At 59.2% G+C, this 88,677-nt stretch carries 73 protein-coding genes and 2 pseudogenes (1 of these 75 cut by a window edge); 27 read left to right on the forward strand and 48 right to left on the reverse strand.

Going from position 1 to position 88,677, the window contains the following annotated elements:
* Window positions 1-78, reverse strand: the 5' end (the start) of a protein-coding gene (locus RHIBUN_RS0108345; RefSeq protein ID WP_025659217.1) for an AraC family transcriptional regulator. 987 nt of this gene lie to the left of the window's left edge; the window shows 78 of its 1,065 coding nt (coding positions 1-78); it begins with the start codon at window positions 76-78; its stop codon lies off the left edge, out of view.
* A 474-nt stretch (window positions 79-552) separates the two neighbouring features.
* Window positions 553-770, reverse strand: a pseudogene (locus RHIBUN_RS38010) (SDR family oxidoreductase); the annotation flags it as partial.
* Window positions 771-1,639: 869 nt separating this feature from the next.
* Between RHIBUN_RS38010 and RHIBUN_RS0108355 the strand changes: the two are divergent.
* The 4 genes from RHIBUN_RS0108355 to RHIBUN_RS0108370 all read left to right on the forward strand — a co-directional run bounded on the left by RHIBUN_RS0108355 (window position 1,640) and on the right by RHIBUN_RS0108370 (window position 5,597).
* A complete protein-coding gene (locus tag RHIBUN_RS0108355) occupies window positions 1,640-2,671 on the forward strand; it encodes a methionine ABC transporter ATP-binding protein (protein WP_025659219.1) in 1,032 nt (343 codons plus the stop codon).
* Entirely contained in the window at window positions 2,661-3,329 is a 669-nt protein-coding gene (locus RHIBUN_RS0108360; protein ID WP_025659220.1) for a methionine ABC transporter permease, read from the forward strand. The genes RHIBUN_RS0108355 and RHIBUN_RS0108360 overlap by 11 nt, the downstream gene beginning before the upstream one ends.
* A gap of 42 nt (window positions 3,330-3,371) precedes the next feature.
* Window positions 3,372-4,148 (forward strand): MetQ/NlpA family ABC transporter substrate-binding protein, encoded by a 777-nt coding sequence (locus RHIBUN_RS0108365; RefSeq protein WP_025659221.1) that lies wholly within the window; start codon window positions 3,372-3,374, stop codon window positions 4,146-4,148.
* Between the two features lie 270 nt (window positions 4,149-4,418).
* Window positions 4,419-5,597, forward strand: a complete 1,179-nt coding sequence (locus RHIBUN_RS0108370; protein WP_084659671.1) for a GGDEF domain-containing protein — start codon at window positions 4,419-4,421, stop codon at window positions 5,595-5,597.
* A 734-nt stretch (window positions 5,598-6,331) separates the two neighbouring features.
* On the opposite strand, the gene RHIBUN_RS0108375 is transcribed toward RHIBUN_RS0108370, so the two are convergent.
* From RHIBUN_RS0108375 to RHIBUN_RS0108395, 5 genes are all read right to left on the reverse strand, one after another.
* Window positions 6,332-7,135 (reverse strand): ABC transporter permease, encoded by an 804-nt coding sequence (locus RHIBUN_RS0108375; RefSeq protein WP_025659223.1) that lies wholly within the window; start codon window positions 7,133-7,135, stop codon window positions 6,332-6,334.
* Window positions 7,136-7,137: 2 nt separating this feature from the next.
* Entirely contained in the window at window positions 7,138-7,917 is a 780-nt protein-coding gene (locus RHIBUN_RS0108380) for an ABC transporter permease (RefSeq protein ID WP_245271648.1), read from the reverse strand.
* Between the two features lie 56 nt (window positions 7,918-7,973).
* Window positions 7,974-9,143, reverse strand: coding sequence for an ABC transporter ATP-binding protein (locus RHIBUN_RS34715; protein WP_025659225.1), 1,170 nt, complete (start codon window positions 9,141-9,143; stop codon window positions 7,974-7,976).
* 102 nt (window positions 9,144-9,245) lie between these two features.
* Entirely contained in the window at window positions 9,246-10,268 is a 1,023-nt protein-coding gene (locus tag RHIBUN_RS0108390; RefSeq protein ID WP_025659226.1) for an extracellular solute-binding protein, read from the reverse strand.
* Window positions 10,269-10,408: 140 nt separating this feature from the next.
* A complete protein-coding gene (locus RHIBUN_RS0108395; RefSeq protein ID WP_025659227.1) occupies window positions 10,409-11,524 on the reverse strand; it encodes a Gfo/Idh/MocA family oxidoreductase in 1,116 nt (371 codons plus the stop codon).
* A gap of 128 nt (window positions 11,525-11,652) precedes the next feature.
* Here RHIBUN_RS0108395 and RHIBUN_RS0108400 point away from each other — a divergent pair, with 128 nt between their 5' ends.
* Window positions 11,653-13,140 carry a PLP-dependent aminotransferase family protein gene (locus tag RHIBUN_RS0108400; protein WP_025659228.1) on the forward strand — a complete coding sequence of 496 codons (1,488 nt, stop codon included), beginning with the start codon at window positions 11,653-11,655 and terminating at the stop codon, window positions 13,138-13,140.
* Window positions 13,141-13,180: 40 nt separating this feature from the next.
* Here RHIBUN_RS0108400 and RHIBUN_RS0108405 read toward each other — a convergent pair whose 3' ends face one another.
* Both RHIBUN_RS0108405 and RHIBUN_RS0108410 read right to left on the reverse strand, forming a co-directional pair.
* On the reverse strand, window positions 13,181-14,416 hold the full coding sequence (locus tag RHIBUN_RS0108405; RefSeq protein WP_025659229.1) for an aminotransferase class I/II-fold pyridoxal phosphate-dependent enzyme: 1,236 nt from the start codon (window positions 14,414-14,416) through the stop codon (window positions 13,181-13,183).
* Window positions 14,417-14,517: 101 nt separating this feature from the next.
* Window positions 14,518-16,005: a PLP-dependent aminotransferase family protein gene (locus RHIBUN_RS0108410; protein ID WP_025659230.1), complete on the reverse strand. Its 1,488-nt coding sequence runs from the start codon at window positions 16,003-16,005 to the stop codon at window positions 14,518-14,520.
* 355 nt (window positions 16,006-16,360) lie between these two features.
* Between RHIBUN_RS0108410 and iolE the strand changes: the two genes are divergently transcribed.
* The 8 genes from iolE to RHIBUN_RS0108450 all read left to right on the forward strand — a co-directional run bounded on the left by iolE (window position 16,361) and on the right by RHIBUN_RS0108450 (window position 23,902).
* Window positions 16,361-17,293, forward strand: coding sequence for a myo-inosose-2 dehydratase (gene iolE / locus RHIBUN_RS0108415; RefSeq protein WP_025659231.1), 933 nt, complete (start codon window positions 16,361-16,363; stop codon window positions 17,291-17,293).
* A 10-nt stretch (window positions 17,294-17,303) separates the two neighbouring features.
* On the forward strand, window positions 17,304-18,404 hold the full coding sequence (locus tag RHIBUN_RS0108420) for an ABC transporter ATP-binding protein (protein ID WP_025659232.1): 1,101 nt from the start codon (window positions 17,304-17,306) through the stop codon (window positions 18,402-18,404).
* Window positions 18,401-19,729, forward strand: coding sequence for an extracellular solute-binding protein (locus RHIBUN_RS0108425; RefSeq protein WP_025659233.1), 1,329 nt, complete (start codon window positions 18,401-18,403; stop codon window positions 19,727-19,729). Before RHIBUN_RS0108420 ends, RHIBUN_RS0108425 begins: the two co-directional genes overlap by 4 nt.
* 23 nt (window positions 19,730-19,752) lie before the next feature.
* On the forward strand, window positions 19,753-20,661 hold the full coding sequence (locus RHIBUN_RS0108430; RefSeq protein WP_025659234.1) for a sugar ABC transporter permease: 909 nt from the start codon (window positions 19,753-19,755) through the stop codon (window positions 20,659-20,661).
* Window positions 20,658-21,476, forward strand: coding sequence for a carbohydrate ABC transporter permease (locus tag RHIBUN_RS0108435; RefSeq protein ID WP_025659235.1), 819 nt, complete (start codon window positions 20,658-20,660; stop codon window positions 21,474-21,476). The genes RHIBUN_RS0108430 and RHIBUN_RS0108435 overlap by 4 nt, the downstream gene beginning before the upstream one ends.
* A gap of 67 nt (window positions 21,477-21,543) precedes the next feature.
* Window positions 21,544-22,536 carry an inositol 2-dehydrogenase gene (iolG, locus tag RHIBUN_RS0108440; RefSeq protein ID WP_025659236.1) on the forward strand — a complete coding sequence of 331 codons (993 nt, stop codon included), beginning with the start codon at window positions 21,544-21,546 and terminating at the stop codon, window positions 22,534-22,536.
* 16 nt (window positions 22,537-22,552) lie between these two features.
* Window positions 22,553-23,521 carry a sugar phosphate isomerase/epimerase gene (locus RHIBUN_RS0108445; RefSeq protein ID WP_025659237.1) on the forward strand — a complete coding sequence of 323 codons (969 nt, stop codon included), beginning with the start codon at window positions 22,553-22,555 and terminating at the stop codon, window positions 23,519-23,521.
* 75 nt (window positions 23,522-23,596) lie between these two features.
* On the forward strand, window positions 23,597-23,902 hold the full coding sequence (locus tag RHIBUN_RS0108450) for a MurR/RpiR family transcriptional regulator (protein WP_025659238.1): 306 nt from the start codon (window positions 23,597-23,599) through the stop codon (window positions 23,900-23,902).
* 672 nt (window positions 23,903-24,574) lie between these two features.
* Here the strand turns inward: RHIBUN_RS0108450 and aspT (RHIBUN_RS0108455) are convergent.
* From aspT (RHIBUN_RS0108455) to RHIBUN_RS0108465, 3 genes are all read right to left on the reverse strand, one after another.
* Complete coding sequence (gene aspT / locus RHIBUN_RS0108455) at window positions 24,575-26,314, reverse strand: aspartate-alanine antiporter (RefSeq protein WP_245271642.1); 1,740 nt, start codon at window positions 26,312-26,314, stop codon at window positions 24,575-24,577.
* Between the two features lie 95 nt (window positions 26,315-26,409).
* Window positions 26,410-29,115 (reverse strand): decarboxylase, encoded by a 2,706-nt coding sequence (locus RHIBUN_RS0108460; protein ID WP_025659240.1) that lies wholly within the window; start codon window positions 29,113-29,115, stop codon window positions 26,410-26,412.
* Between the two features lie 432 nt (window positions 29,116-29,547).
* A complete protein-coding gene (locus tag RHIBUN_RS0108465) occupies window positions 29,548-29,781 on the reverse strand; it encodes a nodulation protein (RefSeq protein WP_245271649.1) in 234 nt (77 codons plus the stop codon).
* A gap of 335 nt (window positions 29,782-30,116) precedes the next feature.
* Here RHIBUN_RS0108465 and RHIBUN_RS0108470 point away from each other — a divergent pair, with 335 nt between their 5' ends.
* From RHIBUN_RS0108470 to aspT (RHIBUN_RS0108485), 3 genes are all read left to right on the forward strand, one after another.
* Complete coding sequence (locus tag RHIBUN_RS0108470) at window positions 30,117-31,010, forward strand: hypothetical protein (protein ID WP_245271643.1); 894 nt, start codon at window positions 30,117-30,119, stop codon at window positions 31,008-31,010.
* Between the two features lie 480 nt (window positions 31,011-31,490).
* Complete coding sequence (locus RHIBUN_RS0108480) at window positions 31,491-33,116, forward strand: bifunctional aspartate transaminase/aspartate 4-decarboxylase (protein WP_025659243.1); 1,626 nt, start codon at window positions 31,491-31,493, stop codon at window positions 33,114-33,116.
* Between the two features lie 64 nt (window positions 33,117-33,180).
* A complete protein-coding gene (gene aspT, locus RHIBUN_RS0108485; RefSeq protein ID WP_025659244.1) occupies window positions 33,181-34,872 on the forward strand; it encodes an aspartate-alanine antiporter in 1,692 nt (563 codons plus the stop codon).
* Between the two features lie 108 nt (window positions 34,873-34,980).
* Here the strand turns inward: aspT (RHIBUN_RS0108485) and RHIBUN_RS0108490 are convergent, their stop codons facing one another.
* Window positions 34,981-36,879, reverse strand: a complete 1,899-nt coding sequence (locus tag RHIBUN_RS0108490) for a beta-mannanase (protein WP_156932681.1) — start codon at window positions 36,877-36,879, stop codon at window positions 34,981-34,983.
* A gap of 230 nt (window positions 36,880-37,109) precedes the next feature.
* On the opposite strand from RHIBUN_RS0108490, the gene RHIBUN_RS0108495 reads away from it, so the two are divergent.
* On the forward strand, window positions 37,110-38,138 hold the full coding sequence (locus RHIBUN_RS0108495; protein WP_025659246.1) for a LacI family transcriptional regulator: 1,029 nt from the start codon (window positions 37,110-37,112) through the stop codon (window positions 38,136-38,138).
* 103 nt (window positions 38,139-38,241) lie between these two features.
* On the opposite strand, the gene RHIBUN_RS0108500 is transcribed toward RHIBUN_RS0108495, so the two are convergent.
* Genes RHIBUN_RS0108500 through RHIBUN_RS0108535 form a run of 8 tightly spaced genes read right to left on the reverse strand, consistent with a single transcriptional unit; the run spans window position 38,242 to window position 45,751 of the window.
* Entirely contained in the window at window positions 38,242-39,390 is a 1,149-nt protein-coding gene (locus RHIBUN_RS0108500) for a fumarylacetoacetate hydrolase family protein (RefSeq protein WP_037215280.1), read from the reverse strand.
* Window positions 39,381-40,277: an aldose 1-epimerase gene (locus RHIBUN_RS0108505; protein WP_025659248.1), complete on the reverse strand. Its 897-nt coding sequence runs from the start codon at window positions 40,275-40,277 to the stop codon at window positions 39,381-39,383. Before RHIBUN_RS0108505 ends, RHIBUN_RS0108500 begins: the two co-directional genes overlap by 10 nt.
* Window positions 40,278-41,021, reverse strand: a complete 744-nt coding sequence (locus RHIBUN_RS0108510) for an SDR family oxidoreductase (protein ID WP_025659249.1) — start codon at window positions 41,019-41,021, stop codon at window positions 40,278-40,280.
* A gap of 10 nt (window positions 41,022-41,031) precedes the next feature.
* Window positions 41,032-41,763 (reverse strand): ATP-binding cassette domain-containing protein, encoded by a 732-nt coding sequence (locus RHIBUN_RS0108515; protein WP_025659250.1) that lies wholly within the window; start codon window positions 41,761-41,763, stop codon window positions 41,032-41,034.
* Between the two features lie 3 nt (window positions 41,764-41,766).
* The gene (locus RHIBUN_RS0108520; RefSeq protein WP_025659251.1) at window positions 41,767-42,744 is read right to left on the reverse strand and encodes an ABC transporter permease; all 978 of its coding nucleotides are present in this window, start codon (window positions 42,742-42,744) and stop codon (window positions 41,767-41,769) included.
* Between the two features lie 54 nt (window positions 42,745-42,798).
* Window positions 42,799-43,776, reverse strand: a complete 978-nt coding sequence (locus RHIBUN_RS0108525; protein ID WP_018856295.1) for a sugar ABC transporter substrate-binding protein — start codon at window positions 43,774-43,776, stop codon at window positions 42,799-42,801.
* A gap of 41 nt (window positions 43,777-43,817) precedes the next feature.
* Window positions 43,818-45,026 (reverse strand): mandelate racemase/muconate lactonizing enzyme family protein, encoded by a 1,209-nt coding sequence (locus RHIBUN_RS0108530; protein ID WP_025659252.1) that lies wholly within the window; start codon window positions 45,024-45,026, stop codon window positions 43,818-43,820.
* Window positions 45,027-45,037: 11 nt separating this feature from the next.
* Entirely contained in the window at window positions 45,038-45,751 is a 714-nt protein-coding gene (locus RHIBUN_RS0108535) for a FadR/GntR family transcriptional regulator (protein WP_025659253.1), read from the reverse strand.
* A gap of 108 nt (window positions 45,752-45,859) precedes the next feature.
* Between RHIBUN_RS0108535 and RHIBUN_RS0108540 the strand changes: the two genes are divergently transcribed.
* Window positions 45,860-46,750, forward strand: a complete 891-nt coding sequence (locus tag RHIBUN_RS0108540; RefSeq protein WP_245271644.1) for an SMP-30/gluconolactonase/LRE family protein — start codon at window positions 45,860-45,862, stop codon at window positions 46,748-46,750.
* 443 nt (window positions 46,751-47,193) lie between these two features.
* Here RHIBUN_RS0108540 and ligD read toward each other — a convergent pair whose 3' ends face one another.
* From ligD to RHIBUN_RS0108625, 15 genes are all read right to left on the reverse strand, one after another.
* Window positions 47,194-48,243, reverse strand: a complete 1,050-nt coding sequence (ligD, locus tag RHIBUN_RS0108550) for a non-homologous end-joining DNA ligase (protein WP_025659256.1) — start codon at window positions 48,241-48,243, stop codon at window positions 47,194-47,196.
* Complete coding sequence (locus RHIBUN_RS0108555) at window positions 48,243-48,530, reverse strand: DUF982 domain-containing protein (protein ID WP_025659257.1); 288 nt, start codon at window positions 48,528-48,530, stop codon at window positions 48,243-48,245. The genes ligD and RHIBUN_RS0108555 overlap by 1 nt, the downstream gene beginning before the upstream one ends.
* A 679-nt stretch (window positions 48,531-49,209) precedes the next feature.
* Complete coding sequence (locus RHIBUN_RS0108565) at window positions 49,210-49,965, reverse strand: ImuA family protein (RefSeq protein ID WP_025659259.1); 756 nt, start codon at window positions 49,963-49,965, stop codon at window positions 49,210-49,212.
* A 646-nt stretch (window positions 49,966-50,611) separates the two neighbouring features.
* The gene (locus RHIBUN_RS0108570) at window positions 50,612-53,698 is read right to left on the reverse strand and encodes an efflux RND transporter permease subunit (protein WP_025659260.1); all 3,087 of its coding nucleotides are present in this window, start codon (window positions 53,696-53,698) and stop codon (window positions 50,612-50,614) included.
* Entirely contained in the window at window positions 53,695-54,777 is a 1,083-nt protein-coding gene (locus RHIBUN_RS0108575) for an efflux RND transporter periplasmic adaptor subunit (protein ID WP_245271645.1), read from the reverse strand. Before RHIBUN_RS0108575 ends, RHIBUN_RS0108570 begins: the two co-directional genes overlap by 4 nt.
* A gap of 114 nt (window positions 54,778-54,891) precedes the next feature.
* On the reverse strand, window positions 54,892-56,136 hold the full coding sequence (gene arcA, locus RHIBUN_RS0108580) for an arginine deiminase (RefSeq protein WP_025659262.1): 1,245 nt from the start codon (window positions 56,134-56,136) through the stop codon (window positions 54,892-54,894).
* Between the two features lie 19 nt (window positions 56,137-56,155).
* Entirely contained in the window at window positions 56,156-57,589 is a 1,434-nt protein-coding gene (locus RHIBUN_RS0108585) for a basic amino acid/polyamine antiporter (RefSeq protein WP_025659263.1), read from the reverse strand.
* A gap of 189 nt (window positions 57,590-57,778) precedes the next feature.
* Window positions 57,779-59,209, reverse strand: coding sequence for a basic amino acid/polyamine antiporter (locus tag RHIBUN_RS0108590; RefSeq protein ID WP_025659264.1), 1,431 nt, complete (start codon window positions 59,207-59,209; stop codon window positions 57,779-57,781).
* A 138-nt stretch (window positions 59,210-59,347) separates the two neighbouring features.
* Window positions 59,348-62,434 (reverse strand): proton-conducting transporter membrane subunit, encoded by a 3,087-nt coding sequence (locus RHIBUN_RS0108595; protein ID WP_025659265.1) that lies wholly within the window; start codon window positions 62,432-62,434, stop codon window positions 59,348-59,350.
* Window positions 62,428-62,796 carry a cation:proton antiporter subunit C gene (locus RHIBUN_RS0108600; protein WP_025659266.1) on the reverse strand — a complete coding sequence of 123 codons (369 nt, stop codon included), beginning with the start codon at window positions 62,794-62,796 and terminating at the stop codon, window positions 62,428-62,430. Before RHIBUN_RS0108600 ends, RHIBUN_RS0108595 begins: the two co-directional genes overlap by 7 nt.
* 10 nt (window positions 62,797-62,806) lie before the next feature.
* Window positions 62,807-63,490, reverse strand: a complete 684-nt coding sequence (mbhE, locus tag RHIBUN_RS0108605; RefSeq protein WP_025659267.1) for a hydrogen gas-evolving membrane-bound hydrogenase subunit E — start codon at window positions 63,488-63,490, stop codon at window positions 62,807-62,809.
* Complete coding sequence (gene mnhG, locus RHIBUN_RS0108610; protein WP_025659268.1) at window positions 63,487-63,828, reverse strand: monovalent cation/H(+) antiporter subunit G; 342 nt, start codon at window positions 63,826-63,828, stop codon at window positions 63,487-63,489. Before mnhG ends, mbhE begins: the two co-directional genes overlap by 4 nt.
* A gap of 3 nt (window positions 63,829-63,831) precedes the next feature.
* Window positions 63,832-64,089, reverse strand: a complete 258-nt coding sequence (locus RHIBUN_RS0108615) for a hydrogenase subunit MbhD domain-containing protein (protein ID WP_025659269.1) — start codon at window positions 64,087-64,089, stop codon at window positions 63,832-63,834.
* A gap of 4 nt (window positions 64,090-64,093) precedes the next feature.
* Window positions 64,094-64,354, reverse strand: a complete 261-nt coding sequence (locus RHIBUN_RS0108620) for a monovalent cation/H+ antiporter complex subunit F (protein WP_025659270.1) — start codon at window positions 64,352-64,354, stop codon at window positions 64,094-64,096.
* Window positions 64,347-64,880, reverse strand: a complete 534-nt coding sequence (locus RHIBUN_RS0108625; protein ID WP_025659271.1) for a Na+/H+ antiporter subunit E — start codon at window positions 64,878-64,880, stop codon at window positions 64,347-64,349. Before RHIBUN_RS0108625 ends, RHIBUN_RS0108620 begins: the two co-directional genes overlap by 8 nt.
* 468 nt (window positions 64,881-65,348) lie before the next feature.
* Here RHIBUN_RS0108625 and RHIBUN_RS0108630 point away from each other — a divergent pair, with 468 nt between their 5' ends.
* Window positions 65,349-65,837: a YqhA family protein gene (locus RHIBUN_RS0108630; RefSeq protein WP_245271646.1), complete on the forward strand. Its 489-nt coding sequence runs from the start codon at window positions 65,349-65,351 to the stop codon at window positions 65,835-65,837.
* 96 nt (window positions 65,838-65,933) lie between these two features.
* Here RHIBUN_RS0108630 and RHIBUN_RS0108635 read toward each other — a convergent pair whose 3' ends face one another.
* The 9 genes from RHIBUN_RS0108635 to RHIBUN_RS0108680 all read right to left on the reverse strand — a co-directional run bounded on the left by RHIBUN_RS0108635 (window position 65,934) and on the right by RHIBUN_RS0108680 (window position 77,143).
* Entirely contained in the window at window positions 65,934-67,448 is a 1,515-nt protein-coding gene (locus RHIBUN_RS0108635; protein ID WP_037215292.1) for a peptide MFS transporter, read from the reverse strand.
* 811 nt (window positions 67,449-68,259) lie between these two features.
* Window positions 68,260-69,096 (reverse strand): alpha/beta hydrolase, encoded by an 837-nt coding sequence (locus tag RHIBUN_RS0108645; protein WP_198011806.1) that lies wholly within the window; start codon window positions 69,094-69,096, stop codon window positions 68,260-68,262.
* Between the two features lie 303 nt (window positions 69,097-69,399).
* Entirely contained in the window at window positions 69,400-70,998 is a 1,599-nt protein-coding gene (locus tag RHIBUN_RS0108650; protein ID WP_025659276.1) for an MFS transporter, read from the reverse strand.
* Window positions 70,995-71,435 (reverse strand): DoxX family protein, encoded by a 441-nt coding sequence (locus RHIBUN_RS0108655; RefSeq protein ID WP_025659277.1) that lies wholly within the window; start codon window positions 71,433-71,435, stop codon window positions 70,995-70,997. Before RHIBUN_RS0108655 ends, RHIBUN_RS0108650 begins: the two co-directional genes overlap by 4 nt.
* A gap of 198 nt (window positions 71,436-71,633) precedes the next feature.
* The gene (locus tag RHIBUN_RS0108660; RefSeq protein ID WP_025659278.1) at window positions 71,634-73,511 is read right to left on the reverse strand and encodes an amidohydrolase; all 1,878 of its coding nucleotides are present in this window, start codon (window positions 73,509-73,511) and stop codon (window positions 71,634-71,636) included.
* 99 nt (window positions 73,512-73,610) lie between these two features.
* Window positions 73,611-73,898 carry a XapX domain-containing protein gene (locus RHIBUN_RS0108665; protein ID WP_025659279.1) on the reverse strand — a complete coding sequence of 96 codons (288 nt, stop codon included), beginning with the start codon at window positions 73,896-73,898 and terminating at the stop codon, window positions 73,611-73,613.
* A gap of 86 nt (window positions 73,899-73,984) precedes the next feature.
* Window positions 73,985-74,677, reverse strand: coding sequence for a hydrolase (locus RHIBUN_RS0108670; protein WP_025659280.1), 693 nt, complete (start codon window positions 74,675-74,677; stop codon window positions 73,985-73,987).
* A 413-nt stretch (window positions 74,678-75,090) separates the two neighbouring features.
* On the reverse strand, window positions 75,091-76,002 hold the full coding sequence (locus RHIBUN_RS0108675) for an AraC family transcriptional regulator (RefSeq protein ID WP_025659281.1): 912 nt from the start codon (window positions 76,000-76,002) through the stop codon (window positions 75,091-75,093).
* A gap of 208 nt (window positions 76,003-76,210) precedes the next feature.
* Entirely contained in the window at window positions 76,211-77,143 is a 933-nt protein-coding gene (locus RHIBUN_RS0108680) for a VOC family protein (RefSeq protein WP_025659282.1), read from the reverse strand.
* Window positions 77,144-77,260: 117 nt separating this feature from the next.
* Between RHIBUN_RS0108680 and RHIBUN_RS33200 the strand changes: the two genes are divergently transcribed.
* Window positions 77,261-78,160, forward strand: a complete 900-nt coding sequence (locus RHIBUN_RS33200) for a LysR family transcriptional regulator (RefSeq protein ID WP_037215294.1) — start codon at window positions 77,261-77,263, stop codon at window positions 78,158-78,160.
* A gap of 46 nt (window positions 78,161-78,206) precedes the next feature.
* Here the strand turns inward: RHIBUN_RS33200 and RHIBUN_RS0108690 are convergent, their stop codons facing one another.
* A complete protein-coding gene (locus RHIBUN_RS0108690) occupies window positions 78,207-80,243 on the reverse strand; it encodes an ABC transporter ATP-binding protein/permease (protein WP_025659283.1) in 2,037 nt (678 codons plus the stop codon).
* Window positions 80,244-80,458: 215 nt separating this feature from the next.
* Here RHIBUN_RS0108690 and RHIBUN_RS0108695 point away from each other — a divergent pair, with 215 nt between their 5' ends.
* Window positions 80,459-81,448 (forward strand): AraC family transcriptional regulator, encoded by a 990-nt coding sequence (locus RHIBUN_RS0108695; protein WP_025659284.1) that lies wholly within the window; start codon window positions 80,459-80,461, stop codon window positions 81,446-81,448.
* Window positions 81,449-81,507: 59 nt separating this feature from the next.
* Window positions 81,508-82,716 carry an MFS transporter gene (locus RHIBUN_RS0108700; protein ID WP_025659285.1) on the forward strand — a complete coding sequence of 403 codons (1,209 nt, stop codon included), beginning with the start codon at window positions 81,508-81,510 and terminating at the stop codon, window positions 82,714-82,716.
* Between the two features lie 207 nt (window positions 82,717-82,923).
* Here the strand turns inward: RHIBUN_RS0108700 and RHIBUN_RS0108705 are convergent, their stop codons facing one another.
* Window positions 82,924-83,559: a GntR family transcriptional regulator gene (locus RHIBUN_RS0108705; protein WP_025659286.1), complete on the reverse strand. Its 636-nt coding sequence runs from the start codon at window positions 83,557-83,559 to the stop codon at window positions 82,924-82,926.
* Window positions 83,560-83,733: 174 nt separating this feature from the next.
* On the opposite strand from RHIBUN_RS0108705, the gene RHIBUN_RS0108710 reads away from it, so the two are divergent.
* From RHIBUN_RS0108710 to RHIBUN_RS0108730, 5 genes are read left to right on the forward strand one after another with little or no spacing between them, the layout of a single operon-like run.
* A complete protein-coding gene (locus RHIBUN_RS0108710; protein WP_025659287.1) occupies window positions 83,734-85,158 on the forward strand; it encodes a M20 family metallopeptidase in 1,425 nt (474 codons plus the stop codon).
* The gene (locus RHIBUN_RS0108715; protein WP_025659288.1) at window positions 85,155-85,874 is read left to right on the forward strand and encodes an ABC transporter permease subunit; all 720 of its coding nucleotides are present in this window, start codon (window positions 85,155-85,157) and stop codon (window positions 85,872-85,874) included. Before RHIBUN_RS0108710 ends, RHIBUN_RS0108715 begins: the two co-directional genes overlap by 4 nt.
* Complete coding sequence (locus tag RHIBUN_RS0108720; protein WP_025659289.1) at window positions 85,874-86,614, forward strand: ABC transporter permease; 741 nt, start codon at window positions 85,874-85,876, stop codon at window positions 86,612-86,614. Before RHIBUN_RS0108715 ends, RHIBUN_RS0108720 begins: the two co-directional genes overlap by 1 nt.
* Entirely contained in the window at window positions 86,611-87,393 is a 783-nt protein-coding gene (locus tag RHIBUN_RS0108725) for an ATP-binding cassette domain-containing protein (protein WP_025659290.1), read from the forward strand. The genes RHIBUN_RS0108720 and RHIBUN_RS0108725 overlap by 4 nt, the downstream gene beginning before the upstream one ends.
* Window positions 87,394-87,429: 36 nt before the next feature.
* Window positions 87,430-88,287 (forward strand): transporter substrate-binding domain-containing protein, encoded by an 858-nt coding sequence (locus tag RHIBUN_RS0108730; protein ID WP_025659291.1) that lies wholly within the window; start codon window positions 87,430-87,432, stop codon window positions 88,285-88,287.
* A 174-nt stretch (window positions 88,288-88,461) separates the two neighbouring features.
* Here the strand turns inward: RHIBUN_RS0108730 and RHIBUN_RS36775 are convergent.
* Window positions 88,462-88,677 (reverse strand): annotated as a pseudogene (locus RHIBUN_RS36775) (LysR family transcriptional regulator); the annotation flags it as partial.

Here is an 88,677-nt window from a genome sequence, read left to right on the forward strand (position 1 = left end):
TGCCAGGCGCGTGGCCAAGCCCCATGAAGTTGGTCCATTGATCAGGTTTGGAATGTCAGGTTCGCGTTGCCCGGCCATGAGCGGTGTCCCCCCGAAGCTGCAATACTGCCATTGTTTGTTCTGGTTCGCAAACTGCAACCGGGGGCATTTCCTTCTCGCACCTGAGAAATGTGGCTGCTGCCGCAAAAAAATGTCACCTCATCACAAGCCGAGCGCTTCTAAGCGCAATATACCCGCCAACAACGGGTAAATGTCGATCGCACGATTGAAACGCTGCCTCAAAGTCGAGGGGGGTACCGGTTTCGTGCGCTTCTCGTGGGTTGGATTGATAGATGCATCTAGCAGTCCATCAGTTTTCCCGGCGGACCAGGTGGGGGGTATGGTCACCGTCGGGATGTCGCCGCCGCTCGTGTCGTTCATCGCAGCGTCCACGGTGAGGCGTTCTGGGAGGAACGCACAGACCGAGTGGCGGCGGCTCCGCCGCAGCCCAGTAATTGACCGCCAAGCGCTGACCGCATCCACTTTCGTCCGCATACAAACGGCAAAGTTCGTTTACGCGACCGCTTGCGCCCCTGTAATTTCAACGAACGACCTGCACATGAAAGCTGCTACTTCCGAAGCCAGGAAGGCAACCGGCGCCGCGACCTCATCAGGCCTGCCGATGCGGCCGAAGGGAACGAGCCTATGAGATCCGCCATGGTGCGTCGAGAGCGCTTCACGCCCGCTTCCAGCATTGGCGTATGGATCTCGCCAGGGCATTCCGCATGCACATGATGCTGTTATCCGCCAAGCAATGCCCGACTTGAAAGCAAAGAGAAGCAACGCATCCCACGTGTCAGAACCGATGCTCCTTTCCGTTGACGGGGGACGCGCGGTTCGCCTAGGGTTTCGAGTCCCATCGATCTCAAAAGTCTTGAGTAATCTGGGCAGCGCCGTGGATATAATATCTCGGCCTTCCAAATCTGATTGGAGCACCCGTTGCATTATTAGGGACCCTGAAGGACATAAGATCGAACTACTTGAGGCGTAGAGTTCGAGTAACGTTCGCTCGCGCAATGAACGCCTGCGGGAATTCCAAGAGTTCGGCTGGATTTTCGCTATGTTTCACATGCGCGAGCGATATCTCGTTCATTCGCTAGTGGCGGCCAACGCGGCTAGGCACCGTGCCGGTAAAGTCCGGGCGCCATCCCGAGACGCCGAAATCTAAGCTTTCGGCCTCGACTTCAGAAGAAAGCGCGCAGCATCCTCTTTGCTGAAGTCCTCACGAATGAAGATCGACTGGGACAAGAGGGATCTCGCGGCCCTTGACCTATCATGGTTGTGCGCAGATACGGCGGAAAGCCGTTCCCGCCATAGGAGCCGTCGAGGCACCTGGCCTGCCGAGGTTTTTTCAGCCTCAACAAGACAAACGATCATTTTTGTGAACGCTTGAAACCATCTGTCAGAACGTGTTTGAATTCAAAGGTGCAGCCCGGTTGGCTAATTTGTACATTTGCGGTTATAGAGCCCCCAGTTTGTGAAGACCAACATCTGAGAGCATAGCATGACAAGCCAACATGCGGGCCGCGCAGGCGCTACATACGCCGCGCCGGACGGCAAGCCCGGAAGCGATCCGGTCCCCGTGGCACATTCGGTACCGATGGTAACCTTCCAGGGCGCCGGGAAGCGTTACGGGCCCGCGGGCGAAGGTGGTTTCACCGCCGTCGAAAGTGTCGATCTGACAGTTGAACGCGGTGCCATCACCGGCATAATCGGTCGCTCTGGCGCCGGCAAATCGACGCTCATCCGCATGGTCAACGGGCTCGAGAGCGTGACATCGGGCAAGGTATTCGTCGATGGTGTCGACGTCGGAGAGCTTGGTGAGGACGGTCTACGTGGCCTGCGCCGCCAGATCGGCATGATTTTCCAGCATTTCAATCTACTGTCGTCGCGCACCGCCTTCGACAATGTGGCGCTGCCGCTGGAAATTGCGGGCGTCGACAAGAAGGCGATCCGTGCCAAGGTCGGGCCGCTGCTCGACCTCGTCGGCCTCGGCGACAAGGCCGGCAGCTATCCTTCCGAACTCTCGGGTGGCCAGAAGCAGCGCGTCGGCATTGCCCGCGCGCTGGCAACGGACCCCAAGCTGCTGCTCTCCGATGAGGCGACCTCGGCGCTCGACCCGGAGACAACGCAGTCGATCCTCGAGCTCTTGAAGCGGATCAATGCCGATCTCGGTCTCACCGTTCTCCTGATTACCCACGAGATGGAGGTGGTGAAAACCATCGCAAGCCATGTGGCTGTCATCGATGCCGGCCGCATCGTCGAATCCGGCCGTACCTTCGACGTCTATACCAACCCGCAGCACGAGACGACGCGCACGCTGCTCGCCTCGGCCCTGAAACTGCCCAACTGGCTGCGCTCCGCCGTCAGGCCGCAGCCATCAGCCGGCGACCGTGTGCTCGTCCGGCTGGTGTTCTTCGGCGACACGGCCTTTCAACCTCTGACCGGCCGGCTTGTCGCCGAGCTCGGCTCCGACGTCAATATTCTCGCTGGCGCGATCGAGGAGATATCGGGCGAGCCCTTTGGTTCACTAGTCGTTTCCTATTCGGCGGAGCCGGATGTCATCGCGCGGGCTAACCGCTTCTATGCCGAAACGGGCCTTACCACGGAGGTGCTCGGCTATGTCGCCTGATATGATTTTCGGCCTCCTCTCCAAGGCGCTGATGCAGACCCTGCAAATGGTCCTCGTTGCCGGCATCGTCGGCTCGATCATCGGCCTGCCGATCGGTGTCTTTCTCGCCACATCAGGCAAGGGTGAGCTATTTCCCGCACCGAAAACCAATCGCGTGCTTGGCCTCGTCGTCAACGCCGCTCGTTCGACGCCGTTCATCATCCTGGTCGTTGCCATCGTACCGCTGACGCGCCTTTTGACGGGTACCTCTATCGGCACTTGGGCAGCGATCGTGCCGCTGACCATCGCCACCATTCCGTTCTTCGCGCGCCTCGTTGAATCTGCCATCCGCGAGGTCGACAAGGGCCTGATTGAGGCCGCCCGCGCCATGGGAGCGACGCCATCCCAGATCGTCTACAAAGTGCTGCTTCCAGAGGCGCGACCCAGCATCCTGATGGCGCTGACGATGACCATCGTCAGTCTGATCGGCTACTCGGCTATGGTCGGGGCCGTCGGCGGCGGGGGCCTGGGCGACCTCGGCATCCGCTTTGGCTACCAGCGTTTCAACCCTGAGATGATGGTACTCGTCGTCGCGGTGCTGATCGTGCTCGTGCAGGTCGTGCAAAGCGCCGGCGACGGGCTCGCCCGCCGCTTCGACAAGCGTAACCGGAAGAACTGATCTTTAATTCGCATATCCAATAAACATACCAAGGAGACTTCCGTGAAAAAGTTCATCATCGCCGCCGCGATTGCGGCCTTTGCAGCCGGCTCGGCCTTCGCCGAGGATATCAAGGTCGGCGTCACGCCAGGCGAGCACGCCCAGATCATGGAAAAGGTCGCCGAAGTCGCCAAGACCAAGGGTCTGAATATCGAGATCGTCGAGTTCTCTGACTATGTCGTGCCGAACCAGGCGCTGGCCGACGGCGACATCCAGGCCAACTCGTTCCAGCACCAGCCCTATCTCGACAACCAGATTGCCGACCGTAAGTTCGATCTCGTCAGCATCGGCACGACCATCACCACACCGATGGGCGTCTACTCCAAGAAGGTGAAGAGCCTCGACGAACTGAAGGAAGGCGCTACCGTTGCCATCCCGAACGACCCGACCAACGGCGGTCGCGCGCTCCTGGTTCTGGCTAGCAAGGGCCTGATCAAGTTCAAGGAAAACCCGGGCATCAAGGTGACGGTTGCCGATATCGTCGACAACCCGAAGAACATCGAGTTCGCCGAAATCGATGCCGCCCAGCTGCCGCGTTCGCTTGAAGACGTCGATGCCGCCGTCATCAATACCAACTACGCTATGGAAGCCGGTCTGCATCCGAAGACCGACGCCATCGCCATCGAAGGCGAAAAGTCTCCCTATGCCAACGTCATCGTCGTTCGCGCCGCCGACAAGGACGCGCCCTGGGCCAAGACGCTGGTCGAGTCCTACCATGATGAAAGCATCCGCAAATTCATCAACGAGCAGTTCAAGGGCGCCCTGATCCCGTCCTGGTAAGATCCTGCTTTATCGGGCCAACACAGTGCAACGGCTCGGCTCCGCCGGGCCGTTTTTCGTTTTTTGTCTTCACCAAATCGGACGGCGTTCGCGAAACCTTGGAGCGGTCCCCATAATTGCCGATTTGCTAGCTGAGCGGATTGCTTCCCACGGATCGCAGGTCACGCCCCGAATGTCCGGAAAGCCACCCACTTAACAAAGTCGTGTTTCACAGTTTATTAAGACACTTGTACTGAAGCTTCGGCGGGATTGGCGGCGGATTCTTGTGCGATGGTGAACGGAGCAGTTTTCTTCCTTGTGGTGAATTTCATCATCGCAATCTGCTTTGCACTGGTGTTCGCCGTCGTGGCGGTGCGCAGCCAGTCGCGCCGGGCTGCACTATGGTTCTCGGCAGGTTTCGCTGTCGCCTCTCTTTCTGCCATCAGTGAACTCTTCGTTGCGTATACAGATTTGTCGAAGCTCTTCGCAGTTTTGGCATTTGCAACTGTGCTTGGTGGCATGATCCTGCTGCGCTTTGGTATCGGCGAGCTTTACGGCGTGCGGATCGCGCCATTGTGGGCGATATCTTTTTTCACCCTTTGTATCTTACTTGATCTGCTTATCTATGGCCTGCCGCGTAGCACGCTTCGGCACGCCTTATCCTATCAAACACCTTTTGCGCTGGTCATTCTTACCAGCGCTGCTGCGGTCTTCGCGTCACGGCGCCGCGCAATGATCGATCGGGTCCTCGGCTATCTGCTTACCGCAACCGGTCTACATTTCTTTGCAAAGGCTGGCCTGGCAGTGACCGCCGGTGCCGGCGCGGTGGCAACCGATTACATTCGTACAAACTACGCATTGATTTCACAGGGATCGACTGCCGTATTGATCGTGGCAGTTGGTCTGACACTGCTTTCGGTCCTCGTCCTCGATATCATGGCCGACGAACGCAGCAATTCCGAAAGGGATTTACTTTCGGATCTTGCCAACCGCCGCGGTTTCGAGAACGGTGTCGCCGCTGCCCGCCTTGTTGCCCCCGCCGTCCGCCATTCCGTCATGACCTGCGATATCGATCGCTTCAAAAGCATCAACGACACGTTCGGTCACCATGCCGGAGACAAGGTGATCCGCGCCTTTGCTGACCTCCTGAAATCCGGCGCCGCGCCGAATTTCATCGTCGGGCGCATTGGCGGCGAGGAGTTTGCCGTGTTCATGCCGAACACAACGGTCGAAACGGCCATGCTGTTTGCCAGCTCTGTACGACGCGGAGCGATGGGGATCACTGTGGAGGGGTTGCCTCCAACACTGACGGTTAGCGCGAGTTTCGGTGTTGCCGAAATTCCCGTCGGAGAGAGCCTTGACGACGCAATGCGCCGGGCCGACACGGCCCTTTACGAAGCAAAGCGAGACGGGAGAAATTGCGTTAGACAGGCCCGCTCTGCGTCGCCGGATATTCGGCTGGTGACATGAGAACAGGCCTTCGGGCCGGACTTTTTCCAGTTTATTCGACATCCAGAGCAACGGCTGCTTTCCCTCCTCCGTGAGACTATAGCTCCAAGTCCGAGGAGGCGCGGCCCCCACCACATACGCTTTCCGCTGAAGGATCCGGGCTTGGCGGAAAGACTGTCGTCTTCTTCCCGTTCATGAAGAGGTTGTGATGGAGATGCATGGATTGCCCGCGCCACGACCTGGCTCTCGCAGGGCGGCCGATCACTACCTGGTCGGACGGCGACCCGGCATGGGATGACGCGCGCGGTCTTGTTCGATGATCCCCTCGTCGGGTAGTCGATGTGGTTCGACACGACACCAACGATATCAATCGGCAACGCGCCAAACTTCCACCGGCAAGGCGTCCGTAGCATCCTCCGGTGACAAACGAATGCGCCGAGCCTGCTCCAATTACACGCGTCGACACAATCAAATCGGACAGTCGTCCCATCAGAAAGCAAGTAACGGTGCTCGAGCGGGCACATAGCCCCACGCGCTGTCTTTACATATTTGACCGCTTCGACGCGCGAGACAACAAGCTTGGATAGGTTTGCGCCGGACCTATTTCTGACCACCCAACTGTCCTGTAACCAGCAAACCCGCGACAACGTGACGTTGCTCAAACAGCAATATCACTATCCCGCTGGCGGAACTCGGTCGCGGCGATGGATACCGGATGTGAATGGACCGTAAAGGAGGAAGAGGTCCGCTCAGTCTCAAAATTCAAGCTTTCCGTCCTTCTTCCAGACGCTCAGACCGAACAGTGCCACCACAAGTGTCCCCGCGATGACGAGTGTCACCAAGGCGTTGATCTCTTGCGTAAAGCCTACGCGTAGCATCGACCAAAGACGGATCGGAAGCGTCATGCGATCCCCAGACAGGAAAAGGGTAATCAGGGTTTCGTCGATTGAGATCGCCGCTGCGAACAGCACGCCCGACAGGATGGCAGGCTGAAGGTGTGGGAAGATAACATGGCGGAAGGTCTGCCAGCCATTGGCGCCGAGATCCATTGACGCCTCGCGCAACGAAGGTGACAGATTGGTGAGCCTCACACTTGTCAGGCGATAGGCTATTGCCAGGACGAATATTGTGTGCCCCAGAGTGACTGTCGCTAGGCTGAGCGGAACCTTCAAAGCGGTGAAATAGATGAGAAGCGCCAGCCCGGTGATCATCGACGGCATGATGAAGGGCAGATAGATCAGCGTCTCGATGGCCCGGCGACCGAAAGCGAATCTGCTGTCGAGATAGAGCGCCATCACGACCGCGATCACGCTCGACAGGACCGAAGCCGAAACCGCGACGACGACGCTGGCAAACAGCGATTGCATGAGGTCAACGTTGCCGAAGAGCTCAAGATAGGCACCGCCGCCGGCTTCGGCCCAATGCAGCGAGCCAGCTTTGCGCGGCACCACCGAAAGCAACGCGTTGACGAGGATCGGCGCATAGAGAACCAACACTGTCAATGCAAACAGGACCGCACAAAGCCCGTAGACAAATTTCTCTCCTCCGCTGGACCTCATTGCTATGCCTCACCCTTCTTGGAAACTAGCCCTGCCGACAGGATGGCCGCACCGCTGACGATCACCAGGACGACAGCGAGCGCAGCACCCAGCGGCCAGTTATAGGCGGCGCCGAACTGAGAGAAGATCACGCGTCCGAAGGTAAAGCCGTTCGGACCACCGACCATCTGCGGTGTCACGTAATCGCCGAGCGACAGGACGAATGCGAAGATTGCTCCGGATATGACGCCAGGAACGGAGAGCGGCCAAACTACGTGGCGGAAGGTAGTCGCCTGCGTGCCGCCGAGATCGGCCGATGCCTGTACAAGAGATTCGGGAATGCGTTCCAAGGCCAGATATATCGGCAGGAACACGAACGGCAGGTACATCGCGACCATCGTCAGGAGGATAGCATTTTCATTAAACATAAACGCCGTCGTCGGCTTGGCGAGAAAACCGGCGTCGAGCAACAGCTCATTCATTAACCCGGTTACCGCTAGAAGCGAGCGCATCGTGAACAGCTTGACAATATAGCTCATGAACAGCGGCAAGATGACCACCAGCAACAGTGGAAAGCGTTTGGCCTCCGGTTGCTGCCAGACGTACCAGGCCAAAGGATAGGCCAGCAACAGGCAGATTAGGGCGACACGGCCGCAAAGCCAGATCGTGTGCCAAAGGACCCCGACATAGGCCTGGTTGTTGGCGAACTCGACGTAGTTGCCGGCCGAAAAACCTCGCACGATTTCGCTGCCGTTCATCGAATAGAACGAATTCAAGACAAAGCCACTGAGCGGCAGCAGCACCAACAGAACCGGTCCTGCCGCGGCCATCAGAAACAGGAAAAGGCGTGCTCCCAACCTCATCTCGCACCTTCCGAAGCCGCGACAAGTTTAAGATGTCCGGGAGCGGATGCGGCTTCGTCACCGTCGACCGGAACAATTGCCAGATCCTTGGCAGAAAAGCGAAGTCGAACCGAAGTCCCCGGCACGCTCGACACCGGCAAATCGCCGCTCGTGACCTTGACCAGAAATTCGATCTCGGGATGATCGTCGCAGGTTGCAACGACGCGTGTCAGCGGGCCTGCGAAGATGGTTCTCTGAATCCGCGCGGAAATACAGATTCTCTCGCCTTCGCGCTGAATACCAGCATCCCTTCTGCCTGCCGCGCTAAGCTGGATGGCCTCTGGGCGCAGGGAGGCGATTACCTTTCCCTTGCGTGGTCCCCTTGCGGCGACGTCGGCAAGCAGTCCAAGCGGCGTCTGAAGGCCACCATCGGGAGTCAAGGTCCCGGCGATTAGATTGGTATCGCCGAAGAAGCTCGCGACAAACGGCGTTTTCGGCGCGTAGTAGACTTCGCGATGGTCGCCGACCTGTTCTATCCGGCCTGCGCTCATCACCGCAATGCGATCGGACATCGTGATCGCCTCTTCCTGATCGTGTGTGACGAGAATGAAGGTGGTGTCAACACGACGCTGCAGATCCTTGAGGAAGGTTTGCATCTGATAGCGCATTTCGGCATCGAGGGCGGAAAGAGGTTCGTCGAGCAGCAGAACCTTAGGTTCACAAACGAGTGCACGGGCAAGCGCGACACGCTGTTTCTGCCCGCCAGAGAGCTGCGACGGCATACGGTCGATCATTTTCTGCAAGCCTACGATCGACAGCGCCTCGTTGACCTTGCGGGCGATCGCCTCGCGCGGCTGGCGGCGGATCATCGGCCCGTAACCGATGTTCTCGGCTACCGTCATGTGCGGAAAAAGCGCGTAGTCCTGGAAGACCGTGTTGAAGGGGCGTTTGTGGGTAGGCACATTGGTGATGTCGCGTCCCTGAAAAAGAATCTCCCCGGAGGTATTGTTGGTAAAGCCTGCGATCATCCGTAAGAGGGTCGTCTTGCCGGACCCCGAAGATCCGACGATCGTCAGGAATTCACCCGATCGGACATGAAGCTCGGTCGGCTGCAGGACCTGCAAATGTCCATATCTTTTGCTCACTCCGCGCAGGATAAGATCCTGCTCTCCTTCAAGAGACGACATCGCGCCGCTTTCCCTTCTTGCGTCTAACGACCACGTGCACCGCCGAGCGGTATTGCGAAAGAGGATCGGGGGCGATGCATGAGCATCACCCCCATCGATTTTCTAAGCCGCCTTGATCTCGTTCCACAAGGCTGTTCGCGCCTCCTGGTTTTCCGCCTGCTGCGCGAAGAACAGTTTGTCGGCGTAGGTCAGGCCATTGTCCTCATTGGCTTTCTGGTTGGTCGTGTTGCCGTATTTCAACTTGGTGGAAAGAACCGTGCCAACCTCGTCGGCCATGCAGTTGTTGATCCAGGCGTGCGCGAGATCGACGTCCTTGACCCCATTGCAAACGACCCAGCAATCGAGCCAGCCGGTTGCTCCTTCCTTCGGGATGGTGAGCATGGCGTCCACACCGAGCTTCTTGAGGTTGACGAGCTGCAGCTCCCCGATCGACAGCATCGCCTTGATCTTATTCTCGGCAAAAATTTTCACGCCGTCGTCGAAGCCGGTGTAGTAGGTCATTAGGAGCTTCTTCTGCTCGATGAGTTTCGCCTTGCAGGCCTGCAACTGATCGGGCTCGAGCTTGTAAGGATTCGGAAAGCCGAGCAGCAACGCAGCGAGTGTGATTGTACCCGGATCGTCGAAGTTAATGAGCTGCCCAGCATTTCCCTCATCCCACATCACGTGCCAGCTGTCGGGAGCCTGGTCGAACTGCGCTGTGTCGTAGATTAGCGGCTGCGAGCCCCAGGCAAAGGGAATGCCCCACAATTGACTGTCGATGTTCAAGTCAGTGACGTTCTTGTAGACCGGGCTCAGGCGGTCCATGCGCGCAACCTTGGTGGGGTCGATCGGCTTGACGAGACCGAGTTTCTGATAGCGCGGCACCAGCGACGTGTTGATGGAGAAAGCGTCGAAGCCCGCTCCCTGCGATCCGCGCATCTTGGCAAAGAACTCTTCGTCGGAGGTCAAGTAGGTGATGTTGACCTTGACATCGTTTGCTTCTTCAAAGGGCTTGACCCATTCGGGCTCGGCATAGCCTTGCCAGACCGCGATCCGAAGCTCCCGCTGGGCAGCTCTGGCTACAAACGGGCTCGCGAGCAGCGCAAAACCCGCCGTGGAACCGAGAAATTGTCGTCTATTCATCATGCTACCCTCCCAAGTATCTGCGTGACTTCAGTTGGACTTCGTTCCTCTCGATGCCGGTACTTTAGAGGCATCGCATTCGCAGCAAAGCACCGCTTCCATCAATCCTGATGGTGCCACTTTGCCGACCCTCAGATTGCCACTCATGGCGCGACCGTAATGGTGCGACGTTCCGCAGCGCTCCGAATTGCGGCTTCGACGAGACGCAAGCCCCGCAGCCCATCCTCGAAGCTTGGAAATTCCGCAGGCTTTCCCCGCATGCCGCGCCATGCTTGCGAAATGACGTTTCTGAACGCCTCGCCGTGTCCCTCGGCGTGGCCCGCCGGCAGGAACGTCATGTAGGATTTGTCAGGCGAAAGGTCGTTAGGCGTACGGAAGCGTTTCAAAAGGCCCTCGCCTCGCCGCTCCAGATACCACTCCGGTTCCTGTTGCGTCCAATCCAAACCGAGATTGGTGCCGTCCACCGAGATCGCCAGCCGGTTGGGGTAGCCGGCCGACACCGTGCTGATAGTGGCACTGCCGGAGGCGCCGTTATCGAAGCGCACCATGATCTCGGCGTGATCCTCCACTTGCACGTCCACTTCAACACCGTTCTCGAGCTCCCGTCCCGGTGGGCGCGGTCCCTGCCCCGGGTGGCCGGACCAGACGCGTTTCGGGTGATGGGTGCTGAACTGTGCGGTCACCTCACAGATAAAGCGGCCGGTCACATGCTCGACTAGATCCAGCCAATGGACGCCGATATCCATCATCGCGAATGAGCGCCCGACCTGCTTCGAAACGAAATGCCAGGTGAACCGATCGGGGGACAAGCCTTCGTCGTTCATGTAGCATCCGCCGACGCGAAGCAGCCGCCCGACCTCCCCAGAGGCAATACGCTCGCGCATCAATTGCACCAGCGGATATCCACGATTGTGGTACATGATGGCACCGACGCGGCCGGCACGTGCGGCAGCTTCGATCATCAGTGAGGCGTCCTCGATAGAAGTAGCGATCGGCTTTTCGCATAGGACGTGCGCCCCCGCTTCGAAAGCAGCGATCGCCTGAATCTTGTGGAGATGGTTCGGCGTGCATATGTGAACGACGTCAGGCTTTACCTCGGCTAGCATTCGTTCGATGTCGCCATAAGGCCGGCCATGGCCGAACGACTTAGCCGAGTCCAGTGAACTGCCGCAGACGCCCGCGATTTCTCCACCAAGATGCAGGATCGCACGTGCGTGGACCTTGGCAATACCGCCCGTTCCCACAATGGCTACTTTCATTTTGTACCCCCGGCTTTGCCGACCCGGCTCGGCGCTGGGCGGGATCTGAATAGTTGACGTAGAAAATTTAGCGTCGATAATGACCCCAGCAAAAGGGACAAATTTGCGATTTTTGATGGTGCCACTTCATGCGAAAGCGAATTCAGTTTTCCCTAGATCTGTTGACGCTTGACGCCGACGCCGAGACGGCGCTCCACCGCCAGCTTTACAACGAACTAACCCGTCTGATCCTGAGCGGGAAGCTCAAGGCTAACACGCGGCTGCCATCCAGCCGCACGCTTGCCGACGAGCTACACATCAGCCGCAATACTGTGATCGCCGCCTATGACGCCTTGCTGGCGGAGGGTTATGTCGAATGCAGGTCAGGTTCGGGAACGTGGATCAGCGACCTGCCGGAACCGACCAAGAAACCGAACTCCCAGCAGGACGAGCTGCATCTTCCGCAACTGTCGCGGCGCGGCAACGTCATTGTCCGCCAGCCGAAGGATCAGACGGTTCCCGGGCAAATCGCTTTTCATCCGGGCTTTCCCGATATTCGGGAGTTTCCGTTTTCCACATGGGCCCGTCTGTTGAAGAGGCATGCCCGTTACCCCCACGAGGAGATCTTTGGCTATCATTCGCTGTCGGGTCACCCGAGACTACAAACGGCAATTGCCAACTATCTTGGGGTTTCGCGCGGCGTCGAGTGCACGCCGTCGCAAGTCATCATCGTTACCGGGGCGCAGTCGGCCTTCGACCTATGCGCGCGCCTTCTCCTCGATGAAGGTGACGCCTTCTGCTACGAGGAGCCCGGTTATTCCGGCGCCTTCAGCGCGATGCTGGCGGCCGGCGGTGTTCCGATCCCGCTCTACGTCAACCGCGATGGATGGTCCGTTCGCACCGCCTTCGAGCTGAATCCGAGGCTCTTCTTTGTCACGCCATCCTGTCAATGGCCGATGGGGCTCGCGATGCGTCTTGAAAATCGCCTCGAGTTGTTGAACGCGGCAGAAAACCTGAGCGCGTGGATTATTGAAGACGACTATGACGGCGAGTATCGCTATCGCGGCAAACCGATCCCTGCCATGCAGGGCCTCGACAAAAACGGCACGGTTCTTTACGTCGGCACTTTCGGCAAGACGATGTTCCCTGCTCTCCGCATCGGTTTTGTCGTCGTGCCGGCGCGCCTGAGCCAAGCGTTCGACGCGGCCGTCAGCATTACCGGCAAACACCCGCCTCTTCTGCTGCAGGCGACACTTGCCGATTTTATCGAGGAGGGCTTCTTTGCAAAGCACCTCGCAAAGATGCGACGCATTTATGCCGAGCGTCAGGCCGAATTCGTCCGGGAATGCAACGCCTATCTCGGCGAATGGCTGTCGGTCGAACAGATCGATACCGGCATGCAAGTTGTGGGCCGGTTCAAGATGCCGATGTCGGACGTGGAATTCTGCGGGTTGGCGGCCGCGCACGCGGTCGACGTCAGCCCGCTTTCGCCGCATTACCGTCATTCGCCGCCGGAACAGGGCATCATCATGGGCTATACCGGTGTTGGCTCAACCGAACGGCAAAAAGGATTGGAGCGGCTTAGGGCCGCGTTCCAGGAAAGCCTGCGGTCAAAAGACAGGGGCTGCGTTGCATGAATGTGATTAAGCAACGCAGCCCCGCTGTAATGCAGCCCCGTCAGGTGTATTTCTGAATGTCGACGGCGCCGGACGTGCGAACGGTGGCAGACGCCGGGGCAGCGTTGGTGAGTGCGATGCGTGCAGCTTCCGCAATGTCATGGATGATATCGGCGGTCTTTTCCGGTACTCGGAGCGGATCGGTCGGGACCATGACCGTGCGAGCCAGGATATCCAGCGACGAGGCACACATGTCTCGCGAATATTCACGACGGCATTCGCGGTTTTCAATCAGATTGTAGGGGTTGAGGACCGGGTGGAAAGCGCCCTCGTGCTGCAGTACCTGGTCCCATTCGGTGTAGGTGTGGCGGCCGGTCTTACCGGCGATTACGGCCGGGAAGACCTCGACGAACCGGTTTGCTGCCTCGGCGTTAGGCAGAAGATACATGACGTGTGTTGCGCAATCGTGGTCCGGACTGTTCATCGGGCTTAATCTGAGGCCGAGATTGTCGAGGCTCGCAGTACCGGCGATGATGCGCTTCTTCTCCCTGCGCATGCTCGAGATCAACCCGTCGATGCGGTCGAGTTGAACGTTGAGGAGCGCCCCCATGAATTCCGAGGCACGGGCGCCATTACTTGCAAACGGCTTTATGCTGTCGGTTCGGCCCTGCCAATAGTAGTGGCACGGATCGATGGCGCATCGCACCCTTTCGGCGACCTGGGGATCGTTGGTGGCAAGACCACCACCCTCGCCGCAACTCATGTTCTTGAAGTAGTTGAAGCTGAATGCGCCAGCATGGCCGATCGAGCCGAACTTTCGTCCTTTGTAAGAGCCGCCGACGCCCTGGCACGAATCTTCCAGCACGAAGAGGTTGAACTCCTCCGCGATAGCCATGATCTCATCCATGTTACAGGCGGCGCCCCACATATGTACGGGGATGATGGCCTTCGTTCGCGGCCCAATGGCTGCGCGGATGGCCTTAGGGCTGATCGTCACGCTCTCGTCGATGTCGACGATTACCGGGATCGCGCCAACGGCGAGAACCGACGTTGCGGTCGCCATATAGGTGTGGGCGGGAATGATCACCTCATCACCCGGACCGATGTTGAGGCCCATCAGTCCGGCCGACAGCGCATAAGAGCCACTCACCGCCAACGAGAAATGCTTGACCCCGAGAAAGTTGGAATAACGGCTCTCGAACTTCTCGCACTGGCTACCTTCGTGATACCGAAAAAGGACGCCGGATCGGATGACATTTGACAGTGCATCGATTTCTTCCTGCCCATAGTAGTACATCGCAACTCTCCCATGTAAGCGACTGCTGTTGAAGGAAAGCTACTCAGATTTCGGTATCTTCAGAAGTGCCGTTTCAAACAAGTTTGATGGTACCACTATCACTAGGAGTGGGACGGAACGCCGACATGTTCCTCGAACGCTCGTTCCAGCTGGCCGATCCCCAGTTCCGTTTGCGACTTGTTACAGGCGGCGTATCCCAGCACGAGCCCTTGGATGGGTGTCTCATGCTGATAGTATTTCGACAGCGGTGATACATTGATGCCGAGCCTTGTCGCGGCTTCGCTGATCTGGATGTCGCTCAGGCCCTTGCGCAAGTGCCCAACGACCTGAATGCCCGCTTCGGCGTTCAGCAACTGCATGTAGTCGGAAAGCCGCTCCTCGCAGATCCAATAGAAGAATTGCCGGCGGCCAGCATAGATCCGCCGCATGCGTTTCAGGTGTCGGCTCATGTGTCCCTCGACGATGAAGTCAGCGAGCGCTGCCTGCAGGAAGAGCGGCGGAAACTGTCCTGTTGTGCTGAGGGCGGGGTGGATGCGATCGCAGAGGCCCGGTGGTAGGACCATGAAGCCGAGACGAAGCGCCGGAAAGAGTAGTTTTGCGAAGGTGCCGACGTAGATGACGTTGCCGGAGCGATCCATTCCATGCACGGCGGGAACCGGTCGGCCCTGGAACCGATATTCGCCGTCGAAATCGTCCTCAATGATCCAGGCATTGCTTCTTTCCGCGAGCTCCAGCAGCTGCAGCCGCTGGTCCATGCGCATTGACGTTCCAAGGGGATGCTGGCAGGCCGGTGTCACATAAATCAACCGGATGTTTTTCGGAGGCCGGCCCATCTGCCATCCCTCGAGGGTGACCGGCATGGGACGGACATCGGCGCCAGCGACAGTGAAGGCCGCCTTGGCACCGTAGTAGCCTGGCTCTTCCATCCACACCCGATCGCCGGGATCGAGCAGCAGGCGCGCCAGAAGATCGAAGGCCGCTTGTGCGCCTGTGGTTATGACGATCTGCTCCTTGGTACAGATGACACCGCGCGAGGAGGCCAGGTAGCCGACGATCGCCTCCTTCAGTTCAGGCAAGCCTGTTACGTGGTAGGTCCCGAACAAGCTGTCTCCGGCGAAGCTGGCCCGCCGCGCCAGCAGGCGACCCCAGACGCCAAAGGGAAAGTTATGAGCGTCGGGCATGCCCGGATGAAAGGCGAAGCATCCCGGCGATCCATGGTGGAACGGCTGGTGCATCAATGCCATGCCTCGCACCGACAGAGTCCGCTCGCTTGGGATGATCAGCGACGGGGTCTGCAATTTCGGCAACAGAGGGAGATCCACTACGACATAGCGAGCGCCCTGTCGATTGACGAGATAGCCCTCGGTGACGAGCTGGTCATAGGCCGCGATGATAGTGTTGCGGGCCAAAGCCAGATCGGCAGCGAGTTCGCGCGTCGACGGCAAGGCCGTACCGGCGGCAAGCGTCCTGTCCTGGATCATCTTCACCAGCGCGCGGTGCAGCTGCCGATGCAGGGACATCTCGCTGGTTCGATCGACAGCAATCATGTCGAGGGGAAAAGATTGGCGGAGACAGCGTGCGGATGACACAGGCGTTTCCTGACGTGGACCAGACGATGTGCCACGCTACGTCTTCCGACGACCACTGACAACTGGTTCCTAATTTTTCCGCCAAACTGGAACTCGTGCAGGTTACAGATAGGTGTAGTCTAACCGCAGATCGAGGGTGATTTCTGGAGGGGGATCTACACTCGCATTGAGGTAGCGCGGCTGGGAGGGTTCGGCGTGCACCTTCAGATGTATCTCCCCACCATCCTTGCCTGCAGTTGGTCGAATCGCACCGGGTTTCGATATGCGGCGCTCCGGCCAGCGTAGTAGGGCGACCCTCAACCGCGAGGAAGAGGGAGCGTCAAGTGAAGCATCTATTATTGGAAAGACAACTCGTATGACAGTAAGGCTTGGCATCAATCCGATCACGTGGACGAATGACGACGTGCCGGAACTCGGTGGAGACACCCCCCTGGAGGTGTGCCTGTCGGAAACCCGCAAGGCGGGTTTTGCGGGCACGGAGCTCGGCGGCAAGTTCCCGCGCAAGAGCGCTGAGCTTGGCCCGATCCTCGAGCAGCATCAGCTCGACCTCGTCTCCGGCTGGTACGATGGCCGAATCCTCGACCACGACATCGATCAGGAATTCGAGGCGATCCTACCGCATCTGACGCTGCTGCGCGACCTCGGCGCCAAGCATGTGGTCTACGCCGACACCTCGCGTGGCCGCCACGGCGCCATCCACGACCCGATCTCGCAACGTCCGCATCTCGCCGACGACGAGTGGAAAGCTTACGGCGCCAAGATCACCACGCTGTCGGAACGCTTTGCCGATTTCGGCGTGCGGATGGCCTTCCACCATCACATGGGCACGATCGTCGAAACCGACGACGAGATCGGCAAGTTGATGGCCAATACCGGCGAGGCCTTCGGCCTGCTCTACGACACCGGTCACTGCGCCTTTTCCGGTGGCGACCCGAAGGCGTTGCTGCAGCGCCACGTCGCCCGCGTCGTCCACGTGCACTGCAAGGATGTCCGGCCAGAGATCCTGAAGCGCGCCCGCGCCGAAGACTGGAGCTTCATGCACGCCGTGATGGAAGGCATCTTCACGGTGCCGGGAGACGGCGCGCAAGATTATCCGACGCTACTCAAGATCCTGGCCGATGCCGGTTACTCCGGCTGGCTGGTTGTCGAGGCTGAACAGGATCCCGCCAAGGCCCATCCCCTCACCTATGCAACGATGGGCTACCGCAACCTTCGCGCCATGGCGATCGAGGCCGGGCTTACGGTCGCGGATCGAGGTATCCCGGCTTCCAATTGCCAAACAACCTGACGAGGTGGCCATGAGTTCCGTTCGCTACAACGGTGTCGTCAAGAGCTTCGGGGCGTTCAACGTCCTGAAATCCCTCAACCTTAGCGTGCCCGACCACGCCTTCCTTGCACTGCTAGGTCCGTCGGGCTGCGGGAAGACTACGGCGTTACGCATTCTCGCTGGCCTCGAAATGCCGACCGCCGGCCAGGTGCTGATCGGCGAACGCGATGTCACGCGGTTGCAGCCGCGCGATCGTGACATCGCCATGGTGTTCCAGAGCTATGCGCTTTACCCGCAGATGACAATTGAGGAAAACATCGGCTACCCGCTGTGGCTCCGCGGCATGCCCGATCACGAGCGCAAGGCCAAGATCGCTGAGGTTGCCGCGATCTTGGAGATCGACCATCTACTGACCCGGCGCGCTCGCCAGCTTTCCGGCGGCCAGCGGCAACGCGTTGCCCTTGCCCGTGCAATTGTCCGCAATCCGACGGCATTCCTAATGGACGAGCCATTGTCCAATCTCGACGCCCGTCTGCGCCTGACCATGCGCGGCGAGATTAAACGGCTCTGCCAGCGCCTCGGCTCAACGACGATATACGTTACCCACGACCAGGCCGAAGCCCTCACGATGGCAGATCTGATCGCCGTCATGCACGGTGGTGATTTGCAGCAGCTGGCGGCGCCAGCCGAAGTCTATGACCGCCCGGCCAACCGCTTCGTCGCCACGTTCGTCGGCAATCCGCCGATGAACGTCCTGCCGGTCAAGGCGGACGGAACAGACATCCGGGTCGGCGGCGCCCGCCTCGCGATCAGGGGTGAGCGCTTTGAGGCCTGCCGCGCAGCCAGTGTTACCGAACTCGGCATTCGGCCGGAAGATCTGCATTTAACTGAGCCAGGTGTCACGGGCTCGATGGCCGGTGAAATCTACGTGGTCGAACCGATGGGCAACGAAACCCTGGTCGATGTGCGTGTCGACGGCGGGCGGCTGACTGTGCGCGCCGATCGCGGCTTCCGGGCGTCGGTGGGAGACCACATTGGCGTCTCCTTCGATGTCGGCAATGCCTGCTTCTTCGATACGGCTGGCAAAACCGCTGTTCATAGAGTGGAAAAAACAGAGAGGAACAGAGCATGACGGACGATAAGAAATCCTACCTGACGACATCCCGCCGTTCCCTACTCAAGGCAACGGTTTTGCTGGCACTCGCCTCCACCAGCATCGGTACCTTGATCATTCCGGCGCCTGCTAAGGCTGCCGGCAAGAAAGTTATTATCGGCGCGTTCGCCGATGGCGGCCTGACCCCGTTCAAGCAGAAAATCATCCCGCTTGCCAAGGAAGCAGGCTTCGACATCGACTTCCTGGAAGACGAATACGGCGTGACCCTCGAGAAGTGGTTCGCCGACGCCCAGAACGGCGCGGGGCAATACGACCTCTATCTGCTTGACGATCCGTGGGTACCGCAATTCGGCGCAGCCAATGTGCTCGAGGATCTGGGCGCCGCCGGCCTTGGCGTCGATGACAAGGACTGGATCGGCCCGCTAATCGATATGGGTTTCTGGCCGCCACGAAGCGGTCCGCGTGTCGCCGCATTCAAGGATGCAACGCCGACCCTGATCTGCGCACCCTTCATCGGCGATCTGCAGACGCTGACCTATCGCAACGATGTCTATACCAACGGAGCGCCGAAGACCTGGGACGAGGTGATCTCCAAAGGTAAGGAAGGCGTCGCGTCGGGCAAGATCAAGTATCCGGTCGTCTTCCGCGGCGTCGCCGGCAACTCGATCGTCACCAGCTGGTATTCGATCTTCCTGTCGTTCGGCGGCGAGTTCTTCGATGACAAGTGGAACCCGACGTTCAACTCGGAAGCTGGTAAGGCCGCCTCTGACTTCTTCGTCGGCACCATGAAGCAGAACGCTCCGGCGGGCGTGGTCGAATTCGACTCCGATCAGGAAGGGGCGGCCATCCTTGGCGGCGATGCCGGCGCGATCATCCAATATTCCGGCAATGCACTGAAGTCCGACGATCCGGCCCAGTCCAAGGTGGTCGGCAAACTCGACTTCGGGGTTGTTCCGAAGCAGGTGAAGGCCATTTCACAGCTCGGGATCTTCATAGCCGGCGTACCGAAGTCGGCGCCGAACAAGGCGAACGCGATCGAATTCCTCAAGTGGTATACGAGCGCAGATACCCAGGCGAAGGTCGCCGAAGCCGGAATGATCCCGGTCAAGCGCAGTGCGTTTGGCATCGCCAAGCCCGGCAATCGTTTGATCCCGGTCGCGCTCCAGCAGCTTGACGCCGGCGCGCTGCCCCGGCCGCGTATGCCGGAATGGGCAAAGGTTGAGGAGCTGCTCGGCATCGAGCTCAACAAAGCGCTTCAGGCCGGCTCTGGCGGCGGAGCCGCGATGGACGCAGCGGCCAATGAGGTCAAGGAATACCTCGCTCAGGCGGGATATTATCAATGAACCCGAAGGGCGGGATACTATCAATGAACCCGAAGGGCCAGATCCTGACCAAACAACGGCTTCAGGGCGCCGGACTAGATCTTGCCTTGCCCTACCTGATGCTGGCACCCGCGGTCATGGTCGTGCTCTGCGTCCTGGTCTATCCATTCTGGGACGGCTTGCGCGCCAGCGTGCAAGCCTACCGCTACGGCACGGCGGTTGGCTGGGCCGGGCTGGATAACTATGTGCGCCTCTGGAGCGACGACCAGTTCCTCAACGCTCTGTGGGTGAGTATCAGGTTCGTCTTCCTGGCGGTGGCAATCGAGACCGTGCTCGGCTTTGCGCTGGCATTGTTCTGCCTCCGCGAATTCAAAGGCATCCGACTTCTCAGAACGGTACTCATCATACCGATGGTGATCACACCTGTCGTGGTGGCGATCCTGTTTCGTCTGATCTATGCCAGCGACGCCGGCATGATCACGGCCCTCTCCGTGGCGATTGGCGGCGGTCAGGTCCAGATCCTTGGCGATCCGGTCAACGCCTTCATCGGTCTTGTTGTTCTCGACGTTTGGGAATGGACGCCGCTGATGTTCCTCATCCTGCTCGCAGGTTTGCAATCCTTGCCGCAGGAACCGTTCGAAGCGGCCCGCGTCGACGGTGCGGGCGCTTGGCGCAGCTTCGTCGATCTGACGCTGCCGATGATGCGACCGGTGCTAGCTATCGCCATCGTGCTCAGGACGATCGACGCCTTCGGGACCTTCGACCAAGTCTTCGTGCTGACCCGCGGCGGCCCCGGCGAAGCGACCAAGCTCGTCTCGATCTACGGCTATGATACCGCCTTCAAGTTTCAACAAACCGGATACGCCTCGGCAATGTTCGTCACTGTCGGACTGATCGTGCTCGCCATGGCGCTTACGGCCGTTCGTCTTCTTCAGAAGGAGGCTCAGGAATGAATTCCCGTCTCGCAAGGGCCAGTGTGACGTCGTTCATCGTGTTCATCGTCCTGGTGCCAATCTACTGGCTGGTCTCGACATCGCTTAAGTCCAACAAGGAAATCACGCAGGAAGGCACGCTCTACCCCCATGTACCGACCTTCGACAATTATCTGCGGCTCTTTTCGGAGAAGAACTTCGGCGCCTATTTGACCAACTCGCTGGTAGTGACAACAGTGTCGGTCTCCATCGCTTTGGTTCTCGGCACGCTGGGCGCCTATGCGATGGCCCGCTTTCGTCTGCCTTTCTTGCTGGAACGCAAGATCGGCCTGCTGTTGCTGACGCTGCGCATCGTGCCGCCGGTGGTGATCCTGATCCCGGTCTACCTGCTGATGCTGCGTCTCGGCCTGCTTGACCAGTGGCTCGGCCTGATCATCACCTATACCGCCTTCAACGTGACCTTCTGCGTCTGGATGATGGAAAGCTTCTTCCGAGAAATTCCGGTCGACCTCGAGGAGGCCGCCATGGTCGACGGCGACTCCCGGTTCGGTGCCTTTCGCCGAGTGACCTTGCCGCTGGCGGCTCCTGGCATTGCCGCAACCGCCATCTTTGCCGTGATCGTGACCTTCAACGAGTTCATGTTCGCCCTGGCACTGACCGCCACCCCAAAGGCCATGACCATGCCGCGCGGCACGGCGACTTTGATCGGCCGCATCGACACCGACTGGGCATCCATGGCGGCGGCCGGCGTGATCGGAGCCTTGCCCATCGTCGTCTTCGCCCTGCTCGTACAACGCCACCTAGTGCGTGGCTTGACCATGGGAGCGGTCAAATAGCCGCGGATCGAGGTCCGCATTGTCCACCAATTGGCCGGCGAGCCGGCCCGAGGAGAGAGTAACTGAAATGATCGACATTTGTTTGTTTGGCGCCGGCCTGATTGGCAGCGTCCATGCAGGAAACCTTGCGCGCCATCCGAAGGCACGACTTCGTTATATCGTCGACCCGCGCCCCGAAGCGGCGCAACGCATCGCCGCGCAGACGGGGGCGAAGATCGTCGACACCGAGACGGCGCTTTCGGATCCGACCATCAAGGCGGTGATGATAGCCTCGGCCACCAAGACCCATGCCGACCTTGCCATGGCGGCAGCGGCGAAGGGCAAGGCGATCTTCTGCGAGAAGCCGATCGATCTCGACATCGGCCGTACAGATCAATGCCTCGCGGCAATCGAAAAGGCGGGCGCGATGTTCCAAATCGGCTTCAACCGCCGCTTCGACCCCAGCTTCCGCGCTCTCAAGCAGCGTCTCGATGCCGGCGAGATCGGTTCCGTTGAACAGGTAATCATCACCAGCCGCGACCCTGAGGCGGAGACCGAGGAAGCGCTTGCCGGCGGCGGAGGTGTTTTCCGCGAAATGACGATCCACGACTTCGACATGGCGCGCAACCTACTCGGCGAGGAGCCCGTCGAGCTGTTTGCGACCGGATCCTGCCTGGTACTGCCCTACTATGCCAAGCACGGCGATTACGACACCGCGATGTTCGTCCTGCGCACCGCCTCCGGCCGCCAATGCCATATCAACAACAGTGTCCGCGCCGTTTATGGGTATGACCAACGCATCGAAGTACACGGTTCGAACGGCATGCTGCGAGCCGGCAACCGAATGCCGACCTCGGTTGAAGCCTTCGGCTCCGAGGCCGTATCGCGCGACAAGCCGCTCTACTTCTTCGTCGAGCGCTACATGGACTCCTACTACGCCGAGCTCGATCACTTCATCGAGTGCGTGCTTGCCAACAAGAAGCCGGATGTCGGCGCGAGCGACGGACGCAAGGCAATGATCCTCTGCGAAGCCGCCCTTGCGTCGGCAAAGTCCGGCCGCTTCGAACCGATCAAGTTCTAAGACTGGGATTGATACGATGAAAATAGGAATGATCACCGACAGCCTAGGCGGCTTGTCGTTCAAGGACATGCTGCGGGCGTCGGCCGAACTCGGGCTGGAGACCCTCGAATTTGCCTGCGGCAACTGGTCGAGCGCACCTCATATCAACCTCGATGCCATGCTCGAAAGTGACACGACGCGCCGGGAATTCGTCGCTGCCGTCAAGGATCACGGCATGACGATCGCCGCCCTGAACTGCTCCGGCAATCCGCTGCATCCGGGGGCGAAGGGCGCCGAGCATCACAAGGTGACGGAGAAGACTATCAAGCTCGCAAGCCTCCTGGGCATCGACCGCGTCGTCCTGATGTCGGGGTTGCCGGGCGGCCCCGGCGATGCCAATCCAAACTGGATCATCACCGACTGGCCGCCGGAATGCCTCGAAATCCAGAAATACCAATGGGAAGAAAAGCTGATCCCCTATTGGCGTAATCTAGTCGCCTATTCCAACAACCTCGGCATCCACAAGTTGTGCCTCGAACTGCATGGCCACCAGGCCGTCTACAACGTCCACACGCTGATAAAGCTGCGCGATGCAGTGGGCGAGACCGTAGGCGCCAACTACGATCCGAGCCATCCGATGTGGATGGGCGCCGACCCGATCGCCGCGGTCCGCCAGCTCGGTTCGGCCATTTACTATGTCCACGCCAAGGACACCCGCGTCGAACCGGTGCCCGCGGCCATCGACGGCGTGCTCGACCCGCGTCCCGGCGACCGCTACGCCGAACGTACCTGGAACTACATCACACTTGGCTATGGCCATGGGGAAACCTGGTGGCGGCAGTTCTGTACGGCGCTCAAGCAGGTCGGCTACGACGACGTGCTGTCGATCGAGCATGAGGACTTGATGATGTCGCCGATGGAGGGAATGCGCAAATCGGTCGAGCTGTTGCGCAACGCCGCCATCAACCTCGGCGAGCCAAGGCGTCGTCCGGATGCGAGCGCCTGACCAGGGCGCGATGGTGGCGGAAGCGACCGCACAGCAGCGTTTGCGCTTCCGCCCCACAAACCCCACGAGGTCAACATGATAGACATTTCCGCACGGCGGACGGCGCCGCACAATTATCATCATCTCAACCAGTTGATTGCGAGCGGCCAGTTGGATTTTCCCGATCAGCTTCGACAGGTGGCACGCTTCGCGCTGGCGAACCCTGAGATTGTCGCCTTCGAGAGCAGCAAGACGCTTGCAACCTTGTGTGGCGTATCGCCGACATCAGTCTCAAGATTTGTCCGCCATGTGGGCTTCAAGGATTTCCGCGAGATGAAAGTGCTGTTTCAAGCGCGGCTGCGCGAAATGGCGGGCCCGGAGCCATTTTTCTGGGCATTGTAAACTGTCGCCGTGTTTGCGGAAACCATTTGAAGAACTCAATGCGGTCTCACGACCATCGCTTCCGTGATCGCCGCCGCAGGAAGCAGCCAGTCGTCCGGCGACCACGGTCGTTGTCGCTGGCCCCGGCGGCGGTCGGTGTCAATCCGAAACCGGAAACGTTGCACTGCCCCCGTTCGCGATGCGTAACGCACAGTGCTGGAGGTGAGGCAGGTCGGTGCGTCGCTCGCGCTTCGACAAGAAATAGATGATCGGGAGACGATCCTTTTGGATGCACCGGGACGAAATTCGACCGTAAGCGCAAGGGCGAACTCGTCGCACTGGCCAAATCTGCGCGCGACTCCGACCGTGGCTCACGCCCTGCCTGAGCTGAACCTGCACTGGAATAGGATGCCGGGAACCTGTTTTGCGTACCTCCCCTTCAACACTCCCAATTGCCACCCTCGCGACTTACCCCAATCATTTCGCCGCCCCAGTTGGCGGCGAAAAAAGGCAGCAGAGCATCAGGTTCAAACTCGAAGGTTAGTTCGAAAGGCTACGTGCCTGACAGGGCGCTTTTGTCACTTGATCGCGCCTGCGAGACGTGGGAGGCAGAGTGACCAAATCGCCATCGGTTCAATATGCATGGCCGCTGGCAATTGCGATCGACACAGATAGTAGCTTTTTGGACAACCGTTAATTCGCGACGATATTTACGATCACGGTGCCCCAGGTCGTGAGCAGAATATGGCCGATGGGTACAGCCGGCGTGTAGCCAAGAACAGCAACGGTACTTCCCGATCGATCCTGGACGGCCGCCATGCCGGCAGTCATCGTCTGCGCGCCGGCCAGCCCCCCGAGTAGCAGGATGGGGTTCATGCGAAGCACGTAGCGGCCGAAATAGAGCCCTACAATCATCGGGGCAATGGTGACGATCATGCCGCCAAACAGAAGCCCCACACCCGCTTCGGCGATTGCAGCAACAAACAGCGGCCCAGCGTGCAGCCCCGTCATTGCGACGAACGCGGCAAGGCCGAGCGCGGTCATAAGCGATACAGCAGCATCTGGAATCCGCCCGAAGAGGGGGAAGCGCGTGCGCAGATGCCCAACCACCAGGCCCGCCAGCAGCGTGCCCACACTCGTGCTCAACGAAATCCGCATGTCGCCGATCGGAAAGGTGACGAGGATGCCGACAAGTCCACCAAAGAATATCGCAAGACCGAGAACGAAGAAATCCGTCGTCGTTATCGGTGCGATGACGACACCGATCTGCTTTTCCGCACGCGACACCGTCGCCTCCGGCCCGACCAGGCGCAAAATGTCGCCTCGCTCAACGTGGATCCCAGGCCCTACAGGGATCGCCGCGCCGCCACGGCTGAGGGCACGGAGATATAGACCGCGTGTCCAACCCTCCTTGGCGATGTCATCGATCTTTCGGCCCGCAAGCTCACGGTTGGTCAACAGCACGTCTGCGGCTAGTATCGGGACATCAAGAAGTTCACGATCCTCGACCTCTTCGGCGCGCGGGCCAAGCACGGCCACGAGTGCCTCCCTCGGCCCCGAGACGGCAACGACATCGCCGGGAGCAATCACCATCTGCGTCTCCGCCTCGATAATCGTGTTCCCCCGTCGCAGGCGCTGGACGAAGAGCCTGTGCTCGGGAAATTTCGCCTCCGCGGCGCTCAATGTCAGACCAGCGATCGGCGCCGCGTCCGCGATCCGATACGCGCGCATTTCGAAGCGATGCCAGGCAGATGCCACGCCCGGCGTCTTGCGGGATATGCCGAGTTCCTGCTCCAGCTTAAGTGCCTCCGCACGTAAATCGATGCGCATCAGCCTCGGGCCGACGACGCTGCAGAATAGGATCACTCCAACGGCGCCAAATACATAGCATACCGCATCCGCGACTGCGATATGTGCCACCAGCCTCGCGCGCTCGGCTTCCGTCAGTGCCAGCCCATTGATCGCCTCGGTTGCCGTGCCCATGGCCGGGCTTTCGGTCAGCGCGCCCGAAACGAGCCCCGCCGCGAAACCCGGATCAAGACCAAGAGCCTTGGCAATCGCCACCGCCGTCAGCAACCCGGTCACACATACAACGACGGCAAGCAATACCGGCTTGAGACCGTCTCGTTTCAAGGCTTGCATGAACTGAGGTCCGACAGAGTAGCCAATACCGAACAGAAACAGAAGGAACAGGAAGGATTTTGCCATGGCGGCAATCGGGACGTCGGCGAATTGACCTATCAGGATGCCCGCAAAAAGGGAGCCTGTGACGGGTCCAAGGGTAAAACCTCCGAGTTTGATCCCCCCGACCAAATATCCGATGCTGATCGCAAGAAACACTGCGAGTTCCGGATACTTGACGAGGAATTGCGCGACCCAAGACATGACCAGATTGCCCCCTCTCCCCTTCTCCAGGCCAGATATGATCGCCAACTGTCCGCACGCCAGAAGTCAGCAGTGCCTCGCTACGGCATACCGTAGCGAGGCGGCATTATGGAGCGCAAAGCCAGCGCTCCTGAAGCAATGGCTCAGCGCTTTGCGCCTGCAGCCTTCGGTTTGAGCAATTTTAGCCCCCTGGCTCTCTCGTAACCGTGAATCTCTTTCACATCCAATTTGCGCATGAAATCGATGGTCTCCTGCGTCAGCACTTGACCCGGCACCATGATCGGAAACCCGGGCGGATAGGGTATTACGAAATTGGCCGAAATCATTTCCGGTCCCTCCCGCAGTCTGCGATCGCACTCCGCACCGAGCAGCGGCACATACTCGCAACGCGCGGCGTCGTAGGCATTGAAGAAGGCGGTCCGCATGTCACCTTCGGGTGTTGCCTTACCCGCATTACCGCGGAAGGCTTCGTGGAAATGACTGAAATTGGGAAGGTCCGGCACGTCAGTCATCAGGGATTTGACGCGCGCATCGAAGCCAGCTCTTTCTGCCTGTCCACCGTCGGCGAGGCGCTTCTCAATGCCAAGACAAATCTCGACGAGAACGCGGATGAGGTGGGCCACGTCGCTACGCGTGTTGTTGATGTTCGACTGGAGTAGCACGCTGTTGCGCGACGTCTTGTTGAGCTGGATGCCATACTCGCTCGCCAGCAATCCCTTGAATTGCGTTCCGTCGAAACCAGCGGTTCCGCAGACAAGCGTCATGCGAGTCGGATCAAGATAGAACTCATCCTCCTGCATCGCTTTGACCGCAGTGGCCCAATTCGAGCCTGGCGCGAGGTAGTCCTGGAAACCAGACTGGCGGTACGCGGCTGGTATCATCTCATCCGCACCGAGGACACGGAAGTATTTCGAGATCAGCTGATGCTCATTGATTGCCCGACGGATCTTCAACGCAATCTCGATCGCGTTCATCACAAGCCCATAGCCTTCGAGTTCCATCTGTCGACGCGCAACGTCGAGGCTGGCGATCAGTTGCTGGTTGGGGCTCGTTGATGCATGCGTGAAGACTGCCTCGTGGAACTGAGCTTCGACCGTATGAAAGTCCACATCCTTGACGAGGAGCATGGAGCCCTGCCGGATCGCCGACATCGACTTATGCGTCGAGTTTGTCTGATAGACGCGAAGGCGTACGAGCCGCGGATCGGGGATGAGCCGGGTGGCCAGAAGTGTCTCGTCGGATGGATTATCTCCGAGATTGGCGGTTTGCTTCTCATAGGCACTGATGGAGGCGGGATCGCGCAACCATTCCTCTATGTCGGAGGCGGCTCCCATGGCGGTTCGAGGTCGCAGGAAGGGAGAGAACCGGGCAAATCCCGACCACGCCTCGTCCCAGAGAAAGATCAGATCCGGCTTTATGGCAAGGCACTCCTCCATCACCCGCCTGACATTGTACATGTGCCCATCGAAGGTGCAGTTGGTCAGGTCAAGCAGCTTTAGGCGGTTGAGCCGCCCCTCCGCTTTCAACGCCAGCAATGCACGTTTGATGGTGGCGAGTGGCACTGCCCCGTACATCGAGTATTCCGTCATCGGGAAAGCCTCGACGTAGTATGGCTGCGCACCCGTTAGAACCATGCCGTAGTGATGCGATTTGTGGCAGTTGCGATCGACCACCGCGATGTCGCCCGGGGCCAGCAGCGCCTGGACAGCCATCTTGTTGGAGGTGGATGTGCCGTTGGTAACGAAGAAAACGTGGTCGGCACCGAAGGCGCGAGCAGCCATTTCCTGGGAGCGCTTGATGTTGCCGGTGGGCTCCAAAAGGCTGTCGAGGCCACCCGTTGTCGCGCTGCTCTCTGCTAAGAACAGGTTGAGGCCATAGAATTCGCCCATGTCGCGGATCCAGTCCGACTTGAAGACAGACTTGCCGCGAGCAATGGGCAGGGCATGGAACGTACCGATGGGCCGGCGTGCATATTTTTTCAGGTTGTCGAAGAAGGGCGTCTCGTACCGTGCCTGCACGCCTTCGATGATCGCGAGATGCAGTTCCAGCGGTTCCTCGACGGAATAGAAGATGCGCCGTATCGAATCCGCCGCCGGATCACCGGCAATTTTCTCGACCTGCCGGTCGGAAAGCAAATAGATGTCGAGTTCCGGCCGGATCCGCTTCAATATACGTGACAAGTGAAGCGCCGAGACCTCGGGGCTTTCCGCCTCGCCAAGGAGCGGATTTAGCACGGAGCGCAATACTGGCGCGTCATGGCGCGAGCGGTAAGGAAACCCCTCCGCAAGGACGACGGAGATGATAGATGGGTTCAATGCCGCAGCGCAAACCGCATCCTCGAAGGAGCCGACAAAGATGGGCTCGTAGATGAAGGAATCCTCGTGACGGCGCATCCTGCGGAGCTCACTGGCCAAGGCGGGCCATCGCGCCGCCGGTTGGCTGTTGACAAACAGGACCTCGAAATAGGGGCGATGAGCACGAGTCTCGCCCATGGCTGGCGGCATAATATCGACCACCTCGTTTGGCGACAGGTGGTCATTGACATCCCACTCCTCGGGACGGCTGCGATAGGCATCCGTCAAAAGGCCGTTGGAGATGCGCCGAGCCAGTCTGGCCGCCCCGCCGGGGTCGTTTGAAGCAATGCGCTCGACCAGGGCTTGGCGCAATCGCGCACCGGGATAAGCGTGGTATTCCTCTACGGCTTCTATGGCCGCAAGCGCTGCCTCCAGCGCCTCCCGCCCTCCCCGTTGTGCGGCCCACGCGTCGGCCAGAGACGTGACCTCGCGCCAGTTGTCGGCACGCCCCGAATGCATCAGCAGAGACTGATTGTCTGCGGTTTTTTTTGGCATCTGATGCTCCCAACACCCTTTTATTGAAGATTCGCTACAGTTGACGAATTATCACTGCACAGACGATTGGAGTGGCCTGCTGCAGGTCGCCAGCTTGTAGAAGCACTGCAAGGCGAGCGGAGCCGTATACCGACCCCCATCCATTTCAGGCCAACGTCAGCATTAGTCCCAGGTCGCGATTGGACTATTGTCGGCAGTGTAGCCTAGACTCAGTTTCTGGCATTCCGTCCCGTTAGCCCCGAAGCGGAGCCGGAGCTATCCGGCGTCGTGCGCGACGGGACAGCATCACAGCCCTAGCGGGCCGAACTCAGGATCACTCAACGGCTGCAACATGCGAAGTAAAATACGGTAGTATACCTACTCACTTCCGCCTCGACCGATGGTTTTCGCGCTGCAGCCTCCCCCGGCCTCTGTCTTTCCCGACATCCTATTCTACCGGTCCGGTGGCCAAACGACGCGCGCAAGGTCCCTGACGATATCAGCTTCCAATTCAGCGACCATCGTCTCGTACTCCTCGATATAAAAGCGGCCAGCACCATCACGCCGGAAGGCTTCCAGTGCGACGCAACCCTCATCGTAGGCTTCAAGAAGATTGCAAAAGAACGGCCATGAACTGGACGCGGGCAGTTTCTGGAGCAGTTGGCGTTGCGCAGGCAGCTTGAGCATCAACCGACGCAATCCAGATTGCGCGGTCCCACGGCAGCCGTCCTCCTCTATCCAATCCTTCCCCATTGGCGATCCTCTACCCGATTACAGTGTAACAACCGCGCGCCCACGCGGAAGTAAATTACGGTATGTTCTGTTTCCGTGCCCGTTCTGGCCGCCGGGCAATTGCGCGGCCTTTTTTTTGGCGTGATTAAGGAAGCCAATTGCCATGTCACTACATGTCGATAATCTAACATCGACATGCCTCTAGTTGTCCACTTGTCGGAAGGACGCAGATGAGAAGTCAACCCGACGGCGTACATTCGCACCCCTCTCCCGTCGAGGCGCGAGGACAGTTGGATCGCATACTGTCGAGCCCAGACTTCATTCTCCCCGATCGCGGGCGCAGGTTTTTGCAGTTCATCGTGAACGAGACACTCGAAGGACGCGCCGCCTATCTGAAGGCATTCACAATTGCAGTCAGCGTCTTCGGACGCGACACCTCATTCGATATGCAGAATGATCCTTGCGTACGAATGGCAGCACGCCAGCTTCGTAGTGCTCTTGAGCGGTACTATCTGACGAGCGGCTCAATGGATGAGGTGCTGATTACCGTTCCAACTGGCAGTTACGTTCCAATATTCGTGAAACGCCCTATTGAGTGTAGCATAAGGACTGAAGATGAAGCGCAAAGCGTTTCTGCCGCTACAAAGCCATCGATCGAGCAGGCGTCAATCGAGCCGCCGAAGCGCGAAAGCAGATTGCTACGTGGGATTATGATCGGTGCTGTATTCATCTTACTTGCTGCCGTGGTGATGGCGTCAATTGCCGAAAGCGATAACCCTGTTTTGAAGCAGGCGTTCACGAGCGGCCGTCCAACGATTTTAGTCAAGCCCTTTACGACCAACGAAGAAACGAGGGTCTCGAATGAAGTCCTGAGCGGGCTGAAAAATGAAATTATCGTTAATCTCGTGAAGTCCAAGGAACTGGTGGTAATCACGGAGGGCGCAAAACCCAACGCCGACGCGACATACACTCTGCAAGGTAGCATACGCCTGGAGGCTGATGATATGCGAGCAATCGCACGCCTGGTCCGGGGGGCAGACGGTGCAGTCGTGTGGTCGAGCGACTACGACGTCAATATAAAGGGTCGAAGCATTCTCGACGCCCAGATGGCGATCGCCCGATCAATCGCGGCGGCTGTGGCAGCCCCATTCGGAGTGGGTGCGACGTCGCGGCCCCAAGAATAGGCTACGCCCTGTGCTGGAGATATCAGCTCTCGGAAGCGCGTGGCCAGGCTAACCGTATCCAGCCGGCTTCTGCTTTCTATGCTTGGTCAATGCATGTGCGCTCCTTACCCGCTCGAAAACCAGTGCCGGCGAAATGGCTTCCCGCTTGGTCCGGGGCGCGGGTCTCGTATTAGGACGAAGCTTGCAGACGGGAGAAACCCTTCATTACGTCGTCGAAATCGTCCGGATCAATATCGTCGACTGTCGCCGTGGCGTCGAGGTTGTCGGCGCTCTTATTGGTATGCGGCAGTGATAAAAGGGTGAGAGCACATCGGTGATGCATGCCTTAAAGGGTGTAGGATACCGTATACTACCCCACTTGAAGGTGTAACATTCTTTGCCGTTGCAATCTCATCGGATACCATTCCAACTAGCAGAACTCGAAGTCCGCATTCGATGTGTCCAATGCCCGGCAGGCATACCACAGTGGGAGGAATGATGATGACGGAAGCGGGAATCTACGCAAAATTTGTCGATCTCAGCCCCTTTGAGATCAAGGACGAACTCATCAGGCTGGCTCAGGCCGACAAGTCGGGTCGTGCATATCTCAACGCCGGGCGAGGCAACCCCAACTGGATAGCAACCAAGGCCCGCGAGGCTTTCTTCCTTCTCGGTCAGTTCGCGCTGACCGAGGCCAAGCGTGTTTCCTTCGATGAAGAAGCGGGTCTCGCTGGAATGCCGCCCGTCGACGGATGCTACAAGCGGCTGAAGGCATGGGTGGAAAAGCGCAAGGGCGATCCGGACACGCCCGGCGCCGACACCCTCGACGCTGTGGTGGATTTCGCCATTACGAAATTCTCCTTCGAACCGGACAAGTTCGTCAACGAACTCACGGACTCGATCATCGGCGACCACTATCCGGTTCCCGACCGCGCGTTGGTGCACAACGAAGCGATCACTCATGAATATCTGATGTGGGCCATGTGTGCTGGCCACCGCCCGACCGCGAAATTCGACCTCTACCCGGTCGAAGGCGGTACCGCGGCCATGTGCTACATCTTCAAGGCGCTCAAGAATGCGCGCCTTCTGAACTCCGGTGATACGATCGCGCTCGTCACCCCGATCTTCACGCCCTATCTCGAGATGCCGCATCTCGAGGACTATTCGCTGAAGCAGATCCATGTTTCGGCGGAGGCGGAAGACCGTTTCCAGTTGACCGAGGAAGACCTGAAGCCGCTCGAGGACAAGTCGGTCAAGGCGCTGTTCATCGTCAATCCCGGCAATCCCTCCGCGGTCGCGATCGATCCGGAAAGCATGAACCGGCTGGTCAAATTCGTCAAAACAAAGCGCCCAGACCTGATGATCCTGACCGATGACGTCTACGGCACCTTCGTGCCGAATTTCGAATCCGTCATGGGCCATCTGCCTCACAACACGATCGGCGTCTATTCCTACTCGAAGTATTTCGGATGCACCGGCTGGCGCCTCGGCGTCGTCGCCGTCGCCCAGGACAACATCTTCGACAAGATGCTCCGAGACATGCCCGCGGCGACGCAAAAGCTTCTCGACGCGCGCTACAAGGCGCTGACGCCACATCCCCGCGATCTCAAATTCATCGATCGCATCGTTGCTGACAGCCGCGATGTGGCGCTAAACCATACGGCCGGTCTGTCGCTACCACAGCAGGTGATGATGTCGTTGTTCGGCCTCGTCGAAATGATGGACGAGGAAAAGATCTATCAGAAGGCGTGCATGGCCATCTGCCAACGCCGTTTCGAAAAGCTGATGAACGGAATGGGGATCGAGTTCAAGGCTCGCCCCTATTTCGACCGCTACTACGGCATCATCGACTATGAATACTGGGCGCGCAAATATGTAGGCGACGAGGTGACGGACTGGGTGAAGGAGAACGTTCATCCGCTCGATATCGCCTTCAAGCTAGCCGAGGACCATGGCATCGTGGTGCTGAACGGATCGGGCTTCGAGGCGCCGAACTGGTCGGTGCGCGTGTCCTTCGCCAACCTGCCGGACGAGGCCTACGATTCGATCGGCAGGGCCATCCGTGCGGTGGCACGAGGTTATCTGCAGGCCTACCGCGCCGCCAAGGGCGAGACAGCTCAGCCGTAGGGCGGGTCGCTATTCGATTTGTAGAAGACGCAGCCGAAGAGATCCTACGCCGGAGATCGCCACCATGCTTCAATGGTTTGCCGCAACGCTTCAGAAATATCCCGAAATCGCCATCTTCCTGTCGCTTGCGATCGGCTATTTCGTTGGCAAGTTCACCTATAAGGGTCTCGGTCTCGGTGCCGTCACCTCGACCCTGCTCGCCGCCGTGGTCATCGGGCAGCTCGGTATCGTCATATCGCCAAACGTCAAATCGGTCTTCTTCCTGATGTTCCTGTTTGCGGTCGGCTACGGCGTTGGACCGCAGTTCGTGCGCGGTATCGCTTCCGACGGTCTGCCGCAGGCGATCTTTTCCGTGGTCGTCTGCATCTACTGCCTGATAGTTCCGGTGGTCGTTGCAATGATCGCCGGCTACGATGTCGGCTCGGCCGCCGGCCTCTATGCCGGCTCGCAGACCATCTCTGCCTCCATGGGCCTTGCCACCGATGCGATAAACCGGCTCGGACTGGCGGCAGAACAGACCCAGGCGACGCTCAACGCGATGCCCATCGCATACGCGGTGACCTACATCTTCGGTACCGCCGGATCGGCGGTCATTCTGGCGTTGGTTGGCCCTCGGCTCCTCGGGATCGACCTCGTCGCTGCCTGCAAGGATTACGAGGCGCGCCACAGCGCCGCAGCGGAGTTCGGCGGAGCGGGATCGGCCTGGCACCGCTTCGAACTCAGGGCCTACCTTATCAAGCCGGACGGCCGCGCCGTGGGCATGACCGCGAAGCAAGCCGAGGCGATGGTGCCGGACGCGCGCGTTTTCGTCGAGCGCATCCGCCGTGACGGCCGGATCGAGGAGGCGACCGCCGATACGGTACTCAAGGCCGGAGACGTCGTCGCCGTGGCCGGTCCGCGTGACGTGCTGGTCGAGGTGCTCGGCCAGGCCGCCGAGGAAGTAAACGATCCCGAGCTTCAGAATGTCCGCGCCGAGGGCGTCGACATCTACGTCACGTCCAAGGCGGTCGACGGCAAAACGCTGTCCGAACTCGCCAAGTCGCCTACGGTGCGCGGCGTCTTCCTGCGCAAGATCGTTCGCGGTGCGACCGCGACCGTGATCCCGATCCTGCCGGATACCAAGATCCATCGCGGCGACATTCTCACCCTCGTCGGGCGCCCGCAGGACATCACCGCGGCGACGAAAGACATCGGTTACCCCGATCGCGCCACCGACGTCGCCGACGTCGCCTTCATCGGCGCCGCGATCGTCCTCGGCGCGTTGGTCGGGGCGTTGGTCCTCAACGTCGGCGGTGTGCCCCTGACGCTGTCCACCGCCGGCGGCGCACTGATTTCCGGCCTTGTCTTCGGTTGGCTTCGCTCGGTGCATCCGACCTTCGGACGGATCCCGTCCTCGACCGTCTGGTTCATGAATTCGGTCGGCCTCAATGTCTTCATCGCGGTGGTCGGCATCAGCGCCGGCCCCGGCTTCGTCGCTGGGCTGAAGGAGCTTGGAGTAAGCCTGTTCCTCTGGGGTGTGGTTGCGACGTCCGTTCCGCTGATCCTGGCGATGTACACCGGCAAATACCTGTTCAAGTTCGACCCAGCCATCCTGTTCGGTGCCTGCGCCGGAGCGCGTACTACCACAGCGGCGCTCGGCATGATCACGGACGCGGCGAAGAGCCAGGTTCCCGCGCTGGGCTACACCGTGACCTACGCGATCGGCAACACGCTGCTGACGATCTGGGGGATGGTCGTGGTCCTGTTGCTTGGCTAGTTTGCCGTAGGTAAGGTAGCGTGTATTGCCGAGGCAACTGCTTGGGCCCAAGTGGTCACCATCGTCATCTCTGGGTCTGATATCAGTCCTGTGCACCTGGAAGCAGCATTAGTGGCTAGGACCTCGAGCTACACCCCCGCCAACGGTCAAGCAGTGCTTCGGCCGCACTCGAAGCATGACAGCATCCAGACCCGGCACCTCGATCCCCGTCCGACCGTCGACGCGTTCTTCATCCTTGCAGATATCTGTGACTTCCCATTCGTCTGGTACCAAGAACTCAATCCATCGAGCGTCACGGCTATGGTTGATTATGACGACGAACCGAAGTTCGGGCGAGAACGCGTGCTCCGTTACGGCAATTGCCGGATCGGCAACCTCTATCAAGCGCGACTTCCTGTTCGCCTTCGAGAACTGCGCATACAGGCGCCAATAGGGATTGTCCTCACTAAGCAAGGTTCCGGCAAATTCGACCTCAACTGGAAAAGCCAAAGCGTAAACATTACCCTTGCCGAGGCGATTGCTCCAGAAGACGGGATCGCCAGTATCGTCCCTCGTTGCAATGGCTTCGCCTGACGTCAATTTCACCCGTGTCTCGCCAGCTCCGAGTATTTCGATCTGATGGCCACCGTCCAGGATCGTAGCGGACGCCGCCATCGGTGATTTTGACCGCGATACTATCTCGGCACCAAACGTTTCCACGAAATGGGGCACGATGCCGTCCTTGAAGGACACGTAGAGCGTCGCCCCTTCCCTGGCCCGCCGCAGCAGTTCGAGCCATACGCGCTTCGGTATGCAGTTGGGACCAGTCAACGAAGGCAGGATGTAGATGCCAGCTTCGGGGATCTCTTGATGAACGTGACAATAGGCGAGCTGCAGCTTTGCTTGCTTGGCAAGGACAAACGATCCATAGGCGGCCGCCCAATCGTCCTGATTGTCCGACAGGATGCAGACAGCATCGATCGCTGCAGCAGGTAGCGTGCCATTTGGAACATGCCCCATCATCTTCTGGAATTTTGCGAACTCTTCCAAGACAGGTTTCGCCGTGTGGTCGGTCTTCACCAATCCGAGCTCGGTTTCGACGGCGAACCAATCATAGGGCGCATGACCGAGACCGGTTTGATCGTAGGCGCACCACCATCCAAAGGCTCGGCAATCGTTCGCCCACAAGGACCACATGTTGACCCGAGCGAACTTCGCCGAAACTTCATCGCTGGCAATCATCGGACCCATTGTCCCGACTTCCTCGACGATACAGGGCTTGCCGCTGATATCGCGATAGAAGCTGGTTTCTGCGGTCGCGTGGAATGTCGTTCGGAAGTCATCGACGTGGCCGAGTTCGGCGTGGCGAACCCAGTACGGGTACGGATGGGTCGTCAGGATATCGGTCAACTCACCCTGATCTTCGATCAGCCACGGGTTCTTATGGCCTTTCAACCGCGAAGAAAGGGTATGCATGCCTGAGACGACCGACCGCGAAGGATCGGCGCGCTTGATGGCACTCGAAATGGCCGCGGTCCATGTATAGGCGACGTCCGGATTATCTGCGATGCCCATGCAATTGCATTCGTTTCCGAGATCCCATGCCGCGATCGAACCCTCGTCCTTCAGGGCACTCACGAATTCTCGGACAAATCGTATCTGCCAGGCAATGCTCCTCGCGTCACTGATAGGATCCATACCCTCCAGCGCCGGCGGAACAAACAAGCGGCCGCTCATCCATCCGGTAATCACACCGACAACGAGTTTGAGATCGTGCTTTTCGGCGAGAGCGCACATTTCCCGAAACCGGCCGATCATTGTCGAGGACAGTCCGGCCCGGCCAAGGGCATCGGTTCCAAGAGGCTCTTCGCGTAGCTGATATTCATAGGGGGCGGCGGAATGTGTTCGAAGCAGCTTGATCGGCTGAAAGTCGGGCCACAATGGGAAGACCCGCAACCAACGGACCCCATGCTTAACCAGGGCAGCCATGTCGGCATCAACGACGGACGGCTGCCAATCCTGCCACATGTTCGTCCCCGCATGGGATGCCCAGTAGTTGCATCCGAGTGCCAAGCCCCCCTGAGGAAAGAGCTTGATTGAATCATTCGCAAAACCGACCAAAACACATCTCCGTAATCGATTACGGGAAGCGAATACACAAAATGCCATGACCCCGCAAGTGCTGTAAAATAAGATATGTTTGACACTGTTCGTCGAGAGACTTAAGGGTAATTTCTATATCGTTTTCGGAGAGTTCCATGAGGAGCAATCGTGGTCGCGTTGATCGCCAGTCAAAACCAACGCTCAAGACGATCGCTCAGCTCACTGGGCTGGCCCCTGCGACCGTCTCCCGTGCGCTCAACGATGCCGACGACATAAGCTCATCGACGAAAGAGCGCGTGAGGCTCGCTGCACGCCAGATAGGCTATCGCCCGGACCGCGCAGGGTTCAGACTTCGTACGGGCAAGTCACGCGTTATTGCCCTGGTGCTGAACATGGAAGATGAAATCCTTGGCATAGCCGGGCCGCTTGTAAACGGCGTCGCCGAGGTGCTCTCCCGTTCAGGCTATGGCATGGTGGTGGTGCCGGATAGCCCGCATGAGGACCCGTTGAAGGCGGTCGGAGAGGTTCTCGGCAGCGGCATGGCCGATGGACTGATCATCACCCGTACCCAACCGATGGATCAGCGCGTTATCTTTTTGACGAACGAAGAGTTTCCGTTCGTCACCTTCGGTCGAACGCAGCTACGGAGTGTTCACGCCTCCGTCGATTTCGACAATGAGACCTTCGCTTATGAGAGCGTTCGACGGCTTGCGGACAACGGGCGGCGAAATATCGCGCTCCTGGCGCCACCGTCGCATCTGATGTTCTGCAAACACATGTCGGACGGATTCCGCCGAGGCATACGTGACTTTGGATGCGTGGAAGTACCGTTTGGCAACGTCGATCTCGACAGCCCCCTGGAGGATATTTTCAAGGAGGGGACACGCTGGCCATTCGAGAGCGGTTTGGTTGACGGCTTTGTCGCCGGCAGCGCAAGTACTGGTGTCGCTCTCCTTGCTGGCCTCGAAAGCGTCGGAGCCCGGATCAAGGTCGATTTTGACATGGTTGCGAAAGAGCCGACGCGTTTCACCGAGTGGATCAGGCCCGAGATTATCGCCATAAACGAGGATATTCGTGCGGCCGGAAACGAATTGGCCCGCACCATCATTTCCGCAGCCAATGGCGTGGAACTGCCGAACCTGCAGTCACTCATTGCTCCGAAATTTCGTGACGCGTCGGTTTGATCCGACACCTTCGCTCCCGCCAATCCCTCTAGCCGGAGCCTATCTATGTGGGCTATTGCGCGCTCGGCGCCACCATCGGCGTTGGCCGATGAATTGTCATGCCCTAGTCGCCAAGCAGGCCGCGCGTGGCAAGGTTGCGCATGAGCGCGGCCGTCCCGAAGGTCCACGGCGGGCATTCGGTCGACAAGGCCACCGTGTTGATCAGGCTGCCCAACGCAGCGTTCGAAATTGCTACCCTGTCGCCGATCTTGTGCGTAAAGCCCTGGCCGGGTGTATCGCGATCCTCGACCGGCGCAAAAAGGGTTCCCATGAACAGCATGAGCCCATCAGGATATTGATGGTGGCGACCAATCGTCTGGGCGACGAGATCGAGCGGATCGCGGCTGATCTCCTTCATCGAACTGCTGCCATCAAGGACGAAACCGTCCCTGCCCTCGATCCGTAGTTCCAGTTCGGCGTTGCGCACGTCCGCGATCGAGTAAGTCTCGTCAAACAGGCGGATAAACGGCCCGATGGAGCAAGAGGCGTTGTTGTCCTTTGCCTTGCCGAGAAGAAGCGCCGAACGACCCTCGACATCGCGCAGGTTGACATCGTTGCCGAGTGTCGCCCCCTTCACGCGCCCCCGGCTGTCGACGGCCAGCACGATCTCGGGCTCGGGATTGTTCCAGTTCGACACCGGATGAAGTCCAACGGAGGCGCCCCAGCCGACGGAGGACAGCACCTGCGCCTTGGTAAAGACCTCTGCGTCTGGTCCGATACCCACTTCCAGATATTGCGACCAGAGGCCGACCTCGATCAATGCCTCCTTGACCTTTGCTGCTTCCTCCGATCCGGCACGCAGGTCGCGCAAGCTATCCCCGATAACCGCCGTCACGCGTTCGCGTATCGAGCGCGCCATGTCCGGGTTTCCGGCAGCTCTTTCTTCGATCACCCGCTCGAGCATCGATCTCGCGAAGGTGACACCGCACGCCTTCACCGCCTGCAGGTCACAGGGTGCAAGCATCGAAAATGGGGCATGGTCGGGTAGATCCGGGTCCATGATCGCTCCCAGCGACGCGACAATTTCGCCGGGCTGCGCGCGAACGAACGAGACCGGATCGTCTTTCTCCAGCAGGTCGCGCATCGTCGACGCCTCGGCACAGGTGATATCGAACACCATTCCGTCGCGCACGACGACCACGGACGGGCCGCCAAACTCGGAGCGGAATATCCGGCCAGCAAACGTGCCGCGTTCGAACGAATTCAGTACCATGAGGAACTCCAGTCCAAAGTCATGGAACTTGTGAGGGTTTTGCCGGGCTGAAGAACCGTCAGCCCGGGCATACCGGGAAGATTGTGCGCATCGACAGGATGAGAAACAGGCTCGAAACAGAAGAAATCCGCGTCCGGCCCGGGCGAATAGACGACAGCAACGTCGAGATTGTCAGATGCGCTCAAGCGAAAGGAGACGGCATCAGGGCCTTGTTCGACATCGCAGGAGCCCGGCCAGCCAGTGAACGCATTGTTGATCCACTCGCCCGGCAAAGGGGTCGGCGCCGAGAAATCCCAACAACCATCCGCATCAATATCGACCAATGCCAGCGGCAGATGTCTTTCATTCTCCAGCCAGACTTTGTTCGCTGAAAACCGAACTGTTGTTCGTGCGCTTCGTGGAAACCAGGGATGAAACCCGATGCCGAAAGGCAAGGCCGTCGGTGATGTCGATGTCACCTCCAAACGCACGACAAGCCGGGTTTGCGACAAGACGAGCGTCTGCTTTGCATCATATCGGAACGGGCCGATACTGCCGTGAGGACAATGCAGCGTGATCGTCGATGTATCCCACCCGGCGATCAGCCACTCCCGCATGAACACATCTCCGTGAATCGGAAGCTCTTGACCCTCCAAATTGGGACTGATGGCGTGGAAGTGCTCACCGAATACAAAGCCTCCCTGCGATATCCGGTTGGAGAAGGGAACCAGAACATTACAGCCCAGAGCGAAGGGACCATCAGTGATCCGCCCGCTCCACGGCCGCAGGAGAGGCCGATACCTCCCCTCGGCGTCGCGAACATCAAGCCGCGCCAGACCGCCACCGAAGCTGGGAACAACGGCGACGCGGGCTTTGTCGTTCTCCAGAACGATCTCCTGCCGATGCAATTACCAGCCTCCGTCGATGGCAAAATTCTGGCCCGAGATCATATCGGACGCCGGCGACACCAGAAAGAGAACGAGGCTCGCGACATGGTCGGGCTCGATGCGCTTCTTCAGGCACTGACGGTCCAGAACCCAGTCGCTATATTGCTGCAGCCGATCCCCGAACACGCGCTCTTCGGCTTCCGAAACCACCGCGCCCGGCGAGACGGCATTGACGTTGATGCCATACGGACCGAGTTCACGGGCGAGCCCCTTGGTCAGACCGAGCATCGCGCCTTTCGACGCCACATAAGGCACATAGCCGTCCCACTGCCCGTTCATGGTGATTGACGTGAAATTGAGGATCTTTCCGCTTCGCTTCGGTTTCATAAACGGCGCGACTGCCCGCACCACCGCAAAAGCGGCGGACGAGTTGACCCGGATTTGATTCTCATATTCCTCCAGGCTAAACGCCTCGAACGACCTGTTGATGATCAAGGCGGCGTTGTTGATAAGGATGTCGATGCCACCTAGGGCTTTGGCTTCCTCGCTGACAATTTCCTCCGTGACCTGCAGCTGGTTGAGATCACAACCGAGGAACCGAACGCCGGCTCCAAGTTCTGCCGCTTTCTGCGCGCCGTCTTCGATGTCTGGCCGATCAAGAACGATCACGGAAGCGCCTTCGGCATGAAGCCGTAGCACCTGAGCCCTTCCCAGAGTCCCGAGGCCTCCTGTTATCAGGGCCGTCTTTCCTTCTAGCATTCCCATTGGCGTTTCCTCAGAGCACCGACTGAACTTCTTCGATCGTCGTGTCGCCGATCCGCTTGTCGAGCACGACTTGGCCACGGGCCATGGCGACAACCCGATCACAGCATTCGAAGACATGGTGCATGTTGTGACTGATGAAGATGCCGGTTACGTTCTGCTCTTTCAGGGAACGAACGAAACCGATGACCTTGTTGGTTTCCTTGACCGAAAGGTGATTGGTCGGCTCATCAAGGATCATCACCTTCGATTTGAAGTGCATGGCACGCGCAATGGCGACGCCCTGCCGCTGCCCGCCAGACAGCTCGCCGACAAGGGCGTCCGGCGATCTCAGATGCAAATCCACATTGCTGATGGCCCTGACGCTCTCCTCACGCATCCTGCCCATGTCCATGACACCGACGCCTGCAATCGAAAACCGCATGGGCTCCCGCCCGATGAAGAGGTTGCGCGCGATCGACATGGTCGGGACCATGGAGTTGTATTGATAGATGGTCTCGATGCCGAGCCGCATCGAGTCGCGAGGGCCAGAAATGGCGACCTTTTGGCCCTCCACGAAGATCTCGCCCTCGTCCTGTCGCTGGACGCCTGACAAGATGTTGATCAGGGTGGACTTTCCAGCACCGTTGTCGCCAATCAGCCCGACAGCTTCGTTCCGCGCGAAATCGATCGAAACACCTTTGACGGCATGAACACCCGAATACCATTTGTGCAGGTTTTTAACCGAAACGATGAGTTCGTTCATGGCTCACACCTCCACCTTGATTGCCTTGGCGCGCTTGCGCAGCCAAGAGTTTGCAATAACCGCGAAGATCGTCAGCGATCCGATAGCGAACTTGAACCAGTTGGCGTCGATCTGGCTAAGGATGAGGCCATTGTCGATGACGCGGATTAGCGCCACACCGATAATCCCTCCGAGAACCGCGCCGATGCCGCCTGTCAGTGCAGTTCCGCCAATGACCGCAGCCGCGACAGCCTGCAATTCCATGCCTTCCCCGATGGATGGCAAGGGAGAGCCGAGGCGCAAGACCTGGATCAACCCAGCAAATCCACTCAGAACCGAGCATAGGATGAAGCAGGCAATTTTGACGCGCGCCGTGGGGATGCCCATCGCGTTTGCTGCGGGTAAGAAGCCGCCGGTCGCGCGCACCCAATTGCCGAAATTCGTGCGGCTCAGCAGCAAGGACACGAGGATTGCGACAACGACGAACCAGATAAAGGACATACGGAAGAGCTCGCCCGGACCGACGAAACTGGTAAACAACCAGGTCGGCAGGTCCGGCGATAGCAACGGCGGAAACCCACCGGAGACCACCACCGTTAGCGAGCGCGCCACAAACATCATTCCGAGCGTCGTGATAAAGCTCGGGATGGCGAACTGGATCGTGAGAAAGCCGTTGAGGAAGCCGATTGCGACGCACACTAGCAATCCCGCCGCCAGCGCCACGGAAAAGGGGACATCATGGGTCATTAGGACCGCGACCGTCATCGGCACCAACGCGAACACCGCGCCAACCGAGAGGTCGAACTCGCCACATATCATCAAGACGGTCACGCCGATGGCGACCAAGGCCATCTCGGGCAAGATTCCGAACACGCCTCGCAGATTACCGGAGGTAAGGAATATTCCTCCTGACCGGCTCTGGAACAGGAAGATCAGAACGACCAGCAGGAGGAGAGCGGCAAGCTCTGGCTTCTCCATGTAAATCTTCAGAAGTCTCTTCATAAAGCAATCTCCAGAGTGGAAGGGGCTCTTGAGTGATCCCCTTCCTGCCGCGCCTTAGCGCAGGCCCTTGGCGGACAGATCCATGATCATGTCTGCATCCGCCGGGCGCACAATGCCTTGGCCCGTATCGATGTTCGACGGCGCAAGACCCAGCTTCTTGGCGAGGTAAACTTCCATCACCGGCATGAAACCTTGCATGTATGGCTGCTGGTCGACCTCGGCCTGCACATAGCCGGCCTGCATCTGCTGGACCACTTCAGGAACGAGGTCGAAACCGCCGAGCAGAACCTTGCCGGGCGCAATGCCGCGATCCTTCAGAACTCGTGCGACCGATGCATGCCAGAAACCCGTGTCGAGATAGGCGGTGGTTTCGGGATGCGCGTTGAGGTAGGCGCCGACACGGTCTGCGGTCACAGCAAGGTCAGTTCCGCTGTCGATGCGGTCCCAAGAAATATCCCGCGCGGGGTTGGCAGCCTTATATTCTTCAAGAAAATCAATGACACCCCGCCCGCGCGCCTCCGACCAGTTCTGCCCAGGCGCGGAGACGCCAACCAGAACCTTGACCGGCCCATCCTTCGGAAAACTCTCGGAGATCGCCTTGCCGAGCGAATGACCGGCCGGCCGGAAGCCCTGGCCGACGAACGCAGCGCGTTTGTTACCGTCGGCCCCCTTACTGTCATCAACGTTGACGCCAATCACAACAACGCCGTCTTTGACCGCGCGATCAATCACGTCGTCGAGCGCCTTGTCGTCAACGATCGAGGTCAAGAGAGCGTCAGGCTTGCGAGCAAGTGCTGCTTCAATGTTCGACAGCTGCTGCTCGACCGATCCTTCGGTTTGCGTGAAAACCATCTGGCAGTTCGCGCCGATTTTCTCGCAGGCGTCGTCGAAGCCCTTCTTGACCGCCTGCCAGAAGGTATTTGATGCCGACGAATGGTGCGCAAAAACGATGTTCAGCGGTTCGGCCTGTGCGATGCTCGTAGTGGCTAAAAGGGCAAGCCCCCATGCACCGCAGATAATGCTCTTTCTCATGCCTTTTCCTCCCAGGTTTGCGTGTTGCTTCAGTTACAAAGTCAGATGCTTACGGAGTTCGATATGCGGCGAGACACCGTGAATGCCTTATCGAGATCGGGATGCAGTTCCATGCCCAATCCGGCACCAGGCGGCACGGTGATCATTCCGTTTTTCACCTCGGGCAATGCCGTGACGAGATCGCGATACCAGGTTTTGTAGAAGGCCCGCACACTCTCCTGGACAAGCGCATTGGGCGCGTTGAGCGAAAGATGCGTCGAGGCGCAAAGCACGACGGGCCCGGTACAATCATGAGGCGCGACCGGCAGATGCCAGGCTTCCGCCATCGCAGCTATCTTCCTTGCTTCCGACAGTCCCCCGCACCAGCTGATGTCGAGCATCACAACGCCAGCCGCCCCGGTCTCCAACAGATCGCGGAAGGCCCAGCGCGAACCCAGCGTTTCCGATGCCGAAATCGGTGCTGGCGACACGGCCGCATAGCGTCCGAGACTGGAGAGACTGTCCATCTTGATCGGATCTTCGTGCCAGAATGTCTGGTAGGGCGTCAGCGCCTTTGCGATCTGCATGGCAGGCAGCAGTTGCCACATCGAATGGAACTCGACCATGATGTCCATCCTGTCGCCCACGGCCGAACGAATTTTCTCGAACGGCTCCAGCGCCCGCCTGAGATCCGGTGAGGAAATGTACTGGCCGCGAGTCTTCTCCGCCGCGATATCGAAGGGCCATATCTTCATGGCCGTTATCCCTTCTTCAAGCAGGGAGTGGGCGAGTTCGTCGGCGTGAAGAAGGAAGCCATTCAGATCGTCGTAAGCGTTGGTCGCAGATGTCGCCAGATCGTAGTTAGCCGTCGTTTGGCCGGTTGTCTTCTTGATGTATTCCGTACCGGCGCAGGTATTGTAAGTGCGGATTTCGCGACGGCTGAATCCGCCCAACAGCTGTGCAATCGGCTGTCCGGTTGCCTTGCCAAAGATGTCCCACAGTGCAATGTCAAATGCCGAATTGCCCCGCACCTCAGCCCCTGACGACCGAAATCCGAGATAACCGACGAGATCTGCGGCCAGGAGATCGATCTGCAGCGGGTCGCGTCCAATAACGCGTGGCGCTACGTATTCGTGAATGTAGGCTTCCACGGTCTCTGCACCGAAGAAAGTCTCCCCGAGACCGGTAATTCCTTCATCCGTATGGACCAGTACCCAGAGCAGGTTCTGGCGTTCCGCGACACGCACGGTCTCTAGTTTCGTGATTTTCATAAGATGCTTCCCTATGCGACGCCGGCTGCCAGCAACGCCTTCACGCTCTCTTCAAAATGCTGGGCCATCAATTGGCTTGCAGCCTGGGGGTCACCCGCAACAATCGCCTCGGCGATCGCGACATGCAGGTCGTTCATGGCATGCCGCTCACTGTCAGATGATCGACTGCGCCATCCGATCGGCCATGTCTGTCTCGAGACACCCTGAAATGCACCGACAATCATCGCGAAGATCGGGTTCTTCGAGGCGCGAGCAATCTCAAGATGAAATGCCAGGTCGCTCTCCATGACCCGTTCCGCCGCATCGAAATTTGTACGCATCGCCTCGGCATGCTCAAGAATCGCACGGGCTTCATCATTGGAGCGGCGCAGCGCCGCGAGTGTTGCCGTCCGCACTTCAATGGTCCGGCGGACGTCATAGATTTGCTGGACATTGATTTGTGCGGTGTCAATGCCATGCTCGATCATCAGCGACATCGCACCATGATCCAGTTGCGCGACCATCGCTCGCTTGCCGACACGCAGGTCGATGAGCCTCATTGCTGCAAGCGACCGGAATGCCTCGCGCACCACTGTGCGCGATACGCTGAGCTCTTTAGACAACGCTCCTTCGCTTGGCAGGCGATCGCCCGGGCCCAGTTCGTTCATGCGGATATGAGCGGTGATCGCTCCAATCGCATTGCTGACCAGCCCCGCGTTTCCGGCTACCTCCGAAACAGTCGCCATGGTAACTCCGTTCAAAAGTTCAAAACCTGTATGACAGCTTTCATTGATTTATGCGTATTTTATGATTACCCTGTCTGTCAACAGTCAATATTCGGACCGGGGGTTTCTGTGGGAATAAATGTTGAGGTGGCTCTGACGGCGGCCAACATCGTGGGGGAGAGCGCAGTATGGGATGACCACAGGCAGCGCCTGCTGTGGGTCGATATTGTTGGAAGAGCCATCCATGCCCTGGCGCCGGCAACGGGTGAGTACCAAAGCTGGCCGACGCCTGACATGCCAACCTCGATCGGACTGAGGCAAGACGGCGGAGCGATTGTCGGCCTCGCCACCACGATTGCGCTTTGGGATTACGGAGACGTGTTCCGGACGGTTGCGACAGTAGAGCCCGGGACGACCGGCAATCGATTGAATGAAGGCGTCGTCGGTCCGGATGGCGCCTTTTGGGTCGGCACGATGCAGAACAACATCGCCGCTGACGGCACGCCATTGGCAATGAACGGCGAGAAGGGTCGGCTCTACCGTTACACCCGCGATGGCAGGGTGCTACTCTTGACGAACGATCGATTCGGCATCACCAACACCTTGGTCTGGCCGGGTGACGGTACCGTGCTGACGGCGGACACGCTTCAAAACACGATCTACTCCTATGAGATCGCCGGCTCTATGCTCCGCAACCGCGTTCCAGTATTTGCCGGCTTCGAGCGTGGCCTTCCAGATGGCTCGTGCCTAGACGACGAGGGGTTCATCTGGAATTGCCGCGTCGCCCGTGGTGGCTGCATCGTCCGCTTAGATCCAAAGGGACGCGTGGACCGGGTCGTTGACCTGCCGGTTTCCCAGCCAACAAGCTGCACTTTTGGCGGCCATGACCTTTCCACTCTTTTCGTCACTTCCGCCCGGTTTTCGATGACGGACGAAGAGGTAAGGGGAAATCCGCTCGAAGGCGCCCTGCTCGCCATTAACATGGGAAAGCGCGGCCGAAGGACAAATCGCTTCGGGTAGATCCCATCGCCAGCGGTAAGATAGGTAGGCTGCACGCACAATCGGGAATGAGGTATTACCCGCGCATCAGAACTTGATTGCCGTCGTACTTTAGTTCCGCCTCTGCAACCGATCGAACATTGGCAAGTTCTCCGGATGCCGCCTATTGTCCGGCAGCCTATGGTTCGCCACCTATGGAGAAGCGGTAGGAGCCCATGCGGCTCGTCTTTCACCTGCAGCCGTAACCTGCCAGCTCCCGGCCGCTCGGACATCGGCGTGCGGAACCACTTCCGGCGCTTTGTCGGCCTCTCTGAAATGAGGCAATCTCATTCGCTTTGAGAGCGATGGGTTCTTCTCCAGGTGTCGTTCTTCGAACGCGGTGCACCCCTCCGCCTTTTGCGCATTGTCGCCCAGCTTACAGCCAATGAGAAAGTCGCATGTGCTGGTCATGTCTACTTTCCAGGTCATGAATCGCAGCCGACTTCGAGCACCGCCGCATTGTCCTGGTGCTCTCGCAGCCCCTTGTAGGAGGCGTGCCGAAGCTTTCCATCATGCGTCCATGCTCGATACTCAACTTCGGCGATGAGGGTCGGCTGCACCCAGACAATGTCCTCCCGGCGGCCGTCGTACACGACTGGCGGCCGCCTTCTGACGATGCGGTCCAGCAGTTTCCGAAGCGCGGCCGCGCTATTTTCATTGAAACCCGTGCCAACGTTGCCAACATAAATCCACGCGTCCCCCTTTCGAGCAGCCAGCAGCAGACTGCCGATCCCTCCCCGCGCCACAGGCGACGGCTCGTATCCGACCACGATAAAGCTGTCGCGCTGGACGCATTTGATCTTGACCCAATCGCCAAGGCGACCAGATCGATAACTGCTGTCCTTGTTCTTGGCGATTATCCCTTCGAGCCCATGCCGGCATGCAGCGGCAAAAATCTCACGGCCATCACCATCAATGGTATCGGACAGGCGGATAGCGCCATCCTCGTTTCGCAAGAGTGACTCCAGAAAGTAGCGTCGCGCCGTCAGTTCCAAGCTGCGAATATCGTGACCGTCGAAATAAAGCAGATCAAAAGCCATCATCATCGCCTGGCCGGACGGAAGCTTGCCACCTCGTCCCCCGAGCAAGTTCTGCAACATTCCGAAGTGAGGGCGACCTTCGGGATCGAGGACTACCGCCTCCCCGTCGATGATGGCGCTCCCAACATCCAGTGCCTTAGCCGCCTGGTCAATGTGTGGGAAGCGATGCGTCCAGTCGTGTCCGCCGCGCGTCAGGATGCGAACGTTACCCTTGTTGAGGTGGACCGCGATCCGATACCCATCCCATTTTACTTCATAGAACCATTCGTCGCCGACCGGCGGGCGCGGCTTCAAAAGCGCCAGGCACGGCTCGATTCGGTCGGGCATTGGGTCGAATGGCAGCTGAGGCTGCTTGGGGTCGCGCGGCTCTCGTGGACGGGAACGGATTGGCTGGTCGTCGGCCAGCAACGGCCGTTCACGAGGAGCTTTCACCATTAGCCAGCCTTTTTCATCTCGGCGATGTCGTCGGGAAGTACGTGCATGCCTGCCTCGTGGGCAGCATCGACGAACGCGGCCCTGGCTATATCGGCATCGGTATAGAATTCCAAAGCCTCCACCGATCGCATCAGCGCACTGTGAAATTTGTCGCCGCCGCGATGATGCCATTTGCCGCTGAGCAGCATGGCCGCCAGTTGGTCGACGGTCTCGGCTTTTCGATATCGTCCCATGCCATCGATTTCGACCTGCAGGGGCTTAATAAACACGGGAAGATCGACGGCCACGGCGAAACTCCTTGACATATCTCCGTCCACTACAATGCCAAGTGATTCGTTTGTCTAGGGGAGTGAAAATATATAAGTCCAGCGGAACAAAAGCGTCGCATGGGAGTTAGTCTTTCCCCTGAAGGACAGCAGTTTCCATTTGGAAAACACTTCTCTGGGTCCACTCTGATGTGGCTTTTTGCGAGATTGCTCAACTCTTTATATCAGTCCTCCCTAAGTCAAAGAGCGTTGTGTCGTTACCCAGCGAGCCATGCTGCCTCAATCTGCGTTGGATTCCCGTACCTCCCGGGCGCACCAACTGGCAGGTCCTCAAGCATGGCTCTGCCACTTATTTGCGCTCAGTTCCCACAGTTGATCATCGCTCAGATCTTGGCTTCCAACCCCGCGTTAGACCGCTGCTCATGCATTTCCGAGCGGTATCGAGCTGCTCTCGAAGGAAGCGGCAGTCGTCGATCAGCGTGGCAATCGTGGCACGCAGATCGCCATCGTGCCACTCTATAGCTTGATCGACTGGACTAATTTCCTCGCGCACTTGCTTCATCGCAGACATGACATTTCCTTTGTCGTCTTCGGTTTCATCGGACAGGATTTGTTGAGCACCCGGCGTCACTGCTCGGCGAACATGCGCGTCACGCGGCGTGTACCAGCAAGGTGGATTGGATGAGTGATCCTGGTAAACTCAACTGGCATGGGCGGATCGATTTCCTCCGGTACTCCAGGTTCCAGCCGAGGTTGGGATCGCAATGCGACCGGACAAATCACAAGCTTCGACTTCGAACTCGGCACACTCGCCAGCTTTCACTCTCATTAACTCCAGTATCCAGCGAGCCCTTCCCACACCAGGAACAGGAAGCTCTTCCGATGGCATAACGCTCACCCTCCATCGCGTGGCCGAGGCCGTTGGCTGACCGAAGTCAGTTGCCTCGGTCTGTCGGCGCCACCGCCGAATAATCAATCCCAGTGTGCCGGACTTTTCCGCCGCCAGTTGCAGCCGTCGGGATGCCGTCATCGGCAGTCGAACCAATTCAGCAACGACGGCTCCTAGTGCACCGTAGGAAAGGGCTTCCTCCATCGACGCGAGAACATCCTCCTCTCGGTCCGCCTCGACGAATATTACCCGGTTCGGGTGAAGGCCGACCTGCGCAAGGGCAGGAAAGAAGAGGTCCGGTCGGGTAAGGCACCAAATCACCTTCCCTTTCGTGCGAGCGGCGACCCCGGCTGCAAAAAGGGCTGCGGCTGCCCCATCCACGGCCCCCGCACCACCGCCCGCGAACTCGTGGATCGCTCCCAATGCCAGCCCCCCACCAGGCAGATGGCTATCAATCTCCGGCACACCAAATGGCAGGGCGCATTTGCGTCGCGATAGGGCGCCATCAAGATGAGAAATACGCTCGCGAAGCTCGGAGATAACTGGGTTTGCGCTCGCATGCGCCATCTGTAGCCTTCGTCAATTCATGGGTTCCATCTCGCTTTGGAAGCGATTGTGTTCTACATTTGTTCCTGTAAGGCAGCCTAGTCAATAGGGCTATTCGCGGTCACCATGGGCAGCTCGGCTTTTCTAGGGGTGGCATGAAAATGATTTGCGAACGAATCCAATGCCGTAGCCGGTCGAAATTCAAATGCGTACGATATCTTACCAATGAGAAAAAATTCCTGCGACGAGAGAACCTTGCGGAAGTATCGCGGCCCAATCATTATCTTGGTGTGCGGCGTCTGCGACCGGAGTATCGAACTCGACCGGAAGGCCGTAGTCAGGCAGTGCGGAGCCAGTCTGTGCTTTTTGGCAATTACGGCGACGGCTGACCGGGTGCTCCCGAATGAACGCTTTAGATGGAATTGACCGATGCGAGGCGCATTTTCCTTGCCTCCCTCACCCGGAACAAGAGTGAATAGGCTAGGCCCGCTAATTGAGCCGATCGGTAGCCTTCGTTGAAAAGGTCAACGGCCGCAATCACGTCGCGTGATGTTGAGACACGGGCGTTCCCTGCGCCATCGGCCAATCCACGCAACACGAAATGCAACATGCGACATGCCCCGGCAATTCTATGGCCCGGCAAACAGTTACGACCTTCCAATCTATCCTAGGATGCGGGCTGCGCCACGGCCTCGGCAATCGGAGCGGGTCGTCGTTCCAATTCAGCTGGAATCCCGAACCACAGGACATAAAGCGCCGGCAGGAAGATCAACGTCAGTGCGGCAGCGACCACCAGTCCGCCCACCACAGTAAAGGCGAGCGGCGACCAGAACGGATCTCGGATGATCGGCAGCATGCCGAGGATCGTCGAACCGGCGGTCAGGAAAACCGGCCGCAGACGCTGCGCCGTGACGTCGATGACGCCCTGCCAACTCCTGCCTTCCTCCTCCATCCGTCTATCGATCTGGTCGATCAGCACCACTGAGTTTCGGGTGATCATGCCGATGAGCGCGATCATGCCGAGGACGGCGATGAAACCGACTGGCACGCGAGTGATCAACATGATCAGCACGACGCCAATCAACCCGAGCGGAACAACGCTGACGACCAGGATGAGGCGCTGCACACTCTGCAGCTGAAACATCAGGACGATGAGGATGATGACCGCCATGACCGGCAGCATGGCTACGACTGCTGCGAGTCCATCTTCCGCACCCTCAACGGAGCCACCGACCTCGATGAGGTAGTTGGGATTGTCGCGAATGAGTGCAGCGATCTGCGGCGTGGCGGCATCGACGATGTCAGTCGCCAGCACTCCTTTTTCCGCGTCGGCCTGGACGGTGATCGTAGTCGAGCGGTCATGCCGCCAGATCAACGGCTGCGTTGTCTGGTATTCCACCGTCGCAATGCTTGAAAGCGGCACGGTGTGATTGGGACCGACCGGGATCTGGAGCGAACGCAGCGTATTGATGTCGACACGTTGGTCCTCCGTCGCACGTGCGACAACGTTGACCAGATAGATGGAATCACGCACCTGGGTGATCGGCAGGCCAGAGGAGGTCGCAAATAGCGTCTGCGCGATAACGGACGAGTTCAACCCGACCAGCCTGGCGCGGTCTTGGTCGACGTTGATGACGACCTTCCGGATAGGTTCGTTCCAGTCGAGGTGCGGTTGAACGGCGCCCGGGAGGGTGTGGAGAACGTCAGCAACCTTCCAGGCGAGATTGCGCACACCGACGATATCAGGGCCGCTGACGCGATATTGAACGGGCCAGCCGACTGGTGGCCCCATTTCCAACGGAGAGACACGAGCGATGATCTCTGGAAACTGTTCGTCGAGGAGTTTTTGCAGCCTCTGCTGCAGGGCGTCCCGCTGGGAAACGCTCTTGCTGATGACGACCGCCTGCGCGCGGAAGGGTGCGGGTGGATTGAGGTCCATCGAGAGATAGAACCGGATCGGGTCGGAGCCGACGTAGAAGCTCCAGTTGGCAACCCCTTCGTCGGCGGCGAGGATTTCCTCCACCCGCTTCACCTGGGCGGCAGTCGCCTCCTGCGAGGCATCTTGTGGCAGGACGAGCGACAGAAGTAATTCCGGACGATCTGACGATGGGAAAAATTGCCGGCGCATATACTGCGAGCCGAAAAGCGACGCGGCAAACAGGGCGACGGTCGCCAGAATGACGAGAACGCGCATGCGGACGCAGGCGCCGAGCAGCCTCTTGAAACCACGGATAAGCTTGCTCTCGGTCTTTTCGCCGGCTTTTTCGCTCGGCTTCAGGACGGCAAGGCCAACGATCGGTGTCAGAAGCACCGCGACCAGCCAGGACACGATCAGGGAAAAGCCGATCACGAAGAACAGCGAGCGCGCGTATTCGCCCGAGGAACTCTGGGCGAAGCCAACCGGAATGAAGCCTGCAATGGTGACAAGCGTTCCCGCAAGCATCGGAAAGGCGGTGGATGTATAGGCGTACGCTGCCGCCTTCACGCGGTCCATTCCTTCCTCGAGCTTCGCCATGGTGATCTCAACCGTCACCATCGTGTCGTCGATCATCAACGTCAGCGCGATGATCAGCGCACCGAGCGAGACACGTTGCAGTGCAATGCCGGTGATGTCCATGAAGAGGAAGGTCAGCGCCATCACCAGCGGGATCGAGACTGCGACGGCAAGGCCCGCTCGCACGCCGAGTGCCAGGAAACTGACACCAAGGACGATGACGACGGCCTGCGCCAGCGAAGTCGTGAAGCCGCGAATGGCGGTTTGCACTACTGTCGGCTGGCTCGCGACACGCGTCAGGTCGATGCCGATCGGCAGGTCGTGCTCGAAACGGTTCATGACGGTATCGATGTTTCGGCCAAGCTGCAGAATGTCGCCGCCGGAGGCCATCGAGACGGCAAGCCCGATCGCCGGCTTGCCGTCGACGCGAAAGCGCGGTTGCGGCGGATCGACGGTGCCGCGCACGATATCGGCGATGTCGCCGAGGCGAACGAAGCCGGAGGCGGTCGGAATATTGAGCTCGCGCAGATCCTTTTCGCTGGCGAGACTGCCGGAGACCTCCAAGACCGTGCGATCGCGCTCGGTCGTCAGCTGGCCGGTGGGAAGAACGGCGTTCTGCGCCTGAATTGTCGAGATCACGTTCGGCATGCTGAGGCCAAGGCTGGCGAGCCGATTGGTCGAGAACTCGATGAAGATCGTCTCGTCCTGCGTGCCAATAAGCTGAACCTTGCCGATATCGTCGAGCTTGAGCAGACGGTTGCGCGCCTCGTAGACCCAGTCACGCACTTCGCGGTCACCGAAGCCGTCGGCAGTGAAACCGTAGATGATACCAAAGGTATCGCCGAAATCGTCATTGAAGAACGGCCCGCGGACGCCAGCCGGAAGCGTCGAGACGATGTCGCCGACCCTGGTTCGGGCCTGATACCAGGATTCACCGACCTGGTCGGGCGGCGTTGCGTCGTCGAGCACCACGTAGATCACTGACTGGCCGGCGCTGGTCAGGCTCCTCAGGTGATCGAGATGCGGCACCTCCTCGAGTGTCCGCTCCAGCCGGTCCGTAATCTGGTCCGTCGTCTGCTCGATGGTGCCACCTGGCCACGCGGCAGACACGATCATCGTCTTGAAGGTGAATTCCGGGTCCTCGTCGCGGCCGAGATTGAAATAGGCGAGGATGCCGCCGACAGCACTCAGAAATGCGAGGAAGACGATCAGGCTTTTGCGCTGAATGGCCCATTCGGAGAGATTGAATCCTCCGTTCATTGGACGCTTCCTTCAAGCAGGCGAACCGCCATGCCGGGACGCAACTGCTGGACGCCGGCGACGACGACCTGATCGCCGCTCGACAGCCCCTTGCTCACGAGGAAATCCTGCGTATCGAATCGATGGACCTCTACCGGCACGAGCTTGGTGGTGTTGCTCGCAGGATCAACGACCCAGACGGCCGGCTGGTTGTTCTGGTTGAACAGCGCCGTCATCGGCAGTCGCGCGACAGGCGCGCCTGCGATCTGGATCGTACCACGCACCGAACTGCCGAAACGGAACTCTTCAGGCGCGTTGTCGAGGCCGACGCGGACGGTGAAATTGCGCGTAACCGGATTGGCGGTCGGCGATATTTCCCTGACGGACCCACTCGCCTTCACATTTGGATTGCTTAACAGCCGAACGTCGACGTGGGCATTGCTGTTGGCCGTCTGGATCGTCGCCTCCGGCACCTGGAACACCGCATCCCGCGGACCAACCTGCGCCACGCGGACGACCATCTGCCCCCCGCCGACCACCTGGCCCACTTCGCCGCCAATGCCAGTGACGACGCCGGCACCATTGGCTTTCAGCGTGCGGTTGTCGAGGTTGGTCTGGGCAATCCGCATCGCCGCCTCAGCGGCGTCGACACCGGCCTGGGCAACATTGGCCTGCGCTATGGCCGCGTCTAACTGCTGACGGGTCGACGTCCGCGGGAAGAGTTGCTGCTGGCGATTGCGCTCGGTCTCGGCGTTCTGGAAGGTCGACTGCGCGGAAAACAGATTGGCTTCCGCCTTGCGGAGCGCATCCTGAGCATCTTCGGAATCGAGCCGGGCGATCACCATTCCGACCTCCACGCGATCACCGACCTCGACGTCGCGCTCCCGTATTTCCCCGCCCTGGCGGAAGCCGAAGCTGGTCTCGACCCGTGGCTGGATTTCGCCGACGAGGGAGCCGAACGTATCCTCGGGATTGAACGAGACAGCCTGCGTCTTGACTGGCCGCGTCGGCAGCTCGTCCTTTTCCTCGCTTCTCTGGCAGCCGGAAAGGACAAGGGCGGCGAGCCCCGCGTACACGAAAATCGCTTTGTGTCTCGACATCAAGGAATGCGACGGCATGGCGGCCTCTCACTTCTCGAACACACCCACAAGTTGGCGCGGCTTACACCGCGTCAGCGATTGGTAACCCGGGCGACCGGAGCACGCGTAAGAAGGTCAGTAATCGACCGCGTCGCGGATGATCGGGCAGGTCATGCAATGCCCGCCGCCGCGCCCGCGTCCAAGTTCAGCACCGGTAATGGTGATGACTTCGATACCTTCCTTGCGAAGCAGCGTATTCGTGTAGGTGTTGCGGTCATAGGCATAGACGACGCCCGGGGAAGCACAGACGAGGTTGGCACCGCTATCCCACTGGGTGCGCTCGCGCATGTAGTCATTACCCCCGGTCTGAACGACACGCATCTTCTTCAAGCCAAGCGCGTCTCGGACCGTATCGACGAAGCTGCCCTTGTCCTTGTGCAGTTCGACGCCGCCTTTGCCGTCCGGGCGGTAGGAGAAGGCATCGATCTTGTCGACGATGTCGGGGTAGATCAGGACGCAATCACGGTCGGCGAACGTGAAGACCGTGTCGAGATGCATGGCAGCGCGCAGCTTTGGCATGGCCGCGACAATAACGCGTTCGGCTGCACCTTTTTCGAACAGCGCCTGGGCAACCTGGCTGATCGCCTGGCGTGAGGTCCGCTCGCTCATGCCGATTAGCACGTTGCCCTTGCCGATCGGCATTACGTCGCCGCCCTCGAGCGTGGCAAGCCCCCAATCCTTGGTCGGATCGCCCCACCAGACGTTCACCTTTCCGGCGAAGTCCGGATGGAACTTGTAGATCGAAGTGGTGAGAATGGTTTCCTCGTGGCGGGCCGGCCAGTAAAGTGCGTTGAGCGTCACCCCGCCGTAGATCCAGCAGGTGGTGTCGCGGGTGTAGAGCGTGTTCGGTAGCGGCGGCAGCAGGTATTCGTTGACACCCGCCGCGTCGCGTATCAGCGCAAGCTGCTCACCACCGATCGATTCCGGAAATTCAAAGGTCGACAGGCCGCCGATCAGCGTTTCGGCAAGCTCGCGGTTGGAAAGCCCCTCCAGATAGGAGCGAACCTCGTCGAGCAATCCGAGTCCTATCTGGTTTGGAGCGACCTGATGGTCGAGGATCCACTTCTTCGCTTCCGGGATGGCAACTGTTTCGGCGAGCAGATTGTGCATCTCAACGACTTCGACGCCGCGATCGCGCATCTTCGTCATGAAGTCAAAATGGTCGCGTTTGGCATTGTCGACCCAAAGCACGTCGTCAAACAGAAGATCGTCGCAATTGCTCGGTGTCAGGCGCTGGTGAGCTCGTCCGGGCGCGCAGACCATCACCTTGCGAAGCTGGCCCACTTCCGAATGCACGCCGAAAGGGATGTCTGATGTCATGACGCTCCTGCCTTTCTGTTCAAGGTGTGATGATGCCCGTCAACAGGCCGTAGGCCCCGATCAGGCCAGCAATCAATGTAACGGCGAAGATGATGAGCTCGGTGGAGGTAAACAGCTGTAATTTCTGCTCACGCCGCGCCCAGACATAGAGAATGGTGCCGGGCACCAGGAGGACGGCGACGAGAAGCACATATTTGAGACCGGCGGCAATGAACATGAAGATCGTGTAGATGATGGCGATCCAGGCGAAGATCTGGTCACGACCGCGCTCATTGGGCGTCGTTTCATAGCCCACGCCGCTGCGGGCAAGCAAAACGCCGTAGCCGGCGACGAGGAGATAGGGCAGTAGCGAGGTGACGCTCGTCATGTCGAGCATGAAATTGAAGGCGTCGCGTGACCAGTAGGTGGAGATGATGAACAGCGACACGACCAGGTTCGTCAACCACAACGCGTTGGCTGGTACGCGATTGGCATTCTGCGCGGCAAAGAGCTTCGGCATGTCGTCGGACTTGGCCGCGGCAAAGAGCACTTCGGCGCAGATCAGCGACCAGGCGAGATAAGCGCCCAATACCGAGACCAGAACGCCTATCGAGATGAATACGGCACCCCAGTGGCCGACGACAGCTTCGAGAACCGCTGCCATTGAAGGCTGCTGGACGGCGGCGATCGCCGATTGCGGCATCACCGCATAGGGAAGCATGGTCACCGCCACCATTAGACCGGTGACGCCGACAAAGCCCAGTATGGTTGCGGCGCCGACATCGGAGCGTTTTTCAGCAAAGCGTGAATAGACGCTTGCACCTTCGATGCCGATGAACACGAACACGGTGATCAACATCGTGTCGCGGACCTGCGCGACTAGCGACTTTGCCGGCATGTCCGCACCGCCAAAGAAGTTCTCGGAGAACTGCGTGTAGTTGAAAAAGAAGATCAGCAGCAGGATGAAGACGAGGATCGGCACGATCTTGGCGACGGTGACGACGGTGTTGATGAACGCTGCCTGCTCTACCCCCTTCAGGATCATGAAATGGAAGGCCCAGACGCCCACCAGCGACACGATGATCGCAATCGCGCTGCTTCCGTCGCCGAAGATGCCCGGGAAAAAACGCCCTAGCGTCGACCCGATGAGCACCCAGTAGAAGACGTTGCCGAGGCAACTTCCAAGCCAGTAACCGAAGGCCGAAAGGAAGCCCATGTAGTTGCCGAAACCAGCCTTGGCATAGGCGAACACGCCCGCGTCGATGTCCGGCCGTTTCTCGGCAAGAGCCTGAAACACACGCGCGAGCATGTACATGCCGGTACCAGCGATTGCCCAGGCAATGATGGCTCCGAAAGGTCCTGTGGCGGCGCCGAAGCGACCGGGTAGGTTGAAAATGCCAGCCCCGACCATGGATCCGACAACCATGCCAGTGAGTGCCAAACGCGAAAACTTCTGCGTGGATTGAGATGCCATGTCGCCCTCTCATGCCAACTGATGTTGCTTTTTTAAAGCTTATGCACGTCGCGTAATTTTATTTTCTCTGGAACGATAATTCGTTTCTCTGCGGCTGTGATCCGCTTGAAGTACCACGAATATGCGATGCCTGCAATTTTTTACGACCACTGGCTGTAAATGAGCAACCATTCACCGCGGCGCGATCAACTAAATGCTAATGCGTCCCGTCGCGATGCCCACAATCGCGACAACTGCACCGACGGCCGCAACCATAAATATGGCGGTCTCCTTCGAAGTAAAGGCGCGCTCATTCTGTTCGCGTCTCGCCATGAGGTAAAGGATCGTTCCAGGTCCATAGATGGCGGCCGACAAGAGCAGGTGTTTGGCGCCTGCGGCATAGATCAGTCCGGCGGTATAGAGAAGCGCGATACCGGCCCGCACGAAGTCGCCACGATGACCGGACGAATCCCGGTCGTATGTCTCGCCGGTCCAGGCAAGCTTGAAGCCGTAAGCGGCAACTAAGAGGTACGGGATCAGGATCATCGAGCTCGTCAGCTCCAGCGCCAGGGTGAAAGCGTATTGCGCAAAGAGAGTGAGGATCAGAAACACCTGGACGACAATGTTGGTGAGCCAGAGCGCGTTCGAAGGAACACCGCTTTCGTTCTCTTTGGAAAGAAAGCGCGGCATGGTGTCGAACTTCGATGCCGAGTAGAGAATTTCGGCGGCGAGAAGCACCCAAGAAAGGTAGGCACCGGCGACCGAGATTATCAGAGCGGCGCTGACGAACAGCCGACCCCACGGCCCGACCACCGCTTCCAGCACGCCAGCCATCGAAGGATTCCTGAGCGTTGCGAGATCCGCGCGCGGCATTATCCCGTAGGACAGGAGCGTGATCAGAACCATCAGCAAAAGCACGCCGAGAAAGCCGGTCAGCGTCGCGATACCAACATCGGCACGATTGCGCGCGTAACGCGAATAAACGCTCGCTCCCTCGATACCGACAAAGACGAAGACCGTGACCAGCATGGTCGCGCGCACCTGGCTCGCAATATCGGCGAAGGTCGGGTCACCGCCGCCCCAGAAATTGGCGGCGAACAGGTCGTATCTGAAACCTGCAATCACGAAGACGATAAACAGCAGGATCGGAATAATCTTCGCAAATGTAACGATCGTGTTGATGACCGCGGCTTCGCGAATGCCGCGCAGGATGACGAAATGCATGCACCAGAGCAGGATGGAAGACGTTGTGACCGCGAGTATCGTGTTGCCATCGCCGAAGATCGGGAAGAACAGCCCAAGTGTCGATTTGATGAGCACGAAATAAGAAACATTGCCCAGGAGCGCCGCCGACCAGTAGCCAAGAGCCGAGAGGAAGCCGAGATAGTTGCCGAAGCCGGCCTTGGCATAGGCATAGATGCCTGCGTCGAGATCGGGACGGCGCCGCGACAGTGATTGGAAGACGAAGGCGAGCATCAGCATACCGACGCCGGCGATCGTCCAGGCGATGATGGCACCGAACGGTCCGGTTGCGCGGCCGAAGGCCTGTGGCAAGGAAAATATCCCCGCGCCGACCATCGAGCCCACACACATCGCCATCAAGGTCCAAACCGAAAACTTTCCTTCAGAGGGAGAGGTCATGACACAAACCGAGTTGTTGGATGGGTGACGTTTAGCGCGTCCTTTGACGCAAAGTGCTCAGCAAGAAATCGAGAAACTGCGCCTCCAGTCCCGTTTGCAGGATCACGCACGGGCCGCGCCTGTATTGAATGCCGATAATCAACCACGTGCATAGGTCCCGAAAAGATAAAGGACGATGATGTAACAGAGTATCTGCAACGCGTAGGTCTGGCCATTGCCGGTATAGGCCTGGCGAACCCACTGCGCCGCGCCAATGACCGCAGCGCTGGTTCCGTTCCAGACGGCGCTGGCTAGGGGTTCGGTGAGCGCTGCCAACGCCGGTTTATAAAAGCGATAGAAGGCGTCGATGCCCGTTTTCGAAAAGCGGCCGAGATTGCCCCGATAAATTAGCCAGGCGACGAGAAGGATCGCAGCAGACAGCATAAGTGCGACCGTCATCGCTGGCAGCGGATTCCAGTGCGCATAAACCTCTTCGAGCGACATTCCCTGCCACACCAGCCTTGAGGAAAATTGCGGGTCGATTGCTGCCGAAATCGGACCCATCACGAGTTTCGGGAAAAATGAGAGTGCCAGAATGGCGGCCGCAAGCAGCACCTGCGGCGCAAGCAGGCTGATCGGGGCTTCACGCAGATATAGCCGGTCTCCATTCGGTGGGCTTAGGAAGATCGCGTAGGCGAAGCGGAACATGTAAAGCAGACCGAGCAAGGTCGCAGCCACGCCAAGCGCGGCCAGCCCGTACCACCCACGATCGATCATGGCACTGAGGAGCAGCCATTTGGCGCCGAAGCCGACGAGTGGCGGCAGTCCCGACATCGACAGCAACGCGACGACGGCAAGCACGAAAGTGAGCGGCATTGCCGTCATGAGTCCGCTGATTTCATCGAAGCGGCGCGTGCCGGTTCGCAAAATGACGGCAGCTGCCACAAGAAAGAGAATGCCTTTGACCATCAGATGGTTGGCGACGAGATACATCGCCGTCACCCAGCCAAGATGGCTCATCATCGCGATGGCCGTTATGATATAGCCTATCTGGCTCATGCTCGAATAAGCGAGCATGAGCTTTACGTCATCCTGCTTGAGCGCCATCGCTGCACCGCCAAGCGTGGTCAGAAGGCCGATCCAGGCCATCACATGCGCAAGCTCCAACCCCGTGTTTGCCCTTATCGCCAGATAGGTGACAAGAAACAGGCCGACGATCGCGACCTTGCTGACCACGGCCGACAGCATCGCCGACATGTCGTCATCGGCTTCTGCATAGGCGCCGGGAAGCCAGACATGCAGGCCGATCGCACAGGCCTTGATGAGAAAGCCAATCCCCAAGAGGGTGAATGCCATCGACGCCATGCTGGATGAAACGAGCGCGTTCAGGGAGATGGTGCCGCTCGCTGCAGCCGCGAGCCCGAAACCGGAAAGAATGCAGAAGGCCGAAATCAGGGAAAACATCAGGAAGGGCAAGGCATGCGGATGCGCACTTCGCCCTTGCATGATGAGGAAATAGGTCGACAGGGTGATCAGTTCCCAGTTGAAGAAGAACTCGAGACTGGTGGGCGCCCAAAGCAGTCCGACGATCGCAAGCAGCAGAACCGTCATGAATGGATAGTAGCCGGGACGCTGATCGGTGCGATAAAGCCCCGCCATGGCAACGACGAGCCCGCCCCCAAGCAGAAGGGCGGCGAACAGCTGATTGAGCCCGGACATCAAAGAGACTTGCGCCATGCCGAGAAAGAACACGAGCGCGAGCATCAGCACGCATTTGATCCGGCCTGGAAGAAAGTCCAAGCAGAAGACGACGAGACCCGCCAGGAGCGGCAGGAAAAGCTGGAGCGAGGCAACCCCGGCAAGTCGCGATGCGATCCAGCCCCCCGCAGTCAGTAGCATCACGCAGACAAGCGACGGTGCGAGTGCAGCAATCCTGGGCCAGGCTTCGTCAATCTCGGCCGACGCCCGTGTCGACTGCTTGAACCAGCGAAACATATAGGCAGCTTCGAGAAGCGACCCAGCCAGAATGAGGATCACCCAGCCGTAGCGCTCGCCCGCGGCAAGCCGCACCACGAGTTCCCACTTTGCCCAGAAGCCGGGGAAAGGTGGCAGACCGGAGATTGCGACCAGCAACATGGCAAAGACGAGGAGCGTCAGCGGTCGGTTGGCGATGGCAGGCCATGCCGCGGTGCGTGGGAGCCCAACCGCACCGGCCAGCCAGAACAGGCCGGCTTTCGCGAAAAGATGATTGAAGAACAGTCCGCCGACCACAAGCGGCATCGCTTCGTCGGCGTCGAGTTCTCGCAGCAAGGCAAGCGACAGCATCAGCAGGCCCATCTGCGCAATCGACGAATAGCCGAGCAGGCGCTGCACCTTCGTCTGCGGCAGACCGGCGAGATTGGAGAAGAGGAAGGTCAGGCCACCCGCCCAGGCAATGAGGTCGTAATGGCTCGCAAACAGCGGCAACAGCTTGAACAGCGCAAAGAAGACGCCCGCCGACACGCCACCGGAGATGAGGGCCGCAATCCCGGCGGGCGCAGTTTCGTAAACATCGAGACCCCAGCCATTGGCGGGAAAGGGTTTCAGTTCGAGGATCAGCGCCGATAGGACAAAGAGAAGCGCCGTCGTGCCGATCGGGCCTGATATCAGCGCTCTGTGTTCGATCATGTCGTCGATGTTGAGGGTTCCGGTGACGTGGTAAAGCAGCACCGAGCCCAACAGGAAGCATGATGAAGCGAGCACCGTTGCCATGATATACTTGAAGCTTGCCGAAAGTGCCGCAGGGCTGTTCTCCGTCCCAAGCAGGCCGTAGGTGGCAATCGACATGATTTCCAAAAACACGAACTGGTTGAAGAGATCGCGGGTCATCACCATGCCGTTGATGCCCATGACCAGTATGAGATAGAGCAGCAGTGCCGCATAGGAGTTACGCAGCCGGCCCCAAAGCTGCCAGACGCCGAGCATTGCGGCGAGGTTCACACTAACGGCGAAAAGCCCCTCCCAAAGCCCGAAGCGCAGATTAATGGAAAAGGGTGGGATCGCTCCGGCGGTATAGATCTCGTTTGTCGACCCGCCATGGAGCATCCACCACAACTGGACTACCGAGACCAGCGTCATGCCGGCAAGGGCGGTGAAGAAGACGATGGCCGGGAGCGGCTTGGCAATGCGATAGACAAGCGGGATGAGAAAGCCGCCGCCAAGGCCGAGCAGGAAGATCGTCAGCGGTTGCAGCACGCCGCTTACCATTTCGATTCCGTCAGCGCGTCGATGGAAAGGGTTTTCCTGGCATCATGGATACGGATCGCAAAAGCAAGCATCACGGCGGTCACGGAAAAGCCGATGACGATCGCCGTGACCACCAGCGCGGCGGGGATGGGATCAACCGAACGCACAGTTGCTTCAGAGATTGAAAGCGCCTTGTCGATAATCGGAGCCGTTCCCCCGGTTATATAGCCTGTCGCGACCATCACCAGATGCAGGCCGGTATTGATCAACGAAAAGCCGATGATGATGCGCAGTATGTTGCGATGGCTAAGCATCCCCCAGAAGCCGATGAGGACGAGCGCGAAGCCCGTGACCATGAGAATGTGCGACACCGGCAGCCCCATGTTTCCTCCTTCAGCTTCTGAAGCGATCGATGACGACGCTGAGCTCCGCCCCGACCTTGATGCCCAACAGCGCCGAAATCACCGGGATCGCGCCGGCGCTGGCGAGTGAGCCAAACTCTCCCTTGGGCAGGATGTGGCTGTCGAGAAACCCGCCTGCCAACCAGAGCCCGCAAATCCCGAGCACGACGTAAATGACGCCCGCCAGCGATTCCGTGACGCTTAGAAAGCCTTGATGGAGGCGCGTACCGGGTCGCGCGAGCACTAGCAGCATCACGCCCGACGCCACCACGGCCCCTCCCTGGAAGCCGCCGCCGGCCGAAAGGTGACCGTTCATGATCACGTAGGCGCCGAACAGAAAGATCAGCGGCAGGATGATCTTCGCGCCGTTTTCCACGAGCTCGCTTGGCCGCGGGGCTTCGTTCCTGCGGTCTTGCGCCGGCGATCCGCCAAGCAGGATGCCGACGCTCGCAGCCACCATGAAAAGGACGGCCACTTCGCCGAGTGTATCGAAGCCGCGAAAGGTGATCAGGATGCCGGTGACGACGTTCGCTCCGCCGAGATCCTGTGGCACCGCGGTGAGATAGTGCCGGGCAAGCGGCGAGAGCATCTGGCGTTCGCTATATCCGCCTGCGATGCCGGCGAAGATGAACGCGAAGACGAGGATGGCAAGAAGGCTGAAGACGCGTTTCGTCATGCCTTGCCCTCCTTGGCCGCCTCATCTGCATCGCGAAGCGCGTCCACAACCGTCGTCTCCGCCATCGGCGTGCGTACCGCATGGGCCGCGCGCGACAGCGCGTGCGACGACAGGGGGTTGGTTATCAGAACGAAAACGGCGACAATCAAGAGCTTGAGCGACCAATCGGGATGGTAGATGCCAAGCCCGGCGACGACAAGGATGTTGCCGAGCGTCGAGGCCTTGGTCCCCGCCTGGATGCGGGTAAAGACATCGGGCATGCGCAAAAGCCCGAGGCCAGCGGAAAAGAGAAAGAACGCGCCGACGAGAATGACGATACTGCCGAATAGCTCCTGCATGTCTCACTCCTTCTCTCTACCGGCGTCTCCGCCGCCGGTTCTGCGAATGGCATAGAGAAAGATCAGCGTCGCGAGCCCGGAACCGATTGCTGCTTCCGCCATGGCGACATCGGGCGCGGCAAGCAGCACGTAGGAGACGGCCGCAAGCAGGCTCGCGAGCCCCGAACTCACCATCGCCGTCATGAGATTGGGAAGGCGCACAGCAAGAACCCCGCTGATCAGGATGCAGCCGCACACCAGCAGGACGAGAAGCTCTAGCATCGTGTCACGGTCCCTTTTCCAGGAAACGAGCGATAGCAAGCACGGCAAGGAAGCTGAGCAGCCCGTAGACGAGCGCCACATCGATATACACGAACCGGTCGGAAAGATGCGCATAAAGCGTCACCAGCGCGATCGAGACCACGGTCAGCATGTCGATTGCCACGACGCGGTCCATGAGGGTTTTGCCGATGATCAGACGCAACGCCCCGAAAACGATGCTGAAGAAGATGAGAACGGCGGCAATGCGAACGATGAAATCAGCCAAACGCCGCCCCCAGGTGCTTTTCGAAGGGGCCGGCGATCATCGCCGCGGCTTGCTCCGGGTCTGTCGTCTTTACATCGAGCCAATGAACGAAAAGGGCGTCGTCCCTGATGTCCATGACCAGCGATCCGGGAGTCAGCGCGATCGCATTGGCAAGGGCAAGGCGACCGATTGGCGATTTCAGCCGCATCGGGATCCTCACGATGCCGGGATGAATGTCGATGCGCGGCGAATAGACGTAGCGCAGCATGTTGACGTTCGCCTTCACCAGTTCGATGAAGAATACCGATGCAAAGGCAAGGAAATGGTATGCGGCGCCCGGTGTCAGCGCGGTCTGCTGCCATAGTCCATAGCGACGAGAAAAGATCGCTGCGATGGCAAGGGAGATGACGGCGCCTGTCATCACGACCGCCAGTGCGAGAGAGGCGTTCACGATCAGCCAGAGCGCGAACAGCAAAACCCAAAGGCCGATCAACCCCTTGAGGGCTTCAGGCAAGCCGCGTTCGGTAGTTTTGCTCTCCGCCGGCATAGCATCGACCTTCGTCGCCACTGCTAGTAGCAATCAAGCAGGGTTACCCCTCGAAATCAAGAGGGGCCGCCCTCCCGAAGGCCGACACCGATCGAACGAAACCTGACATCGCCCACGAAGGTTGTGGCATTGCTCGCTCAAAATCGCGAAACCTGAGAAGCCGCAAGGTGATCAGAGCCTCAACCAAATGTCATCGAAATCAAGCTTGAAACGTGCAGCAGAGCCGTTCGGGCTTTCAAATCTCTTCTGGGAAATCGTTCAAAGGCCCTATTGCGTAGAACACAATTCGAAGACATTCGATCCTCGAAATTATCTTAATGCTCCGCTAACATTTCATAAGTTTAATCAGAGTTAGAAGCCGGGGAGTAACTTAGCGGCAAGACGCTCTCTGCCGAATTGCTGCCAGTCTTGCCGTTAGCAGCAACTTTTCTCCCCGACAGCTCCATTGAAGCAATCAATGATCGACGAGTGGTGATCAAGATGTTTGCAAGGCTATTGGTATTAAGCCGTTATATCATGATCCTGCCAGTGGTCGTGACGTTGATTGGAGCCATATCGCTGATAATTTACCAAACTGCGGTCATGGCTGTAGGTATCCGCGATACAGTGGAGGATATTGCTATCTCGACGCAAGCAGTCAAAATGTTTGCGATCGGAGTCGTCGAGGGCATTGATGTCTTCCTAATCGCCGTAGCCGCCTACATTATCAGTCTCGGCCTTTATACGCTTTTCATTGACGAGAATTTGGAGCGCCCCCGATGGCTCATGCTGAAAGATCTCGAAGACCTGAAAGCAAATTTGGTCAGCGTGGTGATTGCCGTGCTTGCGGTGCTGTTTCTTCGAGAGGCCGTTGCGTGGGATGGGTCGCAGAGAATTGTCTATCTGGGGGTGGCGACAGCCCTTATCATCTTTGCGCTTGCTTTCTACCTTTCTAAGCACAAAGGCTCCCCGCCGTAATGGCGTCACGCAGATACTCCCGTTTTCGCCGCTTCCTGGTCCGGGCCTGCGCACCATTTAGGGCCCGGCAAATTGCCCGGAGAGCACCAATGACATCTATTGGGCCGGAGCCGTTTCCTCTATCCGCTCACTTCCGCCGAGCGCCCATCGGGTGACTGGGCGAGCGAGAAGGACGAGGACGATCCCGAATCCGGCGCTGATCAGGAAGATGCGGGTGAACGCGTCCGGAAGTCCGGCGGCATGCTCGGTGTCCATGCCTGCGGCTAACAATCCCGCCATCAGGTTGCCGAGCGACGCGGCGACAAACCAGAACCCCATGATCTGGCTGGTGAAGCGCTCTGGCGCAAGGCGGGAGAAGGTTGAAAGCCCGACCGGACTGAGCATCAGTTCGCCCACTGTGTGCAGCAGGTAGGTACAGACGAGGAAGAGCCCGGTAACCTTTACGCCCGTTGCCGCTGTGTGCGCCGCCGGCACTAGGATCAGGTAGCCCAGGCCCATCGCGACGAGCGCCAATCCAAACTTCACGAAAACGGGAATGGTCCAGCGTTTCTCGGCATAGATCCAGAACGCGGCAAAAGCCGGGGTCAGCAGGATGATGAAGAGCGAGTTCAAGTTCTGGAACCATGAGGCAGGCACGGTGAAACTGCCAAGCTGGCGCTGTGTGAGGTCGTTTGCGAAGAGGTTGAGCGAGGAGCCGGCCTGTTCAAAACCGGACCAGAAGAGCGCGGCAGCCACGAAAAGGAGGGCTAGGACGATCATGCGCCGCTTCTCAGTGCCACTAAGGTCCCCTGCCAAATAGATGTTGAGGAAGAAGCCGATGGCCACAGTCACGATGATCAGGCCCATGGCCTGTGCCAACCCTTGCGCGCTGGTCAGATTGATTTGACCGGTTAGCGCTGCTGCGGCGACCAGGACGACGACGAGGCCACCGATGGCACCGGTGAAGAGGTGGTCACGACGGCCGGTCGCCGCGTCGGGGTGACGGTGCAGGGCAGGCGCACCACCCTTGTCGCGAAGCGAGGTGCGGCTCGCCCGCAGGAAGTTTATAAGCCCGAAGAACATGGCAGCGGCAGCCGCGCCGAAACCCCAATGCCAACCCCAGTTCTCGCCGAGATAGCCGGCAATAAGTCCTCCGAGAATCGCGCCGATGTTGATGCCCATGTAGAAGAACGAGAACCCTGCGTCGCGGCCGCCGATATCGTTCTTGTCATAGAGTTGGCCGACCATGGTCGAGATGTTTGGCTTGAGAAGCCCGGTGCCAATCGCGATGCAGAAGAGGCCGAGGAAGAACACCGTTGCGGCGGAGCCGGAGACCGCGAGCAGGACATGCCCGATCATGATAACGACACCGCCAACGACGATCGCGCGCTTGCAACCCCAGAAGCGGTCGGCGATCCAACCACCTGGCAGCGCCAATATGTAGGCCGACGCGGTATACAGACCATAGATCGCTGCGGCGTCGGCCGTGGTGAGGCCCAGGCCGCTATTCTCGACCCGATCCACGAGGTAAAGGATGAGGATCGCCCGCATGCCGTAGTAGCTGAAGCGTTCCCACATCTCGACGAGAAAAAGCGCAACCAGTCCTGGTGGATACTTGACAGACATCGTCATCGGCTCCCCCAAGTTATACATCTGCGCGAGTATAGCGCCAATCACCGCGGAAAGCGCGCGCTACTGACCGTAACCTTGGCGTCAGCAGCATATTGGATGAGATTGATTGCAGCTTTGAGCGATCGCAAAGGTGATATCAGGTTAGGTCTATGAGGACAAAGCGTGGCTAAACCGGACTTAAGGCGGCGCACTGGCGGACTTCGAGTGTGCAACTTTGCTTAGGCGATGGGGCTGGATTGCAAGGGCGGTCCATAGAGCCGGTCGGGCGCTTCCTGCGAGGAGGTTTCTTCATATCAATGCTGCTTGACGCGAGTACGGCCCACCTCTGGAAACGAATTTGCTAGATACGCGATTGATACTCGTGGTTGGCGCACCATTATCCTCCATAGGAAATCTTTCTCGAGCAACCATAGTTGGTGGAAGACACGATCATGTTACGCTCTTTGCTCCTAGTCATCTGCTTGACCATTGCAGGAGCCTCGCTTTTAGCGTGCGCTCCCCTTACCGAGCCCATCGATGTTAACAGCAATGCCGCGCTCAGCACGAAGTCGGCAAATAGGAACCCGGGCCCCAGGCGCGTCAAAGGCAAGACTGACTGCAAGGCAAAGCCCAATTACGCAGGAATGCTCCGCACACTCTGCTATTGACCACTTAGAGCCCCTTTCAACGGAGTTGGGTGGCTAAGCTGCTGGAACACTGGCATAGCCGCGTTAGACGTTTTTGAAGTTGAGGCGTGTGCTAAGTTGTCGACAATCTACCGATTGACTAAGACGGATGCGGCGATTTCTCGCCGCACCCAGCGCATCTGGCTTTACGCCTTGATGAAGGCCAGGAGATCGGCGTTCAGGACATCGGCGTTAACCGTGAGCATCCCGTGCGAAAAGCCTGGATAGGTTTTGAGCGAACCGTTTTTCAAAAGTTTGGTCGACTTGAGTGCCGAATCCGCGATCGGCACAATCTGATCGTCCTCACCGTGTAGGACAAGCGTCGGTACGGTGATTTCCTTCAGGTCTTCCGTTTGATCGGTTTCGGAGAACGCTTTGATGCCATCATAGTGGGCCTTGGCGCCGCCCATCATGCCCTGACGCCACCAATTCTGTATCACGCCTTCCTGGATCTTCGCACCGTCGCGGTTGAAGCCATAGAATGGGCCGGCCGGAACATCGCGGAAGAACTGCGCGCGGTTGGCGGCAAGTGCCGAACGGAAGCCGTCAAAAACTTCGATCGGCAGGCCCTCGGGGTTCGAGGCCGTCTTGACCATGAGCGGTGGAACGGCGGAGACGAGAACCGCCTTGGCGACCCTGCCGGCCTTTTGACCATGCTTGGCGACATAGCGAGCGACTTCACCGCCGCCTGTCGAGTGACCGATATGCACGACATTCTTCAGGTTCAGGTGCTCGACGACGGCAAACGCATCGGAGGCGTAATGGTCCATGTCGTGACCTTCGGAGACCTGGGCCGAACGGCCGTGACCGCGGCGGTCATGGGCGACGACGCGATATCCATTGGCGAGGAAGTACAACATCTGTGCGTCCCAATCGTCGGACGACAGCGGCCAGCCGTGGTGGAACATGATCGGCTGTGCGTCCTTCGGACCCCAGTCCTTGTAGAAGATCTCAACGCCGTCCTTGGTGGTTACAGTGCTCATGCTTTTGCTTCCTTCAGTGGAGTGCTTCGTGGATGCAGCGTTGGCTGCAACGCTGAAAGAGGTTGGAATTGCAAGGGACGCAGCGGCGGCAGCTCCAGTGACGAGGGCAGCGCGGCGCGTAAGCGGGAAGAGGTTATCGGTCATTTCGGCTCCGGTTTCCGTCGGATGTGGTGCGCGACGGGTGTCTGATGGACGGATATTGTCGAAGAACATGGCCATCAACAATTGCATCAATAATTCAGATTTAATTGCGCATATTGAAATTATCGGCGGGCAACTACTCCCGCCACCCATTGAGAAGAATCAGGCAGCCCCCGGACGGTTGATCGTCAGGAAATGTCGGACGACTGGTCTTTCCGGGCCTGAATGATACGTCAGAACCTTGCTCTGCAGGTCCGCATCTGCTTGCGACACACGCTTGTGCTGGCGCAGATGCTCGGCCCAGGACTCCACCATGAACCATTCGACAATCTTTTGAGGATTGGCCGAATCCTCGGTGATGCCCCAGCCGTAGGCGCCATCGCGGCGACGTTCCTCGGAGAGTTCGTCGATTGCACGAAGGAAGGCCGTGCGGTGATGTTTTTCCACCTGGTACTCGATGAGGATCAGGACTGGGCCACGGTCATGGGCGACCGGTTCTGCGACCAGCGGTTCTGGCCAATGGTTTGAGGCCACGAGATCAGCATCGCCGGCCGGCAGTTTGATGCGATGCATGATGATACCAGCGACCAACAGGCCCGCAGCGCCGATCAGCAGTGTACCGGGTACGCCGGCAACCTCACCGACTGTGCCCCAGCCGATGCTGCCGGCCGTCATCGCGCCGTTGAAGACGGTCAGATAGACGGCAAGGCCACGGCCTCGCACCCAGTTGGGCAGGATTGCCTGGGCCGCGCCGTTGAGAGTCGTCAGCGCGGTGATCCATGCGCCCCCGAGGAAAAGCAGGACGATGATGGCGACCCATTGCGGCGGGGCGAGCGAGAGCGCTGCCATAACGAGAGCAGTAACGACTGCGGCGCCGAGAAGCAGTCGATCGGCGTCGAAGCGTTCACGCAACTTCGGCATGACGAGCGCACCGCCGATGGCACCGGCACCGACCGCACCAAGCAGAATTCCGTAGAAGCCGGCATCTCCGCCAAGCAATTGCCTGGCGACGAGCGGCAGTAGTGCCCAGACGGCGCTGGCGAAGGCGAAGAAGATTGCCGCGCGCAGAAGCACGACATGCAGCGGACGGCTGGCGCGGGTATAACGAAGACCGGCACGGAAGGCGCCAAGGAAGCCCTCGGCGAGCGCGTCATCGGCATTCTTTGCTCGTGGCCACCAGACGAGGGCAGCGATGACAACGAAATAGCTTGCGACATCGGCGCCATAAGTAATGCCAGCCCCAAAAGCTGCCAGAAGCAGGCCACCAGCAGCAGGTCCTATCGAGCGGGCAATGTTGATGCCGAGCGAATTGAGGGCGACGGCGCTCTTTACATCCTCCCGCTTTACCAGTTCCGGCACGATCGCCTGCCAGGTGGGGCCCATCAGCGCAGCACCAATGCCGCCGAGGAAGGTAAGTCCGATCAGGGCGCTGACAGAAAGCATTCCGGTGTGTGCCAGAACCATCAGCGTGATGCTGACTGAGGCGAGCAGGAATTGCACGGCGATCAGGAACTTGCGGCGATCGAGGATGTCGGTCAGCACGCCGGCCGGAATGGCGAGAAGGAAGATCGGCAATGTGCCGGCCGCCTGAACCAGCGCCACGGCAGCTGGCGAGGCCGAGAGGTCCGTCATCAGCCAGGAGCTTGCGACATCGCGCATGAAACTCCCTGTGTTGCCAAGCACTGTGGCGGTCCACAGAACTGCGAAGACAGGTTGAGCGAGTGGGGCGAAACTGCCCCCTGAGGACCGTGCGGGGCTCATTTGGCTGCTCCTTTGGTGAGATCAACGGCGGCGACGAGAACGAAGGCGCCAGTCAGGCCCAGATGTTCGAAGAAGGCATTCGTTGCCATCATCCTCTCCATACCAGGGGCGAGTTCCCAGAAACGCAGCGCCACGAGGGTTGCGAGAAGTGTAAACCCGGACAATGCCAATGCCCCTGCCCAACGCAGCAGGCCCGAGACCACCATTGCGGAAGCGGTGAGCTCAAAGGCGATCACAGCCACGGCAAAGAAAGGCGCCGGATGCAGGCCGAAATGGTCCATCTCGGCGATCGCGCCATTGAAATCTGCGATCTTGAAAAGCGGTCCCTGGATATAGGCCGCGCAAAGCGCCAGAAGCGCAACCGTGCGCGTGGTGGGAGCGGTGACGACTGCTGCGAGCGCGCTCCGCTCTTTTTTGAATGATGCTTTGTCAGTCATGTCTGCTCCTTTGAATGTGGCCGGTCGTAAGAAACGGCGCTCTGTATGGCTGTTGGAGCGATATTGGCTGGAATTATTGCCGCCAACAATTGCATCAATAATTTCGTATTAATTGCGAATTTTGCAATTAAGTGGAAGGTGGGAATGGGGCAGCGGTGATACGCTGCCCGCGCTAGACGCCTGTGGTCGTCACGGGTCTTAGACGGCCCAGCAGGAGCAACCAAGCGCGCCAAAGAAGCCCCTCAGGTCGGCGATCGGCAGCTTCGAAGTCCAGGCGCCGGCATGGTCATGGCCGTGGACACCGCAGTCGTTGGCGCAGCCGCACGAAGCGATCGCGGTGCGGCGCAGCGAGTGGCGACCAGCGCCTTCCGGTTCGCCCCAGGCGGCATAACCGCCAAACTTTCTGACCGGCGACCAGTCGGGCATGGCTGGAGGCACGTCGCTTTCGTCGAGCGCCTTGAAGTCGCCGGCGCCATAGACGACCTTGCCGCCGACCATGGTGAGATCCGATGTCAGGAAGGAGATCTCGTCCTCGGCGCAGGAGAAGAAGTCCTTGTCCGGCACGACGAGATCGGCGAACTGGCCCTTTTCGATGCGACCCTTCTTGCCTTCCTCGTTGGAGAACCAGGTCACCTTTTCTGTCCACATTCTGAGGGCCGTTTCGCGGTCTAGGCAGTTGGCACGTGGATAAAGCTGCATGCCGCCGACTGTCTTGCCGGTGACCATCCAGGCAAGCGAAACCCAGGGGTTGTAGGAGGCGACGCGCGTTGCATCGGTGCCGGCCGAGACGTTGACGCCTTTGTCGAGCATGCGGCGGATCGGCGGGGTGGCTTCAGCGACGCCGTGGCCATAGCGCTCCACGAAATATTCACCCTGAAAGGCCATGCGATGCTGGGTGGCGATGCCGCCGCCAAGTGCTGCGATGCGGTCGATCGAGCGCTCCGAGATCGTTTCGGCATGGTCGAAGAACCAGTTCAGGCCTTCGAGCGGAATATCCTTGTCGACCTTCTCGAAGACGTCGAGCGCGCGCGAGATGGTTTCGTCATAAGTGGCGTGCAGACGCCAGGGCCAGCGGTTCTGAGCCAGCACCCGAACGACCTCTTCGAGCTCGCCTTCCATTTCCGGCGCCATGTCTGGTCGCGGCTGGCGAAAATCCTCAAAATCGGCTGCCGAAAAGACCAGCATCTCGCCGGCGCCGTTGTGGCGGAAATAATCATTGCCCTGCTTGTATTTGACCGAGGACGTCCAGTTGAGGAAGTCCTCCTTTTCCTGCTTGGGCTTCTGGGTGAAGAGGTTGTAGGCGAGGCGGACAGTGAGCTGGTTTTCGTCCGACAGTTTCTGGATGACTTCGTAGTCATCGGGATAGTTCTGGAAACCGCCGCCAGCATCGATGACGCCGGTGATGCCGAGCCGGTTCAGTTCGCGCATGAAGTGGCGGGTGGAATTGACCTGGTAGTCGAAGGGCAGTTTTGGGCCCTTGGCCAGCGTCGAATAGAGAATGCCGGCGTTCGGCTTGGCGAGAAGCATGCCGGTAGGGTTGCCATTGGCGTCGCGGGTAATCTCGCCGCCTGGCGGGTTCGGTGTGTCCTTTGTGTAGCCGACGGCACGAAGGGCTGCACCATTCAGCAGTGCCCGGTCATAAAGATGCAGCAGGAAGACAGGCGTGTCGGGCGCAATCGCATTGATCTCCTCGATCGTGGGCAGGCGCTTTTCGACGAACTGATGTTCGGTAAAGCCGCCGACAACGCGCACCCATTGCGGGGCGGGTGTCACGGCCACCTGGCGCTTCAGCATGTCCATGGCATCGGCAAGCGAGCGAACGCCATCCCAGCGCAGTTCCATGTTGAAGTTCAGGCCGCCACGCACGACGTGGGTGTGGTTATCGATCAGGCCCGGCAGGACACGCTTGCCCTTGAGATCGACGATCCTGGTGTCGGGGCCGGCGAAAGCCATGATTTCGGCATCGATGCCAACCTCCAGAAAGGTACCGTCCTTGATCGCGACGGCAGTGGCATTCGGTTTCGAACGGTCGAGCGTGGTGATCAAACCGTGGTGCAGGATGAGGTCGGCGAACATGAGATATGCTCCTGGCTTCACTATTAAGATTGATTTCAACGCTTTGCGCCGGGGTAACTGGGCATCGGCCCCATCGCAAGCGAATCTCCTCTTGCGGCCTCAGCTATCAGACTTCGTCTGAGCTTGGCGAGACACGACGATGTCATTGCGGACGTCGCCTTTCGGCATATGGCCGAACATGTGCGGCTTGATCTGGTTGATCCACGACACTGCCGCGGGCTCCTTGGCGATCAGCGTTCTTGCGAAGGGAATGAGCTGTTCGCCAACCAGGATGCCAAGCAGGCCGACCAGGGCGACCACCGGGGGAGCCGGAGAGCGGACATTGAGCAGGCTGTAGACAATGCCGACCAGAAGACCGGCGCCCAGGGAAAGAAGATAGAGTTTCATCGCAGCGTCCTCGACGATGGAGGCGCCGCTTCGGCAAGACATCCTTTCATGCTGCCGAAGCGGGCCGATTGGGTTGGATGGCGGACTTATTTGGCCGGGTTCGGGCCGATGCGCTTGCCGTGGGTGACGCGTTCGTCTACGTCGTGGACCATCGTGTAGGCATAGTCGATGCCCATGCCGTAGGCGCCGGAATGCTCCTTGGCCAGCGAGGTGACCCCGTCATAGGTCTCGCGGTGAGCCCAGTCGCGCTGCCATTCGAGCAAGACCTGCTGCCAGGTCACCGGGACCACGCCGGCCTGGACCATTCGGTCCATCGCGTATTTGTGGGCCTCGGAAGACGTGCCGCCGGAAGCGTCGGCCACCATGTAGATCTCGTAGTCGGGCATGTCGTGCATCGCAGACAGCGCGAAGGTGGTGTTGCAGACTTCCGTCCACAGGCCGGAAACGACGATCTTCTTGCGTCCTTCGGCGGCGTTCTTGGCCAAGGCATCGCGAACGTTCTGGTCATCCCAGGAGTTCATCGAGGTACGTTCGAGGATGTCGTTGTCAGGGAAGACGGCGAGGAGTTCAGGAAAGGTGTGGCCGGAAAAGGACAGCGTCTCGACGGTGGTGATGGTCGTCGGGATGTTGAAGATCTTGGCAGCCTTGGCGAGGCCGACAACATTGTTCTTCAGTACCTGGCGATCCATCGACTGGACACCGAACGCCATCTGCGGCTGCTGGTCGATGAAGATGAGCTGGCTGTTCTTCGGGGTCAGGACTTCGAGCTTCTTGGACATTTCAGGTTCCTCTTCCGTCTGCTTGAACCGCTGATGCGGCGGGTTGAACTGTGAAGCACTTTTCTGGTCGGCGCAGGGTGGCCTTCAGAGTGCTCTTGCGTGGCCGGAGCCGGTTAATCGGTGTTAGCGGCCCATCTCTTTTCGTTCGTCTTGGCTGCTGAAATGGAACCTAGATCGGTTTGGTGTGCGGCGGAATTGCAATATTAATTCCGATTGAATTGCTCCAAATGCAATAATCTACGCGATGAAAGCCCTTTCCAGATTGCGGGTGCTCACCGAAAAAACCCTAGTTTTAAGGGGGTGACAAATCGCTCAATTGTCGAGACGGGTCTTGTCCAAAAGTCAGGTCGATTGGACGAAATGCACTTGCGCTCGATCAAAACCTGGAAATCGCTGCTGCCCAGGCGTGGTCCTCAGCAACTGCGCCGCCAGCTTCCAGGCGTCGTGCCGACAAGATTGGTGAAAACACGAGTGAAATGGCTCTGGTCGGCAAAGCCGCATGAGATTGCGACTTCCGACAGCGGTATATCGGGCGTGCGCAAGAGTTCTCGAGCACGCGAAACCCGTTCGTTGAGAAGCCACTGGTAAGGCGTCATGCCCATCGTCTCGCGGAAGGCTTGAATGAAGTAGCCGCGCGAAAGGTTGAATGCTTTGGCGACGTCGAGGACAGATATCTCGCCATCAAGGTTGTCGAGGAGAAGGCTCTTGGCCCGCTTCTCCTGAACGCGCGACAGCTTTCTGGAGCGGAGCGCCAAGGGGCTCGATCTCTTGCCATAGCGCTGCACGAGGTAGCTGCCGATTGCGGTCGCCATCTGGTCGACAAATAATTGCGGCGCTGTTTCGGGGCTTTCCAGCGCGGGCATCAGCACGCGGGCAAGGTTGGAAAGCACGACGTCCTTCGACGCCGTTTCCGCAGTGAGCGAATTCACTCCAGCTAGCTCGGCCTCCTCTGCTATCCGTTCGAGCGACGCCGGCGAAATTTGAAGGAGCAGAAAGTCGAAAGCGCCGCCGAGGTCAGCCTTGTAATGGTCGGACAGGTCTCGGATGTAGATCGCGTCCCGGTCGAAGGCATGATTGGTCGCGTGGTGCCCATAGAAGACACGCCGGGTATGCCTTCCGGTGGTGGATACGCCTACGACAAAACCGCGATTGCTGGCCTCGGCCTCGATCTGCTGCAGATGGCCGTCGCGACTACCCTTGCGGAAAAAGACGATATCGGCCCCCACAATCGACTGGTCCTTGTAGAGCTTGTCGAACGGGCAGCCGAAACTGTCCGTTGGCTTCGACTGGGCGGGTTTGATGTGATCGATAGAGATGAGTCCCAAGTCAGCAACCTTCCGTTCGAAGCATTCGGCACGGCATCTCGATGCCGCGGCTCACGACTCGCCTGGTGAGCCGAAAGTTCGTTTACGGGCGGCGCCTTGCCTCTTCAAGACAGGTTTGCGGCAATCCCCAGAACACAAAATCGTGAAGCGCCGCAGGGGGTTAGTCCTGCGGCGCGGGAATTGTGGGTGTCCGCCACCAAGGATTCCGTCAGGCAGCCAGCGGCTGGAGATTGGCTTCGATCTTATCACGGAACGGCTCGTAGCGGGTCGGCAATTTCAGTGCTTCGCCGAGATGCGCGGTGTCCTCATCACGATTAAAGCCAGGTTCATTGGTGGCAATCTCGAACAACACCCCACCCGGCGTGCGAAAATAGATGGCCCAGAAGTAGTCGCGGTCGATGACAGGGGTTACCTGATAGCCCGTATCCATTAGCGCCTTGCGCACTTCGATCTGCTTTTGGCGATTTTCGACGGCAAACGCGATATGATGGACCGATCCGGCGCCCTGGCGAGCAAAGGGCGTTTCTGGCAAGGCGGCGAGATCGATTGTGTCGGCACCATTTCCGTCGGGCATGATAAAGCGGGTAACATCCCCTTCCTTGCCGGTCCGCTCGTAGCCCATGAAGCTCAGCAGTTCTTCCGTCGCAGCCGTGTCACGCAGGTTGAGGCGAGCCCCGGAAAAACCTCGGATCGCAGCCTCCTGCGAGACATCGCCGCCAGTCCAGGCCGGTCTGGCGTCATCGGCCGTCTCGATGAGCGCAAAACCGTCGCCGTCCGGGCCGTTGAAGCGCAGACGCCTGGCGCCGAAGACCGTGTCTTCCTGCAGGCCGCCAACATTCTGTGCGTCAAGGCGCTCACGCCAGAAGGCAAGCGAGCCCTTCGGTACGGAGAACTGGGTTTCGCCAACTTCGCCGACACCGGCCCGACCACGCATCATGTGCTCGAAGGGGAAGTAAGTCATGACTGTTCCGGCCGAACCGTTCTCATCGCCATAATAGAGGTGGTAAACACTCGGGTCGTCGAAATTCACGGTCTGCTTGACGCGGCGAAGGCCGAGCGTGTCGGTGAAGAATTGGTTGTTCTGGCGGGCATCCGACGCCATCGATGTGACGTGATGCAGTCCCGTGATATCCTTGATCATGTTCCTGGCCTTTCTCTTGGGCGTTGTCTGTTTGATGCCCAAGATGTATGTCGGTTGATCAGTCCCCGGAATTGCAATATTACTTCCGATTGAATTGCTATTTTTGAAATAATCGAGATGAACGACTATAAAGCCCTGAAAACATTCCTCTTGGCGGCCGAGAAGCGCAACTTCGCCCAGGTCGCACGCGAACTCGACATGACCCCCGCGGCGGTGACCCGAGCGATTGCCGCACTGGAGGCCGATCTCGGCCTCCAACTTTTCGTGCGTACCACGAGGCAGGTGTCGCTGACGACTGACGGTGCTGTGTTTGCCGCCCAGATACAGCCGGCGATCGCGATGCTGGAAGATGCGCGCAAGGAGGTGATGAATGCTCACAAGGCCGATGAAGGGCGGTTGCGGATCAGCGCGCCGACCTGGTTCGGCAAAACTGTGCTGCCGCCGATACTGTCGGGCTTCAGGGAGCGTTATCCAAGGATAAGCTTCGAGATTTCGCTGTCGGACGGGCTCGTGAATATCGTCGATGACGACTATGACCTGGCAATCCGCATATCCTCCCAACCGTCCGACAAGTTCACCATCTGGCGCAAGATTCGCGTCGTTCCTCGTATTCTCGTGGCAGCGCCGGGAAGCCGATACGTGACCATGCAGCACCCGGGCGAGCTCACGCCAGACGATTGCCTTGCCTATAGCGGCGAGAGCCGAAGAGAGACCTGGGTGCTTTCGGACGGCGGATCGAGCATGACGATCTCGGCGGGGCGCTCCTTCTGTGCCAACAATGGTGAAGTGCTGGCCGACATGGCTGCCGATGGGACCGGCGTCGCGATGCTGCCCGGATTTAATATTGCCGAGCATCTGCGAAGCGGCCGCCTTGTGCACGTGTTCCAGGGCTGGGCGCCGCCCGACCTGTGGCTAACGCTCTATTACCCGCCCTATCAGGCGCTGCCACCGCGCATTGCTACCTTTTCCAAATTTTTCGAGGAGCAAGTGGCCTCGCAAATGACGCTGCTCGGCTAGTATCGAATTTGGAGTTTCAAGGTATGATTGACGACGGGGAAAGCTCTTAGGAGCCCTGACCTGGCGTAATTGAACGTGGCTTGGCTTCATAGACTGCTCTTTGGCAGAGGCGCGCTGATGGATCCGGCGCGACCTCTCGGTTGTGCTTCTCCAATAGACGCAAAAAGCTCTTGCGCTTTTTCTTTCCCTGAAGAAGGTCGATGTCGCTGACCAGCTTCGCACCGCCATGGCGCCGTTCCAAGGTTATCTTGCGGCTATGGAAGGCCTCCAGTTCGGCGCGGTGCGCAACGCTGACAATGGTGGCGTTCGGCAACTCGTCGATCAGCATCTCCATCATCTTGTCCTGGCTCTTCGCGTCGAGTGCCGAGGTCGCTTCATCCAGAACGATGATGTCGGGATCGTGCAGCAGAAGTCGCGCGAACGCGAGCCGTTGCTTTTCCCCGCCCGAGAGCGTCTGGTCCCATGGTGCCTCCTCCCCGATCTTGTCGTTCAGATAGTCGAGCCCTGATTTCTCCAGCGCACCCTTGATTTCGTCGAGCGTCCAGTCCTCGGCGCCACGCGGATATGCGACCGCCCTGCGTAGCGTCCCGGACGGGATGTATGGCCGTTGCGGCAGCATGAAAAGCTGTCGGTCGGCATGAAAGTTGACACTGCCGTGCCCCCACGGCCAGAGCCCGGCTATCGCCCTCACCAGCGTGCTCTTTCCCGATCCCGACTCTCCAGCAACGAGCACCCGTTCGCCTGGCTCGATGGTCACCTGTGTCTCCTTGACGACGGCAGTGCCGTCGTCGAGCGACACTGCCAGATCATTCAGGCTGAGCACCACCTCACCTTCGGTTTCTCCGCGCTTGATGCGCCCCAAGGCTTCGCTCTGTTCGGCACGTTCAAGTCCGTCAAGAGACATCATCAGCGATGCGATGCGCCGTGCACATGCGTTCCAATCCGCAAGGCGCGGGTAGTTGTCGACCAGCCATCCAAACGCGCTCTGCACGATGGCGAAGGCGGACGCCGCCTGCATGACTTCGCCAAGCGTCATGCTGCCATCGAGAAATTTCGGAGCGCAAAGCAGAACCGGTACGACCGGCGCAAACAGGCTCGATCCCTGGGACACGAGGGTCGTGCGCATATGCTGGCGTGCAAGAAGCGCCCATTGGCCGAGCACCTTGATGAACGTCCTGTCGAGGTCGTTTCGCTCCTCCTCCTCGCCTCCGAGCAGTGCAATACTCTCCCCATTCTCCCTTACGTGCGTCAGAGTATAGCGAAACTCGGCCTCCGCCTGGTTCTTGGCCTCGGAGACCTGAACAAAGTTGCGGCCGATGAGGGCCATCGAACTGGAGGTTATCCCGGCGTAGATTACCGCAGTAACGACGAGGAAGCCGGGAATGGTGATAGTCGAACCTGCAACAGTAAGGGTCAGCGCCCCACCGATCGTCCAGAGCACCATGATGAAGGTCGAGGCCGACAGAAATGCAGCGATGACGCCCGCGACGAAATCGACGGGAGCTTCAGTAGCGATCCGTAGATCCTCCGCAATACGCGCCTCCGGATTGCTGTGGTCGCCGCCGATGAGGTTCAATTGATAGTAGCGGCCATTTGCGAGCCACCGCCCGATCACCGACGTCGTAAGCCACGAGCGCCAACGGCGTTGGATCATCATCCGGACGGCGACCTGCGTCGTGACGAGGCCAACACTTCCAATCACGAGCGGCAGGAACACTCCGCTTAGAAAATAGACGGCGCTTGCGTTGCGCTGTTCTATCGCGTCGAAGATGGAGCGGTTCCAGACGTTTATGCCGTACTGGAAGCCGACGTTACCACCAATGAGGATCAACAGCCCGATCGAGCATGGCCAGGCCAGCTTGTCGCCTCGGCGTCCCCAATAACGCATCGCGCTGATCCAGAAGCGCTTGAGCAGATATTTCTTCCGCGCCCTTTCGACCTCCTCAGGCGTCCACTTGGGGTCTGGCTCAACAATCTCCGGCGGCGGCTCAACCTCGGCGTTGGTTGGCTCGTTTGCGCGGATGTCGCCATTGGAGGGATTGGTCCGATCGACCGATTTCGAATTCACATTTCTGTCCACCATCACGCGATAACGGACTGAGAGCAGAAAGGTTTCTTGGCCCTTCAATCCATGTGGTTGGATAAAGCCGCTTTTATTTATTGTCGCGGCGCTTGGATTTAGCCGCGACCCTGCAGGGCCGCGTATATTTGAAATCAGGAACAGGAACAGTGCAGGAAAACCAATTGTGCATGGCCACCCTGCTTGAATGCTGGACGCTCGAGACCTAGATTGGCTAAATGCTTGACCATTCGTCTCAACCGTTGTCGCCATCAAATATTCCAATGGATGCGCTAAGCGAAGTCCTGCAAGACTTTCGCTTGAGCGGGGTCAACTATGGCCGCTGCGAACTCAGACATCCGTGGAGCATCGCCTTTCCACAAAACCAACTGCTTCGTTTTCATTTTGTCAGCCAGGGTCCGTGCTGGATCTATACCGCACCCGATGGATGGCAACAGTTGAACGATGGCGATCTGGTCCTTCTGCCGCAAGGCATCGAACATCGATTGGCCAGCGCACCAGATGTTGAGGGCGACTCGCTTAAAGGCTGTCAGATAACGAAGGTTGGAAGCAACGTTTGCGAAGTGGTCCGCGAAGGAACGGGTGCGACGAGCACCCTCTTCTGCGGCTCCATGGCTTTGGGTGCGCATGCGCTCAACCCCCTGATCGCTCTGATGCCACCGATCATCAAGGGCTGCGATGTGGCCGGCAATGACGCTGTCGTTGGCCCCCTGCTGGCAGCTATGTCGGCGGAGGCGACGCAGCCCCAAATGGGGAGCGCAACCGTCTTGTCGCGAATGGCGGACTTGCTCGCCGCCCGGCTTATCCGCTGCTGGGTCAATTGCAGCGGAGCATCGACGACGGGCTGGCTCGCCGCCATTCGCGATCCTCACATCGGTCGCGTGTTGGCAGCCATGCATCGAGACCCCGGCCATAACTGGACCCTTGAAAGCCTTGCCGGCGTGGCAGGCCAGTCGCGCTCGATCTTTGCCGAGCGCTTCAGCGCTATTTTGGGAGAGGGCGCAGCACACTATCTCGCCCGTCTGCGCATGCAGCTTGCGCGCGAGTTGTTGGGGCAAAGCGGCCTGTCGGTTGCCGAGGTTGCTTCCCGTTTAGGCTATGAGTCTGAGGCATCCTTTGCTCGCGCCTTCAAGCGTATCACGAGGGTGTCACCGGGCGTTGTGCGCCGCACCAATTCCGGACGAATAGACATGGATTTCGGATTCTAAGGTACATATCATCCCGAACAGTTCGTTTATGACATCTCCAACCTAAGGAGATACACGGGATGACGGACACAACATCGCAGCTTGACGTCGCAGCAATTGACCTGGATACCGCCGCGCCATCCACGTGGAGCCCGGCGACCTGGTTTGCCGTACTTTCGATGGCGGCCACCAGCTTTGCGCTGGTATCGGCTGAGTTCCTGCCGGCGGGTCTGTTGACGCCATTGGCGCGCGATCTCGGGATCACCGAAGGAACAGCCGGTCAGGTCGTCACCGCCACCGCTTCGGTTGGTGCGGTCACCGCTCTTTTGAGCAATGTGCTCATCGGCAGATTGAACCGCAAGACGGTGCTGGTCAGTCTCAGTGCATTGGCGATCGGCTCCAATATACTTGCAGCGTTAGCGACCGATTTTTGGCTGTTGTTGTTGGGCCGGGCTGGATTGGGCATCGCACTTAGCGGTTTCTGGGCCCTCTCAGTTGCCGTCGTCGCTAGGCTGGTCGGCGCCAATGCGACGGGCCGGGGCATGGCTATCGTCACCCTTGGCGTGTCGCTCGCGACAATAGCTGCACCATCGTTGGGTGCCTTGATCAGCGACTGGCTGGGATGGCGCATTGCCATGGTCATGACAGCGGGGCTTGCCGCGCTTGCAATGCTTCTACAGGCACTTAGCTTGCCAACACTGCCTGCAAGTACGAGCAACAGTCTCGCTGATGTTTTCAGGCTGACGCGGCGGCGTGGGATTCAACTGGGCATGCTTGCTATCCTGTTGCTCATGACAGGCCATTTTGCTGGCTCGGTTTACGTTCGTCCCTTCCTCGAACAGGTGACGCTCCTTGAAACCAGATCGATCGCCGTGGCGTTGCTTGGATTTGGCATCGCTTCGGTCATCGGCAATGTCGCTGGTGGCAGAATGGCCGACGCCAGCATCCGCCTGGCACTCGCTGTCACCGCAGCTTTGATGGCGTTTGCTGCACTCTCTTTGGTACTCTGGGGCGCTCATAGCGGTATTGCGTTCGCCCTCGTCACGCTTTGGGGCTTCGCCTTCGGCATGGCGCCGGTGGTTCTGCCCACCAATCTTTCCCGCGGGGCACCCGACGCTCTGGAGGCGGCAGGCAGCCTGATGGTTGTCTCTTTTCAGGTCGCCATCAGTATCGGCGCGGTTTTCGGCGGCTATATCGTCGACCACTATGGCGCTGTTGGGCCCTTGACCCTTACCGCGGTACTCGCTGCGTCTACGGTCGCCTTGGTGTCGACGCAGCCTCGCAGCTGATCCTTGCTTCCGCGTTGTGAAGCGAGGCAATCGGACCGAAGTTGCTGTGAGAGAGTGGCGCTCTTGCCTCGCTCTGGATATGGGGCCGCCCGGCGATCGTCGGCGGCCTTTGTGGTCGCAGTGCCGAACGAGCGAATTCATATCAAGCAATGCAGAGGGGGCATCAGGATAGCATCGTCAACTTTGGGCTTGTCGGGTGCCCTACCCTCAGTTTTGACGAATGTGCTGCCGCATGAGATCCTTCAGCCGTTCGGTCTCACCAGCACCGATTGCATCAATCATCAAGTGATGCTCCCGGCCCGACTGTTCGATGCGGGCACGCGTGCGCCATTGGGACACCGGCGCGGACGAGGTTCTCTGGCGGATCTCGGTGATGAGATCGACGAGTTCCAGATTGCCGCCGAGCACAAGCAGCTGGCGGTGAAACGCAAGATTTGCTTCATAGAGCTCCAGCATCGTGCCGTTCAGCGCCATTTGATCGAAGTGCTCGGCAAGCTTCCTGAGAGTGCTGACATTCTCTGCCGTGGCGTTCTGGACGATCGTTCCAGCAATGGCCGTTTCGAGAATGACGCGAATTTCGCTGACCTCCCGCGCCCGGCGGCCGTCCGGCTCGTAGACGTGATAGCCGCGGTTCTGCACGTGCTCGACTAGCCGTTTCTGCGCCAGGCGATCGAGCGCACGGCGCACTTCGGGGCGTGTACAATTGTATCGACGCTCGAGGTCAATCTGCTTCAACCACGTCCCAGGAGGCAGAATGCCGGCCAGAATGTCCTGCAGGATAAAGTCTGTCACGTCGCGCGTACCGGGCGCTTCCGCTTTTTCTTCCATCACGACATCTGCCATGCGATCTCCCCGTTTTTAACCACCGATAACACGCCAATCGCGGATTCTGTAGGCGTAAGAACCGCTTGAGGTTGTACAAAATTTATTCATGCACACGGATTGCACAAATAAAATTTGTACCATAAATTGGCGCCAATTTTGGATACTATGCGAAATGAAGCCGGTTTTAAAGCCATGAAAAACACCGAAACCGTGTGGGACATCGTCGAAGCAAAGCGTGAAGCCTTTTTTGCGCTCAGCGACCGCGTCTGGGATATGCCGGAAACGAACTATGAGGAATATCGCTCTGCCGAAGAGCATGCGCGGCAGCTCGAAACCGAAGGTTTTCGCGTCGAGCGCGGCATCGCGGGCTTGCCGACAGCCGTCATGGGCGAAGCTGGCGAAGATGGACCCGTGATTGCCATCCTCGGCGAGTTCGACGCGCTTCCCGGCCTCAGCCAGGTCGCTGGACTGGCTGAAAAGCGCGAGGCGCTCGCGAACGGCAATGGCCATGGCTGCGGCCACAACATGCTCGGGGCCGGTTCCATGCTTGCGGCTGCCGCCGTCAAGGACTTCCTCGAAACAAATGGCGTCAAGGGCCGTATCCGCTACTATGGTTGCCCTGCCGAAGAGGGCGGCTCATCCAAGGGCTTCATGGTCCGCGCCGGCGTCTTCGATGATGTCGACATCGCCATTTGCTGGCACCCGGCTGCCTTTGCTGGAGTGAACAATCCGGTATCGCTCGCCTGCAACGAGATCAATTTCCACTTTAGCGGCCGCGCCTCACATGCTTCGGCCACGCCGCATCTCGGCCGAAGCGCCCTAGATGCCGTGGAACTGATGAATGTCGGCGTCAACTATATGCGCGAGCACATGCCGTCGACGGCACGCATCCACTATGCCGTGACCGACACAGGCGGCTCGGCACCGAACGTAGTACAGGCCAGAGCGACGGTGCGTTACCTTATCCGTGCCCGCAACCTGCCCGAGCTCCTGTCGCTTGTCGCCCGTGTCAAGAAGGTGGCTGAGGGCGCAGCCTTGATGACCGAGACGTCGGTGCGAAGCGAAGTGATCAGCGGTGACGCCAACCTCGTCGGCAATGTGCCGCTCGAGGAACTGATGTTTGCAAATCTCCAGCGTCTCGGACCACCGGTCTTCGACGATGCCGACCGCGACACCGCGCGCAAGTTCCAGGCGACGATGAGTGCCGAGGACATCGCCTCCTCCTATGCCCGTTTCGGCTTGAAGCCGAAAAAGGACCAGCCGCTCTGCGAGGAGATCTTCCCTCTCTATGCCGGCGACAGCACGATCGTCGGTTCCACCGATGTTGGCAGCGTCAGCTGGGTCGTCCCGACAGTGCAGATGCGCGGCGCCACCTATGCGATCGGCACGCCCGGCCACTCCTGGCAGCTCGTCGCGCAAGGCAAGCTTCCGGCGGCCCACAAGGGCACGGAGCATGCCGCGAAGGTCATGGCGAGCACCGCCATCGCGCTGATTTCCAATCCGGCGCTGATTAAGGCGGCCAAGGCGGACCTTCAGGCGCGCCTCGATGGGTCACCGTTCGTCAATCCGATCCCCGAGGACGTCGAGCCACCGCTTCCCGAAAGGCAGGCATCATGAACCAGCCCGGAATCCTCGAGCTCGTAAGCTTCGGCGGTGACGGTTGGGGCAAGGCGCTGCTTGCCGGCGCGTGGATGACTGTTCTGATTGCCCTTGCCGGCTACTCGATCGGCGCAGTCATCGGTTCGTTTGGCGCCTGGGCGAAATTATCAGGCGGACGGGGAATTCGCATCGCCGCCGATACCTACACGACCGTCCTGCGTGGCATTCCGGATCTTCTCGTCATCTATCTCTTCTATTTCGGTGGCAGCGCGGCCGTCACCGCCATCGGCCGACTGTTCGGAGCGGAGGGCTTCCTCGGTTTCCCCGGTTTCCTCGCTGGTTCGCTTGCGGTCGGCGTCACTTCGGGCGCGCAGTTCACCGAAGTTTTCCGCGGTGCCTTCAGGGCCGTGCATCACGGCGAGATCGAGGCGGCGATTGCCTGCGGCATGGGCAGGACCCTGCGCTTCCGGCGGATCATCGCACCGCTCACCCTTCGCCATGCCCTTCCGGGGCTTGGTAATGTGTGGCAGGTTGTGCTGAAGGAATCAGCCCTGGTGTCGATAACAGGCGTCGCCGAGCTCCTGCGCCAGACGCAGGTGGCCGCCGGATCGACTGGCCTGCCCTTCGATTTCTACGTCATCGCGGGCGCGATCTACCTGATCATCTCGACAGGCTCAGGTCTCTTTCTACGCGGTGCCGAAAGGCACTTCTCGCGCGGCGTGAGGAGGGGCTAATGGACTGGTCGTTTCTCTTCGAGACATTCGTCAGCCTGGTCTCGGCAATCCCGCTGACGATCGAGCTTGCCGCAACCTCGATCGTGCTTGGGGCGATGCTGGCGCTTGCGATCGCGCTTTGCCGTCTCTCCGGCATTGCGCCCCTTGAATGGTTCGCGCGGAGTTATGTCTTCGTCTTCCGTGGCACGCCGCTGCTCGTACAGATCTTCCTGATCTACTACGGCCTCGGCCAGTTTCCGGCCGTGCGTCACAGCATTTTCTGGCCGTTTCTCCGCGACGCCTACTGGTGTGCGGTATTGGCGCTGACGATGAACACTGCGGCCTATGCAAGCGAAATCATCCGTGGTGGTCTGCTCTCGGTTCCGTTCGGCCAGATTGAGGCAGCACGAGCCTGCGGCATGCCGCGGCTCATGCAGTTCCGCCGCATCATCCTGCCGCTGGCGATCCGCCAGGCCTTGCCGGGCTATAGCAACGAGATGATCGCGATGGTCAAGGCAACCTCGCTTGCCTCGATCATCACACTGATGGAAGTGACTGGTGTTGCGGCGCGTATCATCTCGGAGTCCTATCGGGCGATCGAGGTCTTCATCGTCGCCGGCGCGATCTATCTTGCGATCAACTTCCTGCTGACGCGCCTCGTCCATCTCGTCGAATACTGCCTGAGCCCGCACCTGCGCCAGCCCGTTCCCCACCACCCGGCAGTCCCGGCTGCTCCCGCACTTGAAGGAGACGCCCGATGACAGCGGCGAACGCCTCCCCTTCCCCTATCGCGCTCAGCGTCAAGGACTTGCACAAGAGCTTCGGTCCCGTCGAGGTGCTGAAAGGCATTTCGCTCGATGCACATGAAGGTGATGTGGTCTCTATCCTGGGCTCGTCCGGCTCCGGAAAGTCTACCTTCCTGCGATGCATCAACCTGCTTGAGACGCCAAACTCCGGCGAAGTGACGGTTGCCGGCGAAACGATCCGAATGGTGCCCGATACCAGGAACGGCAGCCGTCCGGCCGACCGCAGCCAGGTCGATCGCATCCGCTCTCAGCTCGGCATGGTGTTCCAAAGCTTCAATCTCTGGACCCACAAGACCGTACTCGAGAATGTCATCGAGGCGCCGGTTCATGTACTCGGTCGGTCCCGGGCGGAATGCGTCGAGGAAGCCGAAGCGCTGCTTGCCAAGGTCGGCATTGCCGAGAAGCGCAATTTCTATCCGGCCCACCTATCTGGCGGCCAGCAGCAGCGGGCCGCGATCGCACGGGCGCTCGCCATGCGGCCGAAGGTCATGCTCTTCGACGAGCCGACTTCCGCGCTCGATCCCGAGCTCGTCGGCGAGGTTCTGCGCGTCATGCGTGCGCTCGCCGAGGAAGGCCGCACGATGCTGGTCGTCACCCACGAGATGGGCTTTGCCCGCGACGTCTCAAGCCGTGTCGTCTTCCTGCATCAGGGCCGCGTCGAGGAAGACGGCAAGCCGCAGGAGGTGTTCGCCAGTTCGCGCTCGGACCGTTTCCGTCAGTTCATCAGCAAGTAAATCTCTCAACCCAAACCAACAAAAGGGGAGCAAAACATGACAATTCTTTCGCGGGCTTTTTTGACAGCAGCCGCAACGGCGCTTGTCGCCGCCGCCGGTGTTGCACACGCCGAAGAGAAGAAGTGGACGACCGTGACGATCGCCACCGAAGGTGCCTTCAAGCCCTATAATTTCACCAAGCCCGACGGTTCGCTCGACGGCTATGAAATCGAGCTGACAAAGTATCTCTGCGACCATATGAAGGTCGAGTGCAAGATCGTCGTGCAGAACTTCGACGGCATGATCCCGGCGCTCAATGCCGGCAAGTTCGACGCCATTATTTCCGGCATGTCGGCGACCGCCAAGCGCGAGGAAGTCATCGCCTTCAGCAATTCCTACGGTTCCACCGGCCAGGCGTTCGCGACCGCCAAGGAAGGCGACCTCGCAAACCTGCCAGAAAAGGGCCAGGTCTTCTCGCTTGCAAGCGACGAGGCCGGGGCAGCGGCCGAGATCGAAAAGATCAAGCCTGCCCTGCAGGGCAAGATCATCGGCGTTCAGACCGCTTCGACCGCGGCGACCTTTGTCGACAAGTATTTGAAGGGCGTCGTCGAGGTTCGCGAATACAAGACGACGGAAGAACATGATCTCGACCTCAAGGCCGGCCGCGTCGATCTGGTGATGGCGTCCATGGCCTATTTGACGACGGCCTCGGCAAAGCCGGGCAACGAGGACATGACGACTGCCGGACCGCGATTCCAAGGCGGCTTCCTCGGTCGCGGCAGCTCTGTTGGCCTGCGCAAGTCCGACACCGAGCTGAAGGCGATGTTCAACGACGCCATCGAGGCCGCCAAGGCCGACGGCACGATCAAGACGCTTTCAGAAAAGTGGTTCGGCTTCGACGTTACGCCGAAGTGAGTGGGGCCTTCAGAACGGTCGGCCCGGCGGGACTCCCTGCCGGGTCGTGACATCGGAGCTTAAAACTCAGCGTCATGGCAGGGGTTGAAACGTGGGACCGACTGCCACACGACCGCATATTCTGTTTCTAGCCGAACTCGCAATCAGTCATTGTCCTTGCAACCGATCGCCGGCCTACCCGCGTCTTGCCAGCGACCGCGCGATGTCGACAATATCATCGCGCCCAGCGGTTGGGTCTTCCTTGTTCCAGGCAATGCCAAGCCCGATCCTAAAGTCGATCCCGCTTACCTTCTTCAGTTCAAAGCCGCGATTGGGAAGATCAAGCGTCCATTCCGGCGCAAAGCCGATGCCAAGCCCGGCAGAGACCAGCGACACCAGCGCATAGGTGTC

The sequence above is a fragment of the Rhizobium sp. IBUN genome, assembly GCF_000510625.1.
Classification (GTDB): domain Bacteria; phylum Pseudomonadota; class Alphaproteobacteria; order Rhizobiales; family Rhizobiaceae; genus Rhizobium; species Rhizobium altiplani.

Coding starts and splice junctions, on each gene's coding strand:
- RHIBUN_RS0108355 (WP_025659219.1), top strand. CDS start 1,640: ATGGTAACCTTCCAGGGCGCCGGGAAGCGTTACGGGCCCGCGGGCGAA.
- RHIBUN_RS0108360 (WP_025659220.1), top strand. CDS start 2,661: ATGTCGCCTGATATGATTTTCGGCCTCCTCTCCAAGGCGCTGATGCAG.
- RHIBUN_RS0108370 (WP_084659671.1), top strand. CDS start 4,419: ATGGTGAACGGAGCAGTTTTCTTCCTTGTGGTGAATTTCATCATCGCA.
- RHIBUN_RS0108375 (WP_025659223.1), bottom strand. CDS start 7,135: ATGAGGTCCAGCGGAGGAGAGAAATTTGTCTACGGGCTTTGTGCGGTC.
- RHIBUN_RS34715 (WP_025659225.1), bottom strand. CDS start 9,143: ATGTCGTCTCTTGAAGGAGAGCAGGATCTTATCCTGCGCGGAGTGAGC.
- RHIBUN_RS0108390 (WP_025659226.1), bottom strand. CDS start 10,268: ATGATGAATAGACGACAATTTCTCGGTTCCACGGCGGGTTTTGCGCTG.
- RHIBUN_RS0108395 (WP_025659227.1), bottom strand. CDS start 11,524: ATGAAAGTAGCCATTGTGGGAACGGGCGGTATTGCCAAGGTCCACGCA.
- RHIBUN_RS0108400 (WP_025659228.1), top strand. CDS start 11,653: ATGCGAAAGCGAATTCAGTTTTCCCTAGATCTGTTGACGCTTGACGCC.
- RHIBUN_RS0108405 (WP_025659229.1), bottom strand. CDS start 14,416: ATGTACTACTATGGGCAGGAAGAAATCGATGCACTGTCAAATGTCATC.
- iolE (WP_025659231.1), top strand. CDS start 16,361: ATGACAGTAAGGCTTGGCATCAATCCGATCACGTGGACGAATGACGAC.
- RHIBUN_RS0108420 (WP_025659232.1), top strand. CDS start 17,304: ATGAGTTCCGTTCGCTACAACGGTGTCGTCAAGAGCTTCGGGGCGTTC.
- RHIBUN_RS0108425 (WP_025659233.1), top strand. CDS start 18,401: ATGACGGACGATAAGAAATCCTACCTGACGACATCCCGCCGTTCCCTA.
- RHIBUN_RS0108430 (WP_025659234.1), top strand. CDS start 19,753: ATGAACCCGAAGGGCCAGATCCTGACCAAACAACGGCTTCAGGGCGCC.
- RHIBUN_RS0108435 (WP_025659235.1), top strand. CDS start 20,658: ATGAATTCCCGTCTCGCAAGGGCCAGTGTGACGTCGTTCATCGTGTTC.
- iolG (WP_025659236.1), top strand. CDS start 21,544: ATGATCGACATTTGTTTGTTTGGCGCCGGCCTGATTGGCAGCGTCCAT.
- RHIBUN_RS0108445 (WP_025659237.1), top strand. CDS start 22,553: ATGAAAATAGGAATGATCACCGACAGCCTAGGCGGCTTGTCGTTCAAG.
- RHIBUN_RS0108450 (WP_025659238.1), top strand. CDS start 23,597: ATGATAGACATTTCCGCACGGCGGACGGCGCCGCACAATTATCATCAT.
- RHIBUN_RS0108460 (WP_025659240.1), bottom strand. CDS start 29,115: ATGCCAAAAAAAACCGCAGACAATCAGTCTCTGCTGATGCATTCGGGG.
- RHIBUN_RS0108465 (WP_245271649.1), bottom strand. CDS start 29,781: ATGCTCAAGCTGCCTGCGCAACGCCAACTGCTCCAGAAACTGCCCGCG.
- RHIBUN_RS0108480 (WP_025659243.1), top strand. CDS start 31,491: ATGACGGAAGCGGGAATCTACGCAAAATTTGTCGATCTCAGCCCCTTT.
- aspT (WP_025659244.1), top strand. CDS start 33,181: ATGCTTCAATGGTTTGCCGCAACGCTTCAGAAATATCCCGAAATCGCC.
- RHIBUN_RS0108490 (WP_156932681.1), bottom strand. CDS start 36,879: ATGTGGCAGGATTGGCAGCCGTCCGTCGTTGATGCCGACATGGCTGCC.
- RHIBUN_RS0108495 (WP_025659246.1), top strand. CDS start 37,110: ATGAGGAGCAATCGTGGTCGCGTTGATCGCCAGTCAAAACCAACGCTC.
- RHIBUN_RS0108500 (WP_037215280.1), bottom strand. CDS start 39,390: ATGGTACTGAATTCGTTCGAACGCGGCACGTTTGCTGGCCGGATATTC.
- RHIBUN_RS0108510 (WP_025659249.1), bottom strand. CDS start 41,021: ATGGGAATGCTAGAAGGAAAGACGGCCCTGATAACAGGAGGCCTCGGG.
- RHIBUN_RS0108515 (WP_025659250.1), bottom strand. CDS start 41,763: ATGAACGAACTCATCGTTTCGGTTAAAAACCTGCACAAATGGTATTCG.
- RHIBUN_RS0108520 (WP_025659251.1), bottom strand. CDS start 42,744: ATGAAGAGACTTCTGAAGATTTACATGGAGAAGCCAGAGCTTGCCGCT.
- RHIBUN_RS0108525 (WP_018856295.1), bottom strand. CDS start 43,776: ATGAGAAAGAGCATTATCTGCGGTGCATGGGGGCTTGCCCTTTTAGCC.
- RHIBUN_RS0108530 (WP_025659252.1), bottom strand. CDS start 45,026: ATGAAAATCACGAAACTAGAGACCGTGCGTGTCGCGGAACGCCAGAAC.
- RHIBUN_RS0108535 (WP_025659253.1), bottom strand. CDS start 45,751: ATGGCGACTGTTTCGGAGGTAGCCGGAAACGCGGGGCTGGTCAGCAAT.
- ligD (WP_025659256.1), bottom strand. CDS start 48,243: ATGGTGAAAGCTCCTCGTGAACGGCCGTTGCTGGCCGACGACCAGCCA.
- RHIBUN_RS0108565 (WP_025659259.1), bottom strand. CDS start 49,965: ATGGCGCATGCGAGCGCAAACCCAGTTATCTCCGAGCTTCGCGAGCGT.
- RHIBUN_RS0108570 (WP_025659260.1), bottom strand. CDS start 53,698: ATGAACGGAGGATTCAATCTCTCCGAATGGGCCATTCAGCGCAAAAGC.
- RHIBUN_RS0108575 (WP_245271645.1), bottom strand. CDS start 54,777: ATGTCGAGACACAAAGCGATTTTCGTGTACGCGGGGCTCGCCGCCCTT.
- arcA (WP_025659262.1), bottom strand. CDS start 56,136: ATGACATCAGACATCCCTTTCGGCGTGCATTCGGAAGTGGGCCAGCTT.
- RHIBUN_RS0108585 (WP_025659263.1), bottom strand. CDS start 57,589: ATGGCATCTCAATCCACGCAGAAGTTTTCGCGTTTGGCACTCACTGGC.
- RHIBUN_RS0108590 (WP_025659264.1), bottom strand. CDS start 59,209: ATGACCTCTCCCTCTGAAGGAAAGTTTTCGGTTTGGACCTTGATGGCG.
- RHIBUN_RS0108595 (WP_025659265.1), bottom strand. CDS start 62,434: ATGGTAAGCGGCGTGCTGCAACCGCTGACGATCTTCCTGCTCGGCCTT.
- RHIBUN_RS0108600 (WP_025659266.1), bottom strand. CDS start 62,796: ATGGGGCTGCCGGTGTCGCACATTCTCATGGTCACGGGCTTCGCGCTC.
- mbhE (WP_025659267.1), bottom strand. CDS start 63,490: ATGACGAAACGCGTCTTCAGCCTTCTTGCCATCCTCGTCTTCGCGTTC.
- mnhG (WP_025659268.1), bottom strand. CDS start 63,828: ATGCAGGAGCTATTCGGCAGTATCGTCATTCTCGTCGGCGCGTTCTTT.
- RHIBUN_RS0108615 (WP_025659269.1), bottom strand. CDS start 64,089: ATGCTAGAGCTTCTCGTCCTGCTGGTGTGCGGCTGCATCCTGATCAGC.
- RHIBUN_RS0108625 (WP_025659271.1), bottom strand. CDS start 64,880: ATGCCGGCGGAGAGCAAAACTACCGAACGCGGCTTGCCTGAAGCCCTC.
- RHIBUN_RS0108635 (WP_037215292.1), bottom strand. CDS start 67,448: ATGACGATGTCTGTCAAGTATCCACCAGGACTGGTTGCGCTTTTTCTC.
- RHIBUN_RS0108645 (WP_198011806.1), bottom strand. CDS start 69,096: ATGAGCACTGTAACCACCAAGGACGGCGTTGAGATCTTCTACAAGGAC.
- RHIBUN_RS0108650 (WP_025659276.1), bottom strand. CDS start 70,998: ATGAGCCCCGCACGGTCCTCAGGGGGCAGTTTCGCCCCACTCGCTCAA.
- RHIBUN_RS0108655 (WP_025659277.1), bottom strand. CDS start 71,435: ATGACTGACAAAGCATCATTCAAAAAAGAGCGGAGCGCGCTCGCAGCA.
- RHIBUN_RS0108660 (WP_025659278.1), bottom strand. CDS start 73,511: ATGTTCGCCGACCTCATCCTGCACCACGGTTTGATCACCACGCTCGAC.
- RHIBUN_RS0108665 (WP_025659279.1), bottom strand. CDS start 73,898: ATGAAACTCTATCTTCTTTCCCTGGGCGCCGGTCTTCTGGTCGGCATT.
- RHIBUN_RS0108670 (WP_025659280.1), bottom strand. CDS start 74,677: ATGTCCAAGAAGCTCGAAGTCCTGACCCCGAAGAACAGCCAGCTCATC.
- RHIBUN_RS0108680 (WP_025659282.1), bottom strand. CDS start 77,143: ATGATCAAGGATATCACGGGACTGCATCACGTCACATCGATGGCGTCG.
- RHIBUN_RS33200 (WP_037215294.1), top strand. CDS start 77,261: ATGAACGACTATAAAGCCCTGAAAACATTCCTCTTGGCGGCCGAGAAG.
- RHIBUN_RS0108690 (WP_025659283.1), bottom strand. CDS start 80,243: ATGGTGGACAGAAATGTGAATTCGAAATCGGTCGATCGGACCAATCCC.
- RHIBUN_RS0108695 (WP_025659284.1), top strand. CDS start 80,459: ATGCTTGACCATTCGTCTCAACCGTTGTCGCCATCAAATATTCCAATG.
- RHIBUN_RS0108700 (WP_025659285.1), top strand. CDS start 81,508: ATGACGGACACAACATCGCAGCTTGACGTCGCAGCAATTGACCTGGAT.
- RHIBUN_RS0108705 (WP_025659286.1), bottom strand. CDS start 83,559: ATGGCAGATGTCGTGATGGAAGAAAAAGCGGAAGCGCCCGGTACGCGC.
- RHIBUN_RS0108710 (WP_025659287.1), top strand. CDS start 83,734: ATGAAAAACACCGAAACCGTGTGGGACATCGTCGAAGCAAAGCGTGAA.
- RHIBUN_RS0108715 (WP_025659288.1), top strand. CDS start 85,155: ATGAACCAGCCCGGAATCCTCGAGCTCGTAAGCTTCGGCGGTGACGGT.
- RHIBUN_RS0108720 (WP_025659289.1), top strand. CDS start 85,874: ATGGACTGGTCGTTTCTCTTCGAGACATTCGTCAGCCTGGTCTCGGCA.
- RHIBUN_RS0108725 (WP_025659290.1), top strand. CDS start 86,611: ATGACAGCGGCGAACGCCTCCCCTTCCCCTATCGCGCTCAGCGTCAAG.
- RHIBUN_RS0108730 (WP_025659291.1), top strand. CDS start 87,430: ATGACAATTCTTTCGCGGGCTTTTTTGACAGCAGCCGCAACGGCGCTT.